The organism is Methylobacterium sp. UNC378MF (assembly GCF_900103195.1).
In the GTDB taxonomy this organism is placed as follows: Bacteria; Pseudomonadota; Alphaproteobacteria; order Rhizobiales; family Beijerinckiaceae; genus Methylobacterium.
In genome coordinates, this window is the sequence record NZ_FMWU01000001.1 from 54,630 (window position 1) to 165,343 (window position 110,714).

The following is a 110,714-nucleotide window of genomic DNA, read 5'->3' on the forward strand; positions in this document are numbered from 1 at the left end:
CGATGTAGGTGGCGTAGAACCCGAACAGGAAGAAGTCGAACATCTCCAGGAAGTTGCCACTCGTCGAGCGGAGGATCGCACCGATCCTGGACTTCAGCGTGGCCTCGACGGCCCCCGGATCACCGGCCATGACCAACTTCTCCCTGGATGCCCGTCAGGCACCGATCCACTTCATGGCGACGATGGTTCCGGTCACGGTGAGGGCACCGCCGATCCGGGTGGCGATCTGCGCGAAGGGCATCAACGCCATGCGGTTGGCCGCGGTGAGGATCGCCACGTCGCCGGTGCCGCCCTGACCGCTGTGGCAAGCGTTCACGATCGCGGTCTCGATCGGATACATGCCGAGCCAGCGCCCGACGAAGAAGCCCGTCACCATCAGCGTCGCCACGGTCGACACGATGGTGATCAGGTTCACCAGGGTGAAGGCGGCCATCAGCTCGTGCCAGGGCGTCAGCGCGACGCCGATGGCGAAGAGCAACGGGTAGGTCATCGAGACCTGCACGAACTTGTAGACCACGAATCCGCCGGCCTGGAGATGGGGCGATACCGCGCTGGTGAGCTTGGCGAAGACCGCCAGGAACAGCATCGCCACGGGCGCCGGCAGGCCGACGAGGTGGTGGGCCATGACACCGAGCAGGTAGAGGGTGATCGCCGTGAGCCCGGCCGCCCCGATCGTGGCGGGGTCGATCTGGCCCTTCGCCGCCTCGGCCCTGGCCTGCGCGTCGCTCGACGTGATGCCGTCCGAATCGGGCTGGAGCCGGCCCTCGCCGGTGAGGTGGGGATAGCGCTTGCCGACGGAGTTGAGGGTGCCGGAGAAGATGATGGCGGTGAGAGACCCCAGCATCACCGGCGGCAGCACCTGCGCGAAGACCACGCCCTGCTGCAGGCCGAGGATCGCCGCGTAGCCGATGGAGAGCGGGATCGCCCCCTCGCCGACGCCGCCGGCCATGATCGGCACGACGATGAAGAAGAACGTCTTGTAGGGGCCGAGGCCGAGGAGCGTGCCGACCAGAGTGCCGACCAGGGCCGCCGCCACGGAGCCGAGGGCGAGCGGCGCGAAGATCTTCAGGAAGCCCTTGATCAGGACCTCGCGGTCCATCCCGAGGATCGAGCCGACGATGATGGTGGCGATGTAGATGTAGAGGAAGTTGGTGAACTTGGTGAAATCGGTGATCGCCTTCACCATCTGCGGCGGCACCAGCGCGTAGTAGACGAGCGCCGAGGGAATGAAGGTCGCGAAGATCGCGCCGGCGCCGATATTCCTCAGGATCGGGATCCGCTTGCCGATCTCCGCGCAGGTGAAGCCGCCCATCACCAGCACGGCGATCATGGTCGGCCCGTCGGGTTTGATCTCGCCCTCCTGAACGAGGACGGTGAGGAGGATCGCCAGCACGACGAAGATCGGCAGCGGTATGATGCCGATCTTGAAGTCGATGAGGCGCCACCAGACATCCGGCCAGAACCGGATTGCGCGCCCTTCATCCGCCCGACGGTCCGCCGGTGACGGAAGGGGGCTCGGCGAAGCGGTGCTGGTCATGGCGTCCCCCGATATCTGACCGCATGCGGGCCGTTGCCGCCCTTCGCCGCGTCCTCGCGGCCGCGTGATGGGCCGCGGTTCGTCGAGTTCCGCACGATCAGCGGAGATAAAGTGACATTCGGCGTATCAGCGGGAACAGGAGGCGGCAACGCGATCCAGGGAACAAAGGGCCCGACCTGTTCCGCGGGCCCGGATTAAAGACCGGTCTCCATCGTTGTCACGGAGCATGAAAAAGAGCCCGGCGCGGTGCCGGGCTTTGAGGGTGTGGCGCACGGAGACAGGCGGCGGGACCGAGGCCCCGCTACCAGTATTGCCGATCAGAAGTCGCGCTGGACGCGGACGCGGACCATCGAAGCCGAGTCCTGGGTCGCGGTGCGCGGCACGAAGGTGCCGTTGTTGATGCCGGCGACATTGGAATAGGCCGTCGGGCTCTTGTCGGTGTCGATCGCCCGGCCGTTCTTCAGGCCGATCTGCGTGTAGAAAGCCTCCACGCCGATGTCGAGATCCTTGACCGGCGACCAGATCACGCTGCCGCCCGCCACGAACTGGTAGGTGTCGCGCAGGGCCTGGCTGAGCTGGTAGAACCGCGTGCCGGGTACGCCGACGGCGTTGGAGCCGAAGGCATTGGCGCCGTTCGGGTTCACGAGATTGAAGATCGCGCCCTGGGCCCGGCGCGCGCCCTGCGAGAAGCTCTGCTCGCCGTAGGAGCCGAAGAAGGCCGAGCGCCATTCCGGCGACCAGTAGTGCAGGTACGCCGCCGTAGCGGTGAAGCTCTGCGAGGTCTGCAGCTGGCCGGTGAACGGATTGATCGTCGCATCCGCGAAGTACTGGGCGAACTTCTGCCCCTGGATGGTCCCCGTGCTCTGCGTGTACGAGCCGCTGTAGGCGGAGTACCCGGTATAGAGCTGCGCGCCTTCGCCGTAGGCCCCCTGGAGGTAGAGGGCATCGCCCGGCGCGACGAAGGGCGCGTTGACCTTCAGGCCGCCCTGAACGGCCCAGCCCAGCACGCTGTTGGTGTGCGGGAGGCTGAGGTTCGAGCCGCTGCCGGTCCCGGCGCCGTTGCCGACATTGCCGACGTTCAGCTCGTGCGAGGCGGCCGACAGCTGGGCGGAGCCCCAGGCCTGGTCGAGACGCAGGGCGCCGACGAAGTCGGGCAGGCGCTCCCGCTGGATCGCGTCCACGAAGCCGTACCGCGACGGGACGGCGTTGGTGTAGCCGATGAAGACCGGCACCGGCGCGTTCGACTGGGCGAAGTTCGCGAGGTTGGTGTTGACCGTGACACCCGCCGGGTTGACCGTCGGGGAGAAGATCGGCGTGCGGCGGAAGACCGGGTCTTCGATCGACAGCGTGGCGGACAGGCCGTTGCCGAACGTCGCCGTGTAGGCGAGCAGGTTGGTGGAGGCGTTGTCCGAGCCGAGCGTGGCGCCGCTCAGCTCGAAATCGTGGGCGTAGAAATCGAAGAACGAGGAGGCGCGACCGGCGGTCAGGCCCGCGAACTGGATGAACGCCTTGTCGACGTTGGCGAATTGCTGGTCGCGGCCGAAGCTGTCGATGCCGAGGCCGGGATAGGCCTGGCCGATGCGCTGCTGGGTGCCGGACTGACCGATGCCGGCGTAGCCGGTGCGGGCGCCGGCATCGAGGCGCACGAAGGCGCGCAGGGTGCCGTAGCCGGTCTGGGTGCGGGCATCGAGGTTGATGCGCAGGCGGCCCTGGTAGCCCGACGTGTCGCCGTTGCCCGTGCCGTTCTGGCGCGAATAGCTGGCCTGGTAACCGCCCTCGAACCGCGCACGTCCCGAGATCCGCAGGCAAGTATCTGTGCCGGGGATGTAGAAGAAGCCGGCGCCGTACGCACCGCAGACGCGGACGTATTCGATCGGGACCGCCTTCTTGGCTGGCAGATCGGCGGCGTGCGCAGCGCCCATGACGGCGAACGCGGCTGCGGACCCCAGCAACGATGATCTCAGCAATGTCATCGATGTCTCCGAAATTGAAAGCTCAAAACTCGCAAACGGCAGACGCAATCCGATCACGCCAAGAACAACTTGCGCCTTATACGCATAGCTTTATCATGCTCTGGCTTGCTTCAGCGATCTTGATGCCCTTTCGCCTGACGACACTGTGATTCATCTTCGGCGTAGGCAACAAGGATCTAATGTTTTGCAAGCCGTTCAATGTCTATGTTGTAAGAGCACAACAGTTTCAATAGACATTGTCGACAACGGCTAATCACATACTGTTTTATAGATCTATCTCGAATATCTAATAGGTTATAAATCTAGTTTTATCTCAAAATACAAAGATTGGTCTTCATGGGACAAAGACGGCCCATCGGGGGCGGCCCAGGAATCTCCTCGGAGAGGCCGCGTCCGGCCCGTGAGGCATGGATAGCCGCGACCAAAGCCGGCGCGTGGCAGCGTAGGGGATCCCGGCAGCCGGATAACGATTCGGGGCACCAGCGGCGTGGGTCCGGTTCGCAGACCCGAATCCGGGACTCGATGGCCGGGTCAGGTTCGCGCAGGCTCGGCCGGGATCAATGGCCCCGACCGGATCCGGAAGTCGGGGCCGTGCGGCGCGGCGCTGCACCCCGCATGCGACGATCCCGGGGGCGCGGCGCCTCCCAGGCACCGGCTCAATCACCGACCAGCCGAGAGGCCGGCCCGCTCACAGTCGGCCGCAGCGCCGCCCTGCCGGGCCGCCTTCGGCCGCGACCCCACGAGAGCGGCCGGGCGCGGGGCGGCAGCGCAGGGGCACCGCCGGCCGGAGGCCCGCTCGATCCGGAGGCGGGCAGCGCGATGCCTCAGGCGTCCAGGCCCACCGACAACAACGAAAAAGGCCCGGCCGAAGCCGAGCCTTGAGGTCTCTGAAGCACGGGGACCGGCGCTGAGGCCGAAGCCCCGGCGCCAGTGATTTGGCTTAGAAGTCGCGCTGGACGCGGAAGCGGAAGGTGGACACGCTGTCCGCCGTCGTGGTCCGCGGCACGAAGGTGCCGTTGTTGATGCCGGCGACGTTCGCGTAGGCGGTCGGGCTCTTATCCTTGTCGATCACGCGGCCGTTCTTGACGCCGATCTGGGTGTAGAAGCCCTCGACACCGATATCGAGATCCTTGACCGGCGACCAGATGATGCTGCCGCCCGCCACGAACTGGTAGGTGTCGCGCAGCGCCTCGCTGAGCTGGAAGAACCGGGTCCCCGGCGCGCCGACGGCGTTGGTGCCGAAGGAGTTGGCGCCGGCCGGGTTGGCCAGTGCGAAGGCTGCGCCCTGAGCCAGACGGGCACCGCTGCGGAAATCCATTTCGCCGTACGACCCGAAGAAGGCCGAACGCCATTCCGGCGACCAGTAGTGCAGGTAGGAGGCCGTCACGGTGAAGCTGGTGGACTGCTCCAGCTGGCCGGTGAACGGGTTCACCGTCGCGTCGTTGAAGTACTGGTTGAACTTCTGGCCCTGGATCGTGGCCGCGTTCTGCGAGTAGGAGCCGCTGAACGCGGAGTAGCCGGTGTAGAGCTGCGAACCGGAGCCGTAGGCACCCTGCAGGTAGAGGGCATCGCCCGGGGCGATGAACGGCGTGTTGATCTTCAGGCCGCCCTGAACAGCCCAACCGTAGGAGTTGTTCGTGTGCGGGATGCTGATGTTCGAACCCGTGCCGGTGCCCGCGCCGTTGGCGACGTTGCCGACGTTCAGCTCGTGCATCGCAGCCGAGACTTGAGCCGAGCCCCAGGCCTGATCGAGGCGCAGCACGCCGACGACGTCCGGGATGCGCGAGCGCTGGATCACGTCGACGAAGCTGTACCGGGTCGGCACGCCGTTGGTGTAGCCGATGAAGACCTCGGCCGGCGAGTTCGTCTGAGCGAAGTTCGCGATCGACGCGTTGTTGGTGATGCCCGCCGGATTGTTGGTCGGCGAGAAGATCGGGCTGCGGCGGAAGACCGGGTCTTCGGCCGAGATCGTGGCGGAGAAGCCGTTGCCCAACGTCGCCGTGTAGGCGAGCAGGTTGGTGGAGGCGTTGTCCGAGCCCAGCGTGGCGCCGGCGAATTCGAAGTCGTGGGCGTAGAAGTCGAAGAACGAGGAGGCGCGACCGGCGGTCATGCCGGCGAACTGGATGAACGCCTTGTCGACGTTCACGAATTGCTGGTCACGGCCGAAGCTGTCGATGCCGAGGCCCGGGAAGGCCTGGCCGATGCGCTGCTGGGTGCCGGAGGTGCCGACGCCGGAATAGCCGGTGCGGGCGCCGGCATCGAGACGGACGAAGGCGCGCAGGGTGCCGTAGGCGGTCTGGGTGCGGGCATCGAGGTTGATGCGCAGGCGACCCTGGTAGCCCGACGTGTCGCCGACGTTCGTGCCGTTCTGGCGCGAGTAGCTGGTCATGTAGCCGCCCTCGAACCGGGCGCGGCCGGAGAGACGCAGGCAGGTGTCGGTGCCGGGAATGTAGAAGAAGCCGGCGCCGTACGCGCCGCAGACGCGGACGTATTCGATCGGGACCGCCTTCTTGACCGGGAGGTCGGCGGCATGAGCAGCACCCACCGCCGCGAACGCAGCAGCAGACCCGAGCAATGAGCTCTTCAAGAGCTTCATAGACATCTCCAAAGCTTCGAGACCCAATGATGCGGACGTGCCCGGTTATCCGGGTCTAGCCGCACGTTCTGTAGGTTTGGCCCGCGTCTTAAGTGGCAGGCTCCTGCGGGCTCTCGCTTGGCGATGCCCCCGTGCACGATCACCATGTGCGAACGGGTTTCCGCGAGCAACGAGGATTCGCGGCCGCCTTGGCAGTTCCAGCCTGATGTTGCGGCCTGGCAACATTCTGAGGACGATTTAGTCGGCAAGGGTTCGCCGAATGCGCACGAATGCTGTCCTGAGCGGCGGATGTGCCGCTTCGACGGGCAGCGCCTCGCGGAGTTCGATTCCGGCGGGCGCGGCACACGACCCTTCCGGCGATTCGTCCGCGGGGCGGCGCCGGTCGGCCGCCCCGCGGACACGGCGTGAGAGCCGTCTCACATGGGCGGCGTCAGGCCATCCTTGCCGACGGCGACGCGCCGGGCGGTCAAGCGGCCGTCATTCCCGCGCGCGGCGAGCACGAAGACCTTGGCGCCGGGGGCGAGGGCCGCGGCGCTGGCGGGCTCGAAGCTGACGACCGGCGCCTGCGGTGGCACCAGGATCTGAAGGGACTGGCCCTTGCCGTAATCGACCGTGAGGGTCCGCTCCGCCCCGCCGCTGCTGGCCTTCACGGTCCCATTGGTCATCGCGCTCTTCACGCGGGGCGCGTCCGCCGCGGTCGAGCGCATGTCCGACTTCACGGTGCCGTTGGTCATGGCGCTCTTCACCGGTGCGCCCCCCGCCGTGTGGTCGGGGATCATGTCCCAGTCGTAATGCCCCTCGCCGGTGCCGCGCATCGCCTCGGGGAACAGCAACACTTCCAGCGCCACCGGCGGCTCGCCCTTCGTGGCGGTGCCGATGAAGACGCCGTCCTTGATCGCATCGAGGCTCGACGGGACGACCCATGAGACCTTCGCGTCGGGGGCGAGCGCCAGGGATTCCGACGCGCCGTCGCGCGTCTTCAGGGTGAAGCCGCCGCCCGCCACCGCCTCGACGGTCCCACGCAGGCGCTCGACCTGCGGAGCCGCCTGCGCACCGGTGGTGACGGCCAGCAGGCTCATCAGGGCGAGCGTCGTGAACTTTGCCATGGTGGGTCCTCTTCTTGCCGCCGGGATTGCTGCGACCGGCGGGACGTGGGGCGGGATGCGGCGCGGTCAGCCCCGGGGGGCTGTGACATCGCAACCGGATATCGCGCCCGGCCCCCGGCCGGTTACGCGTCCCCGGCCTGCCCCAGCCGGCCGAGGAACGGGGCCGCCGCCGCTTCCGCGGCCGCCTCGACGGCCCGGTACCGGGCGACCACGTCGGCCCCGAAGGCCGAGAGACGGGCGCCGCCTCCGGCCCGTCCGCCGGTCTGCGCCTCGACCACCGGCCGGCCGAAGCCGGTATTCATCGCCTCGACCAGCAGCCATGCGCGCCGGTACGACATGCCGAGCGCGCGGCCGGCGCCCGCGATGGAACCGTGCTCGGCGATCATCTCCAGAAGGCGCACCTTCCCGGGACCGAGGCGATGCCCCGGCCCGAGATCGATGCGGATACTCAGGCGCGGTGCCGTGCCGGCGGCGGAGGCCCGCCCCCGGAGCGGGTCGGCGGAAGCGCTCAGGCCGGAAGCGCCAGCAGGGCGAAACCGGCCGCGGCGAGTCCGGCACCGAGGGCCGGCGCCGCCCGCGTCACTCCGATCCGCGTCGTCGCGAGGCCGAGGCCGATCCCGGCGGCGTGCAGGAGCGCGGTGGCCGCGAGGAACCCGAGGCCGAAGGACAGGCCGGAGGCGGTCTCCGGCATCTCGGCCCCGTGGGCGAAGCCGTGGAACACCGCGAAGACGCCGACCAGGGCGGCCAGCAGGGCGACCGGTGCGCGCAGACCGACGATGGCGGCGAGGCCGAACGCGACGATCGACAGGGCGATCCCGACCTCGACATGGGGCAGCGCGACACCGGCCATGCCGAGGCCGGCCCCGACACCCATCAGCGCCAGGAAGGACAGGGGCAGAGCCCAGAGCGCCCGTCCGCCGCGGAGGCTCGCGAGGAGGCCGACCGCCACCATCGCGAGCACGTGGTCCGCGCCCAGCAGCGGATGGAGAAAGCCCGCCTCCGCACCCGTCGCCGGACCGTGGCCCGGATGGGCGAGCGCCGCCTGAGGAAGGAGGATGAGCGCGGCCGGCAGGAGCGCCAGAGGCGCGGCGGAGCGGAAGGAGAGCAGACGCTTCATCGGAGATCCTTGGCTGGGGCTGCGAAGATGTAGCGCCGTTCCGCCTCTGCCGCGAGGGGCTGGCGGCGGATGATCGCCGGCCGCCCTCCCGGCAGAGGCGCGGCCCTCCGGCTCAGGACGGATCGGGCCGATGCGTCAGAACGCCATCGCCTCGTGGACCGCACTCGGCGCGAACGGCTCCGCGAAGGCGGCTCCGACACCGTGGGTGAAGTGGCGCATCACCGTCGCGGATTTCTGCCCGACCTGGATCATCGCGCCGATCTCCAGCTCTTGGTCTACGAGCAGGGCAATGCCGGAGGCCGAGACGTTGAGGACATGCCCCAGGAAGGCCTGGCCCGACGCCGTCGTGATCTGGACGATCTTCTGCTTCGGCACGATCCGCCGGTGTGCCCGGATCGGCTCAGGCTGCAGGTCCTGGGCCCGCGCCAGCGTCACGAACTGGCGGGCGAGTTCGGCGAGGGTCGCGCGGCCGCCCCGGACGCTGACGATGAATTCCTGGCCGGCCGCGCGGGCGATGCGCGCTTCGAGCGTCCCGACATGGCGGATGCTGCAGGTGAGATCCTCACCCGCCGCCAGCAGCGAGGAGGAGCGGAAGCGGATGCCCTCGGTCGAGACATCCGCGGTCACGGCGTAGAAATCGCGGCGCCGTTGGTTCCAGCACAACGCAGGCAAGATGACGACGTGCCGCCGGACCATCACACCTGCATCATCAAGAGCAATACCTCAGCCATCTTGTGCGGCCCAAGAATTTTACGGGCTATTCAGGCGATTTGTAAAATTGAACTTATCCCGGCCCTTGTCGAACCCCCTCCGCCGCCCGAGCCGCCGGACCTGATCGGCCCGTGGCGCAAAACTGGATACAAGATGCATCGTGATCGAATGGCACGGATGCTGCCTGGGATTGTGCATGCCACGTGGCCGCGCGACAGTGTCGGGCGCCCGGTGGATCGGCCACGGCCAATCCCTCCCGTCCCTCTCGCCTGCATCCGGACCGGTCTGATGTTGCGTTTCGCCGCCTGTCTCCTCGCCGGGATCGCCCTCACGGCGCCGGCCACCGCGCAGACCCTGCGCTACGGCATGATGGAGGATCCGGACGCCCTCGATCCGACGCTCGCCCGCACCTTTGCGAGCCGGATGGTGTTCGCCGCGCTCTGCGACAAGCTGGTGGATATCGGCCCGGACCTGAAACCGGTCCCGCAGCTCGCCACCTCCTGGGAGCTGTCGCCCGACGAGAAGGCGCTGACCATGCATTTGCGCCCGGGCGTGTTGTTCCACGACGGCGAGAAGCTCGACGCCGCGGCGGCCAAGTTCTCGATCGAGCGCCACAGGACGATGCCGGGCTCGCAGCGCCGCTCGGAGATCGCGCCGATCGACTCGGTGGACGTGGTCGACGACCTCACCGTCCGCATCAACCTGAAGCAGCCCTTCGCGCCGCTGATAGCGCAATTCACCGACCGGGCCGGCATGATGGTCTCGCCGAAAGCCGCCGAGCGCCTCGGCGACAAGTTCGCCTCCGCGCCGGTCTGCGCGGGCCCGTACCGGTTCGTCGAGCGGGTGCCGCAGGACCGGATCGTGGTCGAACGCTTCCCGGAATACTGGAACAAGGACGCGATCCACATCCAGCGGATCGAGTTCCGGCCGATCCCCGACGCCACCGTCCGCCTGACCAACCTGCGCGCCGGACAGCTCGATTTGCTGGAGCGGCTCGCCCCCACCGACGTGCCGCAGGTGAAGCGCGACGCCAAGCTGAAGCTCGACTCGACCTACGAACTCGGCTTCCTGGAGATCCTGCTGAACCCGAACAAGGCCGGGTCCCCGGTGGCCGACCCGAAGGTCCGCGCAGCCCTCGAGGCGGCACTCGACCGCAACGCCATCAACCAAGTGGTCTATAACGGCGAGTTTCTGGCCGGGAACCAGTGGGTCAATCCGAAGAACCCGAACTACGTCGCCGAATACCCGATCCCGAAGCGGGATGTCGCCAAGGCCAAGGCGCTGCTGGCCGAGGCCGGCAAGCCGAATCCGCAGATCACGCTCACCGTGTACGCCGACAGCGACTCGCCGCGCACCGGGCAGGTGATCCAGGCCATGGCCAAGGAGGCCGGCTTCGACGTGAAGATCCAGGCGGTGGACTTCACCACCGCGCTCGATGCCGCCGACAAGGGCAATTACGAGGCGCAGCTCTATTCCTGGAGCGGCCGCTCGGACCCGGACGGCAACACGTTCAGCTTCCTGGCCTGCAAGGCGGCGCTGAACTATCCCAAGTACTGCAGCCCGGAGGCCGACGCGGCGCTCCAGGCCGAGCGCGGCACCGTCGACCCGGCCAAGCGCAAGGCCGCCTGGAAGGCCCTGGCCGATCAGGTCCTGAAGGACCGGCCCGGGATCTACATCCTGCACCGCAAGCTGCTCTGGGCCTACAGCCAGAAGATCACCGGCTTCGTGCCCTATCCGGACGGGCTCGTGCGCTTCACCGGGCTGAAGCTCAACTGATGCTCCGGTTCCTGGCCCGACGCCTTGCTCTGGCGGTCCCGACGCTGATCCTCGCCTCGATGATCATCTTCGCCCTGCAGCAATTGCTGCCGGGCGACGTCGCGACGGCGCTGACCGGCGAGGAGCGCGATCCGCAGGTGATCGCCTTCATCCGCGAGAAGTACCACCTCGATGAGCCCCTGCCGGTGCGCTACGCCTACTGGGCCGGCGGCGTGCTGCGCGGCGATCTCGGCGAGTCGATCCGGCTGCAGAAGCCGGTCTCCGAGCTGATCGTCGAGAAGCTGCCGGTGACGCTGGAACTCGCCTGCCTCGCCATGCTGGTGGCGTTGGCCATCGGGGTGCCCATGGGCGTGCTCTCGGCGGTCAAGCGCGGCCAGGCCGCCGACACGATCGCCAACGGCATCGCCCTGTGGGGCCTGTCGGTGCCGAATTTCTGGCTCGGTATCCTGCTGATCCTGCTGTTCTCGGTGGAGCTCGGCTGGCTGCCGGCCTCCGGCTACGTCTCGCCCTTCGAGAGCCTGTCCGACAACCTCGCCGCCATGGTGATGCCGGCCTTCGTGCTCGGCAACGCCATCGCGGCGGTGATGATGCGCCATACCCGCGCGGCGATGCTGGGCGTGCTCGGCTCCGACTACGTCCGCACGGCCCGCGCCAAGGGCGTGTCGCCGCTGCGGGTGACGTTGCGGCACGCGCTGCCCAACGCAGCGATCCCGATCATCACCCTCGGGGCGCTCGAATTCGGGCAGCTCCTGTCGGGGGCGGTTTTGACCGAGCAGGTCTTCTCCGTGCCGGGCTTCGGCAAGCTGATGGTCGATGCGGTGTTCAACCGGGACTTCGCCACCGTGCAGGGCGTCGTGATCTGCACCGCTGCCACCTACATCGCCCTCAACCTCGCAGCCGATCTCCTGTCGGCGGCCGTGAACCCGAAGCTGAGGCGGGCATGAGCACCGGCAGCGAGATCGCCCGCGCCGAGGCCGTCGGCCTGGAGGCCGCCCCGCCCGGCACCCCCGCCCATGCCATCCTCCAGGAACCCGGCACCCTCGCGGCCTTCTGGCGGCGCCTGCGCGCGCGCCGGAGCGCCGTCGCGGGCCTCGTCATCGTCGGACTGCTCGTGCTGATGGCGGTCTTCGCGCCCTGGATCGCCCCCTATGACCCCACCGCCACCGACTGGGGCAACGTCCGCGGCGCCCCGAGCCTCGCGCATCCGTTCGGCGGCGACGAGGTCGGGCGCGACGTGCTCTCGCGGATCATCTTCGGCGCCCGCGCCTCCCTCGGCGCCGGCCTCGTCTCGGTGGCGCTGGCCGTCTCCCTCGGCCTGCCGCTCGGGCTGCTCGCCGGCTACGCGGGCGGCTGGATCGACGGCGCGATCTCCCGTCTCACCGACGCGCTGCTGGCAATCCCGTTCCTGATCCTCGCGATCGCGCTCGCCGCCTTCCTGGGCCCGAGCCTCGTCAACGCCATGATCGCGATCGGCCTGTCGGCGACGTCGACCTTCATCCGGCTGACCCGGGCGCAGGTGCGCGCCGTGGCGGCGGAGGAGTTCGTCGAGGCTGCGCGCGCCATGGGCAACCCGCCCTGGCGGATCGCCCGGGTTCACATCCTGCCCAACATCGTCCCGGCGATCCTCGTCCAGGCGACGCTGACCATCGCGGCCGCGATCATCGCGGAGGCGAGCCTGTCGTTCCTCGGCCTCGGCCAGCAGCCGCCCGAGCCCTCCTGGGGGGCGATGCTCAACACCGCCAAGAACTTCATGGACGAGGCGCCCTGGATGGCGATCTGGCCCGGCCTGTCGATCTTTCTGGCGGTGCTCGCCTTCAACCTGTTCGGCGACGGCCTGCGGGACGCCCTCGACCCGAGGCAGCGCACATGAAGAAACCGCTTCTCGTAGTCCGCGACCTCGCGGTCGCCTTCGACACTGACGGCGGCGCGGTCCACGCGGTCAACGGCGTCTCCTACACCCTGCACGAGGGCGAGACGCTGGGGATCGTCGGCGAGTCCGGCTCCGGCAAGAGCGTGCACGTGCTCGCCATGCTGGGCCTGATCCCGCGCCCGCCGGGCCGGATCACCGGCGGTCAGGTGCTGTTCGAGGGCCGCGACCTGCTCGCGCTGAAGGAGCGCGAACTCCGAAAGATCCGCGGCGGCGCGATCGGCTTCGTGTTCCAGGACCCGATGAGCTCGCTCAATCCGGGCATGACCGTGGCGGCGCAGATCGTCGAGCCGCTGCGGATCCATCTCGGCCTCGACGCCCGCGCGGCCCGCGCCCGGGCCAGGGAACTGCTCGACCTCGTGCGCATCCCGAACGCGGCTTCGCGCCTCGACCAGTACCCGCACGAATTCTCCGGCGGCCAGCGCCAGCGCGTGATGATCGCCATCGGCCTCAGCTGCCGCCCGAAGCTGCTCATCGCCGACGAGGCGACCACGGCCCTCGATGTCACCGTCCAGGCCGAGATCGTCGCCCTGGTGCAGGAGCTGAAGCGCGAGCTCGGCATGGCGATCATCTGGATCACCCACGACCTCGGCGTGGTGGCGGGAATCAGCGACACCGTCCAGGTGATGTATGCCGGCCGGATCCTGGAGCGCGGCCCGGTCGACGACATCTTCGCCGATCCGCGCAACGCCTACACGCTCGGGCTGCTGCGCTCCCTGCCGGACCTCTCCGGCGGCCGGGCCGGCCGACGCCGCCTGCATCAGATCGAGGGCGCGCCGCCGGACATGCGCCATCTCCCGCCGGGCGATCCCTTCGCGCCGCGCAATGCCTTCGCGACGCCGCGCTGCCGGACCGAGATGCCGCCCCTGGCGCAGGCGCCCGGCGCCGCCCCCGGCCATCTCGTCGCCGCCTGGTACGACTTGCCGAAGCTTCTGGCCGCGGAGGCCGCCCGATGAGCGTTCAGGATTACCCGATCGTCTCGGTGCGCGACCTGTCCAAGCACTACCCCCTCCGCTCGTGGTGGGGCGGCAAGGCATCGGTGTTCCGCGCGGTCGAGGGCGTGAGCTTCGACATACGCCCCGGCGAGACCCTGGGCCTCGTCGGCGAGTCCGGCTCCGGCAAGTCGACCATCGGCCGAGCCGTGACGATGCTCAACCCGCCGACCTCCGGCACCATCGCGTTCGAGGGCACCGACCTCGCCAAGCTCTCGGCCGGCGCCATGCGGAAGATGCGCGCCCGGATCCAGACCGTGTTCCAGGATCCCTACGCGGCCCTCAACCCGCGGATGAGCGCGGGCGACTACGTCGCGGAGGCGTTCAAGCTGCACCGGCGGAGCATGCGCGGCCCGGAGCGGCGGGAGGCGGTAGCGGCTTTGTTCCAGCGGGTCGGGCTCGATCCGCGCTTCATGGGCCGCTACCCGCACCAGTTCTCGGGCGGCCAGCGGCAGCGGATCTGCATCGCCCGGGCGATCGCCCTCAAGCCGAGCTTCATCGTTGCCGACGAGCCGATCGCGGCGCTCGATGTCTCGATCCAGGCGCAGGTGGTGAACCTGCTCCAGGACCTGCAGGACGAGATGGGCCTGTCCTACCTGTTCATCTCCCACGACCTGCGGATGGTGCGCTACCTCTGCCACCGGGTCGCAGTTCTCTGGCGCGGGCGGATCGTCGAGCTGGCCGAGGTCGACGCGCTCTACGCGGATCCGCGCCATCCCTACACGCGCCGCCTGCTCGCCGCGGTGCCAGTGCCGCACCCGGCCGAGGAGCGCGCCCGCCTCGCCGCGCGGGACCTCGCCGGCCACGATCAGCCGCCCGACGGACCGCTCACCGAGGTGGCGCCGGGGCACTGGGTGGCGATGCCGGGCGGCAGCGCTGGTTGAGTAGGACGGCCCCTCTCCTCCCCCTTGCGGGGAGGAGCCGGAGGTGGGGGTGGTTCAGGATGCGGCTCAGCGGCTCCTTCTGAACCACCCCCACCCCTAACCCCTCCCCGCAAGGCGGAGGGGAACCGCTGGACGACTAGGAAACGACAGGACATCCCGTGAGAGACTTCTCCGCCCCCGGCCGCTCCCCGGTCTACGCCGCCAACGCTGCCGTCGCGACCTCGCACCCGCTCTCCACGCTCGCCGCCATCGAGGTTCTGCGCGGCGGCGGCAACGCCGTCGATGCCGGGATCGCGGCGGTGGCCGTGCAATGCGTGGTCGATCCGCTCATGACAGGCATCGGCGGCGATTGCTTCGCCCTCTATGCCCCCACGGGCGCGACGAAGCCCATCGCCCTCGACGGGTCAGGCCGGGCGCCGGCCGCCGCAACGCCCGACTGGTACGCCGAGCACGGCGTTGCGATCACCCCGACCTCGCCCCACGCCGTCACGGTGCCAGGCGCGGTCGCGGCCTGGGAGCTGCTGGTGCGCGAGCACGGCACCCGGTCCCTCGGCGAGCTGCTCCAGCCGGCGATCCGCTACGCGGAGGACGGATTCGTGATCCAGCAGCGGGTCGGCTGGGACTGGCTGCGCGGCGCCGAGCGCGTGGCCGCGGATCCGCACGCCGCCGGGACCTACCTGCCCGGCGGACAGGCGCCGGCGATCGGCAGCGTCGTCCGTCTGCCGAAGCTCGCGGCGACGCTCCGGAAGATCGCCGAGGCAGGCGCGCGCGCCTTCTACACGGGCCCCGTCGCCGAGGACATGGTGAGCCGGCTGAACGCCCTCGGCGGCCTGCACACCCTGGACGACTTCGCCGCCGCCCGGCCCGACGTGGTCGTGCCGGTCTCGACCCGCTACCGCGACTACGACGTCTACGAGTGCCCGCCCGCCGGCCAGGGGCTGGCGGCGCTGATGATGCTCAACGTGCTGTCGCACTACGATGTCGGCGCGCTGTCGGAGCTCGACCGGCTCCACCTCTTCGCCGAGGTGTGCAAGCAGGGCTACCATCACCGCGACGTGCTGTTCGGCGACGCGGCCCTCGCCAACGTGCCGGTCGAGCACCTGCTCTCCGACGCCTGGAAGGCCGCCGCCCACGGCGCGATCGACATGGGCCGGGCCCGCGAGCCGGAGATCTATCCCGAGATCGCCCGCGAAATGGCCGAGGGCCGCGCCCACAAGGACACGGTCTACCTCTGCGTGGTCGACCGGGACGGCAACGCGCTGTCACTGATCAACTCGATCTTCCAGGGATTCGGCTCGGGCATCCTGGCGCCGGAGAGCGGCGTGCTGCTGCACAATCGCGGCCTGTCCTTCCGCACGGAGGGCGGCCACCCGAACAGCGTCGGACCGGGCAAGCGGCCGATGCACACGATCATCCCCGGCATGCTGATGAAGGACGGGCAGGCGGTCGCGCCGTTCGGCGTCATGGGCGGCCACTATCAGGCCATGGGGCATGTCGAGCTGCTCTCCGGTCTCCTCGACCGGGGGCTCGACGTGCAGGAGGCGCTCGATGCCCCGCGCAGCTTCGCCTATGGCGGCAGCCTGGAGGTGGAGGGCGGGATCTCCGACGCCGTGATGGCGGGGCTGAAGGAACGCGGCCACCCGGCGATCCGCGCGCCGCTGCCGCTCGGCGGCGGGCAGGTCATCTGGATCGACCGCAAGTCCGGCACGTTGGCGGCCGGATCGGACCCGCGCAAGGATGGGGCCGCGCTGGGATATTGAGGGATATCGGTCCGGGGACGCGGGGGTCTATCCCACCGATACCCTCATCCCGAGGTGCCCGCGTTAGCGGGCCTCGAAGGAGGCCTCCGCTGCGCTCCGGCACCTCAGGATGAGGTGTTCCGACTGGAGGTACCAAGACTCGAAACGACGATCTCCGGCAGGGTCACGCCCTGCCGGACGCTCAGTCGATATCCTCGACCGCCTCGCTGCCGCCGTAGACCCGCTGGGCGAGCGAAGCCTCCATGAACGGGTCGAGGTCGCCGTCGAGCACCTCGTCCGGATCGGTGGACTGGGTGCCGGTGCGCAGGTCCTTCACCAGCTGGTACGGCTGCAGCACGTAGGACCGGATCTGGTGACCCCAGCCGATATCGGTCTTGGAGGCGGCCTCGGCGTTGGCCTTCTCTTCGCGCTTCTTCAACTCGGCCTCGTAGAGCCGGGCGCGCAGCATGTTCCAGGCGGTCGCCCGGTTCTTGTGCTGCGAGCGCTCCTGCTGGCACGCCACCACGATCCCGGTGGGATTGTGGGTGATGCGCACCGCCGAGTCGGTGGTGTTGACGTGCTGGCCGCCGGCGCCCGATGACCGGTAGGTGTCGATCCGGCAGTCGGATTCCTTGATCTCGATCTCGATCCGGTCGTCGATCACCGGGTAGACCCAGACGCTGGCGAAGCTGGTGTGCCGCCGGGCGCTGGAATCGTAGGGCGAGATCCGCACCAGCCGGTGCACACCGGACTCGGTCTTGAGCCAGCCATAGGCGTTGTGGCCCTTGATCAGGAGCGTGGCGCCCTTGATTCCGGCCTCTTCGCCGTCGGTCATCTCGACGACCTCGACCTTGTACTTCCGGCGCTCGGCCCAGCGGGCATACATGCGCTGGAGCATGTTGGCCCAGTCCTGGCTCTCGGTGCCGCCGGCGCCGGCATGAACCTCGAGATAGGTGTCGAAACCGTCGGCCTCGCCGGACAGCAGAGTCTCGACCTGCCGGCTCGCGGCCTCCTTCTCGACGGCCAGGATCGCGGCCTCGCCCTCGCGGATGGAGGATTCGTCGCCCTCCATCTCGCCGAGTTCGATCAGCGTGGCGCCGTCCTCGAGGTCGCGCTCGAGCTTCTTGATCGCCGTGACGGCCTCGTCGAGCTGCTGGCGCTCGCGCATGACCTTCTGGGCGGCCTCGGCATCGTTCCAGAGGTCCGGGTTCTCGGAAGCGGCGTTCAGCTCCGCGAGGCGTTTATCGACTGTATCCCAGTCAAAGATGCCTCCTCAGCAGCCCTATAGACTGCTTGGCGGCATCCGAGGCTTGCTCGATCTCGGCGCGCATCTGGTTTTTCGGGAATTGGGGTGGGAAAGGCGTAAGGGCTCGTGGGCCGGGGTGATACCCCCCGGGGGCCGGGCTGTAAACGCTCCCGTGCCGCGTCGCCTGGCGCCTGTGCGGCGCCCGACCGCAGGGATGGTGCCGAGCCGGCGCCTGTCAGGCGCGTTGTCGGGCACGAGCGACACGGCCGAGGAGGCAAGCGGATGGCGGACAACGATCACGCGGCGACGTGGACGGACTTCAACGAGGCCGTCAACATGACGCCGGCGGCGCTGAAGAAGCATCTCGACAGCGAGGCGAGCCGGGCGGTCGGCCAGAAGAAGGACGGCGGCGAGTCGACCGGCCACGAGATGGGCCGGCGGATCCTGGCGATCAAGGATACGAAGAAGGCCGACCTGACGGATGACGACTACGCCGCCATGCGGAAGGTCGTGGGCTACGTCCATCGCCACCTCAAGCAGGGCGGCGAGGCCCGGAAGGACCCCGACTCGCCGTGGCGGATGTCGCTGATGAACTGGGGCCACGATCCGCAGAAGGATTGAGACCCCGGGAGACCCGGCGGCTCAGTAGCGCGGCGGCACGATATAGGACGGGGCGATCACGTACTCCTTCGGCCGCTTGCGCGCGCCGAACCGCCCCTCGGTGATCTGGTCGTTGTAGTAGTCGAACCCGGTGTAGCCGAAGCCGCCGCCGTTCATCACCTCGGCCACCGGCACCGCGGGCTGGGCGAGATCGGGCCGGCCCGGCGGTACGACGACCTGGCAGCAGCCCTCGGTCTCCAGAACGGTCGGCCCGTTCGGGGCGGTGAACACGAAGGCGCGGGGCTGGTAGGGCGCCGGCGGGTAGGCGGCTTCGGAGGCCGAGGCGCCCTGCCCCGCCAGGAGGGCGAGGAATCCGGCGGCGATCAGGGTCTTGGTGCTCACGCGATGCTCCGTCAGGGGGCCGGACGAGCCGGCATCTGGCCTACAGTCTAGCTGATCGCAGGCGGCTTGTCCGGCGCATCCGAATCGACCGGTTACCGAAACTCCCGGGCGGGATCAGCCGCGCGCGCGCAGCACGACCTGCGGGCTCGCCGGAACGGGGCGGCAATCCGTCATGAAGGCGTTGACCGGCAACGGCTTCGAGTCGCACGCGTACACGTCCGCCGGCCCCGGCGCGGGGATCGGATCCCGGGCGATGATCGGGTTCGGCGCGCAGGCCGAGGCCGCGGCGGCGAGCAGCAGGGCGGCGATCAGATTCAGGCGGCGCATGCGACACTCGGGACGCGGGAAGACCCCCGCACCTGACCCTGGCCATCGGGCCCCGCCCTGACAAGCGCCGTCGCGGGGCGCCGACGCCTTTGACGGCGCCTGTCGCCCCGCGGCAACAATCTGCGCGGGCCCGGCTAGCCGGCCCGGGCCATCGGAACGACGTTGTGCAGCGTCTTGTCGGTGCCGTCGAAGAACCGGCGGATGTTGCGCGCCGCCTGCCGGATGCGCTGCTCGTTCTCCACGAGCGCGATGCGGACATACTCGTCGCCGAACTCGCCGAAGCCGATGCCGGGGGCGACCGCCACGTCGGACTTCTCCAGGAGCAGCTTGGAGAATTCGAGGCTGCCCAGCTCCCGGTAGCGCTCGGGGATCGGCACCCAGGCGAACATCGAGGAGGCGGGCGACGGGATGGTCCAGCCGGCCTTGCCGAACGATTCGACCAGCGCGTCGCGGCGCTTCCTGTAGATGCTGCGCATCTCGTGGATGCAGTCGTCCGGCCCGTTGAGGGCGGCAGTCGCGGCGACCTGGATCGGCGTGAAGGCGCCGTAATCGAGGTAGGACTTCACCCGGGTGAGCGCCGCAAGCAGGCGCTCGTTGCCCACCGCGAAGCCCATCCGCCAGCCGGCCATCGAGTAGGTCTTCGACAGCGAGGTGAATTCTACCGTGCAATCGATGGCACCGGGCACCTGCAGCACCGACGGCGGCGGGTTGTCATCGAAATAGACCTCCGCGTAGGCGAGGTCCGACAGCAGGATCAGCTCGTGCTGCTTGGCGAAGGCCACGAGGTCCCGGTAGAAGTCGAGGCTCGCCACGTAGGCGGTCGGGTTCGACGGGTAACACACGACCAGCGCCACCGGCTTCGGGATCGAGTGGCGCATGGCCCGCTCGAGGGCGGGGAACATCGCCGGGGTCGGCTCGGCCGGCACCGAGCGGATGACGCCGCCGGCCATCAGGAAGCCGAAGGCGTGGATCGGATAGCTCGGGTTCGGCACCAGCACGACGTCGCCCGGGGCGGTGATCGCCTGCGCCATGTTGGCGAACCCCTCTTTCGAGCCGAGGGTCGCCACGACCTGCGTGTCGGGGTTCAGTGTCACGCCGAAGCGGCGCTGGTAGTAGCCGGCCTGGGCCTTGCGGAGGCCGGCAATGCCCTTGGAGGCCGAGTAGCGATCCGTGCGCGGCCGCCCGGCCGTCTCGCACAGCTTGGCGATGACGTGCTTCGGAGCATCGAGATCCGGGTTGCCCATGCCGAGATCGATGATGTCGGCACCCTGCGCCCGGGCGGCGGCCTTGATCCGGTTGACCTGCTCGAAGACGTAGGGCGGCAGTCGCTTGATGCGGTGGAAGTCGGTCATGGGCGTGTCCATCGGCGCGTCCCGGATCCGGCGTCTCTCGTCTGGGCCGGTCGGGCGAACCACTTGCTCTAGCAGAGTTGCGGGCCGTCGCCGACCCTGAAAAAGGACCGGCTATTGCGGCGCCGCCGGGGCCGGCTTGATTGTGGCGGCGGCGCCCCGCCCGGCGCTCGCGGCGGCCCGTCCACGGGCCTCGTTGCGGCCGCGGGCGCTCTCCAGCTCCGCCTCCAGCGCCTTCTGCCCGGTGACTGACTTGGCCCGCGCCGGCCGCTTCGGCGCGTCGACGCCCACCGGCATGAAGTCGGGCTGCGCCTTGCTGCGCGAGTCCGTGACGAAATCCGGGGCCGCGACGACCCGCGGCCCGTAGCCTGCATCGGAGGCCAGCGAGCGGACGACGTCGCCCGAGCAGCCTCCGAGCGCGCCGACCAGCAGTCCCAGGCCGGCCGTGCAGGTCAGGCGAGACAACGGACCGGCGCGATGCGGACGGATGGCGGGGTTCAAAATGGCACGATCCATCGTCACATGCGTATGAAAAGATCGGCCGGATGTTTCGGCGACGTCCAGAGCCGGGCTGGCGAAAACTCTGGCTCGCTCGTTATTTTGTCGGAAACGAGGCCCGCGCCATCGGGTCAACAGATGAAGCACAGGGAGGCACGCTTGACGAGCCCGCAGGCGCCGGATCGGACCGCCCCTCCGAAGTCGGTCTCGAACGGCGCGATGCCGGACGGCACGGTCGCCCCGATGCCGGATTTCGAGGCCATTTCCCGCAATGCCGGACAGTTCGTCGAGGCGATGGGGCGTAACGTCGCCCGCCTCCTCGGGCCCGAGGGGCACGCGGGCGCGCCCGGCAGCGAGATGAACGAGGCGGCCAAGGTGCTCGGTCAGGTGGCCGAATCCTGGCTCGCCGACCCGAACCGCAGCGCCGAGGCCCAGGCCCGCCTGTCGCAGGCTTTCCTGTCGCTCTGGGGCTCAACCTACCTGCGCCTGCAGGGCCAGCCGGCTGAACCGGTGGCGCTGCCCGAGCCCCGGGACGCGCGCTTCGCCCATGCCGAGTGGTCGAGCAACCCGTATTTCGACTTCATCAAGCAGGCCTACCTGCTCGCCACACGCTGGGCCGAGAGCCTCGTGGACGAGGCCGAGGGGCTCGACGCGCATACGCGCCACAAGGCGCAGTTCTACCTGCGCCAGCTCACCAGCATGCTCTCGCCGTCGAACTTCCTGCCGACCAACCCGGAGCTGATCCGCCACACCCTGCAGGAGAACGGCGCCAACCTCGTCCGCGGATTGAAGATGTACGAGGAGGATCTGGCGGCCGGCGGCGGGCAGCTGCGCGTACGCCAGACCGACCCGAGCGGGTTCGAGGTTGGTCGCAACATGGCGGTCACCCCCGGCGAGGTGGTGTTCCGCAACGACCTGATCGAGCTGATCCAGTACGCGCCTACCACCGAGACCGTGCTGCGACGCCCGTTCCTGATGGTGCCGCCCTGGATCAACAAGTTCTACATTCTCGACCTCAATCCGCAGAAGAGCTTCCTGAAATGGATGGTCGACCAGGGCCTGACGGTCTTTTGCATCTCGTGGGTGAATCCGGATTCCCGGCACGCCGACAAGGACTTCGAGTCCTACATGCGTGAGGGGATCGAGGCGGCCATCGACGCGATCGGGGTCGCCACCGGCGAGAACGAGGTCACGGCGGCCGGCTACTGCGTCGGCGGCACACTGCTGGCCGTGACGCTCGCCATGCAGGCCGCCACCGGCAACCGGCGCATCAAGAGCGCGACGCTGCTGACCACGCAGGTCGACTTCACCCACGCGGGCGACCTGAAGGTCTTCGCCGACGAGGAGCAGATCCGACAGGTCGAGGCACGCATGGCCGAGCATGGCTACCTGGAGGGCGCCCGGATGGCGAACGCCTTCAACATGCTCCGGCCGAACGATCTGATCTGGCCCTACGTCGTGAACAACTACATCAAGGGCAAGGCGCCTTCGGCCTTCGACCTGCTGTACTGGAATTCCGATGCCACCCGTATGCCGGCGGCCAATCATTCCTTCTACTTGCGCAATTGCTACCTCGACAACACGCTGGCGCAGGGGCGGATGGTACTCGGCAACGTTCGCCTGGACCTCAAGAAAGTGCAGGTCCCGATCTTCAACCTCGCCACCCGAGAGGACCACATCGCGCCCGCCCTCTCGGTCTTCGAGGGCTCGAAAGTGTTCGGCGGCAAGGTCGACTTCGTGCTCGCGGGCTCGGGCCACATCGCCGGCGTGATCAATCCGCCGTCCAAGCCGAAATACGGTTACTGGACCGGCGGCCCCGTGAAGGGAACCCTCGAGGAGTGGATCAGGGCCGCAGTCGAGACCAAGGGCTCGTGGTGGCCCTACTGGTTCCAGTGGATCGAGGCGCAGGCCCCGGAGCGGGTGCCCGCCCGTCAGCCGGGCGGCGATGCGCTGCAATCCCTGGGTCCGGCGCCCGGGACCTATGTGCGGATGCGCGCCTGAGCGTCGCGCCTTTCCGGTGGGCGTCGGGGGTGCCGACCGCACGAACCGGCGCAGGTCCGGCGGCTCCTCGGTACGGCCTCGGTTCCGTCCGACGCGGAACAATTCAATGGCGGCCGCGTCCTGAGGTCCTGCGCAGCAGCCTCGAAGGAGGCCACCGGAAGGCAGTGCGACGCCGGAAAGTCTATTGCGAAGCCCAGCGACGCGGACGCCACGGGAGGGGCGCACGGCTTGGACTTTTCCCGTCGCGCCCGAACGGTGCGCGACGGGACTTCGGGCTTGGACAGGCCCTCAGTACTTCCGCACGAGCGGCGCCGGAGCCGGGGCCGGCGGGGCGCCGAACACGTAGCGGAAGCCCACCGAGACGATGTCGGCGCTGGAATCCACGACGCCCGCAAAGGCGATGTTGCTGATGTTGTAGTCGCGGCCGATGCCCGCCAGGATCCGCGACCGGTCCAGGAAGAAGTGCGAGTAGGCGAGGTTCAGCGTCAGTTGCTGGCTCCAGCGGTAGCTGGCGCCGAGCGAGGCGATGTAGCGGTCCCCGTCCGGAAGCCGCACCGACCGGTTGCGGAAGTCGATCGGCGAGGTCTCGTAGGCGAAGCCGGTCCGCAGCGTCAGGTTCGGCGATGCGTCGTACTCGGCACCGATCGCGTAGGTGAACCCGTCCTTGTAGTTGAGCGGCAGGTTGTTCACCGGCAGGCCGAGGGTCTTGGACACGATGCCGATATTGCCGAGCCTCGACCAATTGTCCCACTCGAATCCGAGGTTCACCCGCGCCACAGGCGAGATTGCCTGCGTAAGACCGACGCTCAGCTTATCGGGGGTGTTCAGCCGCGCGCGGACTTGACCGGCGAGGGGTGCCAGGGCGACCAGGGGCACGCCGATCGAACCGTCGATGTCGTGGTGGACTGAGGAGCGGTAGCCGATGCCCAGCACGGTCCCGTCGCGGGGCGTCAGCGTGGCGCCCGCGGTGAAGCCCGCGCCCCAGGACTCACCCTTCAGAAAGGAACTCGGGTAGGAGGTCGGCAGGATGCCGGGGATCGGCAGCGCCTGGCGCAGGGTCAGGCGGAAATACTCGATGTTCGGGCCGGCCGCGATCGAGAGCCACTCGTTGACCTTGAACCCGATAACCGGGTTGATCGCCAGCGAGAAGATCCGCGACGAGCGTCCGTAGACCTCGCCGGACCAGAACTGGTTCGGCTTGGTGATGAGGCCGAAAGGGGCGCCGGTCGAGAGTCCGAGCCACAGGCGGTCGTTCAGCTGGTACGAGGTCGCGCCTGCCGGCACGATCGCGCCCTGGCCGAGTTCGCCCGAGCCGCCCAGCCGCGCGAAGCCCGGATTGGTGCCCGGCGCGGGGCGGATCTCGGAGGAGAGGCCGATATAGGTGAAGTTCTGCTCCGCGACGAAGCCCGGATTCATCGTGATGGTCGCGGGATTCCAGAAGATCGACGAGACGCCGCCCGATCCCGATGCGGCGCCCGCGTAGGACAGCCCCTGGGCCTGCGTGCTCTGCTCCCGGATCCCGAACGCCCCCGCCTGCGCCTGCCCGGCGCCGAGGATCACCGCAGTCGCCGCCAGCAACGCGGCGCGCACTGTCCCACCCATCTCGTCCCCCACATCTTCGTTCTGATGGGCGCCGTCGATTGTTCGAGACCCGTTATGCGGCGACCTTCCCCGCATGGTGCCGGTTTCGAGGGCAGGACCGCAATGATCCTGTTCAGTTTGCAGGCCGAGAAGATGATCAATGAAGCAATCGGAATGCGTGGCTTCGTGACACCCGAAATCCAAGAGATACCTGGCTTACTCAGTCTTGCGCCGAACTGATCCGAACATGCAGTGGCATGAACAATAAATCCTGAGACTGCGGACCATGCACTTTTCCGCCGCCCTGTTGCCCGGCTGCGACACACGCCGCGGCGCCGCGCCGACGCAGCACCGCCGCCGCCGGCCTTGCACCTAGGTCGAGGCCCGGCCATGGTCCCGCCGTCCGGCGCAGACCGGTTCAGGGAAGGATGAGGAGTGCGGCCATGAAGCTCTTCCGGCACGGCCCGAGCGGCGACGAGAAGCCCGGCCTCGTGGATGCGAACGGCGGGCTGCGCGACCTGTCGGGCATCGTGCGTGACATCGCCGGGCCAGCGCTCGCGCCCGAGTCGCTGGCGCGACTGCGGGCCCTCGACCCCGAGACCCTGCCGAAGCTGCCGCCGGACGTGCGGCTCGGCCCCTGCGTGGGCGGCACGCGCAACGTCGTGGCCATCGGCCTGAACTTCGCCGACCACGCGGCCGAGACCGGCTCACCGATCCCCGCGGAGCCGATCATCTTCAACAAGGCCCCGTCGAGCCTGTGCGGGCCAAACGACACGGTGATCATCCCCAAGAGCTCGCACAGCACCGACTGGGAGGTGGAACTCGCCGTGGTGATCGGGCGGCGCGCCAGCTACGTCCACGCCAACGAGGCGCTGAACTACGTGGCGGGCGCCTGCATCTGCAACGACGTCTCCGAGCGCGAATGGCAGATGAACCGGGGTCCGACCTGGACCAAGGGCAAGAGCGCGCCGACATTCGGCCCCCTCGGTCCCTGGCTGGTGACGCTGGACGAGATTCCCGACCTGAAGAACCTCGCCATGAGCCTCGACGTGAACGGGGAGCGCCGCCAGACCGGCTCCACTGCGACGATGATCTTCGACGTGCCCCAACTCGTCGCCTATACGTCGCACTTCATGCTGCTGGAGCCCGGCGACGTGATCACCACCGGCACCCCGCCGGGTGTCGGCCTCGGCATGAAGCCGCCACACTACTTGAAGCCCGGCGACGAGATGGTCCTGCGGATCGACCGGCTCGGCGAGCAGCGCCAGAAGGTGATCGCCTTCGATGACTGGACCGCCAAGGTCTCGTCCGGCGAGCCGACGGACTGACATGCCACGCCGCCGCCCGGATCCGGGCGGCGGCCCATGAAACCTCACTGATATCAGTGATCGTCGGATTCTGCCGTCCGGCAGGCATGCTACATACTCTCGATTGAATTCCGGCAAGCTTCCAGTATTGTAAGTTATATTATTATTTTTGCCAGTTAAGCCCGCGTTATACTCTATCTGTAAAATACCCGCATCGCTGGTCGGGTCGGGCATGAGTACGACATCTGATTTTCCTGATAACCGAGGCCCCGGATCGGACTCCGAGCCGCCGACACTCAGGTCGATCGAGATCCTGGCCGATGCCGTCAAGCAGGCGGCGCAGGAGAAGACCGGCCGGATCCGGCGGATCACGGCGCAGACAAAGATCCTCGCGCTCAACGCGCTGATCGAAGCTGCACGCGCCGGCGAGCAGGGGCGCGGATTCGCGGTCGTCGCTCAGGAGGTGCGTGCGCTCGGCGAATCCGTGGATGTCATCGCCGGCGAGCTGGAACTGCACCTGGCCGGCCGCATCGTCGAGCTGCAGCGCACGGTGGAAGCGATGGCCGGCCGGGTGCAGGGCGAGCGGCTGGTCGACCTCGCGCTGAATGCGGTCGAGCTGATCGACCGCAACCTTTACGAGCGGACCTGCGACGTGCGCTGGTGGGCGACCGATGCCGCCGTCGTCGCCTGCGCGGCCGATCCCAGCCCGGCCGCCGCGGCCTTCGCGAGCGAGCGCCTCGGCGTCATCCTCTCGGCCTATACGGTTTATCTGGATCTCTGGATTTGCGGCCTGGATGGCCGCATCCTCGCGACGGGCCGCGCGAATCGCTATCCCGGGTTGCAGGGCCGAAGCGTCGCGGGCGAAGCCTGGTTCCGGGACGCGGTTGCCCTGCAGAGCGGGGACGCCTTCGTCTGTGCCGACGTGCGTCAGGAGGATGGGCTGAGCGGCGCGCATGTCGCCACCTACGCGGCGAGCGTGCGGGCGGACGGCCGGGCGGATGGCGCCCCGCTCGGAGTCCTGGCGATCCATTTCGACTGGGCGCCCCAGGCCCACACGATCGTCTCCGGGATCCGTGTCGCGCCGGAGGATCGGGGGCGCACCCGCGCGCTCTTGGTCGATGCCGGCGGCCGGGTCCTGGCGGCCTCCGATCAGACCGGGCTCCTGACCGAGCGGGTGTCCTGCCGACTGGACGGTCGCACGCGCGGGATCGTGCAGGATCCGCGGACGGGGACGGTCACGGCGTTCCACCGAACTCCGGGCTACGAGACGTATCGCGGCCTCGGTTGGTACGGCATGATCGTCCAGACTGACCCGTCCGCAGGGATTTCGGGCACCCGGCCCGCTTGATTTCTGGTCGCCGATCCGGCTCAAACACCGGATGAGCGCGACTTCCCTTCCCGGTTCCCAGCAGACCGACCTCGGCGACATCCGCCACGACTGGAGCGTGGCGGAGATCCGCGCGATCCACGACCTGCCGCTGATGGACCTCGTGTTCCGGGCCGCGCAGGTTCACCGCCGGCACAACGATCCTGCTGACATCCAGCGGGCCTCGCTCCTGTCGATCAAGACCGGCGGCTGCCCGGAGGATTGCGCCTACTGCCCGCAATCGGCCCATCACAAGGGTGCGGGCGTCGCTCGCGAGCGGCTGATGCCGGTGGAGACCGTGCTGGCCGAGGCCGCCGCCGCCAAGGCCGCAGGCGCCCAGCGCTTCTGCATGGGCGCCGCGTGGCGCCAGCCGAAGGACGGCCCGGAATTCGACGCGGTGCTCGCCATGGTGCGCGGCGTGCGCGGCCTCGGCATGGAGGCCTGCGTGACGCTCGGCATGCTCACGCCCTCCCAGGCCGGGCGGCTGGCCGAGGCCGGCCTGACCTCTTACAACCACAACCTCGATACCGGTCCGGATTACTACGAGGACATCATCTCCACCCGGACCTACGATGAGCGTCTGCAGACCCTCGCGCATGTCCGGGAAGCCGGGATCGGCGTGTGCTGCGGCGGCATCGTCGGCATGGGCGAGGGCGTCACCGACCGTGCCGCGATGCTCCAGGTGCTTTCCAACCACGCGCCCCACCCCGAGAGCGTGCCGATCAACGCCCTGGTGGCGGTGCCCGGCACCCCGCTGGAAGACCAGCCGGCGGTCGATCCGTTCGACCTCGTGCGGATGTGCGCCACGGCGCGGATCGTGATGCCCCGGTCCCGGGTCCGTCTGAGCGCCGGCCGCAAGAGCCTCACCCGTGAGGCGCAGGTGCTGTGCTTCCTCGCGGGCGCCAACTCGATCTTCTACGGCGAGCGGCTGCTCACGACCGCCAATAACGGGCAGGATGACGACGCGGCCCTGCTGGCCGATCTCGGCATCCGGGTCGGCGAGCCGGTCCGGGCTGCGGCCGAGTAACCCGCGGGCGCGTTTCCGTCCGCCTCCTCGCAAGGGAGCGACGACGGCGTGAGGGGGTCGTCAGCGCGGGACCGCGTCAACCCTCCGGCAGTACGATCCGGAACTGCGCCCCAGCCTCGCTCGCGTCGAGGGTGAGCGTGCCACCGTTGATCCCGATCAGCTCGGCGGCGATCGGCAGGCCGAGACCCGTGCCGCCGGAGCGCATGGACCCCTGAAACGGCGCGAACAGGTTCTCCCGGGCGCGCGCGGGCAGGCCGGGGCCGTTATCGGCGACCAGGATCGTGATCCGGCCCGGCGCCGCGCGGGAGGCCACGACGCGCACCGCGGCCTCCGGCACGGCGGCCCCGTCCAGCGCCTGCACGGCGTTGCGCACGAGATTGGCCAGCGCCCGCCCGAGTTGCTCCGGATCGGCCTGCACGGAGAGATCGGCCGCCGCGACCTCCACGGAGACCGGGTGCGCCGCCAGCGCAGCGAGATCCGGAAGCTCCGCGAAGAGGGGCGCCAGCGGCGTGCTGGCCAGGAGCGGCGTCCGCTCGGAGACGCGCCCGTAGGCGAGCGTCGCCTCACAGAAGCGGATCGCCCGGGCGAGCGTGCCGACAAGGCGCGGGGCCACGCGCTGCACCGTCGGATCCTCGGTGCCCTCCAGGCGGTCGCCCAGGAGCTGGGCGCCGGTGAGAAGGTTGCGCAACTCGTGACTGATCTTGCTGACTGCGAGCCCCAGTTCGGCGAGCCGCCGCTTCTGGCGGAGCTGATCGGCGAGGCTGCGCTGCATCCGTCCCAGCGCCCGCTCGGCCTGGCCGATCTCGTCGCTGCGGCGGGACGGCGCAATGATCCGCCCGGCATCCTCGGGATCGTCCGCGAAGGCCGTGATGCTGGTGGCGAGCCGCCGCACCGGCCGCACGATCAGCACCTGCAGGACCACGAAGACGAGTCCCGCCGCCGCGGCCGCGATGATCAGCGAGGAGACCAGCAGGCGCAGCGCGTAATCGATCATGGCGGTGCGCAGCGGCGCCTCGTCGAGCAGGATCTCGACCCGGTCGAACCCGCCGCCGCCCTCTCCGACCACGCGGATCGGCTCCTGAACCGGGGCGACGAGGGTGCGCCAGGCACCCCGGATCGCCGACAGTGCGGTGACATCGCGCAGATCGACGGTGTCGGCGACCTGCTCGGGCATCGGCTCAATGGCGAGCAGGCGCTGGGCGCCCCCGCCGCGGACGGCGATGGCCCTGGCATTCACGCCGGCCAGGAGCCGGCCCTCCAGTGCCTCTGAGACCGGCTCGCCGGTCCGGCCGTCCAGAACCAGGGCGGCGACCTGCGCCGCCGCCAGCCGGTCCGACATCCACTCGATCCGGTAATTGGCCACCGCGGGCACGTAGGTGAGAACCTCCGCCACCACCACGAACGCCACGGTGACGAGGAACAGCCGCCCCGACAGGCCGAGGCGTGCCGTGCGCCGCTCGAGCAGATCGCGAGTTTGAACGGAGGCCGGCGAAACCGGTGCCGCGGCCTGATCGGACTCGACGGACACGTCGTTCACGCTCCGCGCGGGCATCGCAGATGAGGATCAGCGGAGGGAGGATTAAGAAAGCTCGAGCCGGGTCCGGCCTTCGCGGGATACATGTTCGCAAGCCACAGATTCGCAGGCGGGAATACAGGCTCTCGTCGGTGAGCACTATACGATATCAACCCGCAGGCGGTTGCATGTGCCCTTAAGACACGGAAAAACACAGCCGGCGGAGGTTCGCGCAGCTCGGCCGCCTTTCTCAGCCGCGTCTGGCGCGCCGGCTCAGCAGCATGCTGAACAAGGCGAAAACGGCCAGCATCGCGAGCCCCGCCACCATCTTGGGCGTGACGAGCGCCCGCAGGGTCAGGGCATTGTCGCAGTTGTCGGTCCCCGCCGCCAGGCAGGTGGCTCTGGCGGCCTCATGGACGGCGACGACATCCTCGATACCCGCGCCCGTGGTGGCGTACACGATGGCGCCCGGCAGCAGCCCCAGGAAGGTCGCGAGCACGAAGATCCGCATCTTCACCCCGAAGGCGGCGGGCGCGAGATTGGTCACCCAGAAGGGGAACAGCGGAAGGAGGCGCAGGACCGCGATATAGCCGAAGGCGTTGCGCCGGAAGCCCTCGGCCAGCCCGGCGAGGCGCGTGCCGCCCACGCGCCGCAGCAGGTCGGCGCCCGGCCCCCGGCCGATGGCGAACACGATGGCGGCGCCCGTTGTGGCGGCGCAGACCGCGGTGAGCGCCCCCGGAACGATGCCGAACAGGAAGCCGCAGACCATCGTCAGGATCAGCGTGGCCGGTACCGAAACGACCACGGCCCCGACATAGAGGCAGTAGGCTGCGACCAGGGCGCGGAGATAGCCGGCGTCGACGAAGCCGCGCAGCCAGACCCGCGAGGCGAGGAGCCGATCGAGGCTCAGGAGCTGGGCGGCCCCTGAGAGCAGGACGATCACCGACACCGTCAGGAGAAGGACCAGCGGAAGCCAGCGCCGCAGCCGTTTCCAGCGACCTTCGCCCCGATCTTCGCCAAGACCCTTGCCGCGCCCTTCGGCGGCGGGCGCGTTGCCGGTCTCGCTCACCCGGGCTTGCGCATCCGCAGAATCTTGAAGAACCCGCCCGGGAAGGTCGGCTTCAATCCCAGGACCTCGACGCCGTTGCGCCGGGCCCAGGCCTCGATCCGGGTCGCCTTGAAGTCGGACGACCAGCCGATCTTCGTGCAGAGCGGCGCCACAATCTCCTCGACCCGGGCGACCGGACCCTCGCTCTGGCCGAAATGGTTGGCGAGCACGATGCCACCGCCCGGGCGCACCACCCGCAGGAACTCCGACATCGCGGCCTCGGGATCGGGCACCAGGGTGATCAGGAACTGCGCCACCACGGCGTCGAAGCTCGCATCGGCGTAGCCCAGGTGGCAGACATCCATCACCTGGAGGCCCTTCACGTGGGACAGGTTCCGGCGCCGGACCTTGGCGCGGGCGCGCTTGAGCATGTCCTCGGAGAGGTCGACCCCGCAGACGAAGCTCGCCTTCGGGTAGTAGCCCAGCGCCAGCCCGGTGCCGACGCCGGCCTCCAGGATCCGCGGCCCGTGCTCGGCCGCCGCCTCCACCGCCGCGCGGGCCGCGGGCTCGGTGAGCTTGTCGTAGACCACGTCGTAGACGGGGGCCCAGCGGGCATAGGCCTTGCGCATCAGGGCCGTGCTCGGCCCGGCCATCTGCGGCTCGCTCAGCATCGTTCAAAGATTCCAGAGATTGAGATCAGGCGGCCTCGCGAGGCCGGGCCGACAACGCGTTGACACGCCGGATGGTGCCGCCGCCCAGAACCCGGGCCCGCGGGCCGTCATCCGCATAGATCGCGCAGGCCTGCCCCGGCGACACACCGTCCTCGGGCTCGGCGAGCACGATCTCGGCCGTGCCGTCCGACCCGACCGAGAGCAGGGCCGGGCGCGGTGGCCGGGTCGAGCGCACGCGCACCGCCACCGACAGGTCGCGCACGGTTTCGGCCGCGCCCTCGCCGAGCCAGTTCAGGTCCGAGAGGCGGATCCGGGTCGTGGCCAGCGCAATGCGCGGTCCGACCACCACCCGCGCCGTATCCGGCTCCAGGCGCACCACGTAGAGCGGATCCGGCCCTGACAGGCCGAGGCCCTTCCGCTGCCCTACCGTATAGTGGACGATGCCGTCGTGCCGGCCCAGCACGTGGCCGGCGAGATCGACGATCTCGCCGGGCCGCGCCGCGTCGGGGCGCAGGCGGGCGATCACGTCGCTGTAGCGGCCCTGCGGCACGAAGCAGATGTCCTGGCTGTCCGGCTTCTCGGCGAGCGACAGGCCGAGATCCTTCGCCAGCGCACGGGTCTCGGATTTCTCCATCTCGCCGAGGGGGAAGCGCAGGAAATCCAGCTGCTCGGCCGTGGTGGCGTAGAGGAAGTAGCTCTGGTCCCGGGCGGGATCGAGGGCGCGGTGGAGCGCCCGGCCGCCGCCCGGCAGTGCCCGGCTCGCCACATAATGGCCGGTGGCCAGGGCGTCGGCATTCAGGTCCCGGGCAAGACCCAGGAGGTCGCGAAACTTCACGGTGCGATTGCATTCGACGCAGGGGATCGGCGTCTCGCCAGCCAAATAGCTCTCGGCGAACTTCTCGATGACCGCGTCTCGGAAGCGGTCCTCGTAGTCGAGGACGTAGTGCGGGATGCCGAGATGCTCCGCCGCCGCCCGTGCGTCGTGGATGTCCTGGCCGGCGCAGCAGGCGCCCTTGCGGTGGCTCGCCGCGCCGTGGTCGTAGAGCTGGAGCGTCACGCCGACCACGTCGAAGCCCTGCCGCTTCAGCAGGCCCGCGACCACGGAGGAATCGACGCCGCCCGACATGGCGACGACGACGCGCGTCTCGTGGGGGGCTTTGGGAAGATCGAGGGCGTTCATCGCGAGGATCCGCAGCCGCCGGCCCGGAGGCGCCCTGGCTGCACGGGCCGTCTATAGCGGGACTTCGTCCGGCTTTCCAGGCCGGCCGGCCCCGGCACCCGGCAGATCCTGCCGGGCGGGCGGCAGGTTCGATCTGGGCTGCGCCGAGCGCCGCGGAAGAGATCGAGTCTTTTCAATACCTTAGCCGAAAGATCCGGTGGCGCGTGGTTTGCTGCGGAGCGGCCGAGAGGAGTCCGGTATGGCGAGCGGTGCGGCGGATCGTTTAGATGTCACTACCTGGATTCCGTCCGCGCGGCCTGCGTCCGCCCCGCGGTCGGGCTGGGAGGCGGCGGGCGTGGCCGCCCGGGCTGATACGTCCTCGCAGGAGCGCTTCGGCGCCGCCTTGAGCGCCGCCCAGGCGCGCGACGACGCGGCGGAGACGCGCGCCCGCGCGGCCGACCAGCGCGACATGGCCGCATCGGCCCGCACCCGTCAGGCCGATCAGCGCGATCAGGCCGAGGCCGCGCGTGCGGCGAGCGACCGTGCGCGGGATTCGGCGCTGCAGACCGACGCCCGCGCCGCCGACAGGAAGGCCGGCCTCGCCCGGCAGGCGGATGCGGTGGCTCCGACGGCGCGTGCAACGCAGGCCGATGCACCGCGCTCCGCCGCTGACGCGCGTGCGGAAGCTCGGGCACCGGCGGCGACGCACGGCGCGGAGACAGGCCGGACGGAATCCACTGCACAGCCGCGCTCCGAGGCAGCCGCGACCGCACAGGATCCGGCCTCCAAGACAACCGACACGGCGGCTCGTGACACGGCGCCGACGGAGACGACGGCGCTGCCGCAGAAGGCCGACGCCGCTGCCCAGCCGGCCGGTTCTGGCCCTTCCGCCTCCCTGCTGGCCCTCATCGCCGCGCTGACCGAGGGCGGTGCGGCGACCGGAACGGGCAAGACCGACGCGGACGCCGGCACCGGCGCGGCGACCGTGCAGGACAGTGGGGCGGCGCCCTCCGGAACGGGCGCGGCCGCGGGCCTCCCCGGCACGGGTGCACAGGGCGGCAGCCACGCTGGCGGTGAAGTGTCGGGGATCGCCGGAATCGCCCCCGGCGCGACGGCGGCAGGTGCTGGAAGCGGGCTGGGCAAGGTCGAGAAGAGCAGCATCCCGGTCGATGGCCCCACGGTCGGCGTCCCCGCGGCTGCGTCATCGGACCGGGACGGCCAGGATTTCCTCGCCGCTCTGGCCGATGCGGGCCGGGGCGCAAATCCGCTTGAGGGCACGCCCCCGGCCGCGCAGGGCGCCCCGACGCCGCCGGTGCCGCCCAGCTCCGCCGCCGGCGCGACGAATGCCGCGCAGGGCGCCGCTGCCCCGACCCAGACCGCCGCGCCAGTCCAGACCGACCCGCCGATCCCCATCGGCCAGGTACCGATGACCATCGGCCTGCGCTCCCTGCGCGGATCCAACGAGTTCCAGATCCGGCTCGATCCGGCCGAACTCGGGCGCATCGACGTCAAGCTGGAGATCGACAAGGCGCATGGCCGGGTCATGACCCACCTCGTGGTCGACCGGCCGGAGACGCTCGCCCTGCTCCAGCGCGATGCCGGCCAGTTGCAGCAGGCGCTGTCCCAAGCCGGCTTCGATCCCGCCGGCGGCGGCCTCAACCTGTCGCTGCGGGGCGACGGCAGTGCTCCGAACGGCGGCAGCGGCGGCCAGCAGGGCGACTCTCCCCGCGGCGGCGGAGCGGACTGGCCCCGTGATCAGGCCGAGGCCCCGCAGGACGTCGCCCCGATCCGCTTCCTGCGCGGCTACGGCGGCGTCGACATGAGAATCTAGGCGGCGCGGGCGGCACCCGCCTCGCGGACCGGCACAGACACAGCGCGCGTCCGGGCCCTGCGCCACGGCGCGGCATGGGAGAGATCAGCATGACGAGCGGCATATCCAGCCTCACCAGCACGACGTCCAAGACGGGCTCGTCGTCGGGCAGCAGCGGCAACGCGACCGAGATCGCCAGCAACTTCACGCAATTCCTGACGCTGCTGACCACGCAGCTCAAGAACCAGAACCCCCTCGACCCGATGGACACCAACCAGTTCACGCAGCAGTTGGTGCAGTTCGCCGGTGTCGAGCAGCAGCTCAAGTCGAACGACCGCCTCGACAGCATCCTGAGCGCGTCGCAATCGGCGAGTTCGGCCTCGGCCACGAGCTACATCGGCAAGACCGTGACGGCGGATGGCAGCGCCTCGCAGCTGTCCAACGGCTCGGCCTCTTGGACGCTCTCCCCCGCCCGGGCCACCTCGAAGGCGGTGATTACGATCCTGGACTCGAAGAACAACGTCGTGGCCACGCAGACCACCGCGCTCACCGCCGGCAGCCAGACCTACACGTGGAACGGCAAGACCTCGGCGGGCCTGAGCGCGGCAGACGGGAATTATTCGATCAAGGTTTCGGCCACGGATGCGACCGGCGCCGCGGTGGCGGTCGACACGAGCCTGACCGGCACCGTGGACGAGGTCGATCTCAGCGGGACGACGCCTGTGCTGGTGATGGGCTCGCAGAAAGTGCCGCTGTCCAGCGTGCAGACCATCGGGTTGTCCACAAGTGGCACTTAACGAATCATATCTGAGTGACTCGCTTCAACATCTCTTAAGCGGGCGCAAGTACCTTCAATGCTCGACAGGTCAGTCGAGTGTAGAGCGTATCATGACCGAACCGAGCCGCCCGAGAGTGAAGTACGTGATCGGGCCCGACGGCAGCCCTCTGACGATTGCGGATCTTCCGCCCCCGAGCACCCGTCGCTGGGTGATCCGGCGCAAGGCCGAAGTCGTGGCCGCGGTGCGCGGCGGCCTCCTCAGCCTTGAGGAGGCGTGCAAGCGCTACACGCTGACCACCGAGGAATTCCTAAGCTGGCAGTTCTCCATCGACCAGCACGGCCTCGCCGGCCTGCGGACGACCCGGATCCAGCATTACCGGCACTGAATCCCGGCGTCCTGGTTGGACACCGTCGTTCCGGGGCGCTTCTGGCGATCCCGGAACCCACAAAGATCGAGGGTACAGAAACCCGGCGCGTCGGCGGTTCTGGGTTCCGGGCTCTGCTCCGCGGTCCCGGGATGACGCGACGGCCCCTCCCGAAGCGACGACCTTCGCCGGAGCGGGCTGAGCGAATCCGAGAGCCCACGAAGCCGCGTCCGGACCTCCGGACGCGGCTTCGTGCCGTTCCGGCCCCCGCCTTCTTGCCCGCCGGACGCGCGGCATTAACGCCTCGCTAACCACGACCTGGGCAATTTCTGCCGAGCGGGCCGCTGGGGTCCGCCAGCGTTAGAGTGCAGCGAATCCGCCCGTGAAGCCGGTCCTCGATCTCGTCACGAAGTTCGGACCGGCCCGGATCGCCGCCATGGTAGCGGTGACGCTGACCCTCATCGGCTTCTTCGCCTTCATCATCCTGCGGGTCTCGCGCCCCGATATGGGCGTGCTGTTCTCCGACCTGTCGATGCAGGATTCCGCCTCGGTGGTTCGCGAACTCGACAGCCGCGGGATCCGCTACGAGACCCGCGGCGACGCCGGTCAGACCATCCTGGCGCCCCGGCCGGATCTCGCGAAGCTGCGCATGGACTTGGCCGGCAAGGGCCTGCCGACCCAGGCCGGCGTCGGCTACGAGATCTTCGACAAGGGCGACGCGTTCTCGTCGACCAACTTCGTGCAGAACGTGAATCACCTGCGCGCCCTGGAAGGCGAGCTGGCGCGCTCGATCCGGGCAATCGGCCGGGTCCAGGCGGCCCGCGTCCATCTCGTCCTGCCGGAGCGCCGCCTGTTCGAGCGCGACCGGGAGAGCCCAAGCGCCGCCATCGTGCTGAAGCTGATGGGTGACCTCGACGCCGGGCAGGTGCGGGCGATCCGCCACCTCGCGGCCTCGGCGGTCGAGGGCTTGAAGCCAGAGCGGGTCTCGATCGTCGACGAGCGCGGCCGGCTGCTGGCCGACGGTGCCCGGGACGCCGCGACCGACGTCGCCAGCGGGTTCGAGGACCGGCAGGTCGCGCTGGAAAGGCGCCTGCGGGGCCAGATCGAGGACGTGGTCGCCGGCATCGTCGGCCCCGGCCGGGCCCGCGTTCAGGTCAGCGCGGAACTCGACCTCAGCCGGGTCGAGAGCCGCTCCGAGACCTTCGATCCCGAGAGCCGCGTCGTGCGCTCCGCCCAGACCCGCACGGAATCGGCGGTCACCGGCAATGCCGAGGGGCAGGTGAGCGTCGGCAACGAGCTGCCCGGCGCCAACGGCGGCGACAAGGCGCCGACGCCCAAGGACGCGACCAACAAGAACGAGGAAACCACGAACTACGAGATCTCCCGGGTCACCAAGACCGAGATCGCCGAGGGCGGCCGGATCAAGCGCCTGTCGGTCGCCGTGGTGCTCGACGGAGTCTACGCCACCGCGCCCGACGGCAAGCAGACCTACAACCCGCGCACGCCCGCCGAGATCGAGCGGATCACCGCCCTGGTGCGCGGCGCGGTCGGCTTCGACAAGGCCCGCGGCGACCAGATCGAAGTGGTGAACCTGCGCTTCGCGGAGGCGCCGAGCGTGCCGCAATTCACCGAGCCCACGCTCATCCAGTCGCTGCTCGCCCCCACCAAGGAGGACGTGCTGCGCATGGCCGAGCTCGGCGTGCTGGCGCTGCTGACCCTCATCGTCCTCCTCACGGTGGTCCGCCCCCTGTTGCGCCAGGTGCTCGCGCCGATGCCGGACGAGCCGGCCCTGACCCCGTCAGGGCTGGCACTCCCCGGCGACGCCTCCGCGATCGCCGGCCCGGGCGGGACCGTGACGGTCATCGACCGTGACAGCCCGACGGCGCGGCTGATGGAGTTCGCCAAGATCAACGGCCAGGTCCAGGCCGAGACGGTCCAGCGCGTGGTCGACATGGTCCGGGCGAGCCCGTCCGAGACCGTCGAGGTGCTGCGCACCTGGATCCAGGAAGAGTGAAGCGTAAGGCGTCGAGGGCAGAACGATGGCGGCAGGTGCGGCACTGGGTCTGGGGAACACGCTGGCGACGGCGGGCGGCGATTCGTTCGCATCCATGCCCGGTCCGCAGCGCGCCGCCGCGCTCCTGCTGATGCTCGGCGAGGAGGAAGGCGCGCCGATCTGGCAGATGCTGGAAGAGGAGGAGATCAAAAAGGTCAGCCACGCGATGGTCCAGCTCGGCACGCTGGAGGCGCAGACCGTCGAGAAGCTGATCATCGAGTTCGTGACGAAGCTCGGCAACAGCGGCGGCATCTCGTCGAACTTCGAGCGGACCGAGGCGCTGCTCCTCAAGATCTTCCCGAGCGACCAGGTCTCGCTGATCATGGCGGAGATCAAGGGTGCGTCGGGCAAGCGCGTCTGGGCCTCGATCGCCCAGGTCGACCCGGAGATTCTCGCCTCGTTCCTGCGCAACGAGTACCCGCAGACCGTGGCGGTGGTGCTGTCGCGGGTGCGGGCCGACTACGCCGCCAAGGTGCTGACCATCCTGCCCGAAGATTTCGCCATCGACTGCCTCAACCGGATGCTGCGCATGGAGACGGTGCAGAAGGAGGCCCTGCGCCACATCGAGGAGACCCTGCGGGTCGAGTTCGTGTCGACCATCGCGCAGACCCAGCGCCGCGACGCCCACGAGATGATGGCCGACGTGTTCAACGCCTTCGATCGGCAGACCGAAGGTCGTTTCCTCGCCGCCCTCGACCAGGCGAATCGCGGCTCGGCCAAGCGCATCCGCGAGCTGATGTTCACCTTCGAGGACCTGCTCAAGCTCGATCCGGGCAGCGTCCAGACCCTGATGCGCAATATCGACGGCGATACGCTGTGCCGGGCGCTCAAGGGCGCCAACGAGCCGACCCGGGCCTTCTTCATGAAGCAGATGTCGACCCGCGCCGCCAAGAACCTCACGGACGAGATGGCCTCGCTCGGGCCGGTCCGGCTCAAGGAGGTCGACGAGGCGCAGGCGAAGATGACCGAGACCGCCAAGGACCTCGCCGAGAAGGGTGAGATCATGATCGCCAAGAATAGCGCCGAGGAGGAACTGGTCTATTGAGCGCCCAATCCGCCCGGAGCGCCAAGCCGTTCCTGTTCGAGACCGATTTCCGCAGCGCCCGCCCGAGCGCCGAGTCCCGGCGCGCCGCCGAGGCCGCCGCCCATGCCGAGGCGGAGGCCCATGCCCGCGGCGTCCAGGAGGGGCGGATCCAGGCGGAGGCGCAGCTCCAGGGACGGCTCGCCGACGCCGTGACCCGCTTGGCGCTGGCCGCAGCCGGCCTGATCGCCCAGGCCGACGCGCGCGACGCCGAGCGCGAGGCGCAGGCGGTCGAGGTGGCCATCCTGATCGCCCGCAAGGTGGCGGGTGATGCCCTCGACGCCGCCCCGCTCGCCGGCATCGGCGAGGCGGCCCGGACGGCGCTCCAGCATCTGCGCGGCGTGCCGCACCTGGTGGTGCGGGTGCATGAGAGCCTGGTCGAGGAGGCCGAGATCCTGGTGAAGCGCCTCGCGCGCGAGCGCGGCTACGAGGGTCGCCTCGTCGTGCTCGGCGACCCCGACATGGCCGCGGGGGACGCCCGCATCGAATGGGCGGACGGCGGCATCGTGCGGGAGCGCGCCCGCATAGAGGCGGCGGTGCTGGACGCCCTCGGCCTGCCGACGAGCCCGTGAGGAGATCCTGATGTCCGACGATTTCAGCCTGCCCCAGCTCGGCGAGCACGACACCGACTACGCCGCGGGCTCGATCCGCGACGCGCCCACCACCCCGAAGACGGCGGCGGACCTGGAGCAGCTCTTCGACGTGCCGGTGATGGTCTCGGCGGTGCTCGGCTCCGCCCGGATGCCGATCGGCGACCTTCTCCGGCTTGGGCCCGGCGCGGTGCTCGAACTCGACCGGAAGGTCGGTGAGGCGATCGACGTGTTCGTCAACAACCGGCTGGTCGCCCGCGGCGAGGTCGTCCTCGTCGAGGACCGGCTCGGCGTGACGATGACCGAGATCGTCAAGGGCGAGTGATTTGTCGGTGCGGACGCCGGGAGGCTGTCCGCGCCACGGTATTTGAGAGGGACGAACCATGCGGCTCCTGATGATCGGGCGGCTCAACGGCGAGTTGATCACCGCCTCGAAGATCGCCATGCAGCGCGGCGCCGCCGTGACGCAGGCCGACGCCGTGCCGCAGGGCCTCTCCGTCCTGCGTGCGCGGGGCGCCGATCTCATCATGATCGACGTGAGTCTGCCGATCCGCGACCTCGTCACCGCGCTGGAGGCGGAGCGGATCCGTACGCCGGTGGTCGCCTGCGGCGTCTCGGCGGACGCCTCGGCCGCCGTGGCGGCGATCCGGGCCGGCGCCAAGGAGTACATCCCGCTTCCACCCGATCCCGAGATGATCGCGGCGGTTCTGGAGGCGGTCGCCACAGATCGTGCCGCCTTCATCTGGCGCGACCCCTCCATGGAGCGGGTGGTCAAGCTCGCCGAGCAGGTCGCCCGCTCCGAAGCCTCGGTGCTGATCACCGGCGAGAGCGGCACCGGCAAGGAGGTGTTGGCCCGCCACGTCCACCAGAAGTCCAACCGGGCAGGCAAGCCCTTCGTCTCGGTGAACTGCGCCGCGATCCCCGAGGCGCTGCTCGAATCCGAGCTGTTCGGCCACGAGAAGGGCGCGTTCACCGGCGCGGTCGCCCGGCGCATCGGCCGGTTCGAGGAGGCCAATGGCGGCACGCTGCTCCTCGACGAGATCTCCGAGATGGATGTGCGTCTGCAGGCGAAATTGCTGCGGGCGCTGCAGGAGCGGGTGATCGACCGGGTCGGCGGCACCGCACCGGTGCGCGTCGATATCCGCGTGCTCGCCACCTCGAACCGCAACCTCGCCGAGGAGGTCCGCAAGGGCACGTTCCGCGAGGACCTGCTCTACCGGCTCAATGTCGTCGCCCTGCGGCTGCCGCCGCTGCGCGAGCGTCCGGCCGACATCATCGAACTCGCCACGCACTTCGCGCGGAAATACGCCGTGGTGAACGGAATGCCGGTCCGTCCGCTCTCTGCGGAAGCCCGGGCGCTGGTGCTGAAGAACCCGTGGCGCGGCAATGTCCGCGAGTTGGAGAACACGCTGCACCGGGCTGTGCTGCTCGCCTCGGGCGACACGATCGGTCCGGAGGCGATTCTCTCACCCGACGGCGAGACCTTCGCCGCCGAGGGACCGGCGGCGCGCGCCGCACAGGTTGCCGAGGCTGCCACCCGTGGGCTGGTGGGACGGACGGTGGCGCAGGTCGAGTGCGACCTGATCCTCGATACCCTGGACCATTGCCTCGGCAATCGGACCCACGCGGCCAAGATCCTCGGCATCTCGATCCGGACCCTGCGCAACAAGCTCAACGAGTACGTCTCGGCGGGCCTCGATGTGGCGGAGCCAGGCGGGGTCCGGGCGAGCGTCGCCTGCGGCTGAGGTGCGGCTCAGTTTCGCCGCTTCGCAGCGGCGTCACTCCGTCAGCCCGGGGCCGTGCAGCCGAGCCCGGGACTCAGACACGCCGAGGCGCGAGAGCCGAGCGCCGGCAGTGTCTTTGGCGTCCGGACCCGCCTTCAGCGCCGCGGAACGACTGTGCGTCCTGTCAGCGTCCGAACTCGTCACGGATACGAATGGGCGCGCACCCGCGCCGCAACGGGGTCGGAGCGGAACCGGGCGCGGGGCTAACGCCGCCCGCTCTGTGCCGCCTTATGGGCTTCGGTCTGGGCCGCGAAGGCCGCGTCGAGCTTGCGCAGGGATTCGTAGCGGGCCACATCGCCCTCGACGTCGCGGATCGTCTCCTCGACGAGGTGGCGCTGGAGGGCGACCCGCGGATCGTCCGGGGGGAACGCCTCCCGCTCCTGCAGCCGGAGCACCGCCTGCCGCACGACCGTGTAGACCGCCTCGCGCTCCTCACGAGTCATCGACGGCTGGATCGCCTTCGCGACGAGATCGGAGAAATCCGACATGGATCGTTAGACTTCGCTCATCCAGGGGCACCCGGGTCCCGGGCCGCCTCCCTCTACAGGATCGCGCCGCCCGGGATCCAGATCCCGGGCTGCCGTCGCCGCTACATCCTCTGGTCGCGGATGCCGGCGATCAGCAGCGAGGACGAGCTCCAGATCACCAGGAAGCAGAAGAACGACACCAGCAGGGAGTGGCCCCGCTCGGGATAGAGGCTGTCGGTGGGCAGGACCGGCGGCACGAAGGTGGCCAGGAAGATGTGCTGCTTGCTGGCCGAAATGCGCGCGCGGTCGAGCAGGCTGTGGGCCGATTCCTCGAGCTTCTCGGCAATCGTCCGTTCGACCAGCAGCCCTTCGTACTGAAGCAGCGCCTCGGTCAGATTCTGGCCGCCCGCGCTGGCATTGGTGCTCGTCAGCTCGTCCTGAAGCGCCTTCATCTGCTGGTCGATAGCCGCGATGTTGGCGACGTAGGTCTGGATCGAGCGTGAACGCTCGTCCAGATTCGAGCCGCGCAGGACCTGCAGGTCGTTCTCGGCCTTCAGCTTGTCCTTCCGCAGGAGCGTCAGGGTGGTCAGCGTCCCCTCGGCCGTCTTGATCGGATCGATCACGCCCCACTGATTGCGGAACGCCTGCAGCGCGACATGCGCCTTGCTCAGCCGGTCCTGAGCGACCTTGGCGTCGGCCTCGGCCTGGGTGACCATGTCGGCCTGCGCACGCTTCGAGATGTCGTTGATCAGCGCCTCCGAGCGCGACACCACCGCCTGGGCGATGGTCAGGGCATCCTCGGGCGTGAAGGCGCGCACGGACAGGCGGATCACGCCCGAAATCGAGTCGATATGCGCCTCGACGTGCTTGCGCCAGTATTTGGTCAGATCCTCAATCGGGTCGGTGGGATCGAAACGCGTCCAGAAATCGGCCTCGGGCCGGGAGAACATCTTAGAGATGCCGATGCTCTTCTCGAGCGCCTCGACCAACGTCTGGCTGTTGATGTAGTCGCGGACGATGAAGCTGTCCTGGCTGTTGTGCTTCTGAATCAGGTTCGTGTACTGGCCGAGCGAGATGTTCTCCATCGGCTCGACGTTGCCGCGGACCGCAAACTGGGCCTCCGCGACGTACTGGTTGGACGCGAACACGAACAGGTAGAGCCCGACCACGAGGGTGGGCAGGAGAACGAAGAAGCTGACGCGGCGGATGATCCGTGCGCCGTAGGTCGAGGTGTCCTCCTCGCGGGGACGCAGGCCCGGCAGCCGGTTCCAGTCCAGGCGCTGCCGCACCGAGGCGACGAGCGCCCGCGCGGTGCGCTTCTCCGGCACCGGCCGGATCGTCTCCGCGCTGCGCCGCAGCTCCGTCATGGTCGGAGCGGCGAACGTCACGATCTCGCCTTCGCGCGTGTCGTCCTTGACGTCGTCGAAGCTCATCCGCTCATTGTTCCTGGGTCTGCGCCGGTTCCGCTGCCGCGGCGCCGGCCGAGGGGCGGCCCGTGCGCGGTTACCGGGATCCCGTTCTTTTAGGCCCTTTTTATGGCACCTCGCCCGGTCCGCCCTCGGCTGCTGCACCGCGGCGACGGGCGCCGTAGCCCAGGGCGGGTATCGCGGCCTACAGTCTCTGAATGATGACAGAACCGCATGTCACGGGCGTGGCCGGCCGCGCCGCCGGCCGCTCGGCCAAGACCAAGCTCTCCGAGATCGTCGTCGTTTGCGCCAAATGCGCCAAGCGGCAGGGCCTGCGCGGGCGGGACCTGTGCGCCCTGCTGAAGAAGGCCGGAAAGAAGGCTGCCCGGGACGGGGCACCGGGCCGCCGGGGGAAGCTCTGCATCGTAGAGGCGGGCTGCCTCGGTCCCTGTCCGAAGCGCGCCGTGGCGGTCGCCACCGGGGCCAGCCTCGCCGCGGGCCGGGTCATCCTGCTCGACCCCGCCGCCGGCCCGGCCGAGGCCCTCGCCGCCGTGCTTGATCCCGTCCTGCCGCGCCGTGTGGTCCCCGAATTCGGCCCCAATACCGCTCTAGCGGCGGTACGACCCGACGAATCGCCGCCACTCCGCTGACCGGCACAACCTGGAGCGCGCTCTTGCCCGCCTCTCGACGCGAGGCCCGCACACCGTGACCGGCGACCACGTTTCCCGGAAGCGGCGGGCGACCCACGCCGTGCTGCGCCGCCTCCCGCTGTTCGGCACCCTGATCGGCCTCGGCCTCGCTATCTGGCTCGTGGCGACCAACGATCTCGCCGCCGTGGCCACGGCCTTCGGGCGGATCGGAGTCGCGGGCTTTGCCGGCGTCACGCTGGTGAGGGTCCTCGTGATTCTGCTCTGCGGCCTCGCCTGGGCCCGAATCCTCGACGGGCTGACGCCGGCGGCGGCTTCGGCCTGCCTGATCCTGCGCTTCGTCCGCGAAGGCATCAACGTGCTGCTGCCCGTGGCCTCGGTGGGCGGCGACGTCCTCGGCGCGCGCCTCCTCACCTTCTGGGGTGTCGCCGGCTCCCTGGCGGCGGCCTCCGTCCTGGCCGACATGCTGTTCCAGGTCGGAACCCTCGCCCTGTTCGCCAGCCTCGGCGCAGGCCTCCTCAGCCGGGTCGAGGGCGCCGAGGCGGCAGCCCTCGCCAGCTGGACGCTGCGGACGCTCGCAGTGGCTGGGCTGGCGGTGGCGGCATTCTTCGCCCTCCAGCGGACCGGCATCGTGCGGATGATCGAGGATCGGCTCGCCGCCCTCGGCCGGCGCTTCGTCCGCGAGACCGAGGCGCGCCCCGAGCCGGCGCCGCGGATCCAGGGCGCCCTGGACATGGTCTGGGCGCGGAGCCGCCGGGGTCATCTCGCCCAGTCCTTCGCCCTGCACGCGCTGGCCTGGCTGCTCGGAACCGCCGAGGTCGCGGTCGTCCTCGCCTGCATCGGTGTGGACCATGTCGGCCTGGCGGACATCCTGGTGATCGAGGCGCTCAGCCAAGCGATCAAGGCGGCCGCCTTCCTGGTCCCGAGTGGGCTCGGCGTTCAGGAGGGCGGGCTCGTGCTGGTCTGCGGGTTGTTCGGCATCGATGCGGGCACCGCCCTCGCCCTGTCCCTCGCGCGCCGCGTACCCGACGTGGTCCTCGGCCTGCCCGCCCTGCTCGTCTGGCAGAACCTCGAGGCGCGCCGCGCCGGCGTGCGCCCGGCCACACCCAGCTGCGACCGTCCGTGACCTCACATAACCCCGACCCGATCCGTCCGAGGCGCACCGTCTCGAAGTCGCACCGGCGGCTGCTCATCCTGGCCGGACTGGCCGGCGGCCTGCTCGCCGCCGGCCCCGCTTTGGCGCAGAGCGTCACCCTCGACCTCGGCGCCGGCGGCACCACCGAGCGGGCCCTGCAACTCGTGGCGCTGATCACCGTCCTGGCGGTGGCGCCCTCCGTGCTCGTGATGGCCACGGCCTTCACCCGCATCGTCGTGGTGCTGTCGATCCTGCGGTCGGCGCTGGGCACCCAGACGGCGCCCCCGACCGCGGTGCTCGTCAGCCTCGCGCTGTTCCTGACCGCCTTCGTGATGGCTCCGACGGGCCGCGCGGCTTACAGCGCCGGCATCGAGCCGCTGATCGCCGGCCGGATCACGCAGGCCCAGGCGTTCGAGCGCGCCTCGGCGCCGTTCAAGACCTTCATGCTGCGCAATGTGCGCGAGAAGGACCTGAAGCTGTTCCTCGACCTCGCCAAGGTGCAGACGCCGAAGGGCCCGGAGGATGTCGGCCTCGAGATCGTGACACCGGCCTTCATGATCTCGGAACTGCGCCGCGCCTTCGAGATCGGCTTCCTGCTGTTCATCCCGTTCCTGATCATCGACCTCGTGGTCGCCTCGGTTCTGATGGCCATCGGCATGATGATGGTCCCGCCGGCCACAGTCGCGCTGCCGTTCAAGCTGATCTTCTTCGTGCTGGTCGACGGCTGGACCCTCGTCGCCGGCTCCCTGGTCCAGAGCTACGGCGGATGAGAGCGGTCGCGCCGGGCCGTCAGCCAGGGAGGGACGTCGCGTCGACGATCCGGACCGCCGCGAAGCCCTCCGCGTCCGACGGCGGCTCGAACAGACGGTCGACGGAGCGGATGCTCGACTCCGGGACCTGCCGGTCCGGGGCGCGCCGCCGGTTCCGCTCGAGGGCGACAGAGAGCGGCGCGCGGATCCAGACGGCCTCCGCGGCGACGCCGCAGGCTCGCGCGACGGCGAGGATCGGCGCGCGGTGCCGCCTGCCGGGCAGGGCGGCGTCGAGGTAGACGCGGCCGGCCTGGGGCTGCTGCCGGGCGATCCAGGTGGACTTTCCGGCCCCCTGCAGGCCGCACACGACCACGAGCCGCTCCACCGAGTCCGCGGCGAGCGCCGCGCGCAGCGCCGCGAGGGCCAGTCGCCACGCCTCGGCGTTCCGTTCGGGCGTCCAGATGCGGCCGTCCTCGGTGTCCAGGAAGGCGTCCGGGTCGATGACGACCACCGCGCTCACCCGGGCGGCGCGCCGGGTGTTTCGGCGCTGCTCTGCTGCTGGCCGCCCTGCGGACCACCCGCGGGTGCCTCGGCGCCCGCACCCGGTGCCTCCGGCCGGCCGCGATCGGGCGTGGCGGCGTCCGGGTACCGCTTGCGATACTCGGCCAGGAAGGCCGACAGGGTCTGGGCCTTCGTGGCGCGCGCCGCGATGTCCCGGAAGCCCGGTGCCCGGGTCGGGTCCGTGCCGGTCAGGAGTGCGAAGGTGCGGGCATCCGGGCTCGCCGCCATCCCCTGCGAGAACTTCGCCTTCAGCCGCTCCAGGCCGATGGCCTCATGCGCGAGATCATAGGCGATGGCGGCACGCACGACGTCGGCGCGCGCCTGATCGTCCAGGGGCTGGCCGGACTGCCACGCTTCGCCGAGCAGCGCCTCGTGGGCTTCGCCGGCCTCGCGCCAGCGGCGTGCACCCCAATAGATGTCGGCGCGCAGACGCTCGATATCCGGGCCGCTCTCGCCCTCGATCGTCTCCAGCGCAAAGTCGGTCCGGGTCAGGTCCGACAGGGCACGGGCGCGGATCAGGGCGCGGGCGCGTTTGAGCTCGCCCGGCAGTTCGGGCAGCTCGGTGGCATCGAGGACCTTCAGCGCCTCCATGGGCTTGTCGTCCATCAGCCGCACCGTCGCGAGCCGCGCCGCCACCGAGGAACGCGCCGGGCCGGTGAGGCGGTTGTCGATCTGGTACTGCAGGAGGTCGGCGGCGGAATCGAGCAGGTCGAGGCTCACGAGGCGGTCGGCCAAGCGGCGCACCACCTCGTCACCGCGCCGTCCGATCGGGCTCAGCTCGCGGAAATCGAAGAAGAGCGCCACGGCCTCGATCCCGGGGAGCTTGTCGCCCTTGTCGGTGAGGTAGAGGCTCTCGAACGCCGCCTGCGCCTCCCGCGCCAGGGCCGCGGTGCCGGGGGCATTGGGCGCGAAGGCGTTGGCTCGGCGCACCGCCGTGAAAGCGTCGCGCCACCGGCCGGCCGCGAGATAGAGGCGGGCAAGGCCGGCAGTGATGCCGTCCTCCACCGGGCCTCCGTGCCAGGTCAGGGCGAACCGCTCCAGCCGCTCGACGGCGGCATCGGGGGCCAGCTTGCCGGCAGCCCGGGCCAGGAGCGTCCCCCGGAGCACGGCCTCGGCCGAGACCGGACGCACGGCCGACTCGTCCAGGCGCGCATAGGCGTCCAGAGCCGCCTCGGTCTGGCCGGTCGCCTCGGCCACGCGGGCGCGGACCAGGGCCAGCCGGTCCCGGATCCAGGGCGACAGATCGCGTTCCGCCTCCGCCCGGGCGGCGGCGGTCTCGGCATCGCCGTTCTCGATCGCCGATTCGGCTGCACTCGCCCGGATCAGCTGCGCGACATCCGCGGGATAGCCATTGGCCAGCGGCAGAACCTTGAGGAAACCGGACTCCGCCGTCTTCCAGTCGCCCGTCCCGGCGGCCGCCATCGCGCGCCACAGAGCGGCCTCGGGATCATCGATCAGGAGCGGCACGCTGAGGGCCTTCAGCGCCTCGGTGTTCCGGCCGATCCGCACCAGGGCCATGCCCCGCAGGAGGGCGGTGTCGCGCTGCGCGGCCAGGAGAGGATCGTCGGCGGCCGCGATCTCGAGCGCGGTGAGGCCCTCGTAATCGAGGCCGTTGGCGAAATCTGCGCGTGCCAGGGCGAGCCGTGCCGGCCCGCGCTCGGACGGCGTCGCCGCGACGGCCGCGTCGAAGAGGCGGCGCAGAGTTTCGCGGACGTTCCCGGATCTGGCGCGCTCCCAGGCCTCCATCGTGATGGTGAGCGCCCCTGCATCGGCGAGCACCACGTCCGGCTTGCGGGCCGCCATCGAGGCGGCAAGGCCGCCCTCGCGGCCGATCGAGACGCCCTCGAGTTCGGGCCGCACGGCCAGATCGTCAGCGCCGGCGAGCACCGCCAGGCCGTGCCGGCTCGGCAGGATCTCGAAATCGACGAAGCGACGGCTCTTCGGATTGCCGACCGGATGCGCCGCCGCCGAGGTGACCACCGCGATCCGCTCGCCGTCGAGGGTGAGCCATGTCGCCGAGCCGGGTCGCGGCAGCGCGAGGGCGACGGCGATACGGCCGGACGGATCGGGCTTGCGGACCGGATCGATCGTGTCGCTCGGACTCAGCGTATCGCCCGCCGAGAGTTCCCACGCCACCCCGTTTCCGGTGATGACGGCGTTCAGATCAACGAGGCGGCCGGACGGGACCGGGAACCGCAGGACGGTCAGCGGGCCCGTTCGGGCCGGCGGTCCCATCGGCGCGAGGCCCTGGCTCGCCGGTGGCACGATGACCGGCTCCGCGGTCTCGAAGGCCAGCGTCGCGATGCCGCCGCGCTCGAACAGGACGGCCGGCGGCAGGGACTGGAACGGGAAGATCAGACCGCCGCCGGCACGGCGCGTCGGCGGCGCTTCGGGCGGGCGGGGTGCGGCGACCGGCGCCGCCGGACGTGGCGGCACAGGCACGGCCGGGAGCGGCGTCCCAGTGGCAGGGCCCGGCACATCGACGGCGACCGCGGCTGACTCCAGCGGCTTGCGCCGGACCACGTCCACGAAGATGGCGCCGTCCTCCCGCTCGGTGCCGATCGTGTACCCGTCCTCGGGTGTAACGAGGAGGTTCGCCGAGGTGGCGTCGATCTCCGTCGCCAGCTTGGCAATGCCCGGCCGCGGGCGGCCGCGGGTCGCGCTAGGATCGATCGTCCAGGCACCGATCACCCGCACCCGCGTCGCGGGCCCTTCGGCGGTGACCACGGAAACGGCTTCCGCGGGCAGGCGCAGCGACAGCCGCGTCAGGGTCGGAAGCCGCGCCAGTTCGAGCGACAGGGGCCGGCGCACCGGTTCCGGGATCCGCGCCTTGAGCGCCTCCTCGGCGGCCCGGGCCCGGCGGGCGAGTTCGGCCACCACTTCGGGCGGGAGCGGCGGCGGGAGGCCGGACCAGCCCTCCGGCAGCAGGTCCAGGAACACGCGCTCGCCGGCCGTCTGGACGTTGAACCGAAAGGGTCGCTGCAGGGCGAGCCGGAGGCCGGTGCCGTCGGGGTCGCGGCGGACGCTGGCGACGAAGGCCGGCATCTCGTCGGCGAGATGCTCGGGCCCTGGGGCGATCCGCTCGCCGTAGCCGACGAGCAGCACGCCGCCGGCGAGCTTGGCCTTGAGCGCGACCGGCTTGTCGAAGGTCAGGACGATCCGGCCGTAGCCGCCGGCACCGCTGCCGATCTCGCTGCCCTTCGCGCCGATCAGCCGGGCGGCCAGGGCCGGGTCGACTGCCGCCAGCAGGGCGAGCAGCGCCAGCGACGCGGCCAGCAGCCGCGCGCCACGTCCTCGACCGACCCGGGGTCGCCCGCCCACCGATCCCATCGCCTCGCCGATCCGAACCCGGCGCGCGGCACCGGACGGGCCGCGGCGCGCGGCGCCACATCTCGGCGGGATCCTGCGGCACCGCGGCTAACGCTGGCTTAACCGTAACGGGAAAAGGCGGCGGAGCGCGGCGCGCTTCAACCGCTGAGGGCGACGGCCCGGTCGAAGGCCTGCGAGAAGCCCGTTAGCGGCACCGTGATCGTGGCCGGATCGGCGCTGCCCGCCTTCTGAGCGGTGACGGTCAGCGCCTTGGCGGTGCGCATCCCGTCGAGGGCCAACGTCGGGAAGCTGATCGCCACGATGCAGCCCTCTGCGCCGCAGGTCGTGTAGGGCGCACCCTTGCCGAGGGCCTGCTCGTCGAGCTTGAAGGTCACGCCGGGCTCGATCGACATCCCGAAGGGCATCAGCACGACGCCCTCGGAGCGGCCGTTCGCGGGCGTCTGCAGTTCGAAGCCGAACTTGCGCCGGCCAGTCTGCGAATCGCCCTGCGCCTGCGCCACGATGCAGGTGACCTTCTCGTTCGGGCGGGTGCAGGTCATCGTCCAGTCGCCGTAGCTCTCGCTGACGGTGCTGGCCCCGGCCGGCCACACGGCGTGCGCGGGCGCCGCATGGGTCGCGGCCTCCTCGGACTTGGCGGCCTCCGGCGGCTTGGCGGCCTCCGGCGGCTTGGACGCCTTGTGAGGGGCCGGCTTCGCCCGAGGCTTCGGACGCGCCTTGGCAGGCGCATCGGCAGGGGCTTCGGCGGATGGGGCGGCCTCGGGCTCGGCATCCTGCGCCCGCGCCGCCAGGTTCGGGACCGCTGTGAGCGAGGTCGCGATCAGGCTGAGACGCAGGAGCGCACGAAATGTCGGCATGGAATCACGATCCCCCGGAGCCACTGGACGGCAGAGCCGCCTAATGCCCAAGCCGGGGCGACGCAATCGCCGGACGCATCGGCCCCGGGTTGCGTGCCGGTCTCAGAGGGGATTCGGGCCGCCGACGGCGCGGGCGAGCGCGCAGCGGCGCGCGAAGGCGGTCTCGGAACCGCTGCGCAGGGCGCGGCCGACGGCGAAGACGAGAGTGAGGAAGCCGGGATCACGGTCGGCGGTCTCGACGACCGGGCCGGGGATCCGGGAGGTGATGAGCGCGAGCATGACGGACTCCTGATGCGAGGTCCCAGGCGTCTCCATGCTCCCCGATTTCAGTGGTCTTCTGCGCGACCCTGCTGCACTGCAATATGAGCCCCGCGCTCGGAGCCTGCCACCGGCGATAAGGCTGGGGACGCATGCACCGAGTTCATGGGCAAATCCGGGATCGGGCAAGTGGACGTTAAGGAAGGACTGGGCGGGCGCGGTTGACCGGCGACGGGCAAGCCGCCATTGAGCCCGTTTCCGGCGACTCGGACCCTGAAGCGCACCGGCACCACTCCGGCGGCGGGGCCTGTCGCCGCACTGTCACACGCGCGCCATAACCCGCCCGCGAGCCAGACGAGCGGACGCGCCCGGCATCCGCCAGACGAGGATATCCCGCATGACCGACCAGCCGACCCGTCACCCGATCCATGGCCGTATCACCGGCCCCATCGTGATGATCGGCTTCGGCTCGATCGGCCGCGGCACCCTGCCGCTCATCGAGCGCCATTTCGAATACGACCGCGCCCGCTTCACCGTGATCGACCCGGTCGACACCCATCGGCCTCTCGCCGAGAAGCACGGCCTGCGGTTCGAGACGGTGGCCCTCACGCCGGAGAACTACCGCGACGTGCTCACCCCGCTCCTCACGGAGGGCGGCGGCCAGGGCTTCTGCGTGAACCTGTCGGTCGACACCTCCTCGCGCGCCATCATGGAGCTCTGCCGCGAGCTCGGCGCCCTCTACATCGACACCGTGGCCGAGCCCTGGCCGGGCTTCTACTTCGACAAGAGCAAGAGCCAGGGCGACCGCACCAACTACGCGCTTCGCGAGAACATCCTCGACGCCCGCGCGCAGAAGCCCGGCGGCACCACGGCGGTCTCATGCTGCGGCGCCAATCCCGGCATGGTCTCGTGGTTCGTCAAGCAGGCGCTCCTGAACATCGCCCGGGATACCGGTCTGCAGCGGCCCGAGCCCAAGACCAAGGCCGAGTGGGCCGCCCTGATGAAGGATCTGGGCGTGAAGGGCGTCCACATCGCCGAGCGGGACACGCAGCGCGCCAAAACCCCGAAGCCGCGGGGCGTCTTCGTCAACACGTGGTCGGTCGAGGGCTTCGTCTCCGAGGGCAACCAGCCGGCCGAGCTGGGCTGGGGCACGCACGAGACCTGGAAGCCCGCCAATGCCCGCGAGCAGGAGAAGGGTTCGCGCTGCGCGATCTACCTGCTGCAGCCGGGCGCCGACACGCGGGTGCGCACCTGGGTGCCCACCGCCGGCTCGCAGTTCGGCTTCCTCGTGACCCACAACGAGGCGATCTCGATCGCCGACTATTACACGGTGCGCGAGGGCGATAAGCCGGTCTTCCGGCCCACCTGCCACTACGCCTACCACCCGGCCGACGACGCCGTGCTGTCGCTCCACGAGATGTTCGGCAAGGCCTCCAAGGTGCAGGAGCAGCACCACATCCTCGACGAGACTGAGATCGTCGACGGCATCGACGAGCTCGGCGTGCTCGTCTACGGCCACAAGAAGAACGCCTATTGGTACGGCTCGCAGCTCTCCATCGAGGAGACCCGCCGGGTCGCCCCCTACCAGAACGCCACCGGCCTGCAGGTGACCTCGGCGGTGCTCGCCGGCATGGTCTGGGCCCTGGAGAACCCGGAGGCCGGCATCGTCGAGGCCGACGAGATGGATTTCCGCCGCTGCCTGGAGGTCCAGACGCCGTATCTCGGCCCGGTCGTTGGCGTGTACACCGACTGGACGCCGCTCACCGACCGTCCGGGGCTGTTCCCGGAGGATATCGACACCAGCGATCCCTGGCAGTTCCGCAACGTGCTGGTGCACGGCTGAGGCTTCGCGCACCGCCTTCGCCGGGCCCGCTCCGCAGATCTCGGGCCTGCCCATCGGGCAAGTCCGATCTGAGCGGGGTGGGGCTGGCGGTCGGCTCATTCCCCCATGGGCCGTCGGCGGTTAGGGATCCCGGGCGCCGCTTTCCGGCCCCGGGATGACGGGCGACGCGGCTGCGAGGCGCCCACACAAGGCGTACGACATTCCCCGAGCGGGCGATGAAACCGGCTCCGCGTGCGCCCTCTGCCCGGACGGAGGAGGGGAAACGAGCCGGTGCCTGAAGGGGCCCCGGCTACTCAGCCTGCCGCCGCGTCACGAGGGTCCGGCCCGGCTCGACCTCGTTCTTGTCCTGATACAGCGGCACGATCGCGCGCAGCCAGCCGCGAACCTCGCGGCCGCCGTAATTGCGCTCGGCCACGTCGCGGGTGAGGTACGCCTGCAGGTTCACCGGACCGAAATTGTATCCGACGAGGCCGCCGACCGCGATCTGCCCCTGCGGGCGGTGGCTGCCCACACCCGTTGGCAGATCGGTCGAGCCGAACGCCACCGCGCCGACCTGCCACTGGCCGAACTTCCTCGTCATGGTCAGGTCGAGATTCAGATAGTCCGGGTACAGGGTCCCGCTGGGCGAGCGCGTGTCGAGGAAGACGCCGTAGAGCATGTTCGCCGTCAGGTTCCAGCCCTGGCCGGTGTAGCTGAGCGCGAAGCGGTGGGTCAGCGAGGCCGACTGGGTCAGGAAGCGCGTCTGGATCGGCAGGTAGCCGCCGAACAGGTAGCTGAAGCCGACATCGCCACCGAGGTCCCAGGCGAGCTGGGCCGCCAGCAGCTGCTGACCGACGCCGCTCTGATAGGGCGCTCCCTGGCTGCTCGCCGCCGCGATCGGCTGGGTGAAGAAGAACTGCAGGCGTGCGCCCGCGACGTCCCAGGGCGTCGCCCACGCGAAGGTCGGCAGGTTGACGCTGGTCGACGAGTCCCGCGGGCGCGTGCTGCGCACGCCGAAGCTCGACAGATTCACGAAATACAGACCGACCGGCAGTTGATCGCCTACCGGCAGACCGACCGTCTGCCCCGGCTGCGCCGCGGAGGCCGCCCGGGCGCCCGGGCGCCCGTCGCTCGCGACGTGACCGCGATGGGCACGGTGACGGCAAGAGCCGCCGCCGCGATCCCACGTGATGTCAGGCTAAATCCGACCATGAAAGCCCCGAACCTGAGCCCCGGAACACGGAGCTGATCAGGGTTGGACGGGTGTCACTCCACCAACATCCCGCCGTTACGGCCAAGCTGTGCGCAACGGCACGGGGTCGACGATCCGATCTCTTGAGACCGGGACTAAATCATCGGACCTCGACTTCCACGAGGAAATCACTGCGGTAGGTCGTGCCCTCAACCGGGTTCGAGACCCACCGGCAGCGGCCGACCGCGAGGTCGTGGCCGGCATGGAAATGTCCGGAGATCCACAGCTCCGGCCGCTCGGCATCGGGGAGGTCGTCGAGGGCCGTGCTGGCGTAGAAGGCCGGCACCCACCAGGGGACACCGGGCGCGTCCCGGAACCGGTCCGCGGCCAGCGGGCTCGCCGGATGATGGGTCACCACGACGGTCGGCCCATCGTGGGGGATCCGGAGCGCCGCATGCAGGGCCGCCCGCTCGGTCCGGTGCTCCGCCATCGCGTCGGCGGGCTGCCAGGGGCTGCCGTCGGCCTTGCGGATCGAGCCCAGATACTCGCGCGAGCCCGTCACCGGATCGGTCATGCGGGCCGCGGCGTAGGCCACCGGATCGTCGGGCCGGTCCGGCCTGTCCGGACCGAGCCAGCGCCCGGCGAGCGCCCAGTCGCTCCACAGGGTGGTGCCGACGAAGCGGACACCGTCGATGACGCAGCTCTGCGAGCGCTGGAGCAGGTGGATCCGGGCGCCGAGCCCGTTGAGCCGCCCGATTTCGGCCTCCAGGGCGACGAGCAGCTCCGGTGCGGTGCGCCGATCCCCGGTCGGGGCATAGCGCTCGTGGTTGCCCGGCACCAGGACGATCGGCCGGCCCTGCGCGAGATGCAGCAGGGCCGCGAGACCCCGCTCGGGATGCCCTTCATGGAGGTCGCCCGGGCAGGCGAGCAGGTCAAACGGCGCCGCGGGCGGCGCGATCAGGTCGAGGCGCCGCCGCTCCAGGTGCAGGTCCGAGATGGGGAAGATGCGCATGATGGTCGCTGCTGAGGGTCCGCTATCGCGCGGCTCTGCGCTCGGCCGCGGCCGCCTTGAGGATGTCGGCGGCCGAGTCGGCATTGAGGATCGCGATCCCGGCCGCCACGACGAGGTCGGGCCAGGGGGATGGGTGGAGAGCCGTCACCAGGCCGGCGGCGATGATCGCCAGATTGGCGTAGGCGTCGTTGCGGGCCGAGAGATAGGCCGCCCGCGTCAGGCTGCCCGAGCCGGAGCGGTGCCGGGCGAGCAGGAGCGCGCAGGTGAGGTTGACGGCGAGCGCCCCGAACCCCGCGAGGGTCAGGGGCAAAGCGGCAGGGGCGGTGAAGTCGGCGACCTTTCCGTAGGCCGCCCAGGCGCCCGCCAGGGCCGGCAGGAGCAGGATCCCCGCCATGGCGGTGCCGAGCCGGGCGCGATTGCGCGCGCTCCAGCCGAGGCCCGCGAAGATCAGCAGGTTGAGCGCCGCGTCCTCGAGGAAATCGAGGCTGTCGGCGATCAGCGCCACAGAGCCGATGGCGAGCGCCACCGCGATCTCGATGCCGAAATAGCCGAGGTTGAGCGCCGCCACGCGGGCGACGACCGGGCGGAGGGCGGGCGGAGCAGGCCGGGGCGCATCATCGGCGATCACGGGACGCCTCTTCGCTGACGCGCGCGGCCCTGTCGAGCAGCCGTTGAGAAAAGCCTGTCCGCGGCTCAAGAAAGTTCGAGGCCGTTACGCCTTTGTCCGGGTGGATTCGGCGCCGCGATCGTGCGACGCCGTTGCCGGAGCCGGCCGCACGAGACGAATGACCGGCCGGAACCGGAGGTCTGCCGCGTCATGCTGCCCGAACTGCGCGTGCTCTATTTCGAGGATCTCGAGGTCGGACTGTCCGAGACCCTGTCGAAGACCATCGCCTCCTCGGACGTGGTGGGCTTCGCCGAGATCACCGGCGACCGCAACCCGATCCACCTGTCCGAGCACTTCGCCGCGCGCACGCCCTTCGGCACCCGCATTGCCCACGGCCTGTACACGGCCGGGCTGATCTCGGCGGTGCTCGGCACGCGCCTGCCCGGCCCCGGCGCGGTCTACATCTCCCAGACCCTGAATTTCCGCGCGCCGGTCCGGATCGGCGACGTCGTCGACGTTACCGTGACGGTGGCCGAACTCATGCCCGAGCGGCGGCGCGCGCGCCTCGCCTGCCGGTGCTCGGTGGGGGGCGAGACCGTTCTCGACGGCGAGGCGCTGGTGAAGGTGCCGACGAAGGCCGAGGCCGACCCGCTCGCGAGCCGCACCGAGCGCTCCCAGGGCTGAGGTGATCCCGGACCCGGAAACCCTCAGCGACCCGGACGACCTCCGCCTCGAGCCCTACACCCGGATGCGCGAGCGCGACCTCGTCGGCCGCGCCGGGCGCTTCATCGTCGAGGGCGAGGTCACGCTGCGGCTGCTCCTCGGCCGCCGCAGCCGGTTTCGTGCGGAATCGATCCTGATCGCGCCGGAGCGCTGGCCCGGCCTCGCCGCCGACATCACCGCCTTACCGGTGCCGCCGCCGGTCTACTGCGCCACCAAGGCGGTCATGAGCGCGGTCACGGGCTTCCCGATCCATCGCGGGGTCCTGGCCGTCGGCCTGCGCGGCGCGGAACCCGAGGCGGCGGCCCTCGTACCGCCTTCGCCCGCACCCGCCCTGGTGGTCGGCCTGGCCGGCCTGACTAACCACGACAATGTCGGCGCTGCCTTCCGCAACGCGGCGGCGTTCGGAGCCGACGCAGTATTCCTCGACGGGGAGAGCTGCGACCCGCTCTACCGCAAGAGCATCCGGGTGTCGGCCGGGGCGGCCCTGATCCAGCCCTTCGCGCGGCTCCCGGCGGAGCAGGATTGGCTGCGGCTCGCCGAATCCCTCGACCTCCAGCCGCTGGCCTTCAGCCCGGGGGCGCCCGAGCCCCTGGACGGGCTCGCGGTGCCGACGCGGGCGCTCCTGATCCTCGGCACCGAGGGGCCAGGCCTCGACGCGGCAACCCTCGCCCGAGCCCGCCCCATCCGCATCCCCATGGCCGCCGGCTTCGACTCGCTTAACGTCGCCACGGCGGCGGGCATCGCCCTGTACACGATCGCCCGCGGCCAGGGGCGCCTCGGTCAGACCTGAGGACGGCGCGACGGACAATCCCGCGGACGCCACGCACCGACCGGAAGAAGGCCGGTGGCCCCATGAAGCCGGCATGTCCCCGCAATACCGTGAAACAGAGCCCGCGCATGGTACGACGGGCCGGGTCAGCACGAGCCGTACGCACCGCGGCGCGCCCTCGGACACCTTGCGAATGCCTGCCCACCGTATGATCGTATACGGTGATCTGCGCGCGACAAACGGCTGCAATTGCCGTGCGCGGATGCCAAGCTAGCTTGGCCGCTTGGGGAGCTGAGATTCTGTGAGGAGTCGGGGACGTTGCTTCAGTCTGGGGATGGGTTGCGGGCGCTGACCGGACGCCGGGTGGCCGTGGTTGGGGCCGGGCCAGGCGGACTCGCCGCCGCCCTGCTGCTCGCGCGGGCCGGGATTCACGTCACCATCTTCGAGAAGGATGCGCAGGTCGGCGGTCGCACCAAGACCGTCGAGGCCCCCGGCGGTTACCGGTTCGACATCGGCCCGACCTTCTTCCTCTATCCACAGATCCTTGCGGACATTTTCGCAAGTTGCGGGGAGCGGCTGGAGGACCACGTCAAGCTCGAGCGGCTGGACCCGCAGTACCATCTGGTATTCGAGGGCCCCGACGGAATCTCAGGAATGATCCGCGCCACGGGCGATGTCGAGCGCCTGGAACGCGAGGTCGCCGGTCTCGCGCCGGACGACGCCAAGAACGTCAGAGCCTTCTTCGCCGAGAACCGGACCAAGCTGAACTACTTCAAGCCGGTCCTCGAACAGGCCTTCCACACGCTGCGCAGCATGGCGAGCCCGGCGATGCTGGCCGCCCTGCCCTACCTGCATCCGGGGCGAAGCGTCGACCGCGACCTCAAGCGCCACTTTGCCGATCCGCGGGTGCGCCTCGCCTTCTCGTTCCAGACCAAATACCTCGGCATGTCGCCGTTCCGCTGCCCGAGCCTGTTCACCATCCTGTCGTTCCTCGAATACGAGCACGGGGTCTATCATCCGGTCGGTGGCTGCGGCGCTGTCTCCGAGGCGATGGCGGGCCTGGCCGGCCGCATGGGCGTCGACCTCCGGCTCAACAGCACCGTCGAGCGCGTGTTGTTCGACGGCAAGCGCGCCAGCGGCGTCGTGGCGGACGGCGAGACCTTCAACGCCGACGCGGTGATGATCAACGGCGACTTCGCCAAGGTGGTCCGCGCGCTGGTTCCGGAGCGGCACCGGCCGCGCTGGCGTGATGCCAAGATCCAGAAGGCCCGGCTCTCCTGCTCGACCTTCATGCTGTATCTCGGCATCGAGGGTAAGATGCCCGCCAGCCTCGGGCACCACACGATCCTCCTGGCCGACGGCTACGAGAAGAACATCCGCGAGATCACCGAGGGCACGCTGCCGATGCAGCCCTCCCTGTACGTGCAGCACGCGGGCTACACGGATGGCGGCATGGCGCCCCCCGGACACACGGCCCTCTACGTGCTGGTGCCGGTGCCGAACCTGAAGGCGGGGATCGACTGGACGACGCTGCGCGCGACCTACCGGGCGCTGATCCTGGAGCGTCTGAAGCTCCTCGGCATCGACGATCTCGAATCCCGCATCCGCTACGAACGGATCATCGATCCGACCCAGTGGGAGGAGGATTTCGCCGTCCACGAGGGCGCCACCTTCAACCTCGCCCACGATCTGATGCAGATGCTGTATTTCCGGCCGCACAACCGCTTCGGGCCGGGGCTCTACATCGTCGGCGGCGGCACCCATCCGGGCTCCGGCCTGCCGGTGATCTACGAGGGCGCCCGGATCTCGGCCCGGCTGCTGATCGAGGAGATGGCCGGGGCCCGCGCCGCCGCCACGGCGGGGATTCCCGATACCGCTCCGCTGGCAACCTCCGGCGAGGCCTCGTGAGCGGGGCACCGGACCGGAAACACGGCCGCGCGGCGACCGCCCTGGCGGCCTGGCTCTGCGCCGCCGCCCTGCCCGCCGCGGCCGCCGCCGTCCAGGTCGAGATCGACGGGATCGAGCCCGGCGGCGGGCCCGTGCGCGTCGCCCTCTGCCAAGGCGGACTTTCGGAAGCGTCGTGCCTGCGGGGCGACGACGCTCCCGCCACCGGTGACCGGGCGCTGTTCACCTTCCGGGACGTCCCGCCGGGGACCTACGCGGTGGCGGCCTACCAGGATGGCAACGGCAACGGACGCCTCGACCGCACGGGCCTCGGCCTTCCGCTGGAGCCCTACGGCTTCTCGGGCGCGGTCGGACGCCGGGCCCGGCCCGATTTCGCCGCGGCGGCTTTCGCCCTGCGCGAGCCGGGCGCCGCGTTGCGGGTCCGCCTCGGCCGTGCCCTCCCGCAACGGTGAGACGATGGAGGAACCCCTCGTCCGGCTCGCGGATGTCGGCCTCGACCTCCGCGGACGGCGGGTGCTGGACCGGGTCGATCTCGACCTCGAAGCCGGCGAGACCCTGGCGCTGCTCGGGCCGAACGGAGCCGGCAAGTCCTCGCTGATGCGCCTCGTGGCGGGGCGGCTGTGCCCGTCCGCGGGATCGGTGCGCGTCGCCGGGGCGGACCCGTACCGCGCGGGACGAGCCCGTCGTGCCATCGGGTGGGTGCCGCAGGAGATCGCCCTCTACCCGCGCCTGACCGTCTCGGAGAATCTCGGGGTCTTCGGGCAGCTCGCGGGAGTTGTCCGGCGTGACCGTAACGCGGCCGTGGAGGCTGCCCTGGCCATGGCCGACATCGCCGACGTGGCTCGACGCCCGGTCGGCGTCCTGTCGGGGGGGTACCGACGGCGGGTCAACATCGCGGCGAGCCTGATGAACCGGCCCCGGCTGGTGCTCCTCGACGAGCCGACCAGCGGCGTCGACCTCGCCGCCCGGGCGGCGATCCACGGGGTGCTCGACCGGCTGAAGGCCGCCGGTACCGCGATCCTGATCGCCACCCACGATTTCGCCGAGGCGGAGCGCCTCGCTTCCAGAGTTGCGTTCCTGGCCCAGGGCCGGGTCGTGCGCGCCGGGCAACTCGCCGATCTGCTCGCGCAGCTGCGCACCGGCGCACCCGAGCGGGAGCTGAGCCTCGCCGTCCCGGCGGCGGGATCGGCCGAGGCCGTGCTGCGCCGGGCCGGCTTCGTGCCGGCCGAGGCGGGCGGCCTCATCTGGCGGTCCATCGAGCGATCCGGGCTCGACGGCGCAGCCCTGCTCGGCGCCCTGCGCGCCCAGGGCGTACCGGTGGCCGAGATCCGGGTGCGGGCGCCGCGGCTGGAAACCCTCTATCTCGACGCCCTTCGCCCGCGGGAGCTGACGGATCCCGCGGGCGCCCCGCTCCGGGCGGGAGCGGCCGGATGATCGCCGCCGCCTTCCGCGTCATGCTCCTCACCCTCCTGCGCGACCGCGCCGCGCTGGTGATGGCCTTCGTGCTGCCGACCGTGATCTTCTCGATCTTCGCGGCGATCTTCTCCGGGGCGATCGGCGACCGTATCCGCATTCATCTCGGCCTCGCCGATCTGGCCCATACCGCGGCCACCACGCGCCTCGCCGATGCGCTCGCGGCCGATCCCTCGCTGCGCGTCACGCGGCTGCCCGTGACCGACATCGCCGCCGTGGCCCAGGCGGTGCGTGCGGGCGAGGTCGACGTCGCGCTTGTCCTGCGCGGCGATCTGATCGCCGCGCCGTCAGACGCCGCACCCGACGCCGCCGCTCAGCCTGTGGTGCTGATCGAGAACCCCGCCAAGGCGCTGGCGACGCCGATCGCCCTCGGCCAGCTCCAGCGGGTCCTGAACGAGGCGCTCCCCGACGTGGTCCTGTCGCGGATCGTCGCGGACGTCGAGCGCACGGGCAAGATCGGACCCGACGAGCGCCGCTTCCTCGACGAGGCCTTCGCGGAGCAGCGGGCCAAGAAGGAGCCTTTCAGCTTCGCCGCCCTGGTGGAGCGGCGCAGCACTGCGGCCGGGACCGCCAATGCCCGGGTGAGCTACTATGCCGGCGCGATCACCGCCGTGTTCCTGCTCTTCGCCGCCATGCAGGGGGCGATGTCCCTGGTCGAGGAGCGCGAGACGGGCCTCGCAGAGCGGTTGATGGCGGGGCCCGGTGGCCTGCCGGTGGTGGTGCTCGGCAAGTTCGCCTTCCTGACGCTGCAGGGGCTCGTCCAGGCCGGGCTGATCTTCCTGGCCGCCGCTTTGCTCTACGGGGTCGAGATCGGGCCGCACTGGCCGGCCTTCCTGGCCGCCTGCCTGCTCGTCTCGGCGATGGCCGCGGGCCTCGCGCTCGCGGCCTGCGCGCTCGCAGCCTCCCGCCAGCAGGCCCACCTCGCCTCGACCTTCGGGGTGCTGCTGCTCTCGGCGGTGGGAGGCTCCATGGTCCCGCGATTCCTGATGCCGCCCTGGCTGCAGGAGGCCGGTTGGCTCACCCCCAATGCCTGGGCGATCGAGGCGTATCAGAGCGCGCTGGGCGAGGGCTTCTCCGCCGCCGCCCCGGCACTGGGCGTGCTGGCGGCGCTGACGCTGGGCGGCCTTGGCTTCGCCCTCGCCCTCTCAGCTCGGCGGACGGCCTAGGGCACAGATCGACCCGGCTTGACCGGGGCTATTCCACGTAGACACCGGCTCCGACGAGCGCCTCTGCGCCCGCGACGCGGGTCGCGCAGACATAGCTCCACTTCACGCTCGGAACCGACTGGCCGGGTTTCGGGAACATGTAGTCGACCCAGCCGGACCCGAAGAGGGTGACGGTATCGATGAAGTCCTGGTGGAACGTCTTCCCATCGGCGTCGCGCTCGTGGAGCAGGTCGCGTCCCTCGCGGTTCGGGTGGGCGGCGTTGAACAGGACGACCCCCCGCAGGTCGACGACGAACAGGTAGACGTCTCCGTACCGCCAGATACTCCCCTTGCGCCGGAACGCATCGAACGCCCGCGGGCCCTCGGACTCCAGGATGTCGGCCGCCTTGTTGACGAGGGCTTCGATCTCGGCCGCTTGGTGGAGCGGCGGTGGCGCCCGCTGGGCCGTGCCCGGGGCCGTACCCGAGATGACCGCGCCCATGACCAGCAGCACGGCCCAGATCAGCAGGGCTCTCGACATGCCGTCGCCCCATCGCTCAGCGGGTAGCAGGAGAGTCCCCGCGGACGGAGGCCTAGGAGTGCGCCTCGATGCCATGGCCCACTTGCCCGCCACGCTGCCGAAGGTAGACCAGCCAGCTCCGCTTCTGAGGAGGCGGGCCCACCACATTCGGCAGGGCCTCGAACGCCAGACGGTTTCGGTGCCGCTCGATGATGCGATCGAGGTGCCTCAGCGCAGCGATGCCTTGGCTCGCCATCATGCGGTGCCCCTCGCAGGCGCCCTTCCTGCCTAAGGAACGGACGATTTCCTCCGCACGAGAGAGGATATTCCGCGCTTCCGCGCAATAAAGCTCCATCTCGGCAAGATCTGGCATCTTATCCTCCGGATGTCTGTTCCTCGAAATCTGATAAAGGAGAGTGAACGTCGGCGCGGCGCATCACCCGTTTGGGTGACCCGGCCTCTCTTCGGATCCCGTCCTCTGCGCCGTTCCTGCGACGCGGGGCGCACCGCGATCGAGACACACTCCGCGAAGGCCGCGCTCCCGGCATCCCGCCGGCATATCGCCGACGGCAACGATCGCGCCGCCCGCGACCGGCGGATCGCGGCCAGAGGCGAGATCTTGGCCGGATCCGAAGCTGCGGTGGTGCTCCTCGACGACATCGCCCGCGTCGAGGCGGGGCTCGCCGAGATCCCGCGGGCCGCGGCGGCCGAAGCCGGCGAGATCCCGGCGCCGCAGGGCAGCGATCGCGGGGCCGTCTCGCGTGGCGCCACGACCTGGGACAGAGGTGCGGGAGGCGGGAGACTTCGCCGCCGGGAGATCGGCCACTCGCTGACGCGCCTATCTATGCACAGGCGAGCGCCGCCGGTCGGGTGCCGCGACCGGGTGGCGCGTTGACCCGCCCCGCCCCAGGTCTAGCTTCGCCCTTGCGGGCCATGCCGACTTCGGCCCGGGGAGCCAGCCAGCAGGATGAGCCAGGATTCTACGGTCGCCGTCATCGGCAGCGGACTCGGCGGACTCGCGGCCGCATGTGTCGCCGCCGCGCGGGGTCACCGCGTGACGGTCTACGACAAGAATGGCTGGCTCGGCGGCAAGGCGGCGGTGCTCCACGAGGGTGGCTTCCGCTTCGACATGGGCCCGACCATCCTGACCGTGCCCCGGGTGCTGGAGCGGATCTTCGCGGAGGCGGGCCGCTCGGTCCACGACTACATGGACCTGCGTCGCCTCGACCCGCAATGGCGCTGCTTCTTCGACGACGGCACCCATATCGACCTGATGCAGGACGTCGCGCGCATGGCCGGCGACATGGAGCGCTTCGCCCCCGGCACCGGCGAGGGCTACAAGAAGTTCATCTCGATCTCGGAGCACCTGCACGGCGTCTCGGAAAAGTTCTTCTTCTGGAAGCCGGTCGAGGACCTGTTCGACACGATCAACCTTCGCGCCAACATGAATCCCGGCACGCTGCGCGACGTTCTGTCCCTGCGCATGCACGCCTCCGTGGCCTCGACGATCCGCGGCAAGGTCAAGGACGCCCGGCTCGCGCAGATGCTCGACCATTTCGTGCAATATGTCGGCTCCTCGCCCTACGGCGCGCCGGCGGTGCTCTGCGCCATCGCCCACATGCAGACGGCCGACGGCGTCTGGTACCCGATGGGCGGCACCCGCGCGGTGGCCGAGGGGCTGGCGAAGCTCGCCCAGGAACTCGGCGCCACCTGCAGGACCGACACCGAGGTGACCGGAATCGAGACCGCCAATGGCGCGGTTCGCGGCGTGCGCACCGCCGAGGGCGTCACGCCCTTCGACGCGGTGATCTCCAACATGGATTCGGTCCGCACCTACCGCGAGCTCGTCGGCGGCGATGCGGCCAAGGCCTACGCCAAGAAGAATCCCGAGCCGGCCTGCTCGGGCGTCGTGCTCTATCTCGGCCTGAACAGGCGCTACGAGCACCTGAACCACCACGATTTCGTCTTCTCCCGGGACCCCGAGGAGGAGTTTGACTACATCTACAACAAGGGCGAACCGGCTCCGGACCCGACCGCCTATCTGGCGGCCCCCTCCTCCACCGATCCGAGCGTCGCGCCGGAGGGGGGCGAGGCGCTCTACGTCCTCGTGCACACGCCGTATCTGCGCCCGCATCACGATTGGCGTCCGGACGGTCCGCTGTTCCAGAACTACCGCCGGACGATCCTCGACAAGCTCAAGCGGACGGGCGGCATGCCGGACCTGGAAGAGCGCATCGTCGTCGAGCGCCACCTGACGCCCCAGGACATCCACGAGCGCTACAAGGTCCTGAACGGCGCGATCTACGGGCTCGCCTCGCACGGGCGCGTGATGGGCGCGTTCAAGCCCGGCAACCGCTCGCGGCAGGTGCGCGGTCTCTACCTCGCGGGGGGCGCGGCCCATCCGGGGCCCGGCATGCCGATGGTGATGATGTCGGGCTGGATCGCCGCCGACGCGCATGACCAGGACGCCCGCGGCGCCCTGCGCGCCTCGGCGTGACGCCGTCGCCGCCATTTCCGCCCCCCGTCGCGGGGGGCGGGAGAGGCACGCGCAGCGCCCCCCTGCCTGCGGTTTCGCCCCGGATCCGCGCCTTCATGGTGGCGTGGTTCGAGCGCTACCTGCACCGCCACCTCGATGCCCTGCGGCTGCCCCTCTGGAGCACGCCGCCCACCACGAGCCATCCCGGCGCCATCGTGGTCTACTGCAACCATCCGGCGTGGTGGGACGCCGCCCTGATCATCGTGCTGGCCGGCCGCCTCTATCCGGACCGCGCGAGCCGTGCCCCGTTCGACGCCGCGATGCTGGCGCGCTACCGGATCTTCGAGCGGATCGGCGCCTTCGGCGTCGATCTCGACAGCCCGCGCGGGGCGGCGCAGTTCCTGGCCGCAGCCCGGTCGATCCTGGCGGCGCGGGACGGCATGCTCTGGATCACCGCGCAGGGCCGCTTCGCCGATGCCCGCGCCCGGCCGCTCGCCCTGAGAGCCGGCGTGGCGCGGCTCGCCGAGATCGCCCCCGATGCCCTGTTCGTCCCGCTCGCCGTGGAATACGCCTTCTGGGACGAGCGCGGCGCCGGGGCCTTTGCGGCCTTCGGATCCGGGATCGCCGGATCCGAACTCGCCGCACTTCCGCGAGACCAGCGGCTCGCGCGTCTGGAATCCGACCTGACCGCGACCCTGGATCGCCTGAGCGCCGACGTGATCAGCCGGGAGCCCGGCCGCTTCCGCACCCTGCTCTCCGGCCGGAAGGGCGTCGGCGGCCTCTACGATCTGTGGCGGCGCCTAGCGGCCCGGCTCACCGGGCGACGCTTCGATCCAGCCCACCGCGCCGCCGGCAGCCAGGATCGCGCCGGGTGAGACCTTCCGCTCGCGCCCGGCCCCGTGCGATCCCGTGTCGTGGTGCAAAACCTGCGCGGCGCGGACGATGACCGATTCGATCCTCACGACCCTGGCGCTGACGTGCCTGATCGCCGCCCTCCTGCCGGCCTTGCTGGCGGCGGTGAACCTCCTGGTCCTGCGCCGGCCCGCACCGGAGGCCGGGACAGGCCTGGTCTCCATCCTGATCCCGGCGCGCAACGAGGCAGGCAACATCGACGCGACCGTGCGGGCGGCGCTCGCCAGCACGGCGGTGCCGGTGGAGGTGATCGTCGGCGACGATCACTCCACCGACGCGACCCCGGAGATCGTGCGCGCCGTCGGTGACCCGCGCCTGCGCCTCGCCTCAGTGCCGGCGCTTCCCGAAGGCTGGACGGGGAAGAACCACGCCTGCAGCCACATGGCCGGGCTCGCGCGCGGCGACCACCTGCTGTTCATCGACGCCGACGTGCGCCTCGAACCCGAAGCCGCCGCCGCCCTCGCGGCCCGGGCCCGGCGCACCGGCGCGGCCCTCGTCAGCGGCGTGCCCCGGCAGCGGACAGACACGCTCGGCGAAATGCTGACCGTGCCGATGATCGACTTCCTCCTCCTCGGCTTCCTGCCGGTACCGCTGATGCGCCGCCTGCCGGACCCGTCGCTCGGCGCGGCCTGCGGTCAGCTGATCCTGATCGAGCGCGCAGCCTATGCGGCCACCGGAGGCCACACCGCCATCCGCACCTCGCTGCACGACGGTGTCCGCCTGCCCCGGCTGTTCCGCGCCGCGGGCTACCGGACGGATCTCGTCGCCGCCGCCGCGCTGGCCACCTGCCGGATGTATGACGGCTTCGCGCAGGCCTGGGCCGGCTTTTCCAAGAACGCCCACGAGGGCATGGCCACGCCCCGCGCGCTCCCGGTCTGGACTCTCCTGCTCGGCTTCGGCCAGGTCCTGCCGCCCCTCCTCGTCCTGGCCGGGCTCATCGGGCCGATGCCCGCCGCCGCTCTCGTCCCGGCCGCCCTGGCCTTGGTCCTGTCGCTGGCGACCCGGACGGCCGTCACGGTGGCGGTCCGGGCGCCCTGGGCGACGATCCCGCTTCATCCGGCGGCGGTCGCGGTGGCTCTGGCGATCCAGTGGAACGTGCTCCTGCGTCGCGAACGCGCCGGCGCGGCGACCTGGAAGGGGCGCAGCTATCCGGTGCGCGGCAGCTGATCCGCGCGGCCCGAGCGGGATGCGCAAAGTAGGCCCTCCGCCTCACGCGGCGCAGCGCTCGGCCCCACAGGCGATGCAGCGGCAAAGGGTCGGGGCGGCGCGGGCGCGGTCTGTGCCCGCCGGATCTTCGCCCCGGATACGGTCATCGAGGCGCGGACTGCCATGTCGCGGCTCAGGCTCGTGCATCAGACGGTCTGAGCCCCTGTCCCGGTCGCTTCGCCCGGCTGCGTTTCTGCCAGGATCCAGGCGGCGGTATCGCGATCCGCATCGACGACCGGCAGATGCAGGATGATCGGCGTCTCGTAGGGATGACGGGCCTTCAGGGCCGCCGCCAGCGCGTCCGCCAAGCCCTCGCGGCTCTTGAGGATGGCCGCAACCTCCACGCTACGCTCGACCGCGCCCTTCCAGCTGTAGACGGATTGCATGCCCGGCAGCACGTTGATGCAGGCGATCAGGCGCTCGCGGACCAGGGCCTCGCCGATGTTGAGCGCCGAGGCGAGGTCGGGAAAGGTGGTGTAGACGAGGAGCGGACGCTCCATGCTATGCCTCCGGTTGGCGTGTGCTCGCGGAGTGGGACGCATGCCGGGCTTGGACGTCAACCCGGCGCCTCGCGCGTCAGATTGGAGCCGTGACGTGAATTTCGAGGCGATCCCGACGCGCCTGCGCGGCTGCGTCTGATCCATGCCGCGCTTCCATAAGATCGCCTTCGTGGCGAGCCCGACCGGCCATGCCCGCGAGGCCGCCGCCGCCCTGATGCGGCGCTACGATCACGTCCCGCCGGAGGAGGCGGACGTCGTCGTGGCACTCGGTGGCGACGGCCTGATGCTGCAGGTGCTGCACCGCTTCATGGACAATCCGAAACCGATCTACGGGATGAACCGCGGCACGGTCGGCTTCCTGATGAACGAGTTCCGCGACGACGACCTGCTGGAGCACCTGGAAGCGGCGCAGCGCAGTGTGATCCACCCGCTGGTGATGGACGTGCTCGACACGGAGGGCCGCTCCCACCGGGCGCGGGCGATCAACGAGGTCTATCTGCTCCGGCAGACACACCAGACCGCCAAGCTGAAGATCGCCGTCGACGGCAACGTCCGGCTCGACTTGCTGATCGCCGACGGCGTGCTCGTCGCCACCGCGGCGGGCTCGACCGCCTACAACCTGTCGGTCGGCGGCCCGATCCTGCCCTTGGACGCCAAGCTGCTGGCGCTGACGCCGATCTCGGCCTTCCGCCCGCGGCGCTGGCGCGGCGCGCTCCTGCCGGATTACGCCCGGATCCGGATCGACGTGCTCGACGCGCCCCACCGCCCGGTGGCGGCAGTGGCCGACCACACCGAGTTCCGCCGGGTCTGCACGGTGGAGACCTCCCTCGACCGCGCCACCGAACTCGTGCTGCTGCACGATCCCGGCCACAGCCTCGACGAGCGCATCCTGCGGGAGCAATTCGGGTGAGCCCGCACATCAGGCCCGCGCAGGTGGCCGACCACGCGGCCATCACCCGCATCATCGTGCCGACCATCCGGGCGGGAGAGACCTACGCCCTGGACCGCGACCTCAGCCAGGCCGGAGCCCTCGCCTACTGGACAGGTCCTGACCGCGAGACCTTCGTGGCGGAGGACGAGGGGATGGTGCTCGGCACATACTATCTGCGTGCCAATCAGGCGGGCGGGGGGGCCCATGTCGCCAATTGCGGGTTCATGACCGGAGAGGCCGCTCTGGGCCGAGGGGTCGCCCGCGCCATGTGCGCGCACGCCCTCGATCGGGCTCGGGCGCGCGGCTTCGCCGCGATGCAATTCAACTTCGTGGTGAGCACCAACGTCCGCGCCGTCCGGCTCTGGAAGAGCTTCGGCTTCGATGTGGTCGGCCGGCTGCCCGGCGCCTTTCGGCACCCGGAACTCGGAGCGGTCGACGCGCTCGTGATGTTCCGGACGCTCTGAGGCGCGCCCGGATCAGGGCTGCGAGACCGCGACGAGGTCGCCCTCGCGGATCGCCCGCTCGCCGGTCTTCGTCCGGATCCGGTAGCTCGGCTCACCGGTCTGGTCCTCCGGCATGAGCCGCAGAACCTCGAACACCTCAACCTCGCCCGTTTCGCCGGGGATCCCGAGTTGCGGCCGGCAGACACGCTGGCCGATCTTGAACTTGTGGGACATGCCGCACTCCTGGAGAGGTGTTGCTGCCGTCGCGGCTCAGCGCTTCTTCTGAGCCTTCGCCTTGCGAGCGAGATAGCGCGCATCGCGCTGGGCCTTCTGCTCGGCCTGCAGGGCCTTGGCGCGCTCCTGGGCCGCCAGCTGCTCGGCGTGCTTGCGCTCGATCTCCGCCAGACGCTCGGCCTCGGCGAGGGCGGCGGCGCGCTCGATCTCGGCCTGACGCTGGGCGGCGCGTTCGGCTGCACGGGCCTCGCGGGCATCGACCACGGCGCGGCGGGCCGACTGGCGGGCAAGGACGGCCGGGTCATCGGCGGATGGGCGCGCCCGGAACCGGGCCAGCATCTCGGACCGCGCCTTGGCAGCGGTCTCGAGGCGATCGACGACACCTTGCTTGTTCAAAAAGCTCACAGACACTCCTGGATCGGGCGGGGCACAGGCCGTGGCCCATAGAGGGGAAGGCGGGGACGGGATTGCAGATACAGAAGAAGCCGCTCCGAGGGGAGCGGCTTCGGAAGGAACGCTTTGGACGGCGATCAGGCCGTCTGGAGCTGACCGGCGGACTGCTTGCCGCTGCGACGATCGGTCTCCAGCTCGTAGGAGACCTTCTGGCCCTCGTTCAGGCCACGCAGGCCGGCGCGCTCGACGGCCGAAATGTGGACGAACACGTCCTTGCCGCCGTCATCCGGCTGGATGAAGCCGTAGCCCTTGGTCTCGTTGAACCACTTCACGGTTCCGGTGCTCATGGAAGTCCTTGATCTTCGCAGGCATAGTGAGAGATGGCACCCGCTCAAACGAGGCTGGCGCCGGCATCGACCGATAGCGATAGGAAAGTCAGAACCGCCCTGCGAAGGCGTAACGGTCCAAGATATCCGGACACGTGCCGATGCGGCAGAAGTAGACCGCCGGCGGTGATTTTGCAAGCGCAGGGAAATAGATCTGGCGGCAACCGCCGCACCGATGCGGGAAATTCCTTTCGGACATTTTGATTGAGCGAAGCCAGAACGGCCGTTTGAACAACGGGATAGGCGCTTTCGATGCAACGCGGTCATGGGAGATCTGTGGTTTCCGCAACGTCAACGAACGCTGCCGGGTCACCTGCGCTGGGCTGGCTTGCTCAAGCCGGCACGAGGCGCAGCACGCCCTCGCCACGCCGGTGACCGACCGCGGTCACGGCGACCTCGCGTGCACCGCCGCCGGCCACGAGGGCGGCGGCGAGCGCCGCTCCGAAAGGTGCCGCCACTTCGAGCCCGTGCCCGATCACGTCCCCGAGGGCGCGCAGGCGCGCGCACGGTGCGAGCTTCGTCAGCACCGTTCGCTCTTCCGCGGTGATCGGCGCGACCCCTGTGGCCCCGGACAGGACGTGATCGGGAGCCGAGAGGCCAGCCTGTCCCCAGAGGGTCTCCAGGCTGACGGCGACGCTGCCCGGCGCGCGCCGCGTCCGGTCGCTCGCCACCGGTTCCAGTTGGGCGAGGGCACGGGCGCCGCGGGCGGCGGCATGCGCGGCGGATTCCAGCATCAGGAAGGCCGCGCAGCTGCCGAGGATGAAGCCCGCCTCGCCGCCTTTGTCGCCGCGCGCGAAGACCGGTCGGAAGGCGTCGCGGGCGAGGTAGTCGCCCATCTCGTGGATCACCAGAACGTCCGGCCGCTCGGCGCTGTAGGAGCCGCCGACCAGGATCGCGTCGATCTGGCCCGAGGCCACCCGCGCCTGCGCGATCCGCAGGGCGTCGACGCCGGCGGATTCCTCGCCCATGAAGGTGCGTGAGGCGCCCGTGACGCCGTGAACGATCGCGATGTTGCCGGCGAGCAGGTTGGAGAGCTGTGCGAGGAACAGCGTCGGGCGAAGGTCGTTCTGCAGCCGCTCGTTCAGGTAGGCGCCCGGATCGGCGGCGTCACGCAGGCCGGTCAGGATTGCCCCGTCCACCGCATAGTCGCGCTCGCCGCCCCCCGCCGCCACGACGAGATGGAGCGCCTGCTTGAAGGCGGCATCGTCCTTCACGCCCGCGGCGTCGAGGGCGAGGCCGGCCGCGTAGACGCCGAGCCGCTGCCACGCCTCCATCTGGCGCTGGTCGCTGCGCTTGGGGATCTGGCCGTCCCACGCGATCGCCGGCGCCGGGTGCACCGGATAGGGCGCGAAGGCCTCGCTGTCCGTGCGCGGGGCTTCCGCTCCGGCGAGGGCGATCAGATGGGCGTCGACGCCTTCACCCGCACAGGAGACGAGGCCGAGGCCGGTGACGACGACGGGGCGGCTCATGGCAGACTCAGGGCTCGCGTTCGGCCTGCGCCGAATCGGGAAACAGGCCGATCGTCCGCGCCCGTTCGCGCATCGGCGCGTCGAGGCCGTCCGGGAACGGCATGGTGCGGAAGCGCAGCTCCGCGTCGCAGAGCGCCTTGCCGGCGTGGCTGATCGCCGCCTTGGTCACCGCGTAGCCCGAGCCGTCATGCTCGAGATGCGCCGTGACGAGGAGGTCCGCCCCCGGGCCCACGAAGGATCGGAAACGCGCCTTGTCGACCCCGGTGAGGAACGGCATCCGGGCGAAGTCGAGATGGGCGAGCACGAGGTATCCGGAGGCCTGCGCCATCGTCTCCGTGAGAAGGACGCCGGGCACCAGGGGATGGCCGGGGAAGTGCCCCTCGAAGACCGGGCTCGCCATGGGCACCCGGGCGAACGCCTCGATGCGGCCGGCCGCCCGGTCGAGGAGCCGCACGGAGTCGATCATCTCGAAATATTCGAGGCGCATGACGGTTCGGATCGGCCTTCGTTCAGACCTTGGCGGCCTTCTCGGCCACGAGGCCGTCGATGCGCGCGCACAGGTTCTTGAGGACGAAGTACTCCTCGGCAGGAACCTTGCCCTCGTTGACCTCCTGGGTCCAGCGCTCGAGCGGCAGCTTGATCCCGAAGGCCTTGTCCACCGCGAAGGCGATGTCGAGGAAGGCGAGGCTGTCGATGCCGAGGTCGTCGATGGCGTGGCTCTCGGGCGTGATCTTGTCCCGCGGGATGTCGGCGGTCTCGGCTATGATGTCGGCCACGCGCTCGAAGGTGGCGCTGCCGTGGGCGGGCTCGTCGGACATGTCTTCTCGCGGGCTGTTCGAATTCCGGATCGGTCGTGCGGGAGCCCCCTCGCCGCCCGGGCGGACCGGCGCATACGCCCCGCGCGGCCACCCTACGCATAGTCGGGCCCTCATACGCGGTCCCGTCGAATGGCGGCGACCTCTACACGAGGGTGTCAGGGGCGGCAACCGCAGCGCTTCCCCCGGCGTTTCAGCGCCTGTCCACAGGCGTGCGCCAGCGCGTGCGCGGACGCGCTATGCCCCGGACGCACCGGCCCTAGCTTGACGGCGAGGCGATCGCGCGTCCTCAGGAGATCAGACGGATGCCACCGATCACCAAGCCCGCCGCGCCGCTGGCGCGGAGCGAGACGCCACCCCTGCCGCCGCAGGAGCGTGCGCGCTCTCAGGGGGCGGCCCGTGTCCTGCTGGTTCTGAGCCTCTCCGCCCTCGGGCTCTGGATCCTGCACGAATTCCTGCCGGCTCTGGCCTGGGCGTTGGTGCTGGCGATTGCACTGTGGCCGGTCTACACGCGCCTTGAGCACCGTTTCCCGCCGGGCAAGCACAACATCCTGCTGCCCACGCTGATGACCGCGGCGGTGGCGCTGGTCTTTTTGGTGCCGCTGGTGATCCTCGGCATCCAGGCTGCCCGCGAGGCCCACGACGTGGCCGAGTTCGTCCGCAGCGCCGAAGCGAACGGCGTTCCCGCGCCGGAATTCCTGCAGCACCTGCCCTACGGCGCCGCGCAGGCGACCACGTGGTGGAACGACAATCTCGGCCACGCACAGGCTGGCTCGGACCTGCTGCATCGGTTCGAGAACCATTCGGTGCTCGGGGCCTCGAAGAATGTCGGGCGCGAGGTGGTCCACCGGATCGTGCTGTTCGGCTTCAGCCTCGTGGCCCTGTTTTTCCTGTTCCGCGACTGGCGGACGGTGCGGAACCAGTCGCTCATCGCCTGCCACCGGCTGTTCGGCCCGCGGGGCGAGCGCGTTGCCCGCCAGATGGTGGCATCGGTGCATGGCACCGTCGACGGGCTGGTGCTGGTGGGTCTCGGCGAGGGCTTCCTGCTCGGGATCGTCTACCACTTCGCGGGCGTACCCCACCCCGTGCTGCTTGGCGCCTTCACGGCGGTGGCGGCGATGATCCCCTTCGGGGCCGCCGTGGCCATCGCCATCGCGGCGCTTCTGCTGGTGGCGGCGGGCTCGGTGACGGCGGCGCTGGTTGTCGCGGGCGCGGGTCTCGTCGTGACCTTCGTGGCCGACCACTTCATCCGCCCGGCGCTGATCGGCGGCACGACGAAGCTGCCGTTCCTGTGGGTGCTCCTCGGCATCCTCGGCGGCGTCGAGACCTTCGGGCTCCTCGGGCTGTTCGTCGGACCGGCGGTGATGGCCGCACTGGTCCTGCTGTGGCGGGAGTTCACCGAGGGACCGGACGCGACGGCCTGAGCCGCCGGATCCGCTAGTCGTCCACGCTCGCCCCGGCCGCGGCCTCGACCCGGCGCCGATCCTGGCGCCAATCGGCCGGCTTCTCGAAGGTGCCGGCCCAGATGCCGCGGCGGGTCGCCCAGGCGTGACCCTCCTGGCGGCTGTAGGGCGCGCTCACTTGGCGGCTGGCCAGCGCAAGACCCTGCCCAACCATCCAGGCGGACAGATCCTCGCCGTGGACATGGCAGAGCCCGGTGACGCGGCCGGCCACGCCCCCCTCGCGTCGCTCGCAGGTAACGATGCCGCTGCCGATCCGCACGCGCAGCGCCTGCGCGGCCTCGCGGCCGCAGCGATACTCGAGGCCCTTGGCCGTCTCGCAGCTCTGGGCGGTCTCGGGGGCGTCGATTCCGTAGAGGTTTATGCGCGTGCCCTGCACCTCGATCGTGTCGCCGTCGATCACGGTCGCCGGGCCGCTGACCGTTCCGGCCGCGGCCGCGGGGCCGCAGAGGAGGAGCAGGGCAAGCATCGGTCTGATCATGACGGAATTGTCCACGAGGGAGGCGAAGTGACTGGTTCAGGGTTGGCCGAGACCGCGACGGTACGCGACCAATGTGGCGAATTTGCCAAGCCGCCGGTCCGGTACGGCCTGCCGAAGGCCGACTCTCTGCCGCGGTAGTCGCGAAAGCGCTCCGACCTGCGCGAAGCTCAGCCCCGGAACGGCCATCCTCGGGCGATCGTCATGCCGCATGACCTTTCTCAAGACACTGCTGGCCAGCATGGCCCTGTAGGCGGCGCTCCTCGTCTGGGTCGGCCTCGCGATCGGTCCGGACGGGCCGATCGACAGGACCTGCCCGGGCCTGAAAGCCGTCATGGTTCCGGCGAGCGGCGGCATGGCGGCCGCCCGGGCGACACCACCCTGGACCGTGCGGCTCTCGGCCATCTCGCCGTACGCTTGGTCGGCGAGACGCGCAGCGCGGCCGGCGCGGGAATACCGGCCGGCTGACCGGCGCGTCGGCCGCCAATCGGGCCGATCAGGTCCGGTACTTGCCGTTGCGCTTGATGAGGACGCGGCTACCGACGGGCACACGCTCGTAGAGATCGGCGATATCCTCGTTCAGCATCCGGACGCAGCCCGAGGACATCTGCTCGCCAATGCTCCAGGGCTCGTTGGTGCCGTGGATGCGGAACAGGATGTCGCGATTGCCCTGGTAGAGATAGAGCGCCCTGGCACCGAGCGGGTTGTCCAGTCCGCCCTTGCGGGTCCGCGGCAGGTCGGGATGGAGCGAGACCATCGTGACGGTCGGGCTCCAATCCGGCCAGACGCCCTTGCGACCGACCCGCGCCTCACCCTTCCAAGAGAAGCCGGCCTTGCCGACACCGACGCCGTATTGCATCGCCGACCCGTCGGCCTGGACGAGGACGAGCTGGCGCTTGTCGATGTCGACCACGATGGTGCCGGGCTTCTCAGGGCCGTTGTAGCTGACCTGCTGACGGCGATATTTGGGATCGAGCCGCTGGGTATCGACGAGCGGGATGTCGAAGGGCTTGTCGGGCTTGCTGCCGATGTACCAGGCCGACTCGTCATCCTGTGCGAGCTGCACCGGACGGGTCTGGCAGGCTGCCAGGGGAGCGATCGCCACGACGGCGAGCAGGATCCGCGAGGGAACGATCCGGCGCAGGCGGCTCCAGGCCGAAGGAAGCGTGGCGATCATAGGTCCTGTCTTGCGGGATACGGTCGTCGCGCCATGCCTACCGTCTCGTGGCCGGTGACGATGTAGCTTTTCCGCCGCAGCCAGCCGCGCGCGGCCCGCTCCCAAGGCCACGGTTGCGCCCTAATTCTGAATCGCAGCAGGGGTCTAGTGCGGCCGGCGCGGAGGTGAAGAATGCCCGAGACCGAAACTCTTCCGGCCGATGCGACGATCGTGGCCGATGTCCCGCTGAGCCCAGCGATCCATCTCGATCACTGCGTGATCCACGTCAGCGATTGGGAGCGATCCAACGCTTTCTACCGGGACGTGGTGGGCGCCGAGATCATCGCGCGTGATCCGGGCTTCGCCTATCGGTTCGGCGGCGTCCAGCTCAATTGCCACGGTCCCGGCGTCAAGGCGGAGCCTCTGGCGGCGAAACCCGTCGAACCGGGCAACAGCGACCTGTGCTTCCGCTGGTCGGGCTCGATCGAGACCGCGATCGCGCATCTCGAGACGGCCGGAATTCCTGTGGAACTCGGCCCGGTGGAGCGGCACGGCGCCGCGGGTACGGGGATCAGCGTCTACTTCCGGGATCCGGACGGCTCGCTCCTGGAATTCATCACTTACCCTGTGTGATCAGCCCCGGCTCTCGGCAAGCGCCTGGTTGGTCTGCTCCAGCCGCAGTGCCAGCACGCGCATCAGGGCGATGCTGATCTGTGGAAACTGTGCCAGCAATTCCAGGAACACGCCGCGGTCGATGCGCAGGGCGGTCACGGCGGATTGCGCCGTCACGGTGGCGGACCGGGGCTGCTCGGCCAGGATGCCCATCTCGCCGACGAGGGCATCCTGGCCGAGCAACGCCAGCCGCACCGGGCCGGCGGGACCGTCGATGCTGACCTCCGCGGTGCCCGAGAGGATCACGTAGGCCGCATCCGCCACGTCGCCGCGGGCGAAGAACCGTTGCCCCGGCTCGAAATGCACCCGCTCGCTGGTGAAGGCCAGGAGTTTCAGACGCGCCGGCTCCACCTCGCGGAACAGCGGCACCTGCTTCAGGGAGGAAACCTCGGTGTCGAGGGTCATTCGGGGGCTCCGCGACGGGTCTCACGCCCAGGACGGCGGGGCCGGACGGGCCCGCATATCCATGCGGTTCGTCAGGCACTTGTCCAGCCCCGCACCTGACGCAACCTGCCGGTGTGGTCTCGGCGCCCTACTGGCGCTGGGCCTCATCCTGGGGCCGGAGCCGGCCACCGCCCGCTTGGTTCAGGCCGAGCTCGCCCGTGTCGCGCTCGCGCCGCCACCCGGAGCCCGCGTCCCGTTGGATCTCGCCGTCACCGACGCGCGCACTGGGCAGCCGACCACGCTCGGCCAGGCCCTCGGTGGCCGGGCTGCCCTGCTGCTGCCGGTGGATTACACCTGCGGCAATGTCTGCGACCCGATGGTGTCGATGTCGGCCGAAGCCTTGGGCGCGACAGGCCTTCCGGCCGAGGATTACGCGCTCGTGCTGGTCGGCATCGATCCGCGCGACGATCCCGCGGCTGCGCGCCGCATGCTCGCGGAGACGCTGGGAGACCGGGATGCGTCGCTCCGGCCCCGGGCACTGGTCGCGTCGGACACCGCCCTCGCGCGCCTCCGCGGCGCCCTGGGCTATACGGCGGTCTACGATGCCGGCACCGACAGCTTCGCCCATCCGGCCGCGGCCGTTCTTCTCGCCGCCGACGGTCGGGTGGCCCAGGTTCTGTCGCCCCTCGCGCTGACTGGGCGGGATCTCCGTCTCGCCCTGACGGAGGCCGGCGAAGGCCGGGTCGGCAACCTCGCCGACCGGCTGACCCTGCTCTGCTACGGCTACGATGCCGCGCGCGGCGTCTACACACCGCTCATCCAGCGGATCCTGACGGTCGCCGGGATCGTCACCATCCTGGCGATCGCCCTCCTCATCGCCGGCCTGACCCGCCTCGCGCGTAGGCCGCCGGCCTGACGGCGGCTTTGTCCCGGCTCAGCGCTTGGTCGAGAGGCCCTGAGTCCCGGGAGCCGGTGCCTCACGCTTGAGGCTGGCATTGAGATGGGGCGAATCCGTCGGCTCCTCCCGAGTGGTCGGCGTGGCGGAATCCTCGGGTGCGGGCATCGGCGGCAGCGGCGGTGTGTTCGGCCGCACCGCCAGGTCCGGGGCAGCATCCTTGACCATGTTGCGGTTCGTCATACGCGATAAGCCTTCTCTGATGCCGCACGGTGGCGTGGTCTGCCCGGAGCACGGTGCCGGGCTTCCGGGCATGCCGGGGTGGACGCGGATATCGACCAGGGTCGTATCTCGATCAACGTCGCACATAAGTGCTCGGTTGCTGCCAAGCTTAGCTGGCGGAAGCTTGAGCAGGTCTCGGGATAGGAACCTTGGTTATTGCTGAAGGTTGTTGCGGGGTGAAGCGAAGCCTGAGGAGGAACTGATGGCATCCGGAAATTCGACCTCGAAGCGGGGCTTTGCCTCGATGGATCTGGAGCGGCAGCGCGAGATCGCCAGCAAGGGCGGCCGCAGCGTGCCTGCCGAGAAGCGCTCCTTCTCTCAGGATCGTGAGCTCGCCTCGTCCGCCGGCCGCAAGGGCGGTCAATCCACGGGGACCGGCCGAGCCGAGTGAGGGCTCTACCGAACCGTACCGCGTAGCGGCGCCGCGTCCCCCGGGACCGGCGCCGTTTTCGTTACAGGCTACGCCCGTGCAGGGCGTCGCGCACAGCAAAAGGCCCCGCCGGGACGACGGGGCCTTTTGCTGTGCGATCCCGTAGAATCGGCAATCAGGAGATACAGCGACCAGGAGTCATCCGACGCGCCTCGGGGCCGACCAGAGAACTCAGCGCCGCCTCGCAGCCCTCGCGCATCCGACGCGGTAGCTGCTGCAGGATCGGCTTCATCTCAGGGTCCTGGGCCTCACCCGCGACGGGCGCATTCCGACCGTCGAGCCGCTGAACACCTGCAATTCGCGTCGGGCTGATCGCCAGGGAGACGGGGCGCATCCCCGGCAGTGGGGCCTGGACGGTCTGTGCTGTGGGCACCGGCATCGTCCAGCGATCGGCTGTATCCCGCACGACCGGCTGGACCAGGACGGTGAGAAGAGCGGCAGGAGCACTGACGCCCAGAATGAAACCAGACCGCAGCATCGCCCCAACCTCATCGCGAGAGCTTGACAGGATGTTCGTACAACGCGCCCTGCAATCGCAGGTTCCTAGACTGTCTCGCGTCGACGCATCCTGAGTATTCGAACGCAGCTCGGCCGTTGGTGCGGCGGCGCACCCACGCTATCCACAGCCCCCGGATGTTGCGCAAAGGCCACCAACGACGAAAAAGCGCATTTGCTGGAACCTCCCGGTCCGGCACCCGTTCTCTGTGAACCCGGCCACCTGGTCCTCCCCGCATTCCCCTTGTGCATCGGCCGGAACCTTTTCAGACGGGCTGGAGCCTTCTCCGGCCCGTTTTTTTGCGCGCGGTTCGCCGGATCGGAGCGCCAGGACGGGCAACAAAAAACCCCGGCTCGCGCCGGGGCTTTTTTAGTGTCGCCGCTCTGGGTTGCGTGCGGCCGGGGCGAGCCCCGGAGCGACCGTGCAAACTCAGTGTCAGGCGGACTTGGCTTCCCGACGACGCGCCGTCTGCTGGAAGAACAGCGCCTGGCTGATCACCGCCGAGACATTCGCGGGCTGGAACGGCTTGGCGATGAGGAAGGCCGGCTCTGGCCGCTCGCCGGTGAGGAAGCGCTCGGGATAGGCGGTGATGAAGATCACCGGCACCTCGAAGGACTTGAGGAGATCGTTCACCGCGTCGAGGCCGGAGGAGCCGTCGGCGAGCTGGATGTCGGCGAGGATGAGGCCGGGGCGCTTGCCCTCGCCGGCGATCTTGACCGCCTCGCTGCGCGTACGGGCGACACCGATGACATTGTGGCCGAGCCCCTCGACCAGCGCCTCGAGATCCATCGCGATCAGCGGCTCGTCCTCGATGATGAGGATCTCGGTCGCCATGTCGGCAGCCAGTTCGCGGCCAGCCTCGTCCACGAGATCGCGGACCTCGGAGACGTCGACTCCCAGGATGATCGCCGCGTCCTCCTCCGAGAAGCCCTCGAGGCAGGAGAGCAGGAAGGCCTGCCGCGGCAGCGGCGTGATCTGGCCGAGGCGGACTTCCGCCGGCAGATCGTGCTGGACCTGCTCGCTGCGCCCGTTCACCGACAGGGAATTCCAGATCCGCGTGAACACGCGGAACAGGTCGGCCTTGATGTTGGCGCTCCGGCCCAACGTGTCCGGCTCGTTGACGAGGGTCTCCAGGGTAGCGGCGACGTACGCGTCACCCGCCACTTGGCTACCCGTGAGCGCACGCGCGTAGCGGCGCAGGTACGGCAGGTGCTGTACCACGAGTTGCGATGTCGACATTCGATCCCCTGTGCCTCGCCGTGTTGCCCGGCCGCGAACGCCACGGTGCTTGACCGAGGGCCTGCCGGGGCCGGCTTGTGTCCTGCGCAGCCTACCGCCCAACGCGGATGCCCGCACTCCGTTCCACCCCCCGGCGGAACCGATCCCGGCGGGCAGGCGTTGCCGGCGCAGCCATGGCGTATGTCGAGCCGCAGCACAATGCGGCCGAGCCGACTTCGGCAACAAGGGGCGTATTGATGGCGGACCAGAGGAAGGAGGCAGGCTTTCGCGTGCGCGACCCGCAGGCCGAGACTGCCTCGGATCCGACATCAGAGCCCCAAGACGGCTCCATCGACGAGGGCCGTTCCCAGAGCCCCATGCCGAGCGATCGCCCCCGGTTGCGATCGGGCCTGAGCGACCAGACCCGCAATCGTATCGCCGTACAGTTGCGGGCGATGTACGATACGGTCACGCAGCAACCTGTGCCGGACCGTTTCGCCGATCTGATCGCGAAGCTCGACAGCGCCGACCGGAAAGCCTGAGCCTGATGCATCCGCCGCTTCGGTAGGCGGGGGCCGCTCTTCTTGCAGAGATCCCGCCGGCCAGGCAGCGGCCCTCCGGGTCGGTCCCGCGCATCGGCTCAAAACGGAAAGCCGCCGCAGGGGGCGGCGGCTTTCTCGAAGTCCCGGATGCCGGCCCCGACCAGGACCGGCGGCTCCGGTGGACCCTCAGAGGGTCGGCGAGCGCCCCCGCATCAGGCCCACGACCGCCGAGATCGCGAACAGAACGATCGCCACGAAGAACACCAGCTTGGCAGCTTCCATTGCCGTGCCGGCAATGCCGCCGAAGCCAAGCAGAGCGGCCACGAGGGCGACGACGAGAAAAGTTACGGCCCAACCGAGCATGGTTCGTATCCTTGAAAAGTATCAACGCGGGCGGGCCGCGTCGTTCTGAACACGAAAACGCCAAGGTTTCGCTCCGGTTCCGCCCATAATGCGAAGTCCTGTGGGCATGTAGGGGCGCGAGCACCGTCCGCGACATGGGGTGACGGAACGAGACAGGGGCGCTAGCGTTCGAAGAGAGGTCTCCAGGCTCGATCCGGGAATTGCGATGCTGCAATCTGCCAAGAGTGCCGTTCGATCGAAGGCCGCCGCGATGGCGGCGCGCCTCGCCGCCGTTGTCGACAGGGCCGGCGATGCCCTGCGCGCCGCGGTACTCGGTCTTTCGCCGATACCGGCCCCCGTTCCGGTCCGTGTGCGGGCCCGGCAGACGCGACGCCAGGCCTGACAGCCTGCGTCTCTCCCGGCAATCCGCCGCGCATCGCGGGCAACGCGCTCATCGGGCCTCCGGGGCGAAGACATCCTCCCGGGGTACGCGTCCCGCGGCAAACGGTGGCGACGCTCTCGCAGGTGGACAGTCGCGTAGGCTCGGATGGGACGGGGCGCCGCCCAGGCTCCGGAGCGATTGCCACGCCGCCGCGAAGCGTCCAATGAACGGCCGCTTCGATCGCTCGGGATCGCGATGGCCGACGCAGACGAGAACAGCCTGACCTTCAATCCTTCGATGCCCCCGGCCGGCCGGCTGGACGAGGTCGCGCCGCTGATCCGGCGCCGGGTTGCGCCGAATGGCGGGCCGTTTACGGCGAGCGGCACCTGCACCTACGTGGTCGGCCGGGGCCGGGTCGCGGTACTCGATCCGGGCCCAGACGATCCGGCGCATATCGAGGCGCTGCTTCAGGACCTCGGTACGGAGCGTGTGGAAGCCATCGTGGTCACCCACACCCATCGCGATCATTCGCCGGGGGCCCGGCTCCTGGCTGCGCGCACCGGCGCACCGATCGTCGGGTGCGGGCCGCACAGGGCCGCGCGCGCCTTGGCGGAGGCCGAGACCCCGATGCTCGATGCCAGCGCCGACCGGGCCCACGCGCCCGATCGGGCGATGGCGGAGGGCGACACCGTCGCCGGCCCGGGCTGGACCCTCGTGGCGGTGGAGACCCCTGGTCACACGATGAACCATGTCGCCTTCGCGTTGCCGGAGGCGCAGGTGCTGTTCTCGGGGGACCACGTCATGGCGTGGTCGACGACGATCGTGGCCCCGCCGGACGGTGCGATGCGGGCCTACATGGCGTCCCTCGACAAGCTGCGCGGGCGCGACGAGACGGTCTACTGGCCGGGCCATGGCGGGCCGGTGCACGAGCCCGCCCGGTTCCTCCGCGGGCTTGCCGGGCACCGGCGTCAGCGCGAGGCGGCGATCCGTACGCGGCTGGCCGCCGGAGACGGGCGGATCGCCGACATCGTCGCGGCGATCTACCAGGGGCTGGATCCCCGGCTCCGCGGAGCGGCGGCACTCTCGGTCTTCGCTCATCTGGAGGACTTGGTCGGGCGCGGGCTCGCAACCTGCGACGGCGCCCCCCGACTGGACGGCAGCTACGCGCCCGCCTGAGGGGCGCGACGGTTCACTTCACCGCAAGGGCGAGGTTGGCGACGTCGTCAAGATAGGCCCGGATCCGGTCGGCGTTGCTGCCGAAATCGCGGCCACCGAGTCGCGAGGCCGAACGCACGTCGATCCGCGCCCCGTCCGCGCGCGGACGAATGCGCACGGTGACGTCGTCGGGCAGGTTGAGGATCAGGCCGCGGGCCACGGCCTCGATCCGCCCGCTCCCGGTCCGGCCGCCCGGCCGGATCGCCTCGACGATCTGCCAATGCCGCTTCAGGGCCGCCTGCCGGGCGAGTTCGAAGGCCTCGTCGGCGCCGATATCGAGGGTCAGCGGCGCGATCTGCGGATAGGCGCCGCGCTGGCGCTCGCGGATCCCCGGTCCAGGATCCGCCGGGTAGCGGCCGCCGCGGGCCGCGAAGGCCGCCCGCGAGCGCGAGAAGGCGGGCGGGTTGTCGATGTCGGTGGTGATGTCGGACAGGGCCGGCAGCCGCAGACCGCGCAAGCCCAGGAAGGCGGGATAGCCGAGAACCGCAAGGGCGAGGATCAGCCCGGCGAGGGCGGCACCGAGACCGCGGGCCCCCTCGCGCCAGACCCGCACGAAGGCGAAGATCGCGGCCGCCGCGGCCAGCACCGCGACACAGAGCCCGGCCACGAGGGCCGCGAGCGCCGCGTCGGTATCGGCACGCGGATCCCGGACCAGGATCAGGGCGATCCCGGTAGCGATGACGGAGAACACGGCAAGCCGCCGGGCCAGTGGCCCGGCGCGGGTGACGGGTTCCTCGATGAGCAGGCGGCGCATGGGGATCATGAAGGCGTTCGAGGCCTGATCTTAGAGCTTGGCCGGGACAGGCGCCATCGCGCGACGATCACGGCGCATACGCGCGGGCGTTGCCAGGCAGACCGAGCGTGGCGGGCAACTTGAGGGGATCGGGCAGCATCGCTTCCCCAATCCGGCTGGCCGGATCGGATGACTCGACGGGGGTGACCGTCTGTGCCGTCAGGGCGCTCCAGGGTCCCGTTACCGCGAACTGGATCCCGCGGGCCGGATCGGCCTGGGGGCGCAGGACGAGATCGCCCCGGACATCGAGCCGCCGATCCGGCAGCGAAACCTGCCCGTGCAGGGTGGCGCCGACGCCGGGCCCCAGAAGCCCCGACTCGGCGATCTCGCCCACGCCGTCGACGAAGCGCAGCGTCACCACCGCCCGCTCGAAGGCGGTCCGGCCGTTCCGGCGCGCCAGGGCGCCGGGCGCCACCACACCGTTGCGATGGATGACGTCGGCGAGATCGAGGCCCGCGATGGCGCCGCCATCCATGGCGAGGGTGGCCCGACCGCCGAGATGCGCTAGGAGCTCGGTTGTGTCGCGGGCCTTGGATTCGACGGAAAATTGTCCCTGCGCGGGTCCGACCACCCAGCGCACCGCGCCGATCTCACCGAGCAGCGCGCCGAGATCGATGCGGTCGAGGCTCCCCTGCATGCGCAGGTCGGTTGCGGCCGGATCCGCCCCGCTCGTCAGGTTCACCCGTCCCTTGAACGTGCCGTCCTGGATCCGGGCCCGGTTGACGGCGACTTCCAGCGCGGCTTCGCGCACCAGGACACTCGCCGCCAGATCCTGAACCCGAACCGCGCCGGCGCGCCCCTCGGAGGCGGACAGGCGCAGGTCGAGGTCGCCCTGTGTGAACGGCGCCAGAGCGATCGACGCGGGCGCAGGGTCGAGGATCCGCGTGAGATCCGCGACGAGGGGCGTGAGGTCGAGCGTCTCGGCCGCCAGGGTTGCCTGCACCGAGAGGCGCGGCGCCTTGCCCGGTCCGAAGGCGACGGCGCCGGCTCCTTCCAGGACGTTCTGGCCGAGGCCGATGCGCAGGCTCGGCCAGGAGACGGATCGCTCGGCCGTCTCGAACCGGCCGTCGATCGAGAACGCCCCGGCCAGCGGCGCCAGCGGAACGGCTCGGCCGATCCAGGCCAGGCTGCCCGGCAGGGAGCGCGTCTCGAACCGCACCTGTCCGGCGAGCGCGGGCAGCGCGCCGCCCTCCGCTGCCGGCGCCACCGTTCCGTCCGCCACGAGACTGCCGTCCGGCCACACAATCTCGGCCGTGAACGGGGTGCGGCGGCCCAGGGCAATCTCGGATGGCCGCAGGTGGGTCACAGTGATCCGGGTCGGCACGCCCCGCCAGGTCAGGCTGGCACGGCCCTCCGCCGCCGTGCCCCAGAGCGGCCAGGCAAGGTCAAGATCGATGTCCCGGGCCGTGTCGCCTGCGCCGAGGCGCGCATCGCGCAGGACGATCCGGCGCGGCCGGGCCGTGTCGCCCGACCGGGCCTTCTCGACAAGCCGCGCCAAGGGCTCGTCCCAGCCGGCCGCGTCCTCCGACAGGCGCGAGCCCTCCAGGCGCAGGCCGCTCACGGCCGCCTGCCCGCCGAGGAGGCTCAGCGGATCGAGGTCGATGGTCAGGCGGCCTTCTTCCGCCAGCACCGGACCGGCGTATCCGGCGGCGAGCCGGACGCGGTTGAGGGTCAGACGCGGCCAGGGGAGGAGCGCGAGGCTCGCTGGCCCCTGCAGCGTCAGGCCGAGGCCGTAAGCCTCGAAGGCGCGGCGGGCGAAGGCCGTCACCCGGCCGTCGTCCAGGGGCCAATCGCGCAGGCCGAGACCGGCCGCGATCAGGCTCCCGAGAGCGAGGACGAAGATCGGGCGGCGCAGCGACATCATGCTCCGAAGGGGCGGCGGCAGTGGCCGGAAGCCGGGCGCCGCGCCGGCCCCTCTGGCTGCCACGGCCCGGCAGGGTCTGCACGTCGAATGGGCAATCTAGCGTCCTCGGCCGGATTTGTCTGCCGCACCCACGCAGGGCCGCCCTGCCCTCCCCAACGCAGTGCCGGTTACGGATCGCCCGAGACCGCACGGGCCGGGGCGGCGCACCACTGGATTTCGCGCGCGGAATCGGGGAGAGCAGGCGCGAGGACACGCGCTTCCCAAGGTTTCGGCCGGTCGGGTCCGGCGGGAAAAGGACGGTTCGATGAAGAAGGTCTACACGGATGCCGCCGCCGCCCTGGCCGGCCTCCTGCACGACGACATGATGGTGATGTGCGGCGGTTTCGGCCTCTGCGGCATCCCCGACGAGCTGATCGAGGCGGTGCGCCTCTCGGGCGTCAAGGGCCTCACCGTCGTCTCGAACAATGCCGGCATCGACGGGGTCGGCCTCGGCAAGCTCCTGGACACCCGCCAAGTCCGGAAGATGATCTCGTCCTACGTGGGCGAGAACAAGGAGTTCGCCCGCCAGTATCTCGGCGGCGAGCTGGAGATCGAGTTCAACCCGCAGGGCACGCTGGCCGAGCGGATCCGCGCCGGCGGCGCCGGCATCCCAGCCTTCTTCACCAAGACCGGCGTCGGCACCAAGGTTGCCGACGGCAAGGAGATCCGGGAGTTCGACGGCGAGTCCTACGTCATGGAGCGCGGCCTGTTCGCCGACCTCGCCCTGGTCCACGCCCATACGGGGGATACCGAGGGCAATCTTCGCTACCGGATGACCGCGCGCAATTTCAACCCGATGATGGCCACCGCCGCCAAGATGACGGTTGCGCAGGTCGAGCACCTCGTGAAGCCGGGCGAGATCGATCCGGACACGATCCACACGCCCGGCATTTTCGTGAAGCGGATCATCGACGTGGGCGTGCGCGACAAGCGCATCGAGCAGCGCACCACGCGCAAGCGCGGTGACAGCACCCCGGCCGCGGCGGCCGGCGGCGGCACGCACTGATCGGACGGGAAGGGAGCGAGAACGATGGCCTGGACCCGCGAGCAGATGGCGGCGCGCGCCGCCAAGGAGCTGGAGGACGGCTTCTACGTGAACCTCGGCATCGGCATCCCGACGCTGGTGTCGAACTACATCCCCGAGGGCATGTCGGTGCAGCTCCAGTCGGAGAACGGTATGCTCGGCATGGGCCCCTTCCCCTACGAGGGTGAGGAGGATCCGGACCTGATCAATGCCGGCAAGCAGACGATCACCGCGCTGCCGACCACGAGCTACTTCTCCTCGGCGGATTCCTTCGGGATGATCCGCGGCGGGCACATCAACCTGTCGATCCTCGGCGCCATGCAGGTGGCCGGCAACGGCGACCTCGCCAACTGGATGATCCCCGGCAAGATGGTGAAGGGGATGGGCGGCGCCATGGACCTCGTGGCCGGCGTGAAGCGCGTGGTCGTGGTGATGGAGCACGTCGCCAAGAACAAGGACGGCACCGAGAGCCCGAAGCTGCTCAAGGCCTGCGACCTGCCGCTTACCGGCACCCGCGTGGTCGACTTGGTGATCACCGATCTCGGCGTGTTCGAGATCGACAAGAAGGGCGACGGCGGCATGAAGCTCATCGAGCTGGCCGACGGCGTCACCGAGGACGAGATCCGGAGCAAGACCGAGGCCGACTTCACGGTCGCTCTGAAGAACTGAGTCCGGAAGGCCCGGCGGCCGACGTCGCCGGGCCTCACGGTCACAGGCGTCCGGCCCCGTCTCAGCGCGCTCGAGCCGGGACGCTCCCCGCATCCGAACGCCCGACGACACCATTCACCCGGTGGCAGGGCCTAAACGCGAAACACCCTCTCTCCCGGCCGGGAGAGAGGGTGTTTCGTCGTTCTCTGCCGGTCTGCTCAGGCCGGTCCCGAACCGGAAGCCGTCGTCGCGGCAACCCGATCAGCCCGCGTCGCTGGCGCCCGCACCCGCGAGCTGCGGATCCCGGGTCGCGGGCCGCACCGGGCTGTCGGCCGCAGGCTCCTCGCCGTTCAGCGCCCGCCGCACGAAGCTGTCGACCCGGTCGCCCTGCTCCGGCAGGGCGGCTTCGAGATGCGCGATCATCTTCGGCGTCCAGAACGCCTTGATGTGCTTCTGGATTCCGGCAACCGCCTCCTCCTCCGGGTAGGACCGGAAGAAGGTGGCGATCTGGTTCGCCATGCGGACGAGCTTGTCCGCCTGTGTCACGGCACTCATCGGATACTCTTACTCTGCCGCGTCCAGGGTCTGGGCGATCCGGGTCAGGGAGAAGTCCTCCTCGTAGAACTTCGCCTGCCAGTCGGAGGGCCGGTTGGTCCGCCGGACCTGCACCGCCGTCACCTTGTACTCGGGGCAGTTGGTCGCCCAGTCCGAGTAGTCCGTCGTGATGACGTTGGCGCCGGTCTTGGCGTGGTGGAAGGTCGTGTAGACTACGCCCGGTTGCATCCGTTCGGAGATCTTGGCCTTCAGGGCGATGTCGCCCGAGCGGCTCTCCAGGGCGACGAGGTCGCCGTCGACGATGCCGCGCAGCTCCGCGTCGAAGGGGTGGATCTCCAGCACGTCCTCCTCGTGCCAGCGCGAGTTCTCGGTGCGCCTTGTCTGCGCGCCGACATTGTACTGGGACAGGATCCGGCCCGTGGTGAGGATCAGCGGGAACTTCGCCCCCGTCCGCTCCTCGGTGGCCACGAACTCCGTGATCATGAACCGGCCCTTGCCGCGGACGAACCGGTCCACGTGCATCATCGGCGTGCCGAGCGGCGCCTTCTCGTTGCAGGGCCACTGCACCGAGCCGAGCTCGTCGAGCTTGGCGTAGGACACGCCGGTGAAGCTCGGGGTGAGCCGGGCGATCTCGTCCATGATCTCGGACGGATGGTTGTACTCCATCTTGTAGCCCAGCGCGTTGGAGAGCAGCACCGTGCCCTCCCAGTCGCCGTAGCCGCCCATGGGGGCCATGACCTTGCGCACGCGCGAGATGCGGCGCTCGGCATTGGTGAAGGTCCCATCCTTCTCCAGGAACGAGGCGCCCGGCAGGAAGACGTGGGCGTATTTCGCGGTCTCGTTCAGGAAGAGGTCCTGGACGACGATGCACTCCATCGCCTTCAGGCCCGAGGTCACGTGGTGCGTGTCCGGGTCCGACTGGGCGATGTCCTCGCCCTGGATGTACATGCCCTTGAAGCTGCCCTCGACGGCCTCGTCCAGCATGTTGGTGATGCGCAGGCCCGGCGCGTTGTCGAGCTTGGCGCCCCAGAGGGCCTCGAAGCTCTCGCGGGTGGCGTCGTCCGACACGTGGCGGTAGCCGGTGAGCTCGTGCGGGAACGAGCCCATGTCGCAGGAGCCCTGGACGTTGTTCTGGCCGCGCAGCGGATTCACGCCGGCGCCGAGCTTGCCGATGTTGCCGGTGGCCATGGCGATGTTGGCCATGCCCATCACCATCGTCGAGCCCTGGCTGTGCTCGGTAACGCCGAGGCCATAGTAGATGCCGGCCGCACCGCCCTTGGCGTAGAGCCGGGCCGCCCCGCGGACTTCCGCCGGGTCGAGGCCGGTAAATTGCTGCTGGTTCTCCGGCGAGTGCCGCTCATCGGCGATGAACCGCGCCCAGGACTCGAACTCGGCGAGGTCGCAGCGCTCGCGGACATAGGCCTCGTCGATCAGCCCCTCGGTGACGATCACGTGCGCCAGCGAATTGATGAAGGCGACGTTGGAGCCGGGCTTCAGCGGCAGGTGATAGTCGGCCTTGATGTGGGGCGACTTCACGAGGTCGATCTTGCGCGGATCGGCGACGATCAGCTTCGCCCCTTGCCGGAGGCGCTTCTTCATGCGCGAACCGAAGACCGGGTGGCCATCGGTCGGGTTGGCGCCGATCACCAGGATCACGTCGGAATGCTCGACCGACTTGAAGTCCTGGGTGCCGGCCGAGGTGCCGAGCGTCGACATCAGGCCGTAGCCGGTCGGCGAGTGGCAGACGCGGGCGCAGGTATCGACGTTGTTGTTGCCGAAGGCCGCGCGCACCAGCTTCTGGACGAGGTAGGCCTCCTCGTTGGTGCAGCGCGACGAGGTGATGCCGCCGACCGAATCTTTTCCGTATTTCGCCTGGATCCGCTTGAACTCGGAGGCGGCCCGGTCGATCGCCTCCTCCCAGGACACCTCGCGCCACGGATCCGTGATCTTCTCGCGGATCATCGGCTTGGTGATGCGGTCCTTGTGGGTGGCGTAGCCGTAGGCGAAGCGGCCCTTGACGCAGCTATGGCCCTCGTTGGCCTTGCCGCCCTTGTACGGAACCATGCGGACGACGCGCTCGCCCTGCATCTCGGCCTTGAACGAGCAGCCGACGCCGCAATAGGCGCAGGTCGTGACCTCGGCGTGCTCGGGCTGGCCGAACTCGTGGATCGACTTTTCCTGCAACGTGGCCGTCGGGCAAGCCTGCACGCAGGCGCCACACGAGACGCACTCGGACTCGAAGAAATTGGTCGGGCCCGCCGCCACGCGGCTGTCGAAGCCGCGGCCCGCGATAGTCAGCGCGAAGGTGCCCTGCACCTCCTCACAGGCGCGGACGCAGCGGTTGCAGACGATGCACTTCGACGGGTCGTAGGTGAAGTACGGGTTCGACTCGTCCTTCGGCAGGTACTTCTCGGAGCTCGGCCGGACGTGATTGTCGCCCTCGTAGCCGTAACGCACGTCGCGCAGGCCGACCACGCCGGCCTGCGTCTGCAGCTCGCAATCGCCGTTGGCCGCGCAGGTCAGGCAGTCAAGCGGGTGATCGGAGATGTAGAGCTCCATCACGCCCTTGCGGAGCTTGGCGAGCTTCTCGTTCTGCGTGTGCACCACCATGCCGTTCTCGGCCGGGGTCGTGCAGGAGGCCGGGGTGCCGCGGCGGCCCTCGATCTCCACGAGGCAGAGGCGGCAGGAGCCGAACGGCTCCAGGCTGTCGGTGGCGCAGAGCTTCGGGATCTGCGTCCCGGCATGCATCGCCGCCGCCATCACCGAGGTGCCGGCCGGCACCGTCACCGACATGCCGTCGATCGTCAGGGTGACGGTCTGCTCCGCAACCCGGATCGGCGTGCCGTAGTCGATCTCCTTGATCAGGCCCATCGACGTCTCCTCACTCGGCCGCGGCCGGCAGATCGCCGGCGCGCCTGAAATCCTCGGGGAAATGGGTGATCGCGCTCATCACGGGCATGGGCGTCAGCCCGCCCATCGCGCAGAGCGATCCGTCGGTCATGACCTCGCAGAGATCCTCGACCAGCTTCAGGTTCGCGTCCGGCCGGATGCCGGCGATCACCTTGTCCATGGTCTCGACGCCGCGGGTGGCACCGATGCGGCAGGGGGTGCACTTGCCGCAGGACTCGGTGGCGCAGAATTCGAAGGCGAAGCGGGCCTGGGCCGCCATGTCGACGGTGTCGTCGAACACCACGATGCCGCCGTGGCCGACGAGGCCCTTCTTGGCTGCCATCGCCTCGTAATCGAGGGGCGTGTCGAGGAGATGGTCGGGGAAGTAGGCCCCGAGCGGCCCGCCGACCTGCACGGCCCGGACCGGCCGGCCCGAACGGGTGCCGCCGCCGAAATCCTCGATCACCTGACGGAGGGTGATGCCGAAGGCCACCTCGATCAGGCCGCCGTGCTTGATGTTGCCGGCGAGCTGGATCGGCAGGGTTCCGAGCGACCGGCCCATGCCGTAATCGGCGTAGGCCTTGGCGCCGTTCTCCAGGATCCACGGCACGGCCGTGAAGGTCATGACGTTGTTGACCAGCGTCGGCTTGCCGAGGAAGCCCTTGAGCGCCGGGATCGGGGGCTTCGCCCGCACGATACCGCGCTTGCCCTCGAGGCTCTCCAGCAGCGAGGTCTCCTCGCCGCAGATATAGGCGCCGGCGCCGAGGCGCACTTCCAGATGGAAGCTCTTGCCGGAGCCCAGGATGTCGTCGCCGAGCACGCCCGCCGTCACGCCGTTGGCGATCGCCTCCTTCAGGGTGGCGAAGGCCTGCGGATACTCGGAGCGCAGGTAGATGTAGCCGCGGGTGGCGCCGGTGGCGATTCCCGCGATGGTCATGCCCTCGATGAGGTTGAAGGGGTCGCCCTCCATCATCATCCGGTCGGCGAAGGTGCCGGAATCGCCCTCGTCGGCGTTGCAGACCACGTATTTCTGGTCCGCCTTGGCGAGCATCACGGTGTTCCACTTGATGCCGGCCGGGAAACCGGCCCCGCCCCGGCCGCGCAGGCCGGAATCGCGTACCGCCGCGACGATCCCCTCGGCATCGAGCTTCAGCGCAGCCTCGAGGCCGCGATAGCCGCCATGGGCCCGGTAATCCTCCACCGAGACCGGATCGATCACGCCGCAGCGCTGGAAGGTCAGGCGCTGCTGCCGGGCGAGGTAGGGGATCTTCTCCGGATCGCCGAGGCGCAGGGCGTGGTCGCCGCCGGTCGTCAGGCCGGCATCCAGGAGGGCGTCGACATCCTTGACCGTCACCGGCCCGTAGGCGACGCGCCCGTCGGGCGTGCCGACCTCGACCATCGGCTCCAGCCAGAACAGGCCGCGGGAGCCGGTGCGCACGATGGTGACGTCGAGGCCGCGGCGCTCGGCGCCGGCGAAGAGCGCGCGGGCCACCTTGTTGGCGCCGAGGCCGAGGGCGACGGCGTCGCGGGGAACGTAGAGGGTGACGCTCACTGGCGCACCTCCGTCAGGGCAGCTTCGAGGGCGTCGGCGGTCAGGTGCGCGACGGGCTCACCGTCGACCAGCGCGGCGGGACCGTTGGCGCAGAGGCCGAGGCAGTAGACCGGCTCCACCGTGGCGCTGCCATCGGCGGTGGTCTCGTGCCAGCCGCAGCCGAGACGGCCGAGGATCTCGCGGTGGAGCTTGTCGGAGCCCATGGCCTGGCAGGCCTCGGCCCGGCACAGCTTCACTTCGTGGCGGCCGGCGGGGTGAGCGCGGAAATCGTGGTAGAAGGTGATGCAGCCGTGAACCTCGGCGCGTGACAGGTTCAGCGCGTCGGCGATCAGCGGCACCGCGCCGGTATCCACGTAGCCGAACGTCTCCTGAAGCGCGTGCAGGATCGGCAGCGTGGCCCCTTCGAGATGCGTATACTCGGCGATGATCCCGGTGGCGCGTTCCGCGCTCCAGGGCTCGTGACGCGCCATGGTTCCCAGCCCAGTCTGTTCCTGTTCTAATGCGAAGAGGAACAGAAATGCCGGATGGCTTCAATCGCGCAGTCCGGTCGGGCGACAAAGGACGTTTGTCGAGCTGTAACCCACCGCGCAAGGCAGCGGACGACGCCAGTTAACTCATTGTTAGGTCGTGTCTTTTTAAGAATTCGGCGGAGGCTGATTTTTCTCGCGTGCACCGCAACATGAATTTGTGCTCTGCAAGAAATTGCATCTTTGCGCTGTCGGGATGTCCGTCCGCGTCAGTCGCTCAGGGTGATGGGGCCGCCCGGGCAGCCTGTCAGAACTCCATCTCCAGTTCCTCGATCTCGTCCGGCTCGTCGGCGGCGGCCTCCGCCCACTCGACCATCAGCGGCCAGTGGAGGATCGTGTCGCGATAGGCGGCGGCGCGGGGCGGCAGCGCGACGTCGTAGGTGCGGAAGCGGGTGCAGACCGGGGCGAACATGGCGTCGGCCAAGCACGGCCGGGCGCCGAACAGGTACGGCCCCTCGTAGCGGTCCAGGCAATCGTCGAAGATCGTGACGATGCGCTCGATATCGGCCTTCGCGCCGTTGAACACCCGGAAGTCGGGGTGGAAGGCGCGCAGGTTCATCGGCAGGGCCGAGCGGAGATTGACGAAGCCGGAATGCATCTCGCCGGAGATGGAGCGGCAATGGGCCCGCTCCGCCACGGTGCCGGGCAGGAAACCGGCATCCGGGAAGGTCTCGGCGAGATATTCGGCGATGGCCAGGGTGTCCCAGACCACCACGTCGCCGTGGCGCAGGCGCGGCACCAGGAAGGAGGGCGACAGATGCAGCAATTCCGCCCGGCTGGTGGCATCGGTGCCGGACAGGACCTCGGTCTGGAAGTCGAGTCCGGCCATCCGGCAGATCAGCCAGCCCCGCAGCGACCACGAGGAGTAATTGCGGCTCGAGATGGTGAGGGTAGCGGCCGTCATCGTCCTGCCCCGGGCGCGTCGCCGATCATGCGGTCTGCGAGGCCCGATCCAAGACTCGTGCCGAACGGGGCGGGCGAATCGCTACCGCCCCCGATTCTACTCCCGTCGCAGCAGCTTCGCGACCTCCGCCTCCTCGGCGGCCGACAGGGTGCGGACGGGCGCAGCCGGACGACGGCGGGCGAGACGCCAGACGCCGAAGCCGCCGAGCAGCACCGCCAGCACCGGTGTCAGCCACAGCAGCAGGGTGTGCAGCGCGAAGACCGGGCGCAGCAGCACGAACTCGCCGTAGCGGTCCACGACGTAGTCGAGCACCGCCTTGTCGCTGTCGCCCTTCTCCAGCCGCTCGCGCACGATCAGGCGCAGGTCCTTGGCGAGCGGCGCATCGGAATCGTCGATCGACTGGTTCTGGCAGACGAGGCAGCGCAGCTCGGCCGAGATCTCCCGGGCGCGGTGTTCCAGGACGGGATCCTTCAGCACCTCGTCGGGCTGGACCGCCTGGGCGGGGAGCGACGCCAGCAGGGCGAGCGCTGACAGCGCCGGCCGGAGCGAACGGCGCGCCATCACTCGGCCGGCACCGCGACCGGAAGCGGTCGCGCCTTCGCCCTGGCGGGGACGCCCACGCGCATCCGCCGGTCCGTGAGCGACAGGCCGCCGCCCACAGCCATCACCACCGCCCCGAGCCAGATCAGCAGGACCAGCGGCTTGTAGTACAGGCGCAGGCCGACGCCGCCGTCCTGTCCGATCTCCCCGAGGCTCGCATAGACCTGGCTGGCGCCGTTGGTCAGCAGCCCGGATTCCGTCACCGCCATCTTGCGACTCGGGTAGAAGCGCTTGCCGGTCTCGACCTGGCCGACCTCGTCGCCGGCGCGGGTCCGGATCGTCAGGTAGGCGGCGGCCTCCTCGTAGTTCGGCCCCTTGCGCGGCGCGACCCGGTCCAGGGTAGCCACGTAGGGTCCCGTCGCGAGGCTCTGGCCGGGCTTGAGGGTCGCCAGACCCTCGGTGGCCCAGCCCTGCGCGGCGATGCCCAGCACCACCACGCCGACCCCCGCATGGGCGATGGCCGTCCCCCACGCCGAGCGCGGCAGGCCGACGGCGCGGCGCCCGATCTGACCGAGGGAGCGGGCGCGGCTCGCTCCATAGCCCCGGGCGCGCGTAACGATCTCCAGGGCGGAGCCGATCAGCAGATAGGCGCCGAGGCCGATCCCGATGGGCGCCAGGACCGGACCGCCCCACGTCATGGCCAGCACCGCGAAGCCGACGACCAGCGCGACCGCCAGGGCGGCAAACAGGCGCTGGGCGGCGGCGAGCACGTCGCCGCGCTTCCAGGCCAGCGCCTGGCCCATGGGCACGATCAGCAGGAGCGGGATCGCGAGCGGCACGAAGGTGGAATTGAAGAAGGGCGGCCCCACCGTGATCTTCTCGCCGGTCAGCATCTCCAGCACCAGCGGATAGAGCGTGCCGACCAGCACGGTGGCGCAGGCGGCCACCAGGAACAGGTTGTTGAGGACGAGGGACCCCTCGCGGGAGATCGGCGCGAACAGCCCCCCCTGCCGCAGCAGCGGGGCCCGCCACGCGAACAGCGTCAGCGAGCCGCCGATGAACAGGACCAGGATCGCCAGGATGAAGACGCCGCGGGTCGGGTCGGTGGCGAAGGAATGCACCGAGGTGATCACGCCCGAGCGCACCAGGAAGGTGCCGATCAGCGAGAGCGAGAAGGTCAGGATGGCGAGCAGCACCGTCCAGACCTTCAGGGCGTCGCGCTTCTCCATCACCACGGTGGAGTGCAGGAGCGCCGTGCCGGCGATCCACGGCATCAGGGAGGCGTTCTCCACCGGGTCCCAGAACCACCAGCCGCCCCAGCCGAGTTCGTAATAGGCCCAGTAGGAGCCCATCGCGATCCCGAGCGTCAGGAAGCACCACGCGGTCAGCGTCCAGGGCCGCACCGCCCGGGCCCAGACGGCGTCGATCCGCCCGTCGATCAGCGCGGCCACCGCGAAGGCGAAGCTGATCGAGAAGCCGACATAACCGACGTAGAGGAGCGGCGGGTGGATCGCGAGACCCGGATCCTGCAGGAGCGGGTTGAGGTCGTTGCCCTCGAGCGGCGCCGGGATCACGCGGGTGAACGGGTTCGAGGTCGTGATGATGAACAGCACGAACACGAAGGTGATCAGCCCCTGCACGCCCAGCGTGTTGGCCCGCAGCCGCGGCGGCACGGAATTCTTGGCAGCCGCCACGCAGGCGCCGAACAGGGTGAGGATCAGCACCCAGAGGAGCATCGAGCCCTCGTGGTTCCCCCAGACGCCGGAGAGCTTGTAGATCAGCGGCTTCTGCGTGTGCGAATTCTCGACAACGTTCTGGACCGAGAAGTCCGAGGTGACGTGCGCCCAGGTGAGCGCCGCGAAGGCGAACAGCACGCAGGCGAAGGCGCCCAAAGCCGCCTGCGAGGCGGTCTGGCGCAGAGCCGGGTCGCCCGAGCGCGCCGCCCAGATCGGCATCACCATCTGAACGAGGGAGATCGCCAGCGCGAGCGCGAGGGCGAAGTGACCGGTCTCGACGATCATGCGGGTTCCCTCACCGCTCGCTGCGGGGGCCGAGGGTGCTGTCCGCCGCCGCGGTGGCGGGCTTCGGGGCCGGGCCGGCCTTGTTCGGGCCGCCCTCCTGCCAGCGTCCCTGCGCCTTCAGCGCGTCGGCCACCTCGCGGGGCATGTAGGATTCGTCGTGCTTGGCCAGCACCGTGTCCGCGCGGAATTGCCCGCCCGGCTCCAGCACGCCCTCGGCGACCACGCCCTGGCCCTCGCGGAACAGATCCGGCAGCAGCCCCTTGTAATGGACCGCGACGGTCGCGTTCGTGTCGGTAACGGCGAAATCGACCGTCTGGTCCGGGCCGCGCCTGAGCGAGCCGTCCTTCACGAGGCCGCCGAGCCGCAGGCGCGTGCCCGGGGCGATGGCCTGCTGAGCGATGTCGGTCGGCGAACGGAAGAACACGATCGAGCCGCTCATGGCGAACAGGATCAGCCCCACAGCCAGCGCGAGTACGCTGCCGCAGGCGGCGATCAGGATCAGGCGGCGGCTCTTACGCGTCACGATACATCCACCCCACGGTCCGTCGAGCGCAGACCCGCCCTGACCCGAACCGTTCTCATTCCAGCCTTCAGGGTGTCGGCTCCAGGCGCCCGCGGGTCAAGGGCAGGCTTCGGGACCGATTGTCGTACGGGCGGCCGAGCGGCGGCCTCGCGACCATGTGGCGTCAGGGATTGGCCTTGCCGGGCAGATCCAGCTCGCGGGCCAAGCCGTCGAGCCGCGCCACCGCCTCGCCGTTGGCGGCCAGGGCCATCCGGGCGCGGTCGAGGGCTTTGACCGCCTGATCGCGCTCGCCCAGAGCGCTGTAGGAGCGCACGAGGCGCAGCCAATCGTCCGGCGTGCCGCCCCGCGCGGCGAGGCGCCGGTCGAGCCCGTCGACCATGCCGCGGATCGCAGCCTGCTGCTCCGCCTGCGGCATGGCGCGCATGGCCGCCATCGCGGCGTCCTTCTCGGCCGGCGCGGCCGGTCCGGCCTGTCCCGATTCGGTCGACCCGGGCGTTTCGCCCTCGCCGCCGAGGCCGACGGCGCGGGCGCCCTGCTCCACCTGGGCGAGCCCCTGCGGATCACCCGCGAGGGCGACGCGGGCACGGGCCAGGGCGGAAGCGGCCTGATCGTTCTCGCCGAGGACGACCCGGGACCGGACCAGGCGCAGCCACTCGTCGGGGGTGCCGCCGCCGGCCTTGAGCCGGGCATCGAGCCCGTCGACCATGCCGCGGATCGCCGCCTGCTGCTCGGCGGGGAGCTTGGGCGCGGCCTGGGGCGTCGCGGGCGGCGGCGGCTCGCCCTTGAGGCGGGCGAGGCTCTGCTTGACCACGCCGAGCCAGGGCGCGTTCGGCGGGCTGGCGGCGTCGAGTTCGGTGAGCTGGCGGATCGCCTCGCCGGTATCGCCGGCCTGCTCGGCCGCCCGGGCCAGATAGAAGCGGGGCTTGGGCGCGTTCGGATCCTTGGCCTGCGCCTTCTCGAACAGCGCCTTGGCCTCGGGCGAGACGGTGCCGTTGCCGGCCGCCGTGAGGGCCTCGGCCTGGTCGGCGAGGAGGTCGGGGGTCTCGCCCTTGATCCGCGCGATGTTCGCGTAGGCGCGCGCGGCATCATCGAAGCGGCCGGTGCGCATGTAGACCGGCGCCAGCACCGCCCAGCCGCGAGCATCGTTCGGATCGCGGGCGAGACGCGCCTCGATCTGCCCGACCGCCTTCATCAGCTCGTCGGCGCCCCCGCGGGCGGCCTGCCGGTCGGCCTCGGTCTGCGCCGGCACCTCGGGCGAGCCGTAGAGGCCGTAGGCGATCAGCGCCACGAGGGGGATGGTGGAGAGCGCGAAGGCCGAGGCGGCGCGCCGCCGACGCAGGCGCGGCTCCGCCGGGCGCGCGGCGTCGGCGAGGCCGGTATCCTCGGCCTCGCGCTGCGCCTCGCGGCTCGCCCGGAGCAGGCGGCGCGCCGCCTCGGCCTTGGCGGTCTCGGCCTCGTCCGGGGCGATCAGGCCGCGCTCCAGGTCGCGGTCGATCTCGGCGACCTGATCCTCGTAGAACGCCGTCTCGGTGGCGAGCCCGCTGCCGCCGACCTCGCCGGTCGGCACGGCGGCGCGCCGCGACATCGGCCAGAGCAGGCCGAGGACGGCCGCCGCGGTCATGGCCGCCAGGATGAACCAGATCGCCGTCATGGACCCTATCGCCAACGAGCCGGACCGGCCCGCCCCTCCCCCGGGGAACCGGCAGCGTGACGCCACGACGCCTCCCGACGGCGGCACGGTGTCACGCAACTCTGTTGCGAAGACAAGGGCCTGGGCTCAGCCATGAGGCCGCGCCCGGCTTCCCGGCCCTGGCGCGGCCGCAGCGCCGAGGCTCAGTGGGTCGCGGTGCCGACCGGCAGGTCGCCCGGCACCTCGAGGACCGCCCGCAATCCGCCCAGCGCCGCCTGCTCCAGGGTGAAGCGCCCCCGGTACAGGGCGGCGAGATCGGCCACGATCGACAGGCCGAGGCCGGAGCCGGGCTTCGATTCGTCGAGGCGCCGCCCGCGGCCGAGCACGGCCTGGCGGGCCTCCGGCGGCAGGCCGGGACCGTCATCCTCGATGGCGACGACGAGGTGGGGATAATCGTTGTTGTTGACCGCCTCGGCCCGGATCGCCACGCGGCCGTGGGCCCATTTCGAGGCGTTGTCGACGAGGTTTCCGACCATCTCCTCGAAATCCTGGCGCTCGCCGCGGAAGCGCAGGCCGGGGGGCACGTGGACGTCGTAGGCGATGTCCTTGTCCCGGTAGATCTTGCCGAAGGTGCGCACGAGGCCGGCCAAAGCCGGCTCGACCTCGGTCGAGGTACCCAGCGTGCCTGCGAGCGCCGCGGCGCGGGCCCGGTCGAGGTGGTAATTGACCTGGTCGCGCATGACCGCGGCCTGCTCGCGGATCTTCTGCGCGAGCTCCTCCGGGGCATCGGAGGCGCCGACCTCGTTGACGATGATCGACAGCGGCGTCTTCAGGGCATGGGCGAGGTTGCCGACCTGGGTCCGGGCACGCTCCAGGATCTCGCGGTTGGTCTCGATCAGGAGGTTCACCTCGCCGGTGAGCGGGGCGATGTCGCGCGGATAGGTGCCGGTGATGCGGTCGGCCTCGCCCCGGCGCACGGCGCCCAGAGCCGCACGCATCTTCTTCAGCGGCGCGAGGCCGAACCGGATCTGCAGCAGGGTGGTGATCGCCAGCGACAGGCCGAGAAGGCCGAAGGTGATGGTCAGCGAGTTCCGGAACCGGTCGACGTCGTTGACGATCTCGTCGGCGGGTCCCGCGACCCGGACCGTGTAGCGGCCCTCCTCGCCGAGATCGACGTCGCGCTCCATGATGCGCAGGAGCCGGCCGTCCTGGCCCTTGCCGTAGCCCTGGCGGATCTGCCCGACCCCGACCTTGCCGTCGGAGTCGGTGGCGGGCGGCAGCGGCACGCCGACGAGGGAGCGGGAGGTCCGCACGTCGCGCGGCTTCGCGTCGGGCTTGCCGACCTGCCAGTACCAGCCCGACAGGGGCAGATCGAAGCGCGGGTCGCCGAGCGAGAAGGTCCGGCTTTCGGGATCGTTGGGCGAGACGAGGTCGGTGGCGAGGTTGTTGGCGAAGACGAGGAGCCGGCTGTCGAAGGCCCGCTCGGTGTTCTCGCGGTAGAGGGTCGTGAGGATCCAGGCCGCGATCAGCAGGATCGCGGAACTCGACAGGAACGCCGACACGGCGAGCCGCACCGCGATGGAGCGGCGGCGCAGGGAGAAGAGGCCGATGAGGTCGATCATGGATGCGTCGGTCGCTCAGACGGGCGGCGGCGCATCGTAGAACACCGCGCCGCGCATCAGCGGGCGCGCCGTGCGGAAGAAGGCGCCGCGCTCGGCCCGCCAGCCGTCGGCCCCGCGGGTCACGGCGGCGTCGGCGGTGAGGATGCCCGACGGCATGCCGACCCGCAGGGCCGCTTCGGCGGGGCGCGCGGCCTCGTGGACGAGGCTGCCTTCGAGCCGGGCGGCGACCGCGAGGCACAGGGTGGCGGTGAGCGGCAGCGCCTGATGCGGCACGCCGTTGGAGATGACCCGGGCGGTCAGGTCGATCTCGGCGGCGCGGATCGTGGCGCCGGAGAGGCTGCCGGAATCCTGCGGCGGCGCCACGAGGCCGACGAAGGGCACGTGGACGACGCGCGCCGCCGCCTCGAGATCGGGCGCGATGCCCATCGCCACGGAGCCGGCCCGGCGGATCCGCGCCAGCCGGTCGAGGAGGCCTGGCACGGCCTCCAGGGCGGCGGGCAGCTCGGTGCCGGCGAGGCCGAGATCGGCGGCGCGGACGAACACGCAGGCATTGGCGGCGTCGATCAGCGAGGCCTCGATCGCGCCGAGGCCCGGCACGTCGAGCCACTGACGGACGGCGCCGGTCGGGAGCAGCCGGCCGGTCGTGGCGCCGCCCGGATCCAGGAAGTCGAGCTGGATCGGCGCGCCCGTGCCGGTGACGCCGGGGATCGCGAGGTCGCCGCGGTAGACGCTGCGGCCGCCCGCGGCCGCGAAGCCCGCCACGATCAGCTTGCGCGTGTTGGTGTTGAAGATCCGCAGCCGCACCGGGCCGTCCGGGACGTCGACGAGCCCCTCGTCGACCGCGAACGGCCCCACGGCGGCGAGCATGTTGCCGCAATTGCCCGAGAGGTCGATGCGGCCGTCCCGGACCACGACCTGCACGAAGGTGTAGTCGATGTCGGCGTCCGGCCGCGCGGAGCGCTCCACCACGCAGATCTTCGAGACCGACGAGACGCCCCCGCCCATGCCGTTGAGCTGCCGCCCGAACGGGTCGGGGCTGTCCATGGCGGAGAGGAAGGCCGGTTCCCAGGCGGCGAGATCCCCCGGCACGTCCCGGCGGTGCAGCATCAGCGCCTTGCTGGTGCCGCCGCGCATGAAGACGGCCGGCAGCGTGCCGGAACGCGCGGCCGCGCTCACATCCGCGCCGGCGGCTGGTTGGGGTCCACGAGGTAGCCGAGGCCGCGCACGGTCTGGATCAGGTCCACCGCGAGCTTCTTGCGCAGGCGGCCCACGAACACCTCGATCGTGTTCGAGTCGCGGTCGAAATCCTGGTCGTAGAGGTGCTCGGTGAGTTCGGCGCGGGACACGACCCGGCCGGTATGGTGCATCAGGTAGGAGAGCAGCCGGTATTCGTGGCTCGTCAGCTTCACCTGCGCGCCGTCGACGAACACCTTGCCGGAGCGGGTGTCGAGGGTCACGGGCCCGCAGGCGATCTGGCTGGTGGCATGGCCGGCGGCCCGGCGCAGCAGCGCACGCACCCGGGCCATCAGCTCCTCCATGTGGAAGGGCTTGGTGACGTAATCGTCGGCGCCGGCATCGAAGCCGTCGACCTTGTCGGACCAGCGGTCGCGGGCGGTGAGGATGATCACCGGGGTCTTCACGCCGGCCCGGCGCCACTTCTGCAGCACCGTGACGCCGTCGGCCTTGGGCAGGCCCATGTCGAGGATGATGGCGTCGTAGGGCTCGCTCTCGCCGAGATAGCCGCCCTCCTCGCCATCATAGGCCTTGTCGGCGACGTAGCCCGCCTCCTCCAGCGCGGCCACGACCTGGCGGTTGATGTCCTTGTCATCCTCCACGACCAGCAGACGCACGGCTCACTCCCCTCAGAAACGGTCTCGGCGCCCGCTCAATATTGTCCTGCCACGCTGCCGGTGCGCGCATCGACGATCACGTGCACGAAATGCCCGTCCCGGCGCAAGGCGGTGAGCATGTAGACAAGGCCGTCCTCGTGACGGCAGAGGCTCGCCCGCTGGATCTCGGCCCGGGGGATCACCGTGCGGGCCGCGCGGATCGCCGCCACCGGCGGGATCACCCGCCGCTCGCCGACCTCCTCACGCAGGTCGGCGGGGGACAGGCAGCTCTCGATCCGCGGCGGCGCCTGGCCGGACACGGCACCCGTCTGGGGGGCCGGCCCGTCGTCGGCCATGGAGCCGAGGCCGCCCGCGGCGAGGGCCGCGGCGGTCAGGCTGATGGCGACGAGGGCGATGGCGTAGCGCATTGGTCGACGATGTGCGCCCAGGGCACTGAATGCGTCCTGAATACGTAGCCGTGGGTCGCCGCCGTCGGTTGCTGGCGGCGGGTCGGACGTTCCCTTCGCGGTTGACTCGGTGGCGTACGACATCGTGCCGACACGACGGCCGAGGCGGCGCCCGGTTCCACGCCGCGAGCCGCTTCGCACAGGCGCGTCGGCCGCGCTCACGGCGACGGCGCGGACCCGCAGGCCGCGGCGGCGCGGGCCGGCGGGATGGCCCGGCCGGGGGCCGCCGGCGCGGCCAATGCGGCGCCGCCCGACCCGAGGGTCCAGGCCCACCGCCCGAACGCACCGCCCTCGTGGACGGCGACCGTCATCGCCGCGGCCGCCGTCAGGGCCAGCCACGCCCGGTCGAGAACCCTGTTCCAGCGCAGGCGCATCTCACGCTCCCGTAACCAGCGTCCAGAGGGCCCGCAGAGCGGGCATATGCGCGGCGAGCCACGCGATCTGGTCCGAGAACCAGTGTGCGACCGCCGCCGCGCCCACGAAGGCGAACATCGTCGCGTGCTTGAGCCGGCGCAGGTAGCGGCGCAGTGCCCGGCGCTCGAGATGCTCGTCGACCATCTCGTCGAGGGCGGCGAGGCGCGGCTCGGTCTGGCGGGCGAACCACGCGTGCCAGACCGGCGGGAAGCGGATCGTCCGGGGCCGCCCCCCGAGGGCGACCCCGGGACCGGCCTCCCCTTCGGGGGGCACGACCGCGCCGGGCGAGGACCTGCGGGTTGCGGTGCGAAGGGGCTTCATGGCGTCGATCCCTGTTGTCCTTCCCCCCTGCACCGCCGGTGCGGTCCGGCGTCAGGCCCGGCGCTTGTCGGGCTCCCGCAGCTGCGTCAGCGCCGGGGCGAGGACGTTGGCGGCGCTCGCCTGCGGATCGAGGGGCAGCGCCCGGAAGATCCGCGCGGCCACGCCCTCGGGACCGCCCGCCGTCCGCACGACATGCGCCGGGGCCGTGGCGAGCACGTGCCGGGCGCCGGCCGCCACCACCGCGGCGCCGAGATCGGCGCTGACGGTCCGACCGCGGGCGGTGCCGGCGACGGCGTTCTGGCCGAACTCGGCCCCGGCGCGGATCGCGGCCTCGACCCGGTCGCGGGTGAGGACCGAGGCGGCCCAGGGCGCGACCCGGGCGACGCCGGCGGTGACGGCGGCGGCGGCAAGCGGCACGAGGATGGCCGTGACCGGCTGGAGCAGACCGACCAGCCAGTCGCCCCACGGGATCGCGAGGCCCGGAGCCGAATCGGCGGCGCAGGCCGGATCGGCGAAGGCGGCGAGCGGCAGGCTCGTGCAGGCCAGGGCGAGGCCCGCCCGGATTCGGTGCATCATCGTGGATCTCCGTGGCTGTGCGCGCGGCGGACCCGGCCGGCTCGGGAAGGCGTGGACCGGGGCGGGTCAGGACCGCCCCGGTCGCCGGGCCGGTGCCGTCTCGGCGGGGGCGGCCCGGAGGGCTTCGAGCGCCCGGCGGGCCCAGGCGAGGCGGCGCGCGGCCGCGGCGATCCCGGGCCGCTCGTAGCGCCGCCAGACCGTCTCGGTGGCGGAGGCGAGGGTGGCCGCCGCCCGCAGGGCGGCGAGGGCCGGCGCCTCGGTGGTGCGCAGCTCAGCGCAGAGATAGCCGTAGCCGGCCTCGGGGTCGGCGGGATCGAGCCCGCGCGCCCGGCACCACGTCTCCATGGCGACGCGTCGCGGCCCTGTCCACTGAGCGAGCCCCCACCCGCCGCGGGAGCCCGGCACCGCGGGGGCGATCTCTTGGAGCCGGCGGAACCCGCCGGTCTCGTGGCCGAGATTGCCCAGGAGCCCGGCGGCCTGAACGTCGCTCAGGCCGAGGTCGCGCATCAGCCGCGGGCCGAGGCGACGGCAGGCGGCTGCGAAGGGCTCCTGCGCGGCCGGGGCGAGAGGCGGCATGGGCCTGGGCATGGGCGTGCTCCGGAAACTGGCCTCCCCGTCCGCGCCGGGCTAAGGCGGCCCGCGCCGGGGGCAGCGCCGAAGGGGGAAGCGTGGAACGCGGACAGGACCGGCCGCTCGTGTTCATCGGCGACTCGATCACCGCCGCCTGGGGCGCGGTGCGGGCCGAGACCTTCGCGCGCCACGGCTTCGTCGCCCGGGGCGTGCCGGGGGAGACGAGCGGGCAGATCCGGGCGCGCTTCCTGCGGGATGCGGCCGGCGCCCGCGGCGTGCATCTGATGTGCGGGATCAACGACATCGCGGAGATCGGCGGCCCGGTAACGGACCGGGCGATCGCCGGGAACATCATGGCCATGGGGCGGATGGCCTTCGCGGCCGGGCTGCCGCTCACGATCGGCACCGTGATGCCGAGCGATTTCCGGGGCTGGCGCCCCGAGCTGCGGCCGGTGGCGCGGATCCGCGCCCTGAACCGGTGGCTGCGCGCCTACTGCGCGGCAGGCCCGGCCCGCCTGGTCGATTACGGTCCGCCGCTGGCCACCGACGAGGGAGCGCTCCGGCGGGAATTCACCGACGACGGCATCCACCTCAATCGGGCGGGCTACGCGGCCGTGGAGCCGGCGATGCTGCGGGCCCTCGGGGCCGTCCCGGAATGACCGCGGCCGCGGGATCGGGCGCTCACGCGCCCAGCGCCAGCCAGTAGGTCGGCACCGACCCGGCGCCCGCCACGGCACCGGCCGTCGCGCGGCGGGTGCGGAGCGTGAACCCGGTCGCCGCCACGTCGCTGACCTGCGCGGCGTGGAGCGCGTCGCCGGCGCCGGCGACCGGCTGCGCCCAGACGCCGAGGCAGCTCCCCGGGAAGGCGGTGCCGAACGCCACCGCGACATCCGCGTCGGCGGCGGTGACAAGCCCCCACTGCGCGATCAGGCCGCCCGGGAGCCGGACCGACCCGTTCGCGCCGAGCACCTGCGCTCCGATCGCGAGCGGTGTCCCGTCGGCGCGCTGGTAGTGGCGCACGCGCCAGCGGCCCGCCCCGTCCGAGGTGGCGATGCAGGTGTCATCGGGGGCCGTGACGAGATCGGCCCGGGTCGGCAGCGCCAGCGTCTCGGGATCGTGGACCAGGGTCGCGGCGTCCGAGAAGCGCACGAACCGCTCCCGGTCGGCCGCGGGGCCGAAGCGGGCGATCCGCGCCGTGCCGGTGACGAGGACCCGCCGCGTGCCCGCCGCGCCGAGATCGGTGGTGGGGGCGGCCGCGAGCGCGGTCTCGGCCGAGGCGAAGTCGATCCCGCCGGTCCGCGCCGACGCGGTGAGCGCCGTGGCGAAGGCGGCGCCGTCGGGCGAGACCTTTAGGGTGAAGTCGTCGCTGCCGAGGGTGCCCAGCAGCGCCCGCGCCGCGTAGCCGGTCTCGAAGACCAGGGCGGCGTCGCGGGCGGCGGATTTCCGGTTGACGAAGAGCCGCATGTCGCCGGTGCCCGGCGTGGCGTCGTCCCAGGTCAGGAGCGCGGAATCGGACTTCACCGCGAGACGGTTGGTGGCGTCGGCCGCCGTGTTGATCCCGAGGCGAGCGACGCTCTGGAGCGCCGTCAGCGTCCGGCGGAGGCTCGTCCAGGCCGCGCCGTCGAAGACGTAGAGGTCGGCCTCGTCGATCAGCCAGGCGAGCCAGCCGGCCCGCGGCACGGCGCCGGTCCAGACCCCGTCGGCGTAGCGCACTACCTGCCCGCCGAGCCCCGCCCAGGCCCCGCCGGGCTCGGACGCGGCCACGAGGTAGCGGTCGCCCTCCGCGGGGCTCGGGGGCGGCGCGGCGAGGTCCTTGTCCAGGCAGGCGAGCTGGACCAGCGCGTCGAGGAGGGAGAGTGCCTCGTTGTGGGTGACGTGCTTCTGCGCTTGGCTGGCGGCGATCAGCGGCAGGCCGAGATGGGGCGTGGCGTCGGACATGGGGCAGCTCCCGGGCGGTCAGGCCGAGCGGACGGGGATGCGGGCGCGGCAGGCGGGGCCGGGGCCGGCGAGGAGCCCAATCTGCGCCACCGCGACGTCGAGATGCGTCTGCGCGCCGCCGAAATCGGCCGCCTCGTCCGCGTAGAGACAATGCTGGGCCTCGGCCCGGAACGTCCGCAGGGCCGTGCCGGCGGTCGAGAACACCGTCACGGCGTAGGCTTCCGGCTCGTCGAGCGGGATCTCGGCCGGTTCCCAGGCGTCGCCGTCGCGGCGGGCCCGGCGGATCCAGGAGAGCCGCACCCCGTCCGCCGCGCGCCGCGCCCGCAGGTGGACCGGCCGCAGCGGCGTCAGCGCCGCGAGGCCGGCCGTGGCGGTGATCTCGGTGAAGGCCGGATCGGCCGGATCGCTGTCCGCCGGCCCGATCCGGTAGCGGAACGCGCGGCCGACCTCGTCGACCCGCTCGACGAGGGGCGTCACGGCGCCGTCGTCGAGGCGCACGATCAGGCTCCCCGCCGGGCTGACGCGCCCCGCCGCCGCCTCGCTGCCCGCGAGTCCGCGCAGGAAACCGGACAGCCGGTAGGTGTCGGGGCCGGTCAGGACCGCTTGCGCGGCGCAGAGCAGCTCCACGGCCCTGTCGGCGCCGAGCAGGGCGAACAGGTTGCCCCCGGCCAGCATCGCCCCCTCCCCGATCGACGCGAGGGCCACGCCGCGCCGCAGGGTGACGTCGAGATGCACGTCGCGCTGGATCCGCCAGAGCGGGCCGGCCGGCAGCGCCGACAGGGTGCGCCCGAGGCAGGCCGGATAGTCGACGATGCGGTGCAGGGCGAGCGGCCCGTCGCCCGCGGCGCGCCAGATCGCGACCGCGCCGGGCCAGGGCTCGGCCGCCACCGCGCAAGACTGGAGGATCGTCGGGTCGCCGCGGTCGACCGGCAGGTCGAGGGCGAGGGCGAGCGGCGGTCCCGGAAACGTGGGCGGCGCCACCGCCGCCTGGGCCATCTGGCGGGGCAGCCCGCGCCCGGGCCCTGCCCGGGGCGGAACGCCGCTCGCCTCGATCCGGCGCCCCGTGGGCGCGTCGTCGATCCGGTCGATCCGACGCAGGACCGTGCCGCCGGGCACGTCGGCCGGCACCGCCAGGAGGTCGCCGGGCTCCAGCTCGACCCGGCGCGGGCTCAGCGTGAACACCGCGCTGTCGCGGGCCGCGATCAGCCGGTCGAGCAGCGCCTCGGCCAGCCCGTCGCCGGTCTCGCGGCGGGTGACGATCGCCGCCTCGATCCGGGTCTCGCGCCGCCGCAGGCCGGCGGGCCGCACGGCCGACGCCGTGGCGCGGCGGTAATCCGGGCTCTCGGCTTCGGTGATCCCGAGTTCCACGGAGCGCGGCAGGGCGCTCTCCTCGGCCCGGACCTGATGCAGGACCGGCCGGTCCTCGGACAGCCGGACGAGGTCGGCCTCGGCCAGGATGACAGGCCGATCCCGGCGCGGGCCGCGCAGGCGCAAAGTCCCGGCCACCGCCGAGACGTCGAGGCCGTAGACCTGCGCCAGGGTCTCGAGGGCGCCGCGCGCCGTGAGCGGCCGGTCGATCACGTAGCCGTCGAGATAGGCGGCGGCCTCCACGGAGACCGGCGCGTCGAATCCGAAATCCGCGAGGATCCTCAGGACCAGCAGGTCGAGGTCGCAGCCCTCGATCCGCCCGGTGATCCAATGGCCGACCCGCCAGTTGGCGTTGTCGGCCCAGACGCCCCGGACCGTCGGGAAGGCCGGGAAGGGCCGCGCGTCCCAGGCCCAGACGAAGATCCCGTCGGGATCGACCATGCGGCCGCCATAGACCGGCGAGACCGGGTTGTCGGCCTCCCGGAAGCCCGGCGCGGCCGGGTCGAACCGGGCGATCACCGCCTCCAGCCCGCGGAGCTGGATCAGCTCGTCCCGCAGGGCCCGGGATTCCGGTGGGAGGGCGCTCTCGGACGATTTCGGGTCCGGGAAGACGTTGGGACCGTTGGTGCCCTTGTCCACCGCCGGAACGCCGATCTCGGTGAGCCAGATCGGCTTGCCGGCCGGTACCCAGGCGGTGGTGCGGGTCTCGACGCCGCCGTCGCGCTCCACGTGCGGGTTCGACCACCACGCGACGAGATCCTTGGCCCGGTAGAGCCAGGGCTTGCCGGCCGCGCCGTCGGTGATCGGCCGGCGGCGCTGGGCGGCCCGGTCGTCCGCGTCGGCGTAGTACCAGTCGAAGGCCTCGCCGGACGCACCCCGGGCCCTGAGATAGGCCCGGTCGGCGATGTCGCCCGCCACTGCGAGGTCGGCGTGGTCCGGCTCGTCGCGCCAGTCGGAGACGGGCGGGTACCAGTCGATCCCGACGGCGCCGATGTTGGGATCGGCGAACAGGTCGTCGAGGGGGAAGCGCACCGTCGCGCCGCCGTCGCCGACCTGGGCGCCGTACTCGGTCCAGTCCGCCCCGTAGACCAGGGTGACCGCCGGGCCGAGGCGCTCGCGGAGTGCGGCGGCGAGGTCGCGCAGGGCCCGCACCGCCGGGTAGCCGGCCTCGCCGCGCACCCGGGTGAGGCCGACGAGCTCGCTGCCGATCACGAAGGCCGCGAGCGGCGCGCCCGAGGCCGCCCAGCCGGCCGCGAGGTCGGCGTAGTGCAGGACGGCGTCGCGGTACCCGCTCGCGAAGAAGGCCGCGACCTGCGCGTCGGCCACGGCGGTCCCGTCCGGACTTCCCGGGCGGCCGGGGGCAGGATCGCAGGTGATGCGGCCGCGCCAGGGATAGGCGGGCTGCGCGGCGCCGGGCGCGTGCGGGTCGGGCAGCGCGTTGCCGGCCGGCACGTCCATCATGACGAACGGGTAGAGGGACACCGCCAGCCCCCGGCGCGCCAGCTCGGCCACCAGCCGGGTCAGCCCCGCATCCGCGGGGGTGCCGCCATAGGCCGGGCTGCCGTCCGGGAGGGTCGAGACCGTTTCGGCGCGGTCGCGGGTGATCCCGGCGACGCACCAATCCTCAGGCAGGGCGCGCTTGCGGGCCGTCTCGACCTTCGGCACCACCCGGCAGGATCCGGCGCGCAGGTCGGTGCCGAACCACGTCGCCACCACGGCGACCCGGCGCAGGTTCGGGCAGAGCGCCTGGAGAGCGTCGAGGGAGGCGACGACGTCGGTGCCGCGCTGGAGCTGGTGGCGGTTGGCGGCCTCGGTGCGGCCGAGCCCGAGATCGACGGTGACCCGGTCCGGATCGAGGCCGAACTCGCTTGCGCCGGGGATCAGGTCGACGGCGCGCACCCGCTCGAACAGGCCGTTGACCGGACGGATCACCTCGAAGGCGAATTGCGGGACGCGGTTGCCGAAGGCGGCGAGGGCCAGGTTCTCGAACACCACGTAGGCGAGGCCGCGATAGGCGGGCGCGTTCTCCGCGCCCTCCTTGGCGACGATCAGCGGATCGGGCGCCTGGCCGGGGCCGCCGGTATGGACCCGCAGCGTCAGGCCGACCTGGTCGATCTCCCGTCCGTCCGCCCAGATCCGGCGGACGCCGGCGATCTCGCCCTCGCACAGGCCGACCGCGAGATTGGCGAAATAGCTGTAGCGGGTCGTGACGGTCTTCGGGCTGCCCGCCAGCCCGCCCTTGGCGGGGGCGGCGGCGCGCTGCACCGCGGTGTTGGCAACCTCCAGCGGACGGGTCGCCCAGATCAGGGTGCCGCCGATCCGCGCCCGCCCGTAGACCCGGGGGATCGGATCGCCCTCCGTGGAGGTGAGCCCGGCGACGTCGGCGAGCCGCGGCCCCTCGACGAAGCGCGTGTGCCGCCCGGACCCCGACAGGGCGCCGCCGAGCGCCGCGCCCGCGACCGAGCCGAGCGCCCGCCCGACCATGCCGCCGACCGGGCCTCCGAGGGCGGTGCCCACGGCCGCGCCGGCCGAGGACAGGATCAGCGTCGCCATGGTGGGGCTCCGAGATCGACCTGTTCGCCATCGACTCGCCGGTCTCGACGGTCCCGATGGTCACCGTGGCGGGGCTGCAGGTCGGACGTCGCGTCGCCGCGGCGGCCTGATGGGACTTGCGGAAACCGGAACACCCCCGTCGCGTGCCGGCGCCACCATCCGGTGAGCGCCACCTCGGCGACCACCGCGCCGTCGTGGGCGTGGATCATCGCGCTGTCGCCGGTGGCGATGGCGCAGTGGCGGGCCGGCAGGTGGCGGCGGAAAGCGAAGAGCAGGACGTCGCCCGGCCGCGGCGCCGCACCCGCCAGGGATCCGGGAACCGGCACGAGGTGGCGGGCGGCCGCCTCGGTCAGGGGGTCGGTCCCGGGCGCGGCCGATTCCGCCCAGGTGCCGGAATAGGGCGGCGGCACCTCCGGCTCGTCCCCGTAGAGCCCGCGCCAGACCCCGCGCAGCAGGCCCAGGCAGTCGCACCCTACGCCCCGCAGCGAGGCCTGATGGCGGTAGGGCGTGCCCAGCCACAGGCGCGCCTCCCCGAGCGCCGCAACACCGATATCTTGGCCGATATCCCGCCGCATCGCGCTCATCGGAACAGGCTCCCGCCGTCGAGGACGTGGTCGGACCCCGGCACCGCCCGCATCACCGCGTCGTTGCCGGGCATGTGCGGGAAGCCCTGAAAGTTGACCGCGTTGGCGAAGCGGTCGCGACAGGTGGCGAGACGCTTGTCGCACCCGGCCGTGAGGCTGAACCCGTCGCCGACGGCGACCGGCCGGGGCGGCAGGGTCCAGAGTTCGATCAGGGACCCGAGCTGGAGGCGCACATCCGCCGCGAGCCCGGCATTGGCCCCCGCGGTCCAGGTCAGCCGCCCGCCGGTGAACAGGCCATCCGCGAAGGAACCGGCGAGCGTCGCCGCGAGCGTGGCCGGCTCCGGCACGCTGGTCACGCGACCGGTGGTCGTCCAGGCGGCGCGGTCCACCCGGCAGCGCGCATCGCCGAGATCGGCGCCGCAGGTGGCCCGATAGGTGCGGCCCCGCTCGGCGCCGAGCCGGTGGGCGAGGCCGCGCAGCTCGGCCACGAAGGCGTCCCCATCCCGGCGCGCCTCGCCGATCGTGGCGACGTCGAGGAGGAGCCGCGTCTCGGGATGGGCCCAGTCGACCAGCCAGGTCTCCACCGCGGCGCCGTCGTAGAGGCCGCCGGCGATGTCCGCCTCGGTGAGGCCGAGGCTGCTGAGCGCCCCGGCCACGTCGCCGCCGGAGACCGCGAAGCCCAGCTCGGCGCCGGCCTCGGCCGCCTCGAGCCCGGTGCGGGCAGCGTGGACGAGGCCAGCAACGGCCAGGTCGCGGTCGTGGTCGGTGAAGCCGAGGGCGAGCCCGTCCGGCCGCCGCAGGGACCAGCAGCGGCACAGGGTGGTCACGCCGCCGGCCAGATGGGCCGCGAAGGCCTCGGGGATGTCGCGCATGGCGTTCCGCCTCCTCAGGGCACGATCTCGACCAGGGGCACCTTCGGGATCTCCCCGGCCGTGAAGGCGGCGAGGTCGATGGTCAGCGCGTCGGTGTCGAAGCGGACCGGCACGTCGAAGGCGAAGCCCGCCGTCACGGCCGCGCCGGGTGGCGGGGCTTGGCCGGGCGCGAAGGTGACGAGGCCGGTGGTAGGGTCGCAGGCGAAGGCGCCCGGCTCGATCTCCCGGCCCGAGACCGCGACCCGGACGCTGCCCGCCACCGGCTTGGCGATCCGGCGGCGGTAGGGCGCGAAGCCGGCGCCGTAGGTCTTCATCAGCGGGAAGGCGGCCGCGGTGCCGTCGCCGGTGCCGAGGGGCTGGTCGAGGGGCCCGATCGGCCGGCCGGGCGGCCCGGAGCGGCCGTCGACCCGGTCGCGGAACCGGAAGCCGTAGAGCCGCCCGCGCCGCTCCTCGAAGAAGGCCAGCACCGCGTGCAGGGCGTCGAGGCCGCGCATCCCGAACCCAGCGTCGTAGCGGCGGCGGGAATCGGCCCAGCGGCCGTTCCGGTGCTCCCGGCCCGAGGCCAGGGTCACGATCTCGGTGAGCCGCTGCGGACCGCCGCCGGCACGCAGGGACACGTCGAGGGGGAACAGCACCTCGTGAAAGTCGTCGGCCATGGCACACTCGGCGGTTGGATCGAGGCGGCGGACAGGCTCACGTCGCCCGCTGGCCGCGCGCCACCGCCCGGGCGAGGCTCGCGGTCACCTGTGCCTCGGAGCGGCGGAAAGCCCCCGGATCCGGGGTCGCGATGTTGACGGTCACGGAGACCGGCCGGGCCGAGGCGCCGCCCGCGGCGACGCCGAGGCGGCCGTCCGGCCCGCGGCCGAGGGGCAGGATCGCCTCCGG

General features: G+C 70.7%; 110 protein-coding genes and 1 pseudogene (2 of these 111 cut by a window edge). 44 read left to right on the top strand and 67 right to left on the bottom strand.

Annotated features, from left to right (window positions below; genetic code table 11):
* From BLT59_RS00270 to BLT59_RS00305, 8 genes are all read right to left on the bottom strand, one after another.
* On the bottom strand, positions 1-130 hold the 5' portion of the coding sequence (locus BLT59_RS00270) for an MFS transporter (RefSeq protein ID WP_091774896.1). The gene continues 1,178 nt to the left of window position 1, outside the view; the window shows 130 of its 1,308 coding nt (coding positions 1-130); its start codon is at positions 128-130; its stop codon lies off the left edge, out of view.
* A 24-nt stretch (positions 131-154) separates the two neighbouring features.
* Positions 155-1,537: a 2-hydroxycarboxylate transporter family protein gene (locus BLT59_RS00275; RefSeq protein WP_091774898.1), complete on the bottom strand. Its 1,383-nt coding sequence runs from the start codon at positions 1,535-1,537 to the stop codon at positions 155-157.
* A 317-nt stretch (positions 1,538-1,854) separates the two neighbouring features.
* On the bottom strand, positions 1,855-3,510 hold the full coding sequence (locus BLT59_RS00280) for a porin (RefSeq protein WP_091774901.1): 1,656 nt from the start codon (positions 3,508-3,510) through the stop codon (positions 1,855-1,857).
* Positions 3,511-4,450: 940 nt separating this feature from the next.
* Positions 4,451-6,106, bottom strand: coding sequence for a porin (locus tag BLT59_RS00285; protein WP_091774904.1), 1,656 nt, complete (start codon positions 6,104-6,106; stop codon positions 4,451-4,453).
* Positions 6,107-6,522: 416 nt separating this feature from the next.
* Positions 6,523-7,212, bottom strand: a complete 690-nt coding sequence (locus tag BLT59_RS00290) for a metal ABC transporter permease (protein WP_091774907.1) — start codon at positions 7,210-7,212, stop codon at positions 6,523-6,525.
* A gap of 122 nt (positions 7,213-7,334) precedes the next feature.
* Entirely contained in the window at positions 7,335-7,613 is a 279-nt protein-coding gene (locus tag BLT59_RS00295) for a winged helix-turn-helix domain-containing protein (protein WP_348272277.1), read from the bottom strand.
* Between the two features lie 107 nt (positions 7,614-7,720).
* Positions 7,721-8,329 (bottom strand): HupE/UreJ family protein, encoded by a 609-nt coding sequence (locus tag BLT59_RS00300; RefSeq protein WP_091774912.1) that lies wholly within the window; start codon positions 8,327-8,329, stop codon positions 7,721-7,723.
* 135 nt (positions 8,330-8,464) lie between these two features.
* Positions 8,465-8,956, bottom strand: a complete 492-nt coding sequence (locus BLT59_RS00305; RefSeq protein ID WP_244513761.1) for a PilZ domain-containing protein — start codon at positions 8,954-8,956, stop codon at positions 8,465-8,467.
* Positions 8,957-9,328: 372 nt separating this feature from the next.
* Here BLT59_RS00305 and BLT59_RS00310 point away from each other — a divergent pair, with 372 nt between their 5' ends.
* The 6 genes from BLT59_RS00310 (at position 9,329) to BLT59_RS00335 (ending at position 16,379) form a co-directional block, all read left to right on the top strand.
* Entirely contained in the window at positions 9,329-10,816 is a 1,488-nt protein-coding gene (locus tag BLT59_RS00310) for an ABC transporter substrate-binding protein (protein WP_091774918.1), read from the top strand.
* Positions 10,816-11,760: an ABC transporter permease gene (locus BLT59_RS00315; protein WP_043760182.1), complete on the top strand. Its 945-nt coding sequence runs from the start codon at positions 10,816-10,818 to the stop codon at positions 11,758-11,760. Before BLT59_RS00310 ends, BLT59_RS00315 begins: the two co-directional genes overlap by 1 nt.
* Positions 11,757-12,686, top strand: a complete 930-nt coding sequence (locus tag BLT59_RS00320) for an ABC transporter permease (protein WP_091774921.1) — start codon at positions 11,757-11,759, stop codon at positions 12,684-12,686. The genes BLT59_RS00315 and BLT59_RS00320 overlap by 4 nt, the downstream gene beginning before the upstream one ends.
* The gene (locus tag BLT59_RS00325) at positions 12,683-13,699 is read left to right on the top strand and encodes an ABC transporter ATP-binding protein (protein WP_091774924.1); all 1,017 of its coding nucleotides are present in this window, start codon (positions 12,683-12,685) and stop codon (positions 13,697-13,699) included. The genes BLT59_RS00320 and BLT59_RS00325 overlap by 4 nt, the downstream gene beginning before the upstream one ends.
* Complete coding sequence (locus BLT59_RS00330; protein WP_091774927.1) at positions 13,696-14,619, top strand: ABC transporter ATP-binding protein; 924 nt, start codon at positions 13,696-13,698, stop codon at positions 14,617-14,619. Before BLT59_RS00325 ends, BLT59_RS00330 begins: the two co-directional genes overlap by 4 nt.
* A 158-nt stretch (positions 14,620-14,777) precedes the next feature.
* Positions 14,778-16,379 (top strand): gamma-glutamyltransferase family protein, encoded by a 1,602-nt coding sequence (locus tag BLT59_RS00335; protein WP_091774930.1) that lies wholly within the window; start codon positions 14,778-14,780, stop codon positions 16,377-16,379.
* A 181-nt stretch (positions 16,380-16,560) separates the two neighbouring features.
* Here the strand turns inward: BLT59_RS00335 and prfB are convergent.
* Positions 16,561-17,689 (bottom strand): peptide chain release factor 2 gene (prfB, locus tag BLT59_RS00340; RefSeq protein ID WP_139173889.1). Its coding sequence is split into 2 segments (ribosomal slippage): positions 16,561-17,619 and positions 17,621-17,689, totalling 1,128 coding nucleotides; the frame shifts between segments, so codons are not numbered across the junction.
* A 197-nt stretch (positions 17,690-17,886) separates the two neighbouring features.
* Here prfB and BLT59_RS00345 point away from each other — a divergent pair.
* Positions 17,887-18,225 carry a DUF3140 domain-containing protein gene (locus BLT59_RS00345; protein WP_091774936.1) on the top strand — a complete coding sequence of 113 codons (339 nt, stop codon included), beginning with the start codon at positions 17,887-17,889 and terminating at the stop codon, positions 18,223-18,225.
* Positions 18,226-18,246: 21 nt separating this feature from the next.
* Here BLT59_RS00345 and BLT59_RS00350 read toward each other — a convergent pair whose 3' ends face one another.
* The 4 genes from BLT59_RS00350 to BLT59_RS00365 all read right to left on the bottom strand — a co-directional run bounded on the left by BLT59_RS00350 (position 18,247) and on the right by BLT59_RS00365 (position 20,798).
* Positions 18,247-18,606, bottom strand: a complete 360-nt coding sequence (locus BLT59_RS00350) for a hypothetical protein (protein ID WP_091774940.1) — start codon at positions 18,604-18,606, stop codon at positions 18,247-18,249.
* 114 nt (positions 18,607-18,720) lie between these two features.
* Positions 18,721-18,933, bottom strand: coding sequence for a hypothetical protein (locus BLT59_RS00355; RefSeq protein WP_012321979.1), 213 nt, complete (start codon positions 18,931-18,933; stop codon positions 18,721-18,723).
* Between the two features lie 134 nt (positions 18,934-19,067).
* Entirely contained in the window at positions 19,068-20,285 is a 1,218-nt protein-coding gene (locus tag BLT59_RS00360) for an LL-diaminopimelate aminotransferase (RefSeq protein WP_091775686.1), read from the bottom strand.
* 111 nt (positions 20,286-20,396) lie between these two features.
* The gene (locus tag BLT59_RS00365) at positions 20,397-20,798 is read right to left on the bottom strand and encodes a hypothetical protein (protein WP_091774943.1); all 402 of its coding nucleotides are present in this window, start codon (positions 20,796-20,798) and stop codon (positions 20,397-20,399) included.
* 141 nt (positions 20,799-20,939) lie between these two features.
* Here BLT59_RS00365 and phaC point away from each other — a divergent pair, with 141 nt between their 5' ends.
* On the top strand, positions 20,940-22,781 hold the full coding sequence (gene phaC / locus BLT59_RS00370) for a PHA/PHB synthase family protein (protein WP_091774946.1): 1,842 nt from the start codon (positions 20,940-20,942) through the stop codon (positions 22,779-22,781).
* A 288-nt stretch (positions 22,782-23,069) separates the two neighbouring features.
* Here phaC and BLT59_RS00375 read toward each other — a convergent pair whose 3' ends face one another.
* Positions 23,070-24,383: an OmpP1/FadL family transporter gene (locus BLT59_RS00375; protein ID WP_175543887.1), complete on the bottom strand. Its 1,314-nt coding sequence runs from the start codon at positions 24,381-24,383 to the stop codon at positions 23,070-23,072.
* A gap of 422 nt (positions 24,384-24,805) precedes the next feature.
* Here BLT59_RS00375 and BLT59_RS00380 point away from each other — a divergent pair, with 422 nt between their 5' ends.
* The 3 genes from BLT59_RS00380 (at position 24,806) to bioB (ending at position 28,062) form a co-directional block, all read left to right on the top strand.
* On the top strand, positions 24,806-25,690 hold the full coding sequence (locus BLT59_RS00380) for a fumarylacetoacetate hydrolase family protein (protein WP_091774952.1): 885 nt from the start codon (positions 24,806-24,808) through the stop codon (positions 25,688-25,690).
* Positions 25,691-25,901: 211 nt separating this feature from the next.
* Positions 25,902-27,017, top strand: a complete 1,116-nt coding sequence (locus tag BLT59_RS32095; RefSeq protein ID WP_091774955.1) for a methyl-accepting chemotaxis protein — start codon at positions 25,902-25,904, stop codon at positions 27,015-27,017.
* 31 nt (positions 27,018-27,048) lie between these two features.
* On the top strand, positions 27,049-28,062 hold the full coding sequence (bioB, locus tag BLT59_RS00390; protein WP_091774957.1) for a biotin synthase BioB: 1,014 nt from the start codon (positions 27,049-27,051) through the stop codon (positions 28,060-28,062).
* Between the two features lie 76 nt (positions 28,063-28,138).
* On the opposite strand, the gene BLT59_RS00395 is transcribed toward bioB, so the two are convergent.
* The 4 genes from BLT59_RS00395 to mnmA form a co-directional block, all read right to left on the bottom strand.
* Positions 28,139-29,614: a sensor histidine kinase gene (locus tag BLT59_RS00395; RefSeq protein ID WP_091774959.1), complete on the bottom strand. Its 1,476-nt coding sequence runs from the start codon at positions 29,612-29,614 to the stop codon at positions 28,139-28,141.
* 211 nt (positions 29,615-29,825) lie between these two features.
* Positions 29,826-30,644, bottom strand: a complete 819-nt coding sequence (locus tag BLT59_RS00400; protein WP_091774961.1) for a TVP38/TMEM64 family protein — start codon at positions 30,642-30,644, stop codon at positions 29,826-29,828.
* Positions 30,641-31,294 carry a class I SAM-dependent methyltransferase gene (locus BLT59_RS00405; protein WP_091774963.1) on the bottom strand — a complete coding sequence of 218 codons (654 nt, stop codon included), beginning with the start codon at positions 31,292-31,294 and terminating at the stop codon, positions 30,641-30,643. Before BLT59_RS00405 ends, BLT59_RS00400 begins: the two co-directional genes overlap by 4 nt.
* Before the next feature lie 25 nt (positions 31,295-31,319).
* Positions 31,320-32,474, bottom strand: a complete 1,155-nt coding sequence (gene mnmA, locus BLT59_RS00410; protein WP_091774966.1) for a tRNA 2-thiouridine(34) synthase MnmA — start codon at positions 32,472-32,474, stop codon at positions 31,320-31,322.
* A gap of 334 nt (positions 32,475-32,808) precedes the next feature.
* On the opposite strand from mnmA, the gene BLT59_RS00415 reads away from it, so the two are divergent.
* From BLT59_RS00415 to BLT59_RS00450, 8 genes are all read left to right on the top strand, one after another.
* Positions 32,809-34,284: a flagellar hook-length control protein FliK gene (locus BLT59_RS00415; RefSeq protein WP_244513762.1), complete on the top strand. Its 1,476-nt coding sequence runs from the start codon at positions 32,809-32,811 to the stop codon at positions 34,282-34,284.
* Positions 34,285-34,373: 89 nt separating this feature from the next.
* Positions 34,374-35,060 (top strand): flagellar hook assembly protein FlgD, encoded by a 687-nt coding sequence (locus BLT59_RS00420; protein ID WP_091774973.1) that lies wholly within the window; start codon positions 34,374-34,376, stop codon positions 35,058-35,060.
* Between the two features lie 91 nt (positions 35,061-35,151).
* On the top strand, positions 35,152-35,427 hold the full coding sequence (locus tag BLT59_RS00425) for a CtrA inhibitor SciP (RefSeq protein ID WP_007569077.1): 276 nt from the start codon (positions 35,152-35,154) through the stop codon (positions 35,425-35,427).
* 361 nt (positions 35,428-35,788) lie between these two features.
* Positions 35,789-37,420 carry a flagellar basal-body MS-ring/collar protein FliF gene (fliF, locus tag BLT59_RS00430; RefSeq protein ID WP_091774976.1) on the top strand — a complete coding sequence of 544 codons (1,632 nt, stop codon included), beginning with the start codon at positions 35,789-35,791 and terminating at the stop codon, positions 37,418-37,420.
* A gap of 25 nt (positions 37,421-37,445) precedes the next feature.
* Complete coding sequence (locus tag BLT59_RS00435) at positions 37,446-38,504, top strand: flagellar motor switch protein FliG (RefSeq protein WP_091774979.1); 1,059 nt, start codon at positions 37,446-37,448, stop codon at positions 38,502-38,504.
* Positions 38,501-39,112, top strand: coding sequence for a FliH/SctL family protein (locus tag BLT59_RS00440; protein WP_091774983.1), 612 nt, complete (start codon positions 38,501-38,503; stop codon positions 39,110-39,112). Before BLT59_RS00435 ends, BLT59_RS00440 begins: the two co-directional genes overlap by 4 nt.
* 10 nt (positions 39,113-39,122) lie before the next feature.
* Positions 39,123-39,455, top strand: coding sequence for a flagellar motor switch protein FliN (gene fliN / locus BLT59_RS00445; protein WP_091774986.1), 333 nt, complete (start codon positions 39,123-39,125; stop codon positions 39,453-39,455).
* 58 nt (positions 39,456-39,513) lie between these two features.
* Positions 39,514-40,875, top strand: coding sequence for a sigma-54-dependent transcriptional regulator FlbD (locus BLT59_RS00450; RefSeq protein ID WP_091774989.1), 1,362 nt, complete (start codon positions 39,514-39,516; stop codon positions 40,873-40,875).
* 242 nt (positions 40,876-41,117) lie between these two features.
* Here the strand turns inward: BLT59_RS00450 and BLT59_RS00455 are convergent, their stop codons facing one another.
* Together BLT59_RS00455 and BLT59_RS00460 are read right to left on the bottom strand one after the other, a co-directional pair.
* Positions 41,118-41,402 carry a hypothetical protein gene (locus BLT59_RS00455; protein WP_091774992.1) on the bottom strand — a complete coding sequence of 95 codons (285 nt, stop codon included), beginning with the start codon at positions 41,400-41,402 and terminating at the stop codon, positions 41,118-41,120.
* Positions 41,403-41,503: 101 nt separating this feature from the next.
* Entirely contained in the window at positions 41,504-42,814 is a 1,311-nt protein-coding gene (locus tag BLT59_RS00460; RefSeq protein ID WP_091774995.1) for a KpsE/RkpR family capsule polysaccharide export protein, read from the bottom strand.
* 191 nt (positions 42,815-43,005) lie between these two features.
* Here BLT59_RS00460 and BLT59_RS00465 point away from each other — a divergent pair, with 191 nt between their 5' ends.
* From BLT59_RS00465 to fliP, 3 genes are read left to right on the top strand one after another with little or no spacing between them, the layout of a single operon-like run.
* Positions 43,006-43,437 carry a hypothetical protein gene (locus BLT59_RS00465; RefSeq protein ID WP_091774998.1) on the top strand — a complete coding sequence of 144 codons (432 nt, stop codon included), beginning with the start codon at positions 43,006-43,008 and terminating at the stop codon, positions 43,435-43,437.
* Between the two features lie 55 nt (positions 43,438-43,492).
* A complete protein-coding gene (locus BLT59_RS00470; protein WP_091775001.1) occupies positions 43,493-44,560 on the top strand; it encodes a lysylphosphatidylglycerol synthase domain-containing protein in 1,068 nt (355 codons plus the stop codon).
* 20 nt (positions 44,561-44,580) lie between these two features.
* Positions 44,581-45,339, top strand: a complete 759-nt coding sequence (gene fliP / locus BLT59_RS00475) for a flagellar type III secretion system pore protein FliP (protein ID WP_091775688.1) — start codon at positions 44,581-44,583, stop codon at positions 45,337-45,339.
* A 19-nt stretch (positions 45,340-45,358) separates the two neighbouring features.
* Here fliP and BLT59_RS00480 read toward each other — a convergent pair whose 3' ends face one another.
* The 4 genes from BLT59_RS00480 to BLT59_RS31055 all read right to left on the bottom strand — a co-directional run bounded on the left by BLT59_RS00480 (position 45,359) and on the right by BLT59_RS31055 (position 50,342).
* Positions 45,359-45,838, bottom strand: a complete 480-nt coding sequence (locus BLT59_RS00480; RefSeq protein ID WP_091775004.1) for an AAA family ATPase — start codon at positions 45,836-45,838, stop codon at positions 45,359-45,361.
* Positions 45,835-49,209, bottom strand: coding sequence for a hypothetical protein (locus BLT59_RS00485; RefSeq protein WP_091775006.1), 3,375 nt, complete (start codon positions 49,207-49,209; stop codon positions 45,835-45,837). Before BLT59_RS00485 ends, BLT59_RS00480 begins: the two co-directional genes overlap by 4 nt.
* 137 nt (positions 49,210-49,346) lie before the next feature.
* On the bottom strand, positions 49,347-50,063 hold the full coding sequence (locus BLT59_RS00490; RefSeq protein ID WP_091775009.1) for an invasion associated locus B family protein: 717 nt from the start codon (positions 50,061-50,063) through the stop codon (positions 49,347-49,349).
* A gap of 102 nt (positions 50,064-50,165) precedes the next feature.
* Positions 50,166-50,342 (bottom strand): hypothetical protein, encoded by a 177-nt coding sequence (locus tag BLT59_RS31055; RefSeq protein ID WP_173009159.1) that lies wholly within the window; start codon positions 50,340-50,342, stop codon positions 50,166-50,168.
* 376 nt (positions 50,343-50,718) lie between these two features.
* Between BLT59_RS31055 and BLT59_RS00495 the strand changes: the two genes are divergently transcribed.
* A complete protein-coding gene (locus BLT59_RS00495) occupies positions 50,719-52,164 on the top strand; it encodes a homospermidine synthase (RefSeq protein ID WP_091775012.1) in 1,446 nt (481 codons plus the stop codon).
* A gap of 289 nt (positions 52,165-52,453) precedes the next feature.
* On the opposite strand, the pseudogene BLT59_RS00500 reads toward BLT59_RS00495, so the two are convergent.
* The 3 genes and pseudogenes from BLT59_RS00500 to BLT59_RS00510 form a co-directional block, all read right to left on the bottom strand.
* Positions 52,454-53,355 (bottom strand): annotated as a pseudogene (locus BLT59_RS00500) (transporter).
* A 140-nt stretch (positions 53,356-53,495) separates the two neighbouring features.
* Entirely contained in the window at positions 53,496-54,347 is an 852-nt protein-coding gene (locus tag BLT59_RS00505) for a metallophosphoesterase (RefSeq protein ID WP_175543888.1), read from the bottom strand.
* A gap of 22 nt (positions 54,348-54,369) precedes the next feature.
* Entirely contained in the window at positions 54,370-54,975 is a 606-nt protein-coding gene (locus tag BLT59_RS00510) for a cation efflux transmembrane domain-containing protein (RefSeq protein ID WP_091775018.1), read from the bottom strand.
* A 189-nt stretch (positions 54,976-55,164) separates the two neighbouring features.
* Here BLT59_RS00510 and croR point away from each other — a divergent pair, with 189 nt between their 5' ends.
* The 6 genes from croR to BLT59_RS00540 all read left to right on the top strand — a co-directional run bounded on the left by croR (position 55,165) and on the right by BLT59_RS00540 (position 60,990).
* A complete protein-coding gene (gene croR / locus BLT59_RS00515) occupies positions 55,165-55,638 on the top strand; it encodes a 3-hydroxybutyryl-CoA dehydratase (protein WP_091775021.1) in 474 nt (157 codons plus the stop codon).
* Positions 55,639-55,642: 4 nt separating this feature from the next.
* A complete protein-coding gene (locus BLT59_RS00520; RefSeq protein WP_091775693.1) occupies positions 55,643-56,467 on the top strand; it encodes a TrmH family RNA methyltransferase in 825 nt (274 codons plus the stop codon).
* A 297-nt stretch (positions 56,468-56,764) separates the two neighbouring features.
* The gene (gene crtI / locus BLT59_RS00525) at positions 56,765-58,354 is read left to right on the top strand and encodes a phytoene desaturase family protein (protein WP_091775024.1); all 1,590 of its coding nucleotides are present in this window, start codon (positions 56,765-56,767) and stop codon (positions 58,352-58,354) included.
* Positions 58,355-58,422: 68 nt separating this feature from the next.
* Positions 58,423-58,803, top strand: coding sequence for a DUF2141 domain-containing protein (locus BLT59_RS00530; RefSeq protein WP_244513785.1), 381 nt, complete (start codon positions 58,423-58,425; stop codon positions 58,801-58,803).
* 4 nt (positions 58,804-58,807) lie between these two features.
* Positions 58,808-59,785 (top strand): ABC transporter ATP-binding protein, encoded by a 978-nt coding sequence (locus BLT59_RS00535; protein WP_091775699.1) that lies wholly within the window; start codon positions 58,808-58,810, stop codon positions 59,783-59,785.
* Positions 59,782-60,990 carry an ABC transporter permease gene (locus BLT59_RS00540; protein WP_091775027.1) on the top strand — a complete coding sequence of 403 codons (1,209 nt, stop codon included), beginning with the start codon at positions 59,782-59,784 and terminating at the stop codon, positions 60,988-60,990. Before BLT59_RS00535 ends, BLT59_RS00540 begins: the two co-directional genes overlap by 4 nt.
* Positions 60,991-61,018: 28 nt before the next feature.
* Here BLT59_RS00540 and BLT59_RS00545 read toward each other — a convergent pair whose 3' ends face one another.
* Together BLT59_RS00545 and BLT59_RS00550 are read right to left on the bottom strand one after the other, a co-directional pair.
* Positions 61,019-61,510, bottom strand: coding sequence for a cache domain-containing protein (locus BLT59_RS00545; protein ID WP_091775030.1), 492 nt, complete (start codon positions 61,508-61,510; stop codon positions 61,019-61,021).
* A 52-nt stretch (positions 61,511-61,562) separates the two neighbouring features.
* Positions 61,563-61,862, bottom strand: a complete 300-nt coding sequence (locus tag BLT59_RS00550; RefSeq protein ID WP_091775035.1) for a hypothetical protein — start codon at positions 61,860-61,862, stop codon at positions 61,563-61,565.
* 246 nt (positions 61,863-62,108) lie between these two features.
* Here BLT59_RS00550 and BLT59_RS30445 point away from each other — a divergent pair, with 246 nt between their 5' ends.
* The 4 genes from BLT59_RS30445 to BLT59_RS00570 all read left to right on the top strand — a co-directional run bounded on the left by BLT59_RS30445 (position 62,109) and on the right by BLT59_RS00570 (position 66,044).
* Positions 62,109-62,384, top strand: a complete 276-nt coding sequence (locus BLT59_RS30445) for a hypothetical protein (RefSeq protein ID WP_139173891.1) — start codon at positions 62,109-62,111, stop codon at positions 62,382-62,384.
* A gap of 72 nt (positions 62,385-62,456) precedes the next feature.
* A complete protein-coding gene (gene crtI, locus BLT59_RS00560; RefSeq protein WP_091775040.1) occupies positions 62,457-63,986 on the top strand; it encodes a phytoene desaturase family protein in 1,530 nt (509 codons plus the stop codon).
* Between the two features lie 95 nt (positions 63,987-64,081).
* Positions 64,082-64,840 carry a lysophospholipid acyltransferase family protein gene (locus BLT59_RS00565; protein ID WP_091775043.1) on the top strand — a complete coding sequence of 253 codons (759 nt, stop codon included), beginning with the start codon at positions 64,082-64,084 and terminating at the stop codon, positions 64,838-64,840.
* A 67-nt stretch (positions 64,841-64,907) separates the two neighbouring features.
* Positions 64,908-66,044, top strand: coding sequence for a glycosyltransferase family 2 protein (locus BLT59_RS00570; RefSeq protein WP_091775046.1), 1,137 nt, complete (start codon positions 64,908-64,910; stop codon positions 66,042-66,044).
* Between the two features lie 185 nt (positions 66,045-66,229).
* On the opposite strand, the gene cutA is transcribed toward BLT59_RS00570, so the two are convergent.
* Entirely contained in the window at positions 66,230-66,583 is a 354-nt protein-coding gene (cutA, locus tag BLT59_RS00575; RefSeq protein WP_091775049.1) for a divalent-cation tolerance protein CutA, read from the bottom strand.
* 142 nt (positions 66,584-66,725) lie between these two features.
* Here cutA and BLT59_RS00580 point away from each other — a divergent pair, with 142 nt between their 5' ends.
* Both BLT59_RS00580 and BLT59_RS00585 read left to right on the top strand, forming a co-directional pair.
* A complete protein-coding gene (locus BLT59_RS00580; RefSeq protein ID WP_091775051.1) occupies positions 66,726-67,493 on the top strand; it encodes an NAD kinase in 768 nt (255 codons plus the stop codon).
* The gene (locus tag BLT59_RS00585) at positions 67,490-67,978 is read left to right on the top strand and encodes a GNAT family N-acetyltransferase (RefSeq protein WP_091775054.1); all 489 of its coding nucleotides are present in this window, start codon (positions 67,490-67,492) and stop codon (positions 67,976-67,978) included. The genes BLT59_RS00580 and BLT59_RS00585 overlap by 4 nt, the downstream gene beginning before the upstream one ends.
* 12 nt (positions 67,979-67,990) lie before the next feature.
* Here the strand turns inward: BLT59_RS00585 and BLT59_RS00590 are convergent, their stop codons facing one another.
* The 6 genes from BLT59_RS00590 to BLT59_RS00615 form a co-directional block, all read right to left on the bottom strand.
* A complete protein-coding gene (locus BLT59_RS00590; RefSeq protein WP_091775057.1) occupies positions 67,991-68,191 on the bottom strand; it encodes a hypothetical protein in 201 nt (66 codons plus the stop codon).
* Positions 68,192-68,227: 36 nt separating this feature from the next.
* Positions 68,228-68,596: a DUF6481 family protein gene (locus BLT59_RS00595; RefSeq protein ID WP_091775060.1), complete on the bottom strand. Its 369-nt coding sequence runs from the start codon at positions 68,594-68,596 to the stop codon at positions 68,228-68,230.
* Positions 68,597-68,721: 125 nt separating this feature from the next.
* On the bottom strand, positions 68,722-68,931 hold the full coding sequence (locus BLT59_RS00600) for a cold-shock protein (RefSeq protein WP_012321928.1): 210 nt from the start codon (positions 68,929-68,931) through the stop codon (positions 68,722-68,724).
* Between the two features lie 371 nt (positions 68,932-69,302).
* Complete coding sequence (locus BLT59_RS00605; protein ID WP_091775063.1) at positions 69,303-70,439, bottom strand: beta-ketoacyl-ACP synthase; 1,137 nt, start codon at positions 70,437-70,439, stop codon at positions 69,303-69,305.
* 7 nt (positions 70,440-70,446) lie between these two features.
* Positions 70,447-70,926 (bottom strand): 3-hydroxyacyl-ACP dehydratase FabZ family protein, encoded by a 480-nt coding sequence (locus BLT59_RS00610; RefSeq protein WP_091775065.1) that lies wholly within the window; start codon positions 70,924-70,926, stop codon positions 70,447-70,449.
* A 22-nt stretch (positions 70,927-70,948) separates the two neighbouring features.
* Positions 70,949-71,257 carry an acyl carrier protein gene (locus BLT59_RS00615; protein WP_010683687.1) on the bottom strand — a complete coding sequence of 103 codons (309 nt, stop codon included), beginning with the start codon at positions 71,255-71,257 and terminating at the stop codon, positions 70,949-70,951.
* 302 nt (positions 71,258-71,559) lie between these two features.
* Between BLT59_RS00615 and BLT59_RS00620 the strand changes: the two genes are divergently transcribed.
* Positions 71,560-72,678 (top strand): AI-2E family transporter, encoded by a 1,119-nt coding sequence (locus tag BLT59_RS00620; RefSeq protein ID WP_091775068.1) that lies wholly within the window; start codon positions 71,560-71,562, stop codon positions 72,676-72,678.
* Between the two features lie 13 nt (positions 72,679-72,691).
* On the opposite strand, the gene BLT59_RS00625 is transcribed toward BLT59_RS00620, so the two are convergent.
* Positions 72,692-73,195, bottom strand: a complete 504-nt coding sequence (locus tag BLT59_RS00625) for a thermonuclease family protein (protein WP_091775702.1) — start codon at positions 73,193-73,195, stop codon at positions 72,692-72,694.
* A 493-nt stretch (positions 73,196-73,688) separates the two neighbouring features.
* Positions 73,689-74,369 (bottom strand): L,D-transpeptidase, encoded by a 681-nt coding sequence (locus BLT59_RS00635; protein ID WP_091775071.1) that lies wholly within the window; start codon positions 74,367-74,369, stop codon positions 73,689-73,691.
* A gap of 171 nt (positions 74,370-74,540) precedes the next feature.
* Between BLT59_RS00635 and BLT59_RS00640 the strand changes: the two genes are divergently transcribed.
* Positions 74,541-74,981 (top strand): VOC family protein, encoded by a 441-nt coding sequence (locus tag BLT59_RS00640; RefSeq protein ID WP_091775074.1) that lies wholly within the window; start codon positions 74,541-74,543, stop codon positions 74,979-74,981.
* On the opposite strand, the gene BLT59_RS00645 is transcribed toward BLT59_RS00640, so the two are convergent.
* On the bottom strand, positions 74,982-75,425 hold the full coding sequence (locus BLT59_RS00645) for a cyclic nucleotide-binding domain-containing protein (RefSeq protein WP_012321919.1): 444 nt from the start codon (positions 75,423-75,425) through the stop codon (positions 74,982-74,984).
* Between the two features lie 79 nt (positions 75,426-75,504).
* Here BLT59_RS00645 and BLT59_RS00650 point away from each other — a divergent pair, with 79 nt between their 5' ends.
* Complete coding sequence (locus tag BLT59_RS00650) at positions 75,505-76,320, top strand: thioredoxin domain-containing protein (RefSeq protein ID WP_244513764.1); 816 nt, start codon at positions 75,505-75,507, stop codon at positions 76,318-76,320.
* Positions 76,321-76,338: 18 nt separating this feature from the next.
* Here the strand turns inward: BLT59_RS00650 and BLT59_RS00655 are convergent, their stop codons facing one another.
* Complete coding sequence (locus BLT59_RS00655; RefSeq protein ID WP_091775079.1) at positions 76,339-76,542, bottom strand: hypothetical protein; 204 nt, start codon at positions 76,540-76,542, stop codon at positions 76,339-76,341.
* 241 nt (positions 76,543-76,783) lie between these two features.
* Here BLT59_RS00655 and BLT59_RS00660 point away from each other — a divergent pair, with 241 nt between their 5' ends.
* Positions 76,784-76,972 (top strand): con-10 family general stress protein, encoded by a 189-nt coding sequence (locus BLT59_RS00660; RefSeq protein WP_010683678.1) that lies wholly within the window; start codon positions 76,784-76,786, stop codon positions 76,970-76,972.
* A 970-nt stretch (positions 76,973-77,942) separates the two neighbouring features.
* Here the strand turns inward: BLT59_RS00660 and BLT59_RS00670 are convergent.
* Positions 77,943-78,746, bottom strand: a complete 804-nt coding sequence (locus BLT59_RS00670) for a response regulator (protein ID WP_091775085.1) — start codon at positions 78,744-78,746, stop codon at positions 77,943-77,945.
* Positions 78,747-78,919: 173 nt separating this feature from the next.
* Between BLT59_RS00670 and BLT59_RS32230 the strand changes: the two genes are divergently transcribed.
* Positions 78,920-79,267 (top strand): NepR family anti-sigma factor, encoded by a 348-nt coding sequence (locus BLT59_RS32230; RefSeq protein WP_348272278.1) that lies wholly within the window; start codon positions 78,920-78,922, stop codon positions 79,265-79,267.
* Between the two features lie 186 nt (positions 79,268-79,453).
* Here BLT59_RS32230 and BLT59_RS00680 read toward each other — a convergent pair whose 3' ends face one another.
* Positions 79,454-79,630 (bottom strand): DUF1328 domain-containing protein, encoded by a 177-nt coding sequence (locus BLT59_RS00680; protein WP_007568853.1) that lies wholly within the window; start codon positions 79,628-79,630, stop codon positions 79,454-79,456.
* Between the two features lie 616 nt (positions 79,631-80,246).
* Between BLT59_RS00680 and BLT59_RS00685 the strand changes: the two genes are divergently transcribed.
* On the top strand, positions 80,247-81,167 hold the full coding sequence (locus BLT59_RS00685) for an MBL fold metallo-hydrolase (protein WP_091775088.1): 921 nt from the start codon (positions 80,247-80,249) through the stop codon (positions 81,165-81,167).
* Positions 81,168-81,180: 13 nt separating this feature from the next.
* On the opposite strand, the gene BLT59_RS00690 is transcribed toward BLT59_RS00685, so the two are convergent.
* Both BLT59_RS00690 and BLT59_RS00695 read right to left on the bottom strand, forming a co-directional pair.
* Positions 81,181-81,960: a DUF1499 domain-containing protein gene (locus tag BLT59_RS00690; protein WP_091775708.1), complete on the bottom strand. Its 780-nt coding sequence runs from the start codon at positions 81,958-81,960 to the stop codon at positions 81,181-81,183.
* Between the two features lie 67 nt (positions 81,961-82,027).
* The gene (locus tag BLT59_RS00695; protein WP_244513765.1) at positions 82,028-83,863 is read right to left on the bottom strand and encodes an AsmA family protein; all 1,836 of its coding nucleotides are present in this window, start codon (positions 83,861-83,863) and stop codon (positions 82,028-82,030) included.
* Between the two features lie 304 nt (positions 83,864-84,167).
* Between BLT59_RS00695 and BLT59_RS00700 the strand changes: the two genes are divergently transcribed.
* Positions 84,168-84,908 carry a CoA transferase subunit A gene (locus BLT59_RS00700; RefSeq protein WP_091775092.1) on the top strand — a complete coding sequence of 247 codons (741 nt, stop codon included), beginning with the start codon at positions 84,168-84,170 and terminating at the stop codon, positions 84,906-84,908.
* A 24-nt stretch (positions 84,909-84,932) separates the two neighbouring features.
* Complete coding sequence (locus tag BLT59_RS00705) at positions 84,933-85,595, top strand: 3-oxoacid CoA-transferase subunit B (RefSeq protein WP_091775095.1); 663 nt, start codon at positions 84,933-84,935, stop codon at positions 85,593-85,595.
* A gap of 240 nt (positions 85,596-85,835) precedes the next feature.
* On the opposite strand, the gene BLT59_RS00710 is transcribed toward BLT59_RS00705, so the two are convergent.
* From BLT59_RS00710 to BLT59_RS00790, 17 genes are all read right to left on the bottom strand, one after another.
* Entirely contained in the window at positions 85,836-86,129 is a 294-nt protein-coding gene (locus BLT59_RS00710) for a formate dehydrogenase subunit delta (RefSeq protein ID WP_091775099.1), read from the bottom strand.
* Between the two features lie 9 nt (positions 86,130-86,138).
* Positions 86,139-89,000 carry a formate dehydrogenase subunit alpha gene (fdhF, locus tag BLT59_RS00715; protein ID WP_091775102.1) on the bottom strand — a complete coding sequence of 954 codons (2,862 nt, stop codon included), beginning with the start codon at positions 88,998-89,000 and terminating at the stop codon, positions 86,139-86,141.
* Positions 89,001-89,010: 10 nt separating this feature from the next.
* Positions 89,011-90,570, bottom strand: coding sequence for a formate dehydrogenase beta subunit (locus tag BLT59_RS00720; RefSeq protein ID WP_091775105.1), 1,560 nt, complete (start codon positions 90,568-90,570; stop codon positions 89,011-89,013).
* Positions 90,567-91,040 carry a formate dehydrogenase subunit gamma gene (locus BLT59_RS00725; RefSeq protein WP_091775108.1) on the bottom strand — a complete coding sequence of 158 codons (474 nt, stop codon included), beginning with the start codon at positions 91,038-91,040 and terminating at the stop codon, positions 90,567-90,569. Before BLT59_RS00725 ends, BLT59_RS00720 begins: the two co-directional genes overlap by 4 nt.
* Before the next feature lie 304 nt (positions 91,041-91,344).
* Positions 91,345-92,001 carry a glutathione S-transferase family protein gene (locus tag BLT59_RS00730; RefSeq protein WP_091775111.1) on the bottom strand — a complete coding sequence of 219 codons (657 nt, stop codon included), beginning with the start codon at positions 91,999-92,001 and terminating at the stop codon, positions 91,345-91,347.
* A gap of 96 nt (positions 92,002-92,097) precedes the next feature.
* Positions 92,098-92,562 (bottom strand): cytochrome c-type biogenesis protein, encoded by a 465-nt coding sequence (locus BLT59_RS00735; protein WP_091775113.1) that lies wholly within the window; start codon positions 92,560-92,562, stop codon positions 92,098-92,100.
* Positions 92,562-94,562 (bottom strand): heme lyase CcmF/NrfE family subunit, encoded by a 2,001-nt coding sequence (locus BLT59_RS00740; protein ID WP_091775116.1) that lies wholly within the window; start codon positions 94,560-94,562, stop codon positions 92,562-92,564. The genes BLT59_RS00735 and BLT59_RS00740 overlap by 1 nt, the downstream gene beginning before the upstream one ends.
* A 10-nt stretch (positions 94,563-94,572) precedes the next feature.
* On the bottom strand, positions 94,573-95,085 hold the full coding sequence (gene ccmE / locus BLT59_RS00745) for a cytochrome c maturation protein CcmE (RefSeq protein ID WP_091775119.1): 513 nt from the start codon (positions 95,083-95,085) through the stop codon (positions 94,573-94,575).
* Positions 95,086-95,248: 163 nt separating this feature from the next.
* Positions 95,249-96,736, bottom strand: a complete 1,488-nt coding sequence (gene ccmI, locus BLT59_RS00750; RefSeq protein WP_091775121.1) for a c-type cytochrome biogenesis protein CcmI — start codon at positions 96,734-96,736, stop codon at positions 95,249-95,251.
* A 182-nt stretch (positions 96,737-96,918) separates the two neighbouring features.
* On the bottom strand, positions 96,919-98,337 hold the full coding sequence (locus BLT59_RS00755) for an ATP-binding protein (RefSeq protein ID WP_091775124.1): 1,419 nt from the start codon (positions 98,335-98,337) through the stop codon (positions 96,919-96,921).
* Between the two features lie 15 nt (positions 98,338-98,352).
* A complete protein-coding gene (locus tag BLT59_RS00760) occupies positions 98,353-99,513 on the bottom strand; it encodes a 2-methylaconitate cis-trans isomerase PrpF family protein (RefSeq protein WP_091775126.1) in 1,161 nt (386 codons plus the stop codon).
* Positions 99,510-100,187 (bottom strand): response regulator transcription factor, encoded by a 678-nt coding sequence (locus tag BLT59_RS00765; protein WP_012321897.1) that lies wholly within the window; start codon positions 100,185-100,187, stop codon positions 99,510-99,512. Before BLT59_RS00765 ends, BLT59_RS00760 begins: the two co-directional genes overlap by 4 nt.
* A gap of 35 nt (positions 100,188-100,222) precedes the next feature.
* Positions 100,223-100,594, bottom strand: a complete 372-nt coding sequence (locus tag BLT59_RS00770) for a PepSY domain-containing protein (RefSeq protein WP_091775131.1) — start codon at positions 100,592-100,594, stop codon at positions 100,223-100,225.
* Positions 100,595-100,791: 197 nt separating this feature from the next.
* A complete protein-coding gene (locus BLT59_RS00775) occupies positions 100,792-101,007 on the bottom strand; it encodes a hypothetical protein (RefSeq protein ID WP_091775134.1) in 216 nt (71 codons plus the stop codon).
* A 1-nt stretch (position 101,008) separates the two neighbouring features.
* The gene (locus tag BLT59_RS00780) at positions 101,009-101,368 is read right to left on the bottom strand and encodes a hypothetical protein (RefSeq protein WP_091775136.1); all 360 of its coding nucleotides are present in this window, start codon (positions 101,366-101,368) and stop codon (positions 101,009-101,011) included.
* A gap of 51 nt (positions 101,369-101,419) precedes the next feature.
* Positions 101,420-101,944 carry a hypothetical protein gene (locus BLT59_RS00785; RefSeq protein WP_091775139.1) on the bottom strand — a complete coding sequence of 175 codons (525 nt, stop codon included), beginning with the start codon at positions 101,942-101,944 and terminating at the stop codon, positions 101,420-101,422.
* Positions 101,945-102,010: 66 nt separating this feature from the next.
* Complete coding sequence (locus BLT59_RS00790; RefSeq protein WP_244513766.1) at positions 102,011-102,532, bottom strand: phage tail tip lysozyme; 522 nt, start codon at positions 102,530-102,532, stop codon at positions 102,011-102,013.
* A gap of 80 nt (positions 102,533-102,612) precedes the next feature.
* Between BLT59_RS00790 and BLT59_RS00795 the strand changes: the two genes are divergently transcribed.
* A complete protein-coding gene (locus tag BLT59_RS00795) occupies positions 102,613-103,173 on the top strand; it encodes a GDSL-type esterase/lipase family protein (protein WP_244513767.1) in 561 nt (186 codons plus the stop codon).
* A 22-nt stretch (positions 103,174-103,195) separates the two neighbouring features.
* Here the strand turns inward: BLT59_RS00795 and BLT59_RS00800 are convergent, their stop codons facing one another.
* The 6 genes in view from BLT59_RS00800 to BLT59_RS00825 are tightly spaced (at most 37 nt apart) and all read right to left on the bottom strand, a layout consistent with a single transcriptional unit that may run on beyond the window.
* Positions 103,196-104,452 (bottom strand): DUF2793 domain-containing protein, encoded by a 1,257-nt coding sequence (locus BLT59_RS00800; protein WP_091775144.1) that lies wholly within the window; start codon positions 104,450-104,452, stop codon positions 103,196-103,198.
* An 18-nt stretch (positions 104,453-104,470) separates the two neighbouring features.
* Positions 104,471-108,373, bottom strand: coding sequence for a baseplate multidomain protein megatron (locus BLT59_RS00805; RefSeq protein WP_091775147.1), 3,903 nt, complete (start codon positions 108,371-108,373; stop codon positions 104,471-104,473).
* The gene (locus tag BLT59_RS00810; protein WP_091775150.1) at positions 108,361-108,957 is read right to left on the bottom strand and encodes an NlpC/P60 family protein; all 597 of its coding nucleotides are present in this window, start codon (positions 108,955-108,957) and stop codon (positions 108,361-108,363) included. The genes BLT59_RS00805 and BLT59_RS00810 overlap by 13 nt, the downstream gene beginning before the upstream one ends.
* Entirely contained in the window at positions 108,954-109,829 is an 876-nt protein-coding gene (locus BLT59_RS00815; RefSeq protein WP_091775153.1) for a DUF2163 domain-containing protein, read from the bottom strand. Before BLT59_RS00815 ends, BLT59_RS00810 begins: the two co-directional genes overlap by 4 nt.
* A gap of 14 nt (positions 109,830-109,843) precedes the next feature.
* Positions 109,844-110,485 (bottom strand): DUF2460 domain-containing protein, encoded by a 642-nt coding sequence (locus BLT59_RS00820; protein ID WP_091775156.1) that lies wholly within the window; start codon positions 110,483-110,485, stop codon positions 109,844-109,846.
* Between the two features lie 37 nt (positions 110,486-110,522).
* Positions 110,523-110,714, bottom strand: the final stretch of a protein-coding gene (locus BLT59_RS00825; RefSeq protein ID WP_091775158.1) for a phage tail tape measure protein. Its footprint extends 381 nt past the window's final position; 192 of the gene's 573 nt are visible here — the last part of the coding sequence; its start codon lies off the right edge, out of view; it ends in the stop codon at positions 110,523-110,525.

What these genes read in the sequence shown, in the direction of transcription:
- BLT59_RS00435 (WP_091774979.1), top strand. Translation starts at nt 37,446, where the DNA reads ATGGCGGCAGGTGCGGCACTGGGTCTGGGGAACACGCTGGCGACGGCG.
- ccmI (WP_091775121.1), bottom strand. Translation starts at nt 96,736, where the DNA reads ATGACGGCGATCTGGTTCATCCTGGCGGCCATGACCGCGGCGGCCGTC.
- BLT59_RS00685 (WP_091775088.1), top strand. Translation starts at nt 80,247, where the DNA reads ATGGCCGACGCAGACGAGAACAGCCTGACCTTCAATCCTTCGATGCCC.
- BLT59_RS00320 (WP_091774921.1), top strand. Translation starts at nt 11,757, where the DNA reads ATGAGCACCGGCAGCGAGATCGCCCGCGCCGAGGCCGTCGGCCTGGAG.
- BLT59_RS00645 (WP_012321919.1), bottom strand. Translation starts at nt 75,425, where the DNA reads ATGACCCTCGACACCGAGGTTTCCTCCCTGAAGCAGGTGCCGCTGTTC.
- BLT59_RS00775 (WP_091775134.1), bottom strand. Translation starts at nt 101,007, where the DNA reads ATGCGCCTGCGCTGGAACAGGGTTCTCGACCGGGCGTGGCTGGCCCTG.
- BLT59_RS00815 (WP_091775153.1), bottom strand. Translation starts at nt 109,829, where the DNA reads ATGCGCGACATCCCCGAGGCCTTCGCGGCCCATCTGGCCGGCGGCGTG.
- BLT59_RS00355 (WP_012321979.1), bottom strand. Translation starts at nt 18,933, where the DNA reads ATGCGCCGCCTGAATCTGATCGCCGCCCTGCTGCTCGCCGCCGCGGCC.
- BLT59_RS00800 (WP_091775144.1), bottom strand. Translation starts at nt 104,452, where the DNA reads ATGTCCGACGCCACGCCCCATCTCGGCCTGCCGCTGATCGCCGCCAGC.
- BLT59_RS00730 (WP_091775111.1), bottom strand. Translation starts at nt 92,001, where the DNA reads ATGACGGCCGCTACCCTCACCATCTCGAGCCGCAATTACTCCTCGTGG.
- BLT59_RS00490 (WP_091775009.1), bottom strand. Translation starts at nt 50,063, where the DNA reads ATGCCGACATTTCGTGCGCTCCTGCGTCTCAGCCTGATCGCGACCTCG.
- fliN (WP_091774986.1), top strand. Translation starts at nt 39,123, where the DNA reads ATGTCCGACGATTTCAGCCTGCCCCAGCTCGGCGAGCACGACACCGAC.
- BLT59_RS00635 (WP_091775071.1), bottom strand. Translation starts at nt 74,369, where the DNA reads ATGATCGCCACGCTTCCTTCGGCCTGGAGCCGCCTGCGCCGGATCGTT.
- BLT59_RS00615 (WP_010683687.1), bottom strand. Translation starts at nt 71,257, where the DNA reads ATGTCCGACGAGCCCGCCCACGGCAGCGCCACCTTCGAGCGCGTGGCC.
- BLT59_RS00590 (WP_091775057.1), bottom strand. Translation starts at nt 68,191, where the DNA reads ATGTCCCACAAGTTCAAGATCGGCCAGCGTGTCTGCCGGCCGCAACTC.
- BLT59_RS00705 (WP_091775095.1), top strand. Translation starts at nt 84,933, where the DNA reads ATGGCCTGGACCCGCGAGCAGATGGCGGCGCGCGCCGCCAAGGAGCTG.
- BLT59_RS00820 (WP_091775156.1), bottom strand. Translation starts at nt 110,485, where the DNA reads ATGGCCGACGACTTTCACGAGGTGCTGTTCCCCCTCGACGTGTCCCTG.
- BLT59_RS00690 (WP_091775708.1), bottom strand. Translation starts at nt 81,960, where the DNA reads ATGCGCCGCCTGCTCATCGAGGAACCCGTCACCCGCGCCGGGCCACTG.
- BLT59_RS00605 (WP_091775063.1), bottom strand. Translation starts at nt 70,439, where the DNA reads ATGAGCCGCCCCGTCGTCGTCACCGGCCTCGGCCTCGTCTCCTGTGCG.
- BLT59_RS00365 (WP_091774943.1), bottom strand. Translation starts at nt 20,798, where the DNA reads ATGGATCGTGCCATTTTGAACCCCGCCATCCGTCCGCATCGCGCCGGT.
- BLT59_RS00330 (WP_091774927.1), top strand. Translation starts at nt 13,696, where the DNA reads ATGAGCGTTCAGGATTACCCGATCGTCTCGGTGCGCGACCTGTCCAAG.
- BLT59_RS00495 (WP_091775012.1), top strand. Translation starts at nt 50,719, where the DNA reads ATGACCGACCAGCCGACCCGTCACCCGATCCATGGCCGTATCACCGGC.
- BLT59_RS00610 (WP_091775065.1), bottom strand. Translation starts at nt 70,926, where the DNA reads ATGCGCCTCGAATATTTCGAGATGATCGACTCCGTGCGGCTCCTCGAC.
- BLT59_RS31055 (WP_173009159.1), bottom strand. Translation starts at nt 50,342, where the DNA reads ATGCTCGCGCTCATCACCTCCCGGATCCCCGGCCCGGTCGTCGAGACC.
- BLT59_RS00375 (WP_175543887.1), bottom strand. Translation starts at nt 24,383, where the DNA reads ATGGGTGGGACAGTGCGCGCCGCGTTGCTGGCGGCGACTGCGGTGATC.
- BLT59_RS00810 (WP_091775150.1), bottom strand. Translation starts at nt 108,957, where the DNA reads ATGAGCGCGATGCGGCGGGATATCGGCCAAGATATCGGTGTTGCGGCG.
- BLT59_RS00485 (WP_091775006.1), bottom strand. Translation starts at nt 49,209, where the DNA reads ATGGGATCGGTGGGCGGGCGACCCCGGGTCGGTCGAGGACGTGGCGCG.
- BLT59_RS00275 (WP_091774898.1), bottom strand. Translation starts at nt 1,537, where the DNA reads ATGACCAGCACCGCTTCGCCGAGCCCCCTTCCGTCACCGGCGGACCGT.
- BLT59_RS00660 (WP_010683678.1), top strand. Translation starts at nt 76,784, where the DNA reads ATGGCATCCGGAAATTCGACCTCGAAGCGGGGCTTTGCCTCGATGGAT.
- BLT59_RS00725 (WP_091775108.1), bottom strand. Translation starts at nt 91,040, where the DNA reads ATGGCGCGTCACGAGCCCTGGAGCGCGGAACGCGCCACCGGGATCATC.
- BLT59_RS00420 (WP_091774973.1), top strand. Translation starts at nt 34,374, where the DNA reads ATGACGAGCGGCATATCCAGCCTCACCAGCACGACGTCCAAGACGGGC.
- BLT59_RS00625 (WP_091775702.1), bottom strand. Translation starts at nt 73,195, where the DNA reads ATGATCAGACCGATGCTTGCCCTGCTCCTCCTCTGCGGCCCCGCGGCC.
- BLT59_RS00540 (WP_091775027.1), top strand. Translation starts at nt 59,782, where the DNA reads ATGATCGCCGCCGCCTTCCGCGTCATGCTCCTCACCCTCCTGCGCGAC.
- BLT59_RS00425 (WP_007569077.1), top strand. Translation starts at nt 35,152, where the DNA reads ATGACCGAACCGAGCCGCCCGAGAGTGAAGTACGTGATCGGGCCCGAC.
- BLT59_RS00345 (WP_091774936.1), top strand. Translation starts at nt 17,887, where the DNA reads ATGGCGGACAACGATCACGCGGCGACGTGGACGGACTTCAACGAGGCC.
- BLT59_RS00455 (WP_091774992.1), bottom strand. Translation starts at nt 41,402, where the DNA reads ATGTCGGATTTCTCCGATCTCGTCGCGAAGGCGATCCAGCCGTCGATG.
- BLT59_RS00285 (WP_091774904.1), bottom strand. Translation starts at nt 6,106, where the DNA reads ATGAAGCTCTTGAAGAGCTCATTGCTCGGGTCTGCTGCTGCGTTCGCG.
- BLT59_RS00620 (WP_091775068.1), top strand. Translation starts at nt 71,560, where the DNA reads ATGCCACCGATCACCAAGCCCGCCGCGCCGCTGGCGCGGAGCGAGACG.
- BLT59_RS00755 (WP_091775124.1), bottom strand. Translation starts at nt 98,337, where the DNA reads ATGATCGACCTCATCGGCCTCTTCTCCCTGCGCCGCCGCTCCATCGCG.
- BLT59_RS00805 (WP_091775147.1), bottom strand. Translation starts at nt 108,373, where the DNA reads ATGGCGACGCTGATCCTGTCCTCGGCCGGCGCGGCCGTGGGCACCGCC.
- mnmA (WP_091774966.1), bottom strand. Translation starts at nt 32,474, where the DNA reads ATGAACGCCCTCGATCTTCCCAAAGCCCCCCACGAGACGCGCGTCGTC.
- BLT59_RS00770 (WP_091775131.1), bottom strand. Translation starts at nt 100,594, where the DNA reads ATGCGCTACGCCATCGCCCTCGTCGCCATCAGCCTGACCGCCGCGGCC.
- BLT59_RS32230 (WP_348272278.1), top strand. Translation starts at nt 78,920, where the DNA reads ATGGCGTATGTCGAGCCGCAGCACAATGCGGCCGAGCCGACTTCGGCA.
- BLT59_RS00395 (WP_091774959.1), bottom strand. Translation starts at nt 29,614, where the DNA reads ATGCCCGCGCGGAGCGTGAACGACGTGTCCGTCGAGTCCGATCAGGCC.
- BLT59_RS00580 (WP_091775051.1), top strand. Translation starts at nt 66,726, where the DNA reads ATGCCGCGCTTCCATAAGATCGCCTTCGTGGCGAGCCCGACCGGCCAT.
- BLT59_RS00785 (WP_091775139.1), bottom strand. Translation starts at nt 101,944, where the DNA reads ATGATGCACCGAATCCGGGCGGGCCTCGCCCTGGCCTGCACGAGCCTG.
- BLT59_RS00405 (WP_091774963.1), bottom strand. Translation starts at nt 31,294, where the DNA reads ATGCTGAGCGAGCCGCAGATGGCCGGGCCGAGCACGGCCCTGATGCGC.
- BLT59_RS00505 (WP_175543888.1), bottom strand. Translation starts at nt 54,347, where the DNA reads ATGCGCATCTTCCCCATCTCGGACCTGCACCTGGAGCGGCGGCGCCTC.
- BLT59_RS00680 (WP_007568853.1), bottom strand. Translation starts at nt 79,630, where the DNA reads ATGCTCGGTTGGGCCGTAACTTTTCTCGTCGTCGCCCTCGTGGCCGCT.
- BLT59_RS00325 (WP_091774924.1), top strand. Translation starts at nt 12,683, where the DNA reads ATGAAGAAACCGCTTCTCGTAGTCCGCGACCTCGCGGTCGCCTTCGAC.
- BLT59_RS00535 (WP_091775699.1), top strand. Translation starts at nt 58,808, where the DNA reads ATGGAGGAACCCCTCGTCCGGCTCGCGGATGTCGGCCTCGACCTCCGC.
- BLT59_RS00700 (WP_091775092.1), top strand. Translation starts at nt 84,168, where the DNA reads ATGAAGAAGGTCTACACGGATGCCGCCGCCGCCCTGGCCGGCCTCCTG.
- crtI (WP_091775040.1), top strand. Translation starts at nt 62,457, where the DNA reads ATGAGCCAGGATTCTACGGTCGCCGTCATCGGCAGCGGACTCGGCGGA.
- BLT59_RS00290 (WP_091774907.1), bottom strand. Translation starts at nt 7,212, where the DNA reads ATGGCAAAGTTCACGACGCTCGCCCTGATGAGCCTGCTGGCCGTCACC.
- BLT59_RS00450 (WP_091774989.1), top strand. Translation starts at nt 39,514, where the DNA reads ATGCGGCTCCTGATGATCGGGCGGCTCAACGGCGAGTTGATCACCGCC.
- BLT59_RS00670 (WP_091775085.1), bottom strand. Translation starts at nt 78,746, where the DNA reads ATGTCGACATCGCAACTCGTGGTACAGCACCTGCCGTACCTGCGCCGC.
- BLT59_RS00300 (WP_091774912.1), bottom strand. Translation starts at nt 8,329, where the DNA reads ATGAAGCGTCTGCTCTCCTTCCGCTCCGCCGCGCCTCTGGCGCTCCTG.
- BLT59_RS00280 (WP_091774901.1), bottom strand. Translation starts at nt 3,510, where the DNA reads ATGACATTGCTGAGATCATCGTTGCTGGGGTCCGCAGCCGCGTTCGCC.
- BLT59_RS00310 (WP_091774918.1), top strand. Translation starts at nt 9,329, where the DNA reads ATGTTGCGTTTCGCCGCCTGTCTCCTCGCCGGGATCGCCCTCACGGCG.
- BLT59_RS00550 (WP_091775035.1), bottom strand. Translation starts at nt 61,862, where the DNA reads ATGCCAGATCTTGCCGAGATGGAGCTTTATTGCGCGGAAGCGCGGAAT.
- BLT59_RS00380 (WP_091774952.1), top strand. Translation starts at nt 24,806, where the DNA reads ATGAAGCTCTTCCGGCACGGCCCGAGCGGCGACGAGAAGCCCGGCCTC.
- BLT59_RS00570 (WP_091775046.1), top strand. Translation starts at nt 64,908, where the DNA reads ATGACCGATTCGATCCTCACGACCCTGGCGCTGACGTGCCTGATCGCC.
- BLT59_RS00465 (WP_091774998.1), top strand. Translation starts at nt 43,006, where the DNA reads ATGATGACAGAACCGCATGTCACGGGCGTGGCCGGCCGCGCCGCCGGC.
- BLT59_RS00600 (WP_012321928.1), bottom strand. Translation starts at nt 68,931, where the DNA reads ATGAGCACCGGAACCGTGAAGTGGTTCAACGAGACCAAGGGCTACGGC.
- BLT59_RS00780 (WP_091775136.1), bottom strand. Translation starts at nt 101,368, where the DNA reads ATGAAGCCCCTTCGCACCGCAACCCGCAGGTCCTCGCCCGGCGCGGTC.
- fdhF (WP_091775102.1), bottom strand. Translation starts at nt 89,000, where the DNA reads ATGGGCCTGATCAAGGAGATCGACTACGGCACGCCGATCCGGGTTGCG.
- BLT59_RS00545 (WP_091775030.1), bottom strand. Translation starts at nt 61,510, where the DNA reads ATGTCGAGAGCCCTGCTGATCTGGGCCGTGCTGCTGGTCATGGGCGCG.
- croR (WP_091775021.1), top strand. Translation starts at nt 55,165, where the DNA reads ATGCTGCCCGAACTGCGCGTGCTCTATTTCGAGGATCTCGAGGTCGGA.
- BLT59_RS00695 (WP_244513765.1), bottom strand. Translation starts at nt 83,863, where the DNA reads ATGATGTCGCTGCGCCGCCCGATCTTCGTCCTCGCTCTCGGGAGCCTG.
- BLT59_RS00565 (WP_091775043.1), top strand. Translation starts at nt 64,082, where the DNA reads ATGGTGGCGTGGTTCGAGCGCTACCTGCACCGCCACCTCGATGCCCTG.
- BLT59_RS00735 (WP_091775113.1), bottom strand. Translation starts at nt 92,562, where the DNA reads ATGGCGCGCCGTTCGCTCCGGCCGGCGCTGTCAGCGCTCGCCCTGCTG.
- BLT59_RS00710 (WP_091775099.1), bottom strand. Translation starts at nt 86,129, where the DNA reads ATGAGTGCCGTGACACAGGCGGACAAGCTCGTCCGCATGGCGAACCAG.
- BLT59_RS00740 (WP_091775116.1), bottom strand. Translation starts at nt 94,562, where the DNA reads ATGATCGTCGAGACCGGTCACTTCGCCCTCGCGCTCGCGCTGGCGATC.
- BLT59_RS00460 (WP_091774995.1), bottom strand. Translation starts at nt 42,814, where the DNA reads ATGAGCTTCGACGACGTCAAGGACGACACGCGCGAAGGCGAGATCGTG.
- BLT59_RS00315 (WP_043760182.1), top strand. Translation starts at nt 10,816, where the DNA reads ATGCTCCGGTTCCTGGCCCGACGCCTTGCTCTGGCGGTCCCGACGCTG.
- BLT59_RS00790 (WP_244513766.1), bottom strand. Translation starts at nt 102,532, where the DNA reads ATGCCCAGGCCCATGCCGCCTCTCGCCCCGGCCGCGCAGGAGCCCTTC.
- BLT59_RS00640 (WP_091775074.1), top strand. Translation starts at nt 74,541, where the DNA reads ATGCCCGAGACCGAAACTCTTCCGGCCGATGCGACGATCGTGGCCGAT.
- BLT59_RS00655 (WP_091775079.1), bottom strand. Translation starts at nt 76,542, where the DNA reads ATGACGAACCGCAACATGGTCAAGGATGCTGCCCCGGACCTGGCGGTG.
- bioB (WP_091774957.1), top strand. Translation starts at nt 27,049, where the DNA reads ATGAGCGCGACTTCCCTTCCCGGTTCCCAGCAGACCGACCTCGGCGAC.
- BLT59_RS00360 (WP_091775686.1), bottom strand. Translation starts at nt 20,285, where the DNA reads ATGACCGACTTCCACCGCATCAAGCGACTGCCGCCCTACGTCTTCGAG.
- cutA (WP_091775049.1), bottom strand. Translation starts at nt 66,583, where the DNA reads ATGGAGCGTCCGCTCCTCGTCTACACCACCTTTCCCGACCTCGCCTCG.
- BLT59_RS32095 (WP_091774955.1), top strand. Translation starts at nt 25,902, where the DNA reads ATGAGTACGACATCTGATTTTCCTGATAACCGAGGCCCCGGATCGGAC.